The sequence below is a fragment of the Rothia sp. HMSC065G12 genome (genome assembly GCF_001811455.1).
Lineage (GTDB): Bacteria > Actinomycetota > Actinomycetes > Actinomycetales > Micrococcaceae > Rothia > Rothia dentocariosa.
Genome location: NZ_KV804813.1, coordinates 1 through 115,343 on the forward strand (window position 1 = coordinate 1; position 115,343 = coordinate 115,343).

The following is a 115,343-nucleotide window of genomic DNA, read 5'->3' on the forward strand; positions in this document are numbered from 1 at the left end:
TGTGGTTTTTACTCAACAACCCCAACCCGGTAGCAGCATCCCCTTGACCATGAGTGCGGTTGGGGTCTTGGTAAGCTATTCCGGGGGAGGGTCGGTTGCCCTCTTCTAATGTGTTCTGGTTGAACGGGTTTTCTTAGAACACACAAAGGTAACGGAGTATAAGACATATTGTGTCTGCCCTGAACCATCTCGCCCTGTCATGACAGCGAACCATCCTATCTAAGGTACGGATCAAAGGCTTGTAGGTAAAATTGTGTGTCTGCTACCGGGTACTTTGCCCTGTCACCACAACGGATACAGCCTTGAATAACCACTCAATTAGTGGTTAACTCCGGTACAACACCCAAGAATGGTCCTCAAAACCTCCGCTACCGATGCCCTACCTCTGACGGACCTCTGAAGAAAAACGGTACCACCAGCGCAGGAAAACCCGATAACGATGCACCAACTGCGGGGTCTCAACAACCATTCAACACCTCAAATTCACCCAACGGAATTAGCTATGCTTTTATCGCCTGGAATACCAGCATTAGCTTTCAACACGCAAAGCCCCGTAAAAGTACCCGCCAATTCCAGCTGTATATGTAAGCCGGTACTGGGACGTCATGTATTCATACTCCCGTTCACCCCTGTTACGAAGTACAGCTCGACGGGATCTACTTTGGTGCAGATTATGGCATATGTCGCCATAGCCGCGTCGTTCTTATATCGTCTATACAGACAGGAAATTGGGTTACGGAATAGAATGTTGCCTGTTCTAATGTTCCTAACCTGAAGTGTGGGTGGGGCTAAGCCGTATTCTGTTGAAGCTCTTACACAGTATCCCTTACCCACTAGAAACCCTGAACAAGTCAGAATTGTAGGATGATTACTCTGAATATCTATAGCGGTTCTGGAGGTTTTGAAGGTGCCGATACTCTGCTAGAAACTCGCTGAGGAGCACTGCTTGCGGCGTGTGTAGCCATAAAGTACTGCGAGGCTTGTCCACTATTACTGTCCACTAGCAGGGTGCTCATGAAGGAGAACGGCTGGATTACAACGTAGATAACCGCTAAGTGCACAGGGGGACTATAGGATAAAGGGATAGGCGATGTCCCAAGGCGCCCGTGATAAGGTTCGTCAAATTGTGGCTAAGCAAGTAAGATACTGTCAGCCTGAGACATTGACATCGCCAATGAAACTAATTGGTTAAAAGCTGCTCTAGTTTAACAGGGTTTAAATGTAGGGTTATCGCTAATCTCGCCTTCTAACCCGGTCTGCGGTCGAAGCTGTCCTACGACCTTTCCTTGGTAGCGCAGTCTTGCAGTAGGAAGGCCTTATCCGTGGAACTTATGAGTTGTAAACGGGAGCCTCTGGAAAGGTACGTTTTCATATACATACATACATGTCACCCAGAGAATAAGGGAACGAGGCAATTTATAAGGCACCAAGTCTGCTTTTGCTCATACCGCCAGGTTTATCCTGAGATGCTATCCCGCAGAATAACGAGTCTTATAACGGTACGTGTGCGACTTATAGTCAGCGCAGATGACTGTGGTTGCCCCGTAAAATAAGCTGTGAGCGTGAGAACGCGACACAAAGTGTAGAAAACCCGGCTATGACTGGCAGCTACCACCAACCTTCGGTAGGCTAGAACGGGTTAGCGGTAGGCGCATCCACCGCGTCGATCACAAGATAAAGGAGCAGGCAATGTCCCAGGACGCCCGCGAGAAGGCCCGCCAAATTGCGGCTAAACAATCAAAACGCGGCAATGTCGCGATGAACCGTCGATGGATACAACTTACCGTACTCGGCGTAGTCGTTGTTATTGTTTTTGTTATTGGTTTTGTTTATATCAACGGTCAGAACAATAAAGTACCCGAATCGGGTCCTGTGCCTGCGAGTTCGAATGAGTACGGCGGAATTGTGCTGACTAAGGACGGAATCGTCCAAAACTCCTCAACACGAGATACCCGTAACTATAAGGAACTAGGGGACTCTAACGCCTCCTACACTCCCTCGGTGAACGGTACCCCGCAGGCGGGCAAGAAGCTGCCACTCGGTGTGCAGTCGGCAGATGAAGCCTCTAAGAACGGCAAACCGGTGCGCGTGACGATCTTCCAGGACTACAATTGCGTGCACTGCCATGAGTTTGAGGATCAGTACGGCGAGGAACTGAAGAAACAGGTTCAAGAGGGCAATATCGAACTCGAAATCCGTAACCTGACTTTCCTCGATCAGAATTCGCCCACCCAGTACTCGGCACGTACCGCTAATGCCGCATACGCCGTTGCTAACCAGGTGAGTGCAGATAAATTCTTGGATTTCCAGAAAGAACTGTTTAGTCACCAGGGAACCGGTGACCTGAACAACCAGCAGATCGCCGATATGGCCTCTAAATACGGTGCAAATATCGGTTCGGATATGAACGATAACAAGTGGCGTTCTCTTGTGGATGTCGTGACCGCAGAATCCTCGAAGAACGATATTGGGGGCACCCCGACCGTTTTTGTGGACGGTGAACAATACACCAGCAATGACTTCACTGGCTTCCTGCAGGGGAAGATCGACGCCAAGAAGAATAACAATAACCCGCAGCAGTAATATAAAAGGATTTGCCCACAAGCGCTAAGCCTGCGGGCGAATCCTTTTTCTATCGTGCTTTAGCCTCAAAGGATACTGACACAATAGTCTAAGATTCCAATGCATGATTCTGCATGAGAGGGCATCTCTGTTAAGGTTCATCGACCGTCTAACATTTTCTGAGCCGTATGAACATAGTTCGAAATCTAAAAGACTCAAAAAGTATAGTGATACGGGAAAATAGCGTTTAAGTAGACACATATAAAAACAGTGAACACGATAAACTTTCATAACATCCACTTTTGAATTAGCATACCTGTGCGTTTGCTGTACACTAGAAGACGTTGCCTCCTTAGCTCAGCTGGCCAGAGCATCGGTCTTGTAAACCGAGGGTCACCGGTTCGAATCCGGTAGGGGGCTCCACGAAAGTCCTGATTCATGCGTTACGCAGCTGATGCGTTGAATCGGGACTTTCCCCTTACAGGTCGTTAGCATTACATGAGACCACACACACCGATTTACAGAGCAGCACAGGACACGCGATATTATGGCAGCAGGTCAACCCGCAATGCATCAGCAAGCGGCGCAAACCCCGACTGTATCATCACCCTCAAACTCTTACCCCCTCGAAAACTTTATTGAAACTCGGGGATTCCGCCCCGAAATTCAGGGTCTGCGTGCATTCGCAGTACTCCTGGTAGTGCTATACCATGTCTGGTTTGGCAGGGTATCCGGCGGCGTGGACGTCTTTCTATTCATCTCGGCGTTCCTGCTCTCACTCTCGAATATGCGCAAAATCAACGAGGGCAGGCCGCTTAACCTCTTCACATACTGGCTACACGTGTTCCAACGCTTGCTTCCGGTAGCGACCGTAACCATCGCGGGAACGACCATCGCATCATTTTTTATCCTACCGCCAAGCCGCTGGGCCGATATGCTCGCGGATGCGAAGGGATCCCTCTTCTACTACCAGAACTGGCATCTTGCTTTTAACTCGGTAGATTACTATGCGCAAAACGCAGCATCGAAAACCCCGTTCCAGCACTTCTGGTCGCTGTCTATTCAGGGACAGATTTTTATTCTGTGGCCGTTGCTCTTCGCGCTGGTCGCATACCTTGTGCATCGTTTCCGCTGGAATCTGTTCACGACAACCATTTTGGTTTTCGATACGGTTTTGTGGCATCTTTGACGTTTTCGATTATTGAAACCGAGACAAACCAGGGGTTCGCATACTTCGATACCCGCACCCGTCTCTGGGAGTTTGCTGTCGGGACGCTGCTCGCCATGGTAACCCTCAAATGGAAGGCCCCTGAGAAGGCGCGCGTCATCATGGGGTGGATCGGCGTTTTTGGGCTTGTGACCTGTGGCGCCTTCCTGCCCGTGCAGCGCTCCTTTCCTGGATTCTTAGCGCTGTATCCAGTAGTTTCAGGTGCTCTCGTCATTATGGCGGGCCGTACCAACAGCCGGTGGGGTGTAGACCGCTGGCTGGTCTCTAAACCTCTGCAGAGTCTCGGCAATATCTCCTACGCCCTGTACCTAGTACACTGGCCCATCCTGATCCTGTACAGCACTGCTGTAGAGAAACCCCACGTGAACTTTCTCGAAGGAACCGCCATTATTGCGGTATCTATTGGCTTAGCCTGGGTTCTGATCCAGTTCGTGGAGAAACCGCTGCGTTACCGTAAAGACCCTTTCATTCCCTGGCTGATGAAAATACTGCGGTTTAAGAGGGTTTTCGCGGTCAAAACGTGGGCCGATCAGCTTGCCTTCCTGGCCGCAACCTTTTTACTGGCAGGAATACCTCTTGCCGGTGCGCAGGCGTGGGTAAACTACTCCAATACTCAGGCAAGTATTCAGGCAGAAACACAGACCCAGACTGCAACCGATAATCACCTAGGTGCTCGCGCCATCGGCACAGATCAGGCACTCATGCACGACGACCCTATCCCCAATGGTGATTTGAAGAATCAATACGAGATGTTGAGCGACGGCAAATGCGAAGGCAATTTTGCCCTCTCTCATGACTCACTCAAGAAGTACTGCTCTTCGCAGAAGAACGGAACAGATGATTCGCCGCTTATGATGGTCGTCGGTAACTCCCACGCGGAACAGGCAATGGCCATGTTCAAACCCGTTGCCGAGCAGTCCAAAGTTAATATGCAGTCGATCCTCTTAGGCGGATGCCAGTATCCGCAGCAGGATGCATCATCCTCGAACGAGTGCGCCGAGTTTAACCGAGACGTCACCGAAGAAATTCTGCAGCGTAAGCCGCAGACCGTGGTGATTATCGCAACCATCGCGGAGGCGCGGTCTAATGAGGAGCGCATCGACCCGGCCTTGGAGGAAACGGTCAAGAAATTCACGGACGCCGGAATACAGGTGGTTGGTGTGCGCGATAACCCGCGGTACGACTACAACGTATACGAATGCGCACAGAAGGCGGGAGACGACCTGGAATCCTGCGCGCGCCCGGTCTCTGAGAAACTGGCTGAAAAGAACCCCGCCCAAGAGGTCTTTGACAAATACAAGGATAAGGGCGCGGTGCTGGTAGATATGACTGACCTGTACTGCCCGGAAGGAATGTGCCAACCGGTTGTCGGGAACGTCTACGTGTACATAGACGAGAACCATGTGAGCAAGGCATACGGGCGTACTATGGCGAAAACTATGCTTGAACGCGCCGCCAAGGGTGGCTGGATACCCACTGGCATGCTCTCGCTCTAAACACGTGCCAAGAATATACGATGCCGTGTCTTCTTACCGGAAGGCACGGCATCGGTACGTCCGGAGTCTTGAGCCTCGGTGAACGGCAGCCGTAAACCTAGTCCGGCATATAAAATTTCTGTAGGCATTTTTATGGCGTCTTCAGTACCCTCATACTTATCTGGTTGCTCGTGCAGAACCGAAAGGAAGGTAAATCATGAAAACCGTAACTGAGCGTACTCTGCGCGTAGACAACGTGAGCCTAGGATACGGCGCACAGCCTATCGTCAAAGACCTGAGCTTAGAATTCCCGCAGGGCAAGGTCACCGCCATTATCGGCCCCAACGGATGCGGTAAATCCACGCTTCTGCGGGGTGTTTCGCGACTCTTGCATCCCCTTGACGGCGAGTTTTTGCTCGATGGTAAGCCTACGCATCGGTACTCCATGAAGGGGTTCGCACGCATGGTCGGGCTTATGCCGCAGCATCCTATTGCGCCTGAAGGCATTACTGTTGCCGATTTGGTTTCGCGGGGACGCTATCCCTATCAAGGGCTTTTCAAACGTAATAGTGCCGAAGATGATGAGGCGGTAGCCTGGGCTCTGGAAGCCACCGATACGATGTCGCTCGCCGAATGCCAAGTAACCGAGCTTTCCGGCGGTCAGCGCCAGCGTGTGTGGATTGCGATGGCGCTTGCGCAGGAGACCGATATTCTGCTGTTGGATGAGCCGACCACGTACCTTGACCTGGCGCATCAGGTGGAGCTGCTGGATTTACTGGCGGACCTGAACGAAGAACGCGGCACCACCATGATTATGGTGCTGCACGAGCTGAATCTCGCCGCTCGCGTTGCAGACTATCTAATCGCCATGAAGGACGGGCAGATCGTCAGTCGCGGATCTGCTCACGAGGTGCTGACCTCCAGAAATCTTAACGATATTTTTGGGCTCAAGGCCGAGGTTGCCGATCCGTTTAGTGACGGGAGCGTGGTGGTGGTGCCGCATCATCGGTCTGCGCACGCTTCGCAGAAGATACTGGACGACGTGAACCCGTGAAATAAGACTTAATAAAACAGGAGCGAGAAACCCGAACAAAACGCGGTTACGGTATGTTTGAGTTTGCTGCACGATTGGTTTGTCCTGCCTGAAACCGCAAGCAGCTGGATGTCTGCGGTCGGTACCTAAGACAGACATATTATTCATGGGATACTGGCGGGTAGATAAAACCGAAAGTTAGGAAAAACCTACTATGCTCAAACTCGATAAAAATGCCAGACTGCACGGCGAATCTGTGCGTTATGTGGCAATGGGTGACTCGTTTACCGAAGGTGTGGGCGATGTCGATATAGACCGTCCCAACCAGGTGCGCGGCTGGGCAGATCGCGTTGCGGAAACTATCGGCTCGGTTGATGCTCAGGCGCAGTACGCTAACTTGGCGATCCGCGGGCTTTTGATGCACCAGATCGTCGAGCAGCAGCTGGAGGCCGCCCTAGAGCTGAGACCGAACCTTGTTAGCTTCTACGGCGGCGGCAACGATATTATTAGCCTAAACGTGAATATAGATGAGATTATCTCGCACGCAGAGCGAGCCTTTGCGGCTCTGCGCGCGGAAGGAATCGAGGTTCTGACGATTACGGGTTTGGACGTGAAGGGAGAGGGACCCTTTGCTCGGACCCGTCCGCGTACCGCCCTGTATAACGAGCTTCTGCGTACGGTGGCGGATGAATACGGTGTGCACATTATCGATTACTGGCGTATGGACGATTTTCTGGACTGGCGGCTGTGGGCTGACGACCGCCTGCATATGAATGAGTTGGGGCATCAGCGCTTCGCATACCATGTGCTGACGCAGCTTGGGCTGGGGCATCTGGCGCAGGATGTGGACCTTATCGCCGGTGAAGAAGAGCCTCCGCCGCTGCGTGAGAGAGTTGCCGAAAGTGCGTATTGGGTAAGAACGCATGCTCTGCCTTGGATGGGCCGGCAGCTGACTGGGCGCAGTTTGGGGGATGGACTAAGCGCGAGGTACCCGAATTTGGTTCCTGCCGCTGGTCTTGGCGAGCCGGTAGAACTCGAAGAATAACCTGCCGTATGCCGTAAAATACGGGTTTCTACGAGTTAAGATGTTAATCTCACATTTAAAATTTCAACGATGTAATTAGACGTTTGTCACATGGATATCGACAAGGGATGAAAACTTCGTCATGAACTACCTTAAACTCCCTTGTGACTTGAGGAAACAGCGAGAACTGGTAGAATAAGCGGGTAACTCTATCGCGGCCTTTCGGCGTGCCCGGAAGAAGTCTGTATCAAATGGTTACCCCTCAAAATCCAAAAAATCCTTGGTTTTTAAGGGGAGTTTCTGGCGTGCAGGCTTGCGTGAGTTGCTGGATTTACCTAGAATTTAACGCTGTTCGTAGTGGTGGAAACGCCTCTCGACACTAAATTATGCTTCACCGTTTTTCCCGCGGCGGGGATTGACATCTGGATCTCACCCAGATGCCGGTCTCAAACACTCTAGCCCGGAGAATAACCCGGTGCTTCTACATTGGTGACGGGACGTACGAGTAACATCGACTGCGCATCCGTCAGAAAAGTCAATCAATAAGGAGTGAAACATGGCAGCAGTCTGCCAGGTGACCGGAGCTGTTCCCGGCTTTGGACACAGCATTTCGCACTCGCATCGCCGCAATAAGCGTCGATTCGATCCGAACGTTCAGAAGAAGACCTATTGGGTTCCTTCGCTTCGCCGTAAGGTGACCCTGAACGTGTCCGCTAAGGGCATTAAGGTTATCGATGCTCGTGGCATTGATGCCGTGGTCGCAGAAATCATCGCACGCGGGGAGAAGATCTAGTACATGGCATCAAAGGCTAAGGACCTGCGTCCTATTATCAAACTCAAGTCCACTGCAGGCACCGGGTACACCTATGTAACCCGTAAGAATCGCCGCAATAATCCTGACCGTATGGTGCTAAAGAAGTACGATCCCGTGGTTCGCAAGCACGTTGACTTCCGAGAGGAGCGCTAAGAATGGCTAAGAAGTCAAAGATCGCTCGTAACGAGCAGCGCAAGGTCATCGTCGCTCGCTACGACGAGAAGCGTCGAGAACTGAAGAAGACGCTGGTGAACGAGAACGCTACCCCCGAGGAGCGCGAAGCAGCACGTGTAGCTTTGCAGAAGCTACCCCGCAACGCATCTCCCGTCCGCGTTCGCAACCGTGACCAGATCGACGGTCGTCCGCGCGGTACCTTCCAGAAGTTTGGTATCTCCCGCGTACGCTTCCGCGAGATGGCACACCGTGGCGAATTGCCCGGTATTACTAAGTCAAGCTGGTAATTTCTGGTATTTTGTACCTAGGCGAGTTATTTTTCCTCGTGAAAAGCAGCTCGACTTAGTCTGAAAAAGATAAGTCTCAGGAAGGGGCACCCCAAATGGCTAAGAACCGTACCGAACTTGTTGCAGAGGTAGCAGAGAAGTCTGGCAAGAGCCAGGCAACCGTGAACGCAGTGCTCGACGCAGTGTTCCAGGCTTTCGAGACCTCCGTCTCTAAGGGCGAGAAGATCACCATCCCCGGCTGGTTGGCTATCGAGCGTACCGACCGTGCAGCTCGTACTGGTCGCAACCCGCAGACCGGTGAAACCATCCAGATTCCCGCTGGTCACGGTGTGAAGCTGACCGCAGGCTCCAAGCTGAAGGCAGCAGTCGCTACCAAGAAGAAGGCCACCAAGGCCACCTCCAAGAAGAAGAAGTAACTTCTTGAGACTTCTAGGACCTGATAGGGGCTCCCACCACACGGTGGGAGCCCCTATGTTTATGGTTTGTTTTCTCTGTCTGAGAGCTTCTGCCCCCGATACCAAACTCCGTTTGAAAAGGTTGTCAGGACGGGATAAACTACCGGGGACGGAATCTTATTTTTCTAAAAACTTCACGTTGAACATACGCGTCGCAACATTACGCTGTAATGCCTTTCGCCCCAAGAAAAGTGGACAACACCTTGTCGCCTAAAAGTCTCAATCAGGTTAGCTAAAATAGTAGTAAGTAATGTTGCAGCCTGAAAATATATCCTGTTATGACTCAGAAAGACATACCGTGACCATCGTACCGAGAAAGTATAGCGCTCTTCCGTTAGCTCTTGCAGGGCTTGGTCTGTTGAGTGCGTGTGCATCCTCCGAACCTCAAGATCCGGTGACTCCCGCCGTGGTGACAGTGACGGCATCCCCCTCAACACATGGTACGGCTGCGGAATCTTCGGCAACCTCTAACCCCTCGGCAGATCCCGCCCATGCCCCCGCCGCGACCCAGGGTAATGGGGGAGGAAATACCTCCGGCGGCTCGGTGAATGGTGATACTAATCAGAATCAGCCCGGAACCGGCGGGAACAATACGCCCGCGCAACGTAACAATGGTGGATCTCCAACCGAACCCAAGGTGAATGTGAATGGCTCCTGGACCCACACGAACTCCGAAGGCGATAAAATCACCGTTGAGACGAGCGGTGCGTGGGAAGTTATTAAGAGCGACGGTGAGGCTATTAGAGTGAGCGCAAGCGGCGCATGGACCCAGACCGACCATGATGGCGAGGTTATTACGGTTAACGCCGACGGTTCGTGGTCAGTCTCCGAGAATGGCATTGTTGAGGATGAAGAAGACCGGCCTGAAATCCCTGCAATTCCTGGAAAACCCAATAATCCGGAGGCGGCAACTCCGGTAGCCCCTGCAACTCCGCGTTAAGACGCGGTTCTGTGCGGAAAACTTATATACACAACATATAACTATGAACGATATAAATATATAAGTATTATTAAATACTTTATATGTAAACTTTATAAGTATTTCACCCTGTTCTCAAAATATCTATAAATCAAATGGTCCTTGCACAAAGGTCTCTGCGGTCGGCAGCTCGGGTGATACTCTACTAAGCTGAGCTTTCTTGTGTTCCGGTATTTCTTGTTGTTGGGTGTATGCCTCTTGATACACGAATAAAGTTTTGCCTTGTAGGATAGGGGGGTGTATGTCGTGGGATAGGGGGGTGTATGTCGGGAGGATAAAGACCTTCACATAGAACTCTCGTAAGTATAAAGAAAATATATATAAAAATGCTGATTAACTTTAATTCGTAGTTTCATGTCCGAGATTTTGAAGTGTTTCCCAAGATATTCTTGAAGGTACCCGCAGAAATTAACGTGATATTTTTCAAGAAACGTGTTAATGGATAGCTTCAAGAAGCGGAACACCTTTAGAATAGATGTATCCCTCCTTCCGGAAGGACTATTTATCCCGCAACGATGCTCTTCAGTGTGAATTGCTATAACACCATGTTTTTCGGTGCTGTGGTGCGCTCATGCTGAACGTCTGGGTGGTCGCAACGGGACGTCATCACCGGTTTATAGAAAGAAATGCAATGAGCATGAAGAGAACCTACGCCGTTGTATCGGTGGCTGTGGCGAGTATTCTTGCCCTGAGCGCCTGCGGCTCCTCAAATGAGGCGTCTTCCTCCGTAACATTATCGCCCAACAGCAGCTCCTCAAGCTCAAAATCTTCCCCCACGAAATCTAAGTCTCCAAGTCCCAGTTCCTCGGCGAGTTCATCCCCTTCTGCGACGGCTACTGAAACCGCAACCTCCGAGCCTGCGGATGTTACTCCCTCTTCAACCGCCGAGAGTAATACTACAGGTGAAGCCGTGAATGCTCCCACGCTCACGGACGCGGCAACAGCCCCCGAATCTCCGGCTGCTAATTCTCCTGAGGAAAGCGCAACAGCTGGTGGTGCAGATGCGAATAAAAATGTCGATGAAGCGGCGAAGCCAGCTGACGACTCTGGTGGAAGCAACTCCGGGCAGCAGGGAAATTCTGGAGGTCAGGGAGGATCAGGATCCGCAAATAAAAATGGCGGTTCGCAAGGATCTACCGGCAACAAGGGAAATGGTGGTGCTTCTAGTATCAAGGTGAACCGCGATGGTTCGTGGTCTCAGACCGCTGCGGATGGAAGCACTATCAAAGTTGATTCCGATGGCTCGTGGAAACGCAAGAATGCCGATGGAACCCGAATTCGTGTGTACGACGACGGATCGTGGGTGCAAAAGTATCCGAATGGAAGCGAATTCGGCGTCACCGATAACGGCGAATGGTACTCCTCTAATGGATGGCGAATCTCGTCCTACACGCCCCCAGCGCCCACGCATCCTGGGCGGGGGACGGCTCGTCCAGCACAGCCTAAGCGCGCTGTTTGGCAGGGACGCGGGTAATAAAAACGGCTGACTGTCTGCCCTGAGATGGGAAAATACGTGAAAACTGTAAAAATTATAGCGAGTCTTGCTCTGGCATTTGCTTCTGCTCTGACGCTAAGCGCTTGCGTTGCTCATAGCTCCAGCGGTTCGGCCGCCTCTCCATCGGTGTCGAAAACCCCTAAGCCTTTTCCGTCCGTAACGGTACGCAGTATGGAGGAACAAACCACACAGGTTTCCTCGGATGGTTCATGGTCTTATGTGTCCAATGATGGTTTGCAGGTGAAAGTCAATGCTGACGGTTCTTGGACTAAAACCGGGATTATGGGCGAGGAAACTGCGGTGTCGGCAGATGGGTCATGGACCCATAAAGCTCGAATCGAGATTGCAGAGCAGGGAACAGTGCAAGGCTCCCAGGCTAAGGTGCAGGCGGATGGCGGCTACACGACTGTGAAGAAAGGCGGGCAGCCCGGAACCGCGAAACCTACGGTTCCTCAGATGCCTGAAAAACCTGCAAACCCTCAGGCGGTAACGCCTAAGACCCCGGTTGAGCCCTCGTATGCTCTGCAATAGTTTGTGACTGCGACCTCTGTCGTGAGGACTTTCAGGAACCGAAGCGCCGCATCCACAAGGCTAGGATGCGGCGCTTCGGCTTTTCATCTGCCTGCGATAAGAGCCTGTGGTACGGGGGGGTATACCCCACCCCTTTACTTCGCGGGAATTCGGAGGCCTGAAATAGGTATAAAAAACCTTAAGATAATTTTTAAGTTTCTTAGGTTAAACACAGGTTTACATAGGCTCAACATAGCTAGAACCAGTAGAATAAAGGTATTCCCGGTAGGGTATAGCTCCTGTAATTTCAGTCTTGTGACGCGAAATTTTCGGGTACTGAACAGTAATTCATCATCAGAAAGACTACGCACATGATCACCAAGAAAACTTCCGCCCTTCTTTCTCTGGCTGTAGCAGGCGTTGTAGCCCTCAGCGCATGCGGTGCCAATAACTCCAATAACGCTTCGAACTCTTCATCGGCATCCGCTTCTGCATCTGCGACTCCCAAGGTCTCCGCCTCTGACGGTTCGGTCACTGTGAATAATGGTGATACCTCTGTTACCGCTGGGGCTGACGGTAATATGCAGATGAAGAACGGCGATTCCACGGTATCTGCTGGTACTAACGGCGGAATGCAAGCGGATAACGGCTCGGGGTCGAGCGCATCCGCATCTACTAGCAATAATGGCGGCGGGGCCGGTTCGCATACTGTTGTATCTGATGGGTCGTGGACTTACACTGAGGCTGATGGTGATAATATCGCCGTGGCTTCTGACGGCTCATGGGTTCGCACCGAGACTGATGGCGATATTACCACTGTGAGTTCCGATGGCTCATGGACCGTTAAAGATGGTGGTGATGTAACAGCTGTAAGCGCTGATGGCAGCTACACCGTTCAGGAAGATGGCAAGCCGTCCACGAAGAAGCCAAGCCTTCCGGATCTGCCCAATAAACCAAGCGACTCTAAAGCTGTAACTCCTAAGTCCCCAGTTCAGCCAACCACTGCCGGCTAGATTATTCTAGATAGAGAGTCGATATGCCGTGCGTTGCCTCTGACGCGCTACGGTAACTACTGGTCTAGAAGGCTCCACCCGGACGTAGCATCACGGTATACGGCGCGATAATTCAAGCGGTGCGCATCCTTATGATAAGGATGCGCACCGCTTTGGTGTGTGGATAAAGGGTGGCAAAATAAAACCCCGAAACCATAAGAGACGCTTGTATAAGTGCGAGGTATGTTCTAAGTTTTCTGAGGTCTAAGAGAAGGGTAAATATTTTAAAATATTAATTAATTTTAATAACACAAGGAAATACAGTTAATTGTTTGGGTTAGAAATGAGTATGCGTTAAAGGGTCTATTTATTGCTCTTAGCATAAAAAGAGCCACAGGGAGGGGAAAATTCCTGAAAAATACCGTCAGTGTGTGAGAGAGTTGAAAACCAGTCAATAATCACCGGCAGAAAGGATAGGCGTATGATCGCCAAGAAGACTTCCGCTTTTGTATCTCTGGCTGTTGCGGGCATGGTGGCGCTGAGCGCCTGTGGCTCGGACAATTCTAACGGCTCCTCCTCAAGCTCTTCCGCGGGAAGCGGTGCGTCCGGTTCCGCATCGGCAAACTCTTCAGCTTCCGCTTCCGGCGGCTCAGACTCCTCGAACGCTAGCGGTGGCGCCAGCGGCGATGCTTCGGCAAACTCCAGTGCCGGTTCTGATGCTAGCGGCGGTGCAGACTCGGAGAAGGGGTCTGGTAGCGGATCTAGCGACGGCGCGGGGTCGGAGGATAAATCTGGTTCCGATTCTGGCTCACAATCAGGCAACGAGGGCGGCTCCGGTGGAGGCTCGGGTGCTGAAGGCGGTGGCGGCGCTCAGGGTGGCGCACAATCGGGCAGCGGTGATGGATCAGGCGGCGGAGCGAACGGTTCTGGCGCTGAGGGTGGCGGTGGTGCCCAGGGTGGCACCGCTCCTAACTCTGGTGGCGGTGCTGCTGGCGCTGACGGTAGCGGCGCACAGGGTGGTGGCGCCAATGGCGCTCCCGGATCTGAGGGATACGTTCTGGTCTCGGAAGACGGCTCTTGGACTGCTACTGAACCCGACGGCGATACGGTTACGGTCTACTACGATGGCTCTTGGACTAGGACCGACGCTTCCGATGGTCACACCGATCTGGTGGGCATCGACGGCTCCTGGGTTAAGAACGAAGGCAATACGGTGACGGCTGTGCAGTACAACGGCGCCTACAATGTGATGGTTAACGGTCAGGCTACGTCCGAAAAACCCACCGACCTGCCGGATCTTCCCGTGGTTCCCAATACTCCGGGAGCGGCAACTCCTAAAACGCCTCTCAACCCGACCACTGCGGGCTAGTACCTGCGGGCAGCTGTGAGGCGGCTGTGTAATCTGGCGCGCATCCTTAGTTTTTGAGGATGCGCGCCTTATTTCTGCTAAAAATACGGAAGATATAAATATGATGGGGGAATTTAACCGTTGGATATGCAATTAAACTACATAATTTTATGCACGCCATTTCGCAAATATTTATGGAAATGCAATGTATTTACGGCTCATAGCATAAAAACGTTCCGTACCTGGGATAAATCCCTGAAAAATAGTTTAGGTGTGTGAGAGGGTGGGTTTTGAACCAACAATTACCGGCAGAAAGGATAGGCGTATGATCGCCAAGAAGACTTCTGTTTTTGTGTCCCTGGCTGTTGCTGGTGTGGTGGCGCTGAGTGCATGTGGCTCTGGCAGCTCTGGTGGTGACTCCTCCTCAAGCTCATCCTCAGCATCTACATCGTCAAGTTCGTCAGCCTCGCAGGGATCCGTGACCACGGACAACGGCGGCACATCAGGCGACTCCGGTTCAGGCGGTGGCGCTGGCGGCGGCTCAGGCGCAGAAAATAATTCTGGCGGCGGCTCACAGATGGAGAATGGCGGCGGATCCGGCGGCGGCACTGGTTCAGAGCCTTCAGCGGGCGGCAACATGCAGACTGGTGAGAGCGGAACCGGTGGCCACATGCAGACGAAGCCCGGCAGTGAAGGTGGAGCCCGTATGGATAACCCGCCGGAGGAACAACAGCAACAACAGCCCCAGCAAGGGCAGCAACAGCAGCAGCCTCAGCAGGGACAGCAGCAGCCTCAGCAACAGCAAAAGCAGTAACCTGAGGCATTCGCCCCTCTGCGGCGGTATGCTGCCGCCGAAACAGGCGAGTTTCGGCGTATCTGTGCATATGGCGCGCATCCTTGAACGTGAGGATGCGCGCCATTGTGGCGTTCAAAACGTTAACCAGCCGAACATGTCACATCTTCGCCGTGAAATACCTGGTCAGCTGACAAACCGGTAGAATGTGGGATATTGACAGGTTGCGGGTACGCCCGCATATGACGACTACGAGCGAGGGGGCGGAACATGCACACACGCGCAAAGACGCGCCATCATGCCCGCCTTTTCGCCGTCAAAGACTGTGCCGAGCGGAAATCATCGTTGCGTGAGGTACAGTCAGCAACCGTTGCCGCCCGAGGTGCCCGTGTGATGCGTGCCTGGCTTATCTCGGCATCTGCGGTTCTGCTGGGTTCGGCAGGGCATACTCTCGCCGGAGGCGGTGCCGCGCATCCGATGATTCTTGCGCTTTGCACCGCGTTAGGGGCGCTCGCCGCTCTGGGACTTCTAGCGCTACTCGAACGTATAACGCGCTCACGGCAGCGAGCCCTCTACCTGGGCACTGCAGCAGGCGCTCTCACGGTACAAACCCTGCTCCACGGTGTTTTCAACCTATCCCACGGATCCGCTCAGGCGGTGCATCGTGTGGCGGCACTGCAAGGAAACCACGCGCACGGTCATGCACATGCGCCCGGAACATCCCTCGCCCTTGAACACGGGAATGGGCTCAGTCACGCCGTCGCCCAGCACGCTACCGGCACTATGATCGGGGTGCACGCTCTTGCAGCCCTGCTAAGCCTTATACTTTTGCACCGTGGTGAACGTGCCCTCGCGCAGGCATTGTGGGCTCTGCACTGTTATCTGAATACACGTTTGCAGTCCGCTCTGCGCATTCCGGTGCTGGCACCGCTTCCTGTCTTTCCCCGTATATACGGACGTTTTGTCATATCCGTTTATCTTCGTCGGCTGATGCTGGCGTTCTCCCGCGTGGAGCGAGGACCGCCTGCAGTCCTGGGAAACCCCGCGTAACCCCAACCATCGCCCGTGCTACGAGTCTGCCCACCGGCTGGCTTGTGTGAGTGTTATACACCTTCCTCGACTAAAACCGAGCGTGAAGGTGCATGCGGCATGGGCAATCGATGCAGATAAAGGATTTACACATATGCGCACCATGATGCGTACCCTGACAGCGGTTTTGCTCGCCAGCCTGATGCTTTTCGGCGGTGCCGCAGCGCAGGCGCATGACGAACTGGTTTCTTCCGACCCCGCCGCGAACGCAACTTTGACGCAGGCACCTACCGAGCTGAACCTGACCTACAGCGCGAACCTCATGAATATTGAGGGCGGAAACCGCGTGCGCGTGGTCGATTCGACCGGCGCATCCGTAGCTGAAGGCGAACCACAGGTGAAGGGAACGACCGTCACCCAGCCGCTCAAGATCAAGGATGCGAGCGCCGACGAGACTTATACCGTCACCTGGCGCGTAGTCTCCTCGGACGGGCACCCTATTCAGGGAACCTATACGTTCAGCGTTGGCGCAGGTAAAGCCGCAGCACCCTCGCAGGATGCGGGCACTGGCGAATCTTCGCAGGCTGCAGCTGATACCCAGAACTCCACTAAGTCAGATTCCGGTTCCGGGGTGAATTGGTGGTTGATTGGCGGCGGTGTAGGTGTCTTCGTCGTGCTGGCCGTGGGGATTCTCGCCCTGCTCAAAAAACGTTCCGCATAATACCTTGTACGTTCGTGACGTACTGGGCAGCTTCCGGACGTCACGCCCATTGGCAGGCGCCGCATCGGGATCTTCCCGCAGATTGCGGCACGTGCGATTAAAAGTCGCAGAATAATCGAACGCCGCGAACTGTCGCATGTGCCTGCCGAAGAATTATTCGCACACACAGGCGGGTTTTACCGCCAGAAAAGAGTAAAAGATCATGAAAAAATTTCAGGCTCACCACAAGCTGATGGCTTTGAGCTCCGTAGCTCTCGCCGGGATTCTTACCCTGAACGCTTGTGGCTCTACCAACACGAACTCTGATTCGAGCGCATCCGCAACGAGCTCTTCCAGCGCAGCGGCAAGCGGTTCGGCACAGTCGTCTTCAGGCCCGATCAAGATTGAGAACACCTGGGCTAAGGCAACCGACGGTGGTATGACCGGCGTTTTCGGCAAGATTACCAATACCAGCGATCACGATGTGAAGGTCGTCTCAGCAACCTCGACTGCGACCGATGAAGTGCAGCTGCACACCACGGTTAAGGATACCAACGGAAGCACCAAGATGCAGCAGGTGCAGGAATTTACGGTGAAAGCGGGGGAGACCCTGGAACTGAAGCCCGGAGGCAACCACATTATGCTGATGGGTCTGAACTGCTCGCTCTCGGCGGGTGCCAGCACCACGGTAAACCTCAAGACTGAGGACGGCGCAACCCTGGAGTTCAAGCCTGAGGCACGCGACTACTCTGGCGCTAAGGAAGAATATCAGGGCGATGCACAGTCCACCGGCTCGGCTTCTGCGGATGCATCTGCATCAGCTTCGGGTGACTCCCATGACGGACACGAGCACAGCCACGAGCATGGTCACGGGGATGGCGAGCACTCTGATCATGAGCATAGTCATGGGGATGGTGAACACTCCGATCATGAACATGGTACGCATGAACACGGTGAGCACAGCGACCACGACCATATGAGCGGCGAAGCCTCGGGGAGCGCATCCGCAAAACCGCAGTGTAAGTAGCCGCAGCGCTCGGCAACGGATGTTTTGAACACATCCACCGAGCCTATGCAGGATGCGCGGTGTACAAAACCGCAACATTTGGGGGACTGGCACCGCGCATCCTGCCCCACTCAACTGAGGCGCCGATAGCGCGCATGAGAGATAGCCGCAGGCATAGAGGAATGAAAGATTATGACGGCGGAGAATGACAAGATGGGTACCCCGCAGCCTCCGCATGAGCCTTCTTCGACGGAGGCCAACGAGCCGCAGGAGGGTACCGCCGGGATGTCTGAAGGATCGGCAGTTACGGACTCTGAACGGCATCAAGACACCCGGTCTGCGGAATCCCCCGGGGTGCGTCGCCGTACCGCGCTCGCCGGTGCTTTCCTGGGGATGGGCGCCGGTGTTGCCGTTGGGGCTGGCGCGCGCGGTCTGATAGCGCCGGGGCATGAAACGGGTGCGCACGAGACTGTACCAGCGCAGCAGGCGCTGACCACTCAAACCGTAAATTTTTACGGCGATAAGCAGGCCGGGATTATGACCCCGGCACAGGCTCATGCGCGTTTTATTGCTCTTGATCTGAACGATGGGCTGGATGCTTCCGGGGTGCAGCGTCTGTTGAGGATCTTGACCTCCGATGCGGCCGCCCTGACTATGGGGGTGACTCCGCTGACGGATCAGGAACCTGAGCTTGTGCAGGCTCCCGCACATTTGACTATCACATTCGGGTTTGGCGAAAAGATTTTTGATATTGTGGCACCCGCCAAAAAACCGGCGTGGCTTAAACCTCTCCCAGCGTTCCCGAAGATCGACCAACTGCAGCAGAAGTGGAACGGCGGTGATCTGCTCCTGCAGATTTGTGGAGATAATCTGCTGACGGTCTCGCATGCCCAGCGGATGCTCACCAAAGACACCCGCTCCTTTGGGCGTATCCGTTGGGTGCAAGAGGGCTTTCTGAGCGCCTTCGGTACCGGTCAGGGCACTCCGCGTAATCTCTTCGGCCAGGTAGACGGCACCGTGAACCCGGTCGAAGACCCTCACGAGACACCCGGGCGCGGCGGCGGGTCGGCACACGAGATCGTGTGGGGCGAGGGGAGCGCTGAGCAGAACTTCCCGCAGGCCTGGGAAGCGGGCGGTACCTCCGTGGTGATTAGGCGCATCCATATGAATCTGGATACCTGGGATGAGGTCGATACCCCCGCTCGCGAAGACGCTATCGGGCGTAAACTCTCTAACGGCGCGCCTTTGACTGGCAATGATGAATTTGATGATCCCGACTTTGATAAGCTCGATAACCTGGGCTTTGAGGTCATTGCCCCGTATGCGCATATTCGCCGGGCGCACGGCACAGAGCTTGAGAAGAAGCCGTGGGAGCGCATCCTGCGGCGCGGCTATAACTATGACGAACCGGTCTTCAACGCCTCAGGGTTCTCAGAACACGGGCAGATCAGCGGCGGCATTTCGGATGCGGGGCTGATTTTCGTGGCCTACCAGGCAGACCCGGTGGCGCAGTTTGTGCCTATTCAGAAACGGCTTGAACAACTGGATATGCTTAACACATGGACGGTTCCGGTGGGATCAGCCGTGTTCGCAATTCCTGCCGGGGTACGTGAGGAAGGCGGGTATATCGGCGAAAGCCTCTTCACTTAGCCGCCCAAGATTTACGCGCATACTTAATATGCACCATATATGCACCATCGCACGCACCACAGATGAAAAAGAACTATGGCTACTACGTCTTCACAACCGCAGAAAACCGAGGCTGGCCCTCAGCGCGCCTCCGTGCGCCCCGGGCTGTCCGCGCCCTGGATTACCGCCTATGTAGGGGTCGGTCTGCTGACTCTGCTGGTCTCGTTAAGGCTAACCCTGGCGAACTCGGCGACTGAACTTGCCGATGCTGGTGGTTTTGTACGCTGGGCGCTGCCTATTTCCGAGGTTATTCATAATTTCTCGATGGCGACGACCATGGGTGCGCTGATCTTCGCGATGGGCATTATTCCCCGCTATGCAGCCGATGCCGCCGGAACACGCCGTGGCAAGCGCACCACGAAAAACGCCGTCGATAAAGAGTACAAACCATTTGCCGATGTGCTGAACCTTGCCGCCGCCTCCGCCGTGCTGTGGACTCTCGCAGCGCTTGCCGTTCTGATTCTTTCCTATGCCGATATTTCGGGGCGACCCATTGGCTCTGGCACCGATTACGCTAGTGAGCTCATCAGTTATATCACCACCTTAGATGCGGGCAAAGAAAAAGGTATGACCGTCGTGGTCGCCGTCGTGGTCGCCACCGCCTGTTTCGGGGTGCGCTCGCTTATGGGACTGTTTTTCATCTTCATGATCTCGCTCGTCGGTATCGCGGATATGGCGCTTTCGGGGCATTCCTCAGGCGGGCAGGACCATATGGGCGCTGTCAACTCCCTGGGATTGCACCTGTTAGGGGTGAGTATCTGGTGCGGTGGGCTGATCGCGCTGGCGTTTATCTCGCGCGGTATTTCGGGTAAGGATGCGGGCACCGGCACCATTGTTGAGGCACACCGTGGCGAACAAACGGCGGCGTCTCGTCGCGTGCCGATGGCCCAGGCGGTACTGCGCCGCTACTCGCTGCTTGCCCTCATCGGGTTCATTCTCGTGCTGCTCTCGGGTATTACGAACGCCGGGGTGCGCATGTCGTCGTGGCGGGATTTAGGTACCGACTACGGCAAGATTGTGCTGCTTAAACTGGGGTTAACGCTTCTGCTCGGGGTAATCGGGGCAGCGCATCGGCTTTATCTGATTCCCGCGCTCTCTGCCGGTAAGATGAGCGGCACGCGTGCCCTGTGGAGCGCCATCTCTGCTGAGCTCGTGATCATGGGGGCAGCCTCCGGACTGGGGGCTTCGCTCTCACGTACACCGCCGCCGGTTCCGGAAACTCTCGCGCCGGATGCCACGCCGGTGCGCATTATCACCTGGTACGATATGCCGCCCGAACCGCATTTTCAGCGCTGGTTCACCGAGTGGCGCTGGGACTGGTTCTGGGTTGCCGTGCTCGGGTATTTGGCGATTGTATATCTGTGGGCGTTCGTGAAAGTACGTCGTGCGGGTGACTCTTGGCCCGTGATGCGCGCCGTCTCCTGGATGTTAGGGCTGCTCGTGCTGAACTACATCACCTCCGGTCCGCCCGCCGTATATTCGCGTGTGCTGTTTTCGGTGCACATGTTTGAGCATATGGTGCTCACCATGATCGTGCCGATTCTGCTCGTATTGGGCGCGCCCGTAACGCTGCTGCTTAAGGCGCTGGAGCCGCGCCAAGACGGTACGCGAGGCCCTCGTGAGTGGATTTTGCGCATCGTGCATTCGGGGTGGTCGAAAGTTGTTACACACCCTATTTTTGCCGCTGTCAACTTTGCAGGGTCGATTATTATCGTTTATTTCACGCCGCTTTTCGGGGTGATGCTGCGGTACCATATCGGGCACGAATTCATGATGATTCACTTTACGCTCACGGGCTATGCCTTCATGCTGGTGCTTATTGGTATTGACCCGATTCCACACCGCCCTCAGTACCCTATGCGTCTGATTATGCTGATCGCCACCCTGGGGTACCACGCCTTCGTAGGTATTTCGATCATGAACTCCAAGGCGCTCTTGGAAGCTTCTTGGTTCGGCAATCTGGGGCGCACCTGGGGTCTGTCGGCGTTGGATGATCAAAAGATGGGCGGCGCGCTCATGTGGGGTATCGGCGAAATCCCAACCATGATCGTGGCGATCGCGGTGGGTTTCCAATGGTCTATGGCAGATAAGAAACTTGCCGCACGCATTGACCGGCAGGCCGACCGCGACGGGGATGCCGAGCTGACCGCCTACAACGAGATGTTTGAGCGCCTGCATGAAGAGGACGCGCGCCACGGCTCCTAAACGGCTCTCATTCATTTGCTCTTCCAAGCCCCTCGCGAACGCGGTCAAGCTACCTTCGTAGTTAAGCTTTGTCACCGTGGCCGCGTGTGGTGTACCCGCAGCAAAGCTTTTGAACCCGGCCGTTGCCGAACATACTCGTGGTGTAAAAATAAAGGGCGTAGGGGATCCCCAGAGGGACACCCCTACGCCACATAAGACAGGGTATCGGCAGATGAAGCCGTTCGTTATGACTTGAGCGAGTATTCGATGCCGTCGAGCAGAATGGTCATTTTATGCCGCAGCCACTCTAAGGGATCCGAGGTCACCGAATCCCGCAGAATAGTCCGAATCTCTTGACGCTCGGCGGAAGCACCTGGGTCTTGGAAAGACTGCAGGTCGGTTGAGGTGCGCTGCATCTGGTGCTGAATTTCTTCACGTCCAGCGCCGGTTTCAGCAATAAACGCATCGCTGTGTTCAACGCTTCGTCTGCTGTCGATAACCATATCCAGCAGCATATCGCAGGTGAGAACGGCCTTCTTTGCCGAAAAACCTTGTTTGATGAGAATCACACAAAGCTCTTCGAAAAAGTATGTAGCAATGGGGGGAACGATGCCGCGTGCCACTTCGGTTGCCGCGCCCGGGTATTTCTCAAGGCTGTGCCACGTATTGAGGGCATGTGCAGTCAGAACCTCACGCCAGGGACCTTCAAAGGAAGGAACCTCAATACCGGAATAGGCATATTCGAGTCCCATACGTACCAGTTCGTCGCGGTCCGGTGCGTAGCGATATAGGGTGGTTTCCCCTACCCCTAGACGGTCACGAACGGCGGCAAACGTGAGATTGGCAAAGCCTACGTCTAAAACGGTTTTGGCAATCTGCTCACGGGTTAGGCTTGGGGGACGTCCACGGCGGGCTTTGGGTTGGGTCATGGTTGGTTTCCTTGCACGGTGATTGCATATTCATATCTGATAATAGGTCTTTACGAGGCGGAATAAAAATAGCAGTTTGCCCGGGTATCTCAGGGTGAGACAAGAATGAAAATTCTTGTCACCTGATCAAAAAGTCGCAGATGCACTCGCCTCGCAGCGTCGCGAGAGCAAGGTTTGCGGGTCCTTCCCCCGAAAAACCGCCTCAAAAACGGTGTGTAGCACTCGGCGCTGGTTAATAAATCAAGCCTTGCCTTATTTATTAGTATGGGTTAGCTTAAGATTACGGGCATTGTGTGGTCCGACCATAACTGTGAATGAACACACACCATACTTTTGCGTTATATCGCGGTATATGACGCTTTGAACCTCGTATAGCAATGAAGCGGCAACCCCGCAGAAAGAAGGCGCCCCATGGTACAACGTCAGTTCCCCAAGCCCAGCGAACTCAAAGAATTTATGACGTTCAAGAAGCCCAGCCTGGACTTCGCCGGGAACCGCCTCGAAAAAGCCCTCACCATTTATGATCTGCGCAAGATCGCCAAACGCCGCACCCCAGCTGCCGCTTTTGACTATACCGATGGCGCTGCCGAAGGCGAGTTCTCTATGAACCGCGCACGCCAGGCCTTCGAGGATATCGAGTTTCACCCCGGCGTGCTCACAGATGTTTCGACCGTAGACACCACTACCGAGGTCTTAGGCGGTACCTCTGCCATGCCTTTCGGTATCGCTCCCACCGGCTTCACCCGCCTCATGCAGACCGAGGGTGAGATCGCTGGCGCCGGTGCAGCAGGTGCCGCGGGCATCCCCTTCACCCTGTCTACTCTAGGCACTACCAGCATTGAGGATGTGCGCGCCGCAGACCCTAACGGCCGCCTCTGGTTCCAGCTGTATGTCATGCGTGAGCGCGAAATCTCCTACGGGCTGGTAGAACGCGCCGCCAAGGCAGGATTCGATACGCTCTTCTTCACCGTGGATACACCCGTTGCTGGCGCTCGCCTGCGCGATAAGCGCAATGGTTTCTCTATTCCTCCGCATCTGACGATGAAGACCCTGCTGAACGCGATTCCGCGCCCCTGGTGGTGGTTTGACTTCCTGACCACGCCCAAGCTGGAATTCGCCTCGCTCTCCTCGACCGGCGGCACCGTGGGCGAGCTTCTGGATAACGCGATGGACCCCTCCATCAACTATGAAGACCTGAAGATTATCCGTGAAATGTGGCCCGGCAAGATCGTGATTAAGGGCGTGCAGAACCTCGAAGATTCTAAGAAACTCGCCGATCTGGGTGTGGACGGCATTCTGCTCTCTAACCACGGCGGTCGTCAGCTGGACCGTGCGCCCGTACCTTTCCACCTGCTCCCGGAGGTTGTGCGCGAGGTCGGTAACGACGTTGAGGTGATGGTCGATACCGGCATTATGAACGGTGCCGATATTGTCGCCTCTATGGCGCTGGGCGCGAAGTTCACCCTGATCGGGCGCGCCTACCTGTACGGGCTTATGGCCGGTGGCCGCCGCGGCGTGGACCGGACCATTGAGATTCTTTCCGACGAGGTGCGCCGCACCATGAAGCTGCTTCAGGTGCACAACATTGCCGAACTTGAGCCCAAGCACGTGACCCAGCTGCGCCGCCTGCAGCCGATCCCGAAGGCGTAAGTTCTAAACCTGATAACCTCCCTTTCGCTAGGGGATGATAAAAGGCTCTTGAGGTGAATACGGCGGAGTTTCTAACACTTCGTTCACCTCAAGGGCTTTTTAGTATGCGCATGGGGTAAAACCTAGGGTGATGTCTTCGCTTCTATGACAGAATATGACGGCGTATTGCGGGACGAGTTCATAAACTTTTACCGCCCGGTGAACATGCCCGCACCGCTGGCATAATAGGGTGAAACGAGCGCACCCTGTTACTAAGCGGGGTCTGGGCGCGAAACCATAGGGGAGAGAATCGTGATCGAAACCAGCAACCAGCATACCGGGCAGAAAACCGTGCGCGTGCGCGCCAGCGAACTGATCGGACGATCCTGGCTCAACACCGGCGAGAAGAGCCTAGACCTGCAGACTCTTCGCGGCAAAATCGTGATCCTCGACTTCTGGACCCTGTGCTGCATTAACTGCCTGCACGTACTCGACGAGCTGCGCCCCCTCGAAGAAGAATTCTCGGATGTGCTCGTCACCGTGGGCGTGCACAGCCCCAAATTCGAGCATGAGGCAGACCCGGTAGCGCTCGCCGCAGCCGTAGACCGCTACGACATCAAACACCCCGTACTCGACGACCCCGAACTCACCACCTGGCAGGCCTACACCGCCCGCGCCTGGCCCACGCTCGTGGTCATCGACCCCGAAGGTTATATTGTGGCGCATCTATCCGGGGAGGGACACGTGCAGGGGCTTACCTCACTCGTGCGTGAGCTCGTTGCCGAACACGAGAAAAAAGGTACCCTGCACCGTGGCGACGGCCCCTATGTACCCCGACCCAAAACCGAGGGAACATTCGCTTTCCCGGGGAAGGCTATTGAACTCCCCACAGAGTTCGGGCCCAAAAACCTGTTCGGCACCGGCTCACGCACCTACCTGGTGTCCGATACCGCTAGGCACCGCATCCTGCAGGTCGCCGAAGACCTCAACACGGTGCTGGCAACCTACGGCGGGGGAGAGGGTGGCGATAAAGGCTACGCCGACGGAATCGGAACCACCGCACGCTTTAACGAACCGCAAGGGCTTGCCCTGGTACCCGCCGAACTCCGCGAAAAACTTGGGTACGATGTGCTGATTACTGACACTGTGAATCACCGGCTGCGCTCGCTGAACCTGCGCACGGGCGAGGTTCGTACCCTTGCGGGCAACGGCGTGCAGCGCGTTATTGATGGAGATAATGCCGTCACGGGCAACGCAAACCATATCCCCGCAGATGCGCCCGCCACCGCTGTAGCCCTCTCATCCCCGTGGGATGCGGTCTACTCGCGTGAAGCCGGGCAGTTCGTGATCGCGATGGCTGGCACCCACCAGCTCTTCGGCTACGACCCCGTTTCTGAAACCATCAGCATTTTTGCGGGCGCCGGGGTTGAAGGGCTGCAGGACGGTACCGCCGAGGATGCATGGTTTGCCCAACCCTCCGGCATTATCGAGGCGCGTGACGGCAGTCTGTGGGTAGCCTGCTCGGAAACCAGCGGGCTGCGCCACGTAACCTTTACGCGGGATGAGCACGGGCACCAGAGCGTACAGGTGACTTCTGCCGTAGGGCTGGGTCTGTTCGATTTCGGGTTCGTGGACGGCGACTCGCAGACCTCTCGTATGCAGCATCCGCTGGGACTTGCAGAGCTTCCCGACGGTTCTATCGCAGTGGCAGACACCTATAACGGTGCGATTCGCCGCTGGGATCCTGCCGCGAAGGAACTGAGCACCTTGCAGCGCGGACTCGCCGAACCTGCCGACCTCCTGGTGGAGCATAGTCCGGGCGAGGACCCCCGCCTGATAATCGTGGAAACCAATGCGCACCAGTTAGTGCGTGCCGCAATTCCGGCGCAGGCGCAAAAAGTGGACGAAGGCGCGATCACAACCGCCCGACCCGCCACGAAACTCACCGGCGGAACCCTTAAATTCACCTCGCGGTTTACCGTGCCGACCGGGCAGAAACTCGATACCCGCTGGGGAGACCCGACCCAGCTGAAAATCTCATCCACCCCCGAAAACTTCCTGCTGGACGGTGCCGGTACCTCCCAAGGGCTCAGCCGTACCCTCGTGCTCAACCCCGAAATTCAGGAGGCGGTGCTGCACATTACCGCCCGCGCCGCCGCCTGCGACGGCACCCCCGACGGCGATATTCCCGAGCACGCCGCATGCCACCTATACCAGCAGGACTGGGGTATTCCGGTCATCGTCACCGGTGATGCAGCGGATGAGAGCGAACTCGTGCTGGATTTGCGAGGGATTAACTAAGCTAGGGTAAGAGCTTTCAGAAGCTCACGTGCACCGCCGTGCCGTTGCTGACGTTCACTGTCGGTTTGATGGTAAACGGAACTTCCTTCTCAAAGGGCTGCCGCTCGCCCGTGTACAGGTCAAGCTGCGTGAAGGAGACCTTGACCTTGCCCTGCGCCTGGTCAGCGCTCCATTCGCCATTCGCGGTGACCGTCACGTGTGGATGCGGATATTCCGTGACCGACCAGGTCACCTCGCCATCCACGCGCCCGGGGAAAGTGTACTCGAAGGGGCAGCCGCTCGGGTAGAGAGTCTTTTGCTCGGTGCAGGAATTTACGTAATCCTCCACCTGATGCTGCACGGATTCTCGGGCCTGATCGCTCGCCTTCAAATCGAGCGTGACCTGCGAATTTGCGTCCGCTGAGAGTACCTTTTGCGAGTACGGCTGTGCGGTATACACCGTCGAATCATAAGAAATGGAATAGTTTCCGGGGTAGAGTACCGGGAACGTTGCCTCACCGTCATCAACCGCAACCTTGCGGGTGTTCACGGTCGCCGCCTGCACGCCCTTAATCGAAACCTTCAGCTCGGGCAACTCGCCGGGTTCAATCTCCCACCGCGGAAAAAGACCCCAGTGATCGCCCACATGACGCAGTCTGAAATCGGTGTGTTCCTGTGCGCCGTCCAAGGTGTAGGAGGCTCGCACCGTCGCATGCTCGCCGTCACCGCTGCTTTCCACTACCTCATAGGTAATATTAGACAGCCCCGAAACCGACTTCTTCAGAACCTCACCATCGAGAAGAGAACCGTCGCCCTCAGGTACCCGCGCCCCCAAAATACCGAGCGCATGCGAACCATTACCGTCCTGCAGCGCTCTAAAATACTCCTGAACTTGACCCGTGGGGGTGTACACCAGCCGATTCAGAGCAAAGAGCGCGCCAAAAGCAAGGGTTACCGACACGAAAACGCCGATAACCCAGGTAGCTAGAACCCGTTCCACGGGAGAAAATTTATGCATGATTACAGCGTACCGCACCGCGCGGGCGCACCTGACACCGGGCAGAATTATGTACCCGCACGAACCCTCAGGTTTGACACTGCGGGGCGAAAATCTTAGCGTCGAGCAGGTGCGCCCGCTAAAGTGGTGTGTATGGCAGAACGCGCACACGAAATTCCCGCCAAATATGGCGATGTTCTAGAACTCTTTCACCCCCGCATGCGATCCTACGGCAGGCGCATCGAGGCGGCGCTTCCGGGAACCATCACCCTCGTCGCCGCGATCGCATTCTTAGCGTATAAACGCCCCGCCTTGCCATACCTGGTGCTGGTGCTTATTATCTGTTTTTTCGCGGGTCTAAGCCTGTATTCGGTGCTTAAACCCACGATCGTGGCAATCACCAAAACCCATGTACTCCGCGCCCGAATCTTCGGCTGGCATGCGGTAGAACGTAAAGATATGGACCACACGATCTTCGTGGAAAAGCTCTACGGCAAGAAAGCACATGGGCAAGACCTCAGCAACGTTGTTGCCAAGCTCAAGTACCGCAGCTTCCCGAGCATGTGGGCGCTGGATAAGCAGGGAAAGTCTCTTCTTCGCCTCGACGGTCGCGTGTGGGATGCCAAGACTATGTCTACGGTGGCCTCGAAACTTTCCGACCAGACCACGGTCTATAAAAAAGCGAACGTTCTCGATATTGACCGGCTGCACCACGGTCTGATTACCTTCACCGAACTGCACCCCGGCTGGAAATCCGCCACTATGGCAATTCTCGCAGTACTTATCGTGGCTATATTGGGCGGCGCCGCAATCCTGCCCGAAGACATGGCACGTTCAATCCACCTGATCCCCTAGAGGCTATGATTCCCGCGTTCTGCACGGGGCGGAAAGAGAAAAAATGCGGTGGTGCGCATCCTACACAAAACCAGGATGCGCACCACCGCTTTTACAAGCCATAAAGCGTGCCGCCTGAGCGCCGCCTACCGCGAAAGAACCGCCACAATAAACTCGGAACCCTCGGCAAACGGACGCAAATCCCAGGAACTAAACGTCGAATCAACATTCAGCCCGACATCGCGCGCATCCTCAAGAAACTGCGCAAACGCATAGTCACGACCGGGACCGGAACCGTACCCAATCACGGCACGCCCACCCGGAGCCAGCACCTTCCGGAAATTCTCCAACACCGGCTTACGGGTTGAACGCGCAAGAAAACCCATCACATTCCCGGCACATACGATCAGCTCAAAACCATCCTCACCGGCATCAGACTCGATCCCGAGAGCCTGCGGCAAATCCACCAGATCAGCCGTAACCCAGGTGGCTTCCGGGCATACGCGGCGCGCCTCATCAATAAGCTCAGGGTCAATATCAACGCCGGTCACCCGATGCCCCAGCGCATGCAGCTGCTTACCCACGCGGCCCGGGCCGGAACCAGCATCCAGAATCTTTGCCCCGCGCGAGGCCAAAGCATTCACCAGGCGAGACTCACCCGCCATATCCTTACCCTCAGCCTCCATAGCCTTAAAACGGTCGATATACCATTGCGAATGTGCCGGATCGTTCTCTTTCTTGATGAGCCAGAGCGACTTTTCGCGCTCGCCGGGGGTGTTAAAACTCAATGCTGACACCGTATTCTCCTCGGTGGTAGATGAATAGATAGCGTGTGTGCAAACGTAGGGGTATCGTACCGCATACGGGTAAGAACGCGCCTCCTAGGGCATCTGCCCGACGGTATTCTGCTCGCTGTGTTCATCCGAGTTTTCGGTGCCGGTGAATTCCTCAATCAACTGGTCCATAACATCGGATACATCGGATGCGCCCCGCACCGGCCCGCCCGCCAACAGTCCGTCAGAGCCCAGTACTACCGCCAGTGGGGTGCCGCGGCCGAAAGCGTGCATAGCCGCAAATTTTGGGTCTATCAGCGGGGTAATGCTCTCGGGTACAGACGCAGTCTTTGCGTTGCTCACACTGCTGAAAACAGGATGCAGCTCAAGCTGCGGCAGTTTGTGCGCCCAGCCCGCCAGCTTGTCGAAGATCGACAGGCAGGCGCCGCATGTGGGGGAGACGAAGAACAGCACCCGCGCCTTGAGCTCGGCGAGCTCGCGGATCGAAAAATTCTTGCCGTCGAGCGTATGCAGGGTTGCGTACGGAATGGGCATGCGCACGTATTCTTCGCCGTCGCCGCGATCCTCATAGACGGGAAGCAGAAGATGGTTATCGTCGCTTTCGCCGAAATCTGGCTCAGCCAATGCCTCGCCGCGCTGTACCGCCCACATGGTGAGGGCGATCAGGGCGGCGCCGAGCACCCAGCCCCAATCAGCGGCGTTGAGGCTGTACAGCTCGTAGATAAGCGCCCGACCTGAACCCAACGATGCGGCAAAAACGGCAGCCGCGGCGGCGGCCAACGCGATATTGCGGATGAGCGTATAGCGGCTCACAGGTGCGGCGGATTTTGAGCCGAAACAATTGCACCCCGCGGTGCGGCCTGTGGCAAGCGCCCGCGCAATAACGATCAGGTAGAACAGCATGAGCATCACAGAGATGCCCGATACTGCGGTGAAGAGAAGGCCCGGCGCTGCGAGCATCCCTAACGCCAGAAGCAGCTCGGCCCAGGGGAGTGTGCGCGCGGTGAGCTTCAGCGGAGCAATTTTTTCAAGCCCCAGGTTGAGAATACCCGTGACGGTACTGGAAGGGTCCTTAGCCTTGGCGAACCCGCTCACCGCCAGGGTAACCGTGATCAGCGCCGTACAGAGAAGAAAAGATACGTTCGGAAAAGCAGACATGATTCCTTGAAAGTTTGAGTGAGTTTGTGTCTACCACAGATTTTACGCCTGGTGAGGGTCTGCACGGCGGATATGGGGGCGCATCCGGCGGCATAAATTTTGGGAGGGAAGCACATTCTATCGTGTTCGGAGTCGGAATAATACCGGGGTAGAATAGCTCATGAAGGTGTTAGGTGACTGGCAGAGTCAGTGCCGGATGCCCAGGCCGTGCGCCGGGTCGCGCCTTCGTCACCGTGATAAAAAATAGGGAGTTAAGTGTATGCCTATCGCGTTGCCTGAGCCCGTGTCTTTAGCTGTTGAAGCACTCGACCTTGAGGTCGCTATTACCGCAGCAGAAACCCAGGATGCGACTGCAGAGTTACCGCATGAAGAACTTTTTGACGTAAGCACCGAAGATGGTGTTATCCAGATTGTTCAGCGGGAACGCTACTGGAAATCCAAGTTTGCCAAGCGCACCTCGTTTTTATCCTTTGGGGGACCGAAGATCGTTATCAGCCTTCCACACGATTCTTTTCTTGACGTTCTGCGGGTTCAGACAAACTCAACATGCCGCCTTGAGGGTGTGCGCACCACGCACGCGGATTTGGCGGCGACCACGGGCACTATTCGCTGTTTGAACGCATCGTTTACACATGCGAAGGTGACCGCGAAATCTTCGTCCGTGAAGATGGTAGACAGTACGGTTGCTGAGGATGCGACTCTCACGGTCACGGGCGGCTCGGTGACGACGACCGGAACTTTCACCGAGATGCCGGGATACCGTATCGAGGATGTTTCGGGCAAGGTGCAGATTTTGGATCAGCCGTGCGAACCGGGCGACTCACACAATGCGAAGGGGCAACCCAGCGTGTTTATCAACTGCATCGGCGGGTCCGTAACGCTGGCGTAGGCGCTGTACGCTTCTTTGCCGGATCTCTTTCTGGTCGCATAAAAAGGCTCTTTAGTCCACTAAAGCGGGTTTCCACCGTTTTATAGGAATAAAGAGCCTTTTTAGCATCTATCCATCTGGCATGATGCTCAGCGGTAGAACGTTAACCGACGTACTGGTTGATTTCGTTCTGGAGTCCTTGAATGATCTGAGACGGACCAGGCAGAACACCACCTTCGGAGATTCCGTAGTGCTTGCCTAGCCACCAAATCTGTAAAGAAGCAAAAATAGCTGGGCGACCTGAAGGTCCTTCATCTCGTTTAGCTGGTACCAGCCATTTTGTCATCCAAGATATTGTGGGTGAGCCCTGAGCTTCCTCACGCGGCACCCATTCCCAACCTCCAACAAGTCCGGGACATTTATATGCATATTTAGAAATCTGAGAGCTGATTACCCCATCAACAACGAGGTTTGCTTGAGGGAACATGGCATTCATAAACCGCTGCAGTCCAGCTGAGGTTTCTTCGCCCCACCAGCCGTCGGCGGAGATGGCGTTAGCGGAGGTTGCGGTGACCAGGGTAGAGCCGAAGGCTGCAAGGCCTGCGGCGGGAACGCCTATGGCACCTGCCTTGAGCAGCTTGCGGCGGGAAAGGTTAGTGCTTTCGAGGGACATAAAAATATCCTTTCATCGGTGATGCAGATTGATCCTGCATTTTCACTGTAAAAGGATTCATCGACAAATATCAAGCCTAAATTTATTCTTCTATAAAGTTAAATAAAAACTTTTTAAATTTTTTCTGGGTATATTCATGAGCGAAATATTATTATATACGAATAAAATTTTAAGCATTTTAAAGAGTAGTAAAATACATTTATTTAATGAATGCTGTACGAAAAATAAAATATTATGCCCCAGTGGTGTTATAGTCCTTGAACTCGTCTATTGCGGATAGATAGTCTAAAGAGACCGCATTAGAACGCAGGGAGAGATAACGATGAAAGCCAGTTTTATCACCGGAATCCGAAGCATCGAAGCGCGCGAGATTGAAGATGCTCAGACCCAACAACCCGATGAGGCTCTCATTCGAGTTGCCTATGTGGGCATCTGCGGGACCGATCTTGAGCTGTACGACGGCACCTCAAACTATCTGCGGCGCGGTCTGACCGAGTATCCGCACCATTACGGGCATGAGTGGGTGGGCGTGATCGAAACCCCGCCGCAGACTGCCCACGGCACTCAGCTGAAACCCGGTGCGGTGGTCACCGGAAGCACCATGATTCCCTGCCTGATATGCAATTTCTGTCAGTGCGGGCGGCGGAACCTCTGCACAAACCTGCGCGAAGTTGGTCTTTATGAGCACGGTGGGGCGGCGGCGCAAAAGCTTGTGATGCCAGCGCACGTGCTGACCGTCATTGACGACGGTTCGGGTGCAGAGCCGCATCCCGAATATATTCTGGCCGAACCCCTCGTGACGGTCCTGGAAGGTCTAGCGAAAGCCACCCCGGAACCTGGCGATAGGGTACTCGTGCTGGGTGGTGGCACGATCGGCACCCTCGCGGCGCTGGTGCTGGAGCAGTACCCCATTGAGGTTGCGGTGGTTGATCCCTCACAGCCCGTGCATCTTGCCGAGCTTGGGATTACGGCCTATAAAACGGTGGACGCGCTCCCTGCCGGAGACTGGGATGCCGTGTGGGAGTGCTCCGGCTCCGGTACGGCGCTACAGGCCACGCCGTCCCTGCTGAGGAACGGGGGCGCGGCGGTGCTGATCGGCTTCCCGCCAGCGCAGACCGGCCTTGATGCCTCAGAGCTTGCCCTGCGGGGGCAGTACCTGGTGGGTGTGCGCCACGGCATCGACCACTACGCGGCTGGTGCGCAGTTCGTGCGGGAGCACCGGGCTGAGCTGGGGGTACTGATCGATCGCAGCTATAGCCTCGACGATGCACAAGCCGCCTTCGAGCGATTGGAAGCGGGGGAGCGGGAGCGCCCCAAGGTGATGCTGAGTATCGATAAATAGTCCTCTAATTTTTCGCCAGAAAAAGGCTCTTTATTTCAATAAAACATTAGAAAATCCGCTTTATTGAAATAAAGAGCCTTTTTGGCATCGACCCTAACAGCCGATACCTGGCGCGGCTTGGGGACTAGTTAATTTACCCAACCCACTGGTTGATTTCGTTCTGCAGGGCCATGATGGTCTGGGACGGACCGTCGAGCGAGCCATCTACGGAGACACCGTAGTGCTTCTGAAGCGCAGCAATGTCAGTCGGAGAAAACTTGCCGTCCGTAGCTTTGTTACCCAGCCATTTATGCATGCAAGTTATAGTGGGTGAACCCGTGGCCTGATAGTAGGGAACCCATTCCCAACCACCGACGATTCCGGGGCACCAGGTCTGCATAACTGCATCCTGACCGCTGATGATCCCATCAACCTCAAGGCTGGTTCCCGTGACAGCAATCATAAACCGTTGGAAACCTGCAGTCGTTTCTTCGCCCCACCAGCCGTCAGCGGAGATGGCGTTTGCGGAGGTTGCGGTTACGAGGGTGGAGCCGAAGGCGAGTACGCCTGCTGCGGGGACGCCCAGTGCACCGGCGCGCAGAAGGTTACGGCGGGAAAGGCTAGTGTTTTCAAGAGACATAAAAATATCCTTTCATCGGTGATGCAGCTTAGTTCTGCATTTCCACCTTAAAATTAATTATCGGAGGATATCAACCTTAATTTTTCCAAAGATATTTGTTTATACTTGCAAAAAAGACTCTTTATTCCAATGAAGCATGAGAAAATCCGCTTTAGTGGAATAAAGAGTCTTCTTATTATCGACTCCCAGTAGTCGACCGTTATATGGCTAGAAGGTGTTAGCCGACGTACTGGTTGATTTCGTTCTGTAGAGCCATGATGGTCTGAGAAGGCGCATCAAGGCGACCGTCCTGTGTGATGCCGTAGTGTTCTTGGAGAGAAGTGATAAGTCCTGTATTTAACTTCGTCTTGGCTGAAACTGGAGTCTGATCTACTTTATTTAGCCAGTCGAACATTAGCCTAAGTGTACGTGAGCCTTTCGCCTGGTCGTCAGGTACCCATTCCCAACCGCCAACAATTCCTGGGCAGGAAGGTGCCATACTCGAAGGTTGAGATTCAATCCTGCCGACCTCAGGAGCGCGACCTGTAGATACTACAGCGTTTAAAAACCGCTGCAGACCCGCACTAGTTTCTTCGCCCCACCAGCCGTCGGCCGAGATGGCGTTCGCGGAGGTTGCGGTCACGAGGGTGGAGCCGAAGGCGAGTACGCCTGCGGCAGGGACGCCCAGCGCACCGGCGCGCAGAAGGTTACGGCGAGAAAGATTGGTGTTTTCGAGTGACATAATGCATCCTTTCGTCTGCACTGCGGATAATTCCTGCATTTCCACCCTAAAATTAATTATCTAAGGATTGCAACCATAGTTTTATTCCACTAAAGCATGCATGAAAGCTATATATAATTTATTCAATATTGTTATATACTTAAAAGATTCTTGATGGTAAATAAATTAGGATTACTGATTATTTGCTTTGAAAAGTATTTTTAGCAAAAGAAAATATAAACACTAAATTCCAAGCAGCGTTATATTGTATTCTTCCGCAACCGCATCCCAATCCTTTCTAAACTTCGCTGCGCGTGCCCCGGACTTACAAAACACGCCTACGCGTTCCCCGGCAAGCGGGTTCAACATGGCGCGCACCGCATCCTCGGTAGCTGCAGACAGCGGAAGGTGTAAAGAATCCGGGTACTTCACCTGGGTTTCGCGTTCGCTCTGCTCGCGCACATCCAGCAGAATCTTCGGCAGTTTGTAGGCGCTCAAATCCGTCACGGGCGTTCGTTCCGGGTCTGGGGAGAGCGCAAAATTCTGGAAGGTTCCGCTCAACGCCTCGTAGGTGAGCAGCCGACCCTCAAGCGTCGGCAGCCCCGCCAGGAACTTGAGTGTTTCCGTCGCCATGAGCGATCCGATAACCGCCGTGGTAGCGCCCAGTACCCCGGCCTCGGCGCAGGATTCCAGCGTCTTTGGGGTTGTGGGGAACAGATCGCGCAGATGTGCTGACCCCGTGCGGAAGACGCTCACGCTGCCCTGATAACGCAGCACCGACCCCCACACCAGCGGAATACCGGTTATCTCGGCGGCATCGGCAATCAGATATTTAGTCGCAAAGGTATCGGTACAATCGACGATCACCGCAGGGTTCTCCTCGGCGAGCAGGTCAAGAATCCAGGATTCCTCCAGGTACTGCCGATACACCGTCACCCTCAGCGCCGGGGCAATCTCGCGGGCACGATGCGCGGCAACCTCAGCCTTTGCCCGGCCGCAATCGGCGGCACCGAACAACGGTTGGCGCTGCAGATTCGACAGCTCAATCACATCGTGATCGACGAGCGCAATCGATCCGACCCCGGCGGCGGCGAGCGCCTGCACTACGGGGCAGCCTAGGCCGCCCGCGCCGATAACGAGCACATGCGCATTGGCGACCGCCTGTTGGTCGAAACCGGGCAGACGGTTCTGCCGCGATACGCGTTCCGCTTCGAGAGCCTGCGCCTGCGCGGGGTCCTGTGGTGCTAGAATCTGCGGTGCGTCAGGCGCCGAAGAGCGATCATGTGAGGTCACATCCATGACACTAAACCCTCCGCCGGGGAGGAAGCCTTCGCGTGCTCGCGCTGGGGAATCCTGCCTGCGCTTCGCGCCAGATAGCCTGCCTCAACGGCGGCTTTCATGGCTCGCGCCATCGCCACCGGATCCTGCGCACGGTTGACCGCCGAGGCCAGTAGCACGCCCGAGCAGCCGAGTTCTATAGCAAGTGCGGCGTCCGATGCGGTGCCAACCCCCGCATCCAGCAGCACCGGAACCGTGGCGCGGGAGCAAATCAGCTCAATATTGTGCGGGTTCAAAATGCCCAGCCCCGTGCCGATGGGTGAGCCGAGCGGCATGACCGCCGCGACGCCCACATCCTCCAGACGCTTGGCGATCACCGGGTCATCAGAGGTGTACGCCATGACCGTGAACCCTTCTGCCACCAGCGTTTCACAGGCGGTCACGGTCTCGCACACATCCGGCAGCAGGGTGTCTTCGTCGCTAATCACCTCAACCTTAACCCAGTTCGTGCCCAGGGCTTCGCGCGCGAGCCGGGCGGTGATAACGGTGTCGCGCGCGGTACGGCACCCCGCCGTATTGGGTAGAGGCGCAATATTTAGCCTGGTCAGAAGCGGAAAAATAGGGGTACCCGAGGCGTGCCTGCGCATCGCGACCGTGGTCATCTCGGTGCCGGATGCGACCAGCGCTTTTTCGAGCAGGTCCATGCTGGTGGCGCCCCCAGAACCCATAATGAGCCGGGATGAGAACTCTTTCTCAGCAATAATCATGGTCACTACCCGCCCTGAACTGCGGTCAGCGCATCGACCCTAGCGCCCTCGGGCACTTCGGTACTCGCCCACCGTGAACGCGGCACCACAGCACCATCGAGTGCGACAGCGACACCCTGATCGGTGCCCGCCTGCTGAAGAATCAGCGCCTCAAGATTCGGGGTCGAAATATCTAATAGTTCGCCGTTATAGGTTATTTTCATGGATTATTCCTCTCGTTGTTAGTGCACAAACTGGCGGTATGGAGTAGCAAATCGCGTATCAGCGCTCAAACCTCTTCGGCGAGCAGGGCGCGAACTCCGGCGGAATATCCCCGCCCAAAAACACCTCCGCACCGGCTTTCCCAGCGAGTGCCGCCAGTAAAATTCCGTGCCGAAAATACCCGTTCGAGATCAGCTGCCGCCGCCCGGTCGCCGTGGTACGGTCACCAAAGATTGGCAGGTCATCCGGGGTTCCGGGGCGCACCCCCACATTCGACTCGATAAGCTCACATTCCTCCACCGCAGGAACCACCCGAATCGCATCTTTGAGCAGCTGATACACGCCGTCCACACCGGGGCGGGTACGCGTGTCCTCGCGGCTTGTCGCACCGATACACACCTCACCGCCAGGCCGTGGAATCACATAAACGGGCCGCCCGTTCACGAACCCCCGTACTACATGCTCCACCAGCGGATGCGGCGCCTGTAAACGCAGAATATCACCGTAAACCGGTCGCAGCGGATACTGCCCCGCCGCGCCCAAACCGGTGCACACAATATCCCCAAAATCCGGGTTCGTCACGCGCTCACGCACAAACTCGACCCCGCGCGCCCTCAACGCCTTCACGAGAGCCTGCAAAAACAGCCGAGGTGCCACCTGATGATCGCCCTCAATCAGCGCCGCACCCGCCAAATCCGGGGCAAGTGCGGGTTCCAGGGCACGCGCCCGGCTCACGGGAATCGCCTCGGCACTGCGGTTGAGCGAACGGTAATACTCAGAAACATCGCGCAGATGCGCCGCATCCGCACGGTCACCCGCCACCACCAACGTGCCGGTCGTATCGTAGCCGGTGGGTGCGTCCGTCACCGCAGCGAGCCTGCGCATGAGTGAAGGGTACGCGTTCGCGCTGGCAACCATGAGCGGGAAAAGCGCATCCTGCTGAAACTGCACTTCGGCAATAGGCGCGAGCATTCCGCCCGCAAAATAGCTGGCACCCGTGCCGCGCTCGCCGGGGGTTGGGTCATAGACGCGCACCCGCTGGTCGCGTTCGGTGAGTTCAAAGGCGGTGGTCAGCCCAATAATTCCGCCGCCCACCACGGTAATAACTTCTGCCATGATTATGCCTGCAATTCCGGGTTTTCCACGAAGGCGCGTGCCATTGCAACCCCGGCAACCCCTGTTACGCGGATGCTCGGGCAGTCTTGCGGCCAAATATCGCCGATAGCGACCACCGGAACCTTCGAGAGTTCGGCAAGTTCGCGCAGCCCTTCAATACCCAGCGGCGGGCGGTTTGAGGCTTTGGTCGGGGAGGGGCGGAACGGTCCGGCACCAATGTAGTCGATCAGGTGCGCAACGGTGTTAGCGCGCTCAACAAGCTCGCGGGTGCCGGTCGTGAGACCAATAATGGCGTGCTCGCCCAGCAGACGGCGTGCATCGGCGACGGGCAGATCGTCTTGGCCGATATGTACCCCATCAATGCGCACCTCGCGAGCGCGCAGGGCAAGGGCAACATCCACCCGATCATCAATCAGTATCTTCTGGTGGGGGAGTGCGATGCGCGCAATCTCTTCGGCAAGAGCATACAGATCGCGAGTGCTGATGGGCTTGGAACGTACCTGTATGCAGGTGGCATGCCGTGCCCGCCGCACCGTTTCGACGGGGTTTTTGCCGGTGACCAGATACAGCGAAAGGTCTAAAGGCGTGGCGGTTCCGGCGGTGTTACTGGTTGTCATGGGACCACGATTCGACTGTGAAAGTAGCGTTTCCTGCGCGCTCATGCGGGCGTTGCGGTGATTTTGCGACGATGCGGCACACGCAGATGTTTCCCACTCAGGCTAGCACACAACCTTTATCGCGGTTCTTGGCGGCGTTTTTATTGCTGTGACATGCTGCCAAAAACCACCTGCTCGCGGGGCTAGCTGGGGAAAATAAAAAAAGCCCTGGTAAACACCAGAGCATTTAAGAGCGGCTGATGAGCTGGAGGTAAAAAATCGTCCCTGATGGGGCGATTTTTTAGCGTAAGCGATTCCCGGAAGCCTAAAAAAGAGGTCTCCAGCCGTTAGGCTGGAGACACAAGTGGAGCGGCTGACGGGAATCGAACCCGCGTATCAGGCTTGGGAAGCGTGCGCTCTACCATTGAGCTACAGCCGCGCATCCGTGATCGGACTTAACCTAGTGTAGCGTGTGCTGCCTCGGTTCGCACACTTTGCCGCAGATTTTTATTTTTGACTTGTCGGCTGTTCTTTTTGAGCAATGGTGAAGTATGGAGTCTGGAGTCGGTATCCTTAGAGTGTGCTTATTTCAGACCGCGATATTCGACGAGAAATTGCTGACGGCCGTATCGTACTTGAGCCGTTTGACGATTCGATGATTCAGCCGGCGAGCGTCGATGTGCGCATCGACCGCTTTTTCCGTCTGTTTGACAACCATAAGTACCCGCATATTGACCCGTCGCAGGAGCAGGAGGAACTGACTCGTCTGGTGGAAGTTGCCCCCGATGAGCCTTTTATTCTGCATCCTGGCGAGTTCGTGCTCGGTTCCACCTACGAACAGGTGACCCTGCCTGCGGATGTGGCGGCTCGCCTGGAAGGTAAGTCTTCACTCGGGCGTTTGGGGCTTTTGACTCACTCAACCGCAGGGTTCATTGACCCCGGTTTTTCAGGGCACGTGACCCTGGAACTGTCTAATATGGCGACCCTGCCGGTCATGCTGTGGCCCGGGTCTAAGGTCGGTCAGCTGTGTTTCTTCCGGCTCACAAGCGAGGCTGAGCATCCGTATGGTTCCGGCGCATACGGAAACCGCTACCAGGGGCAGCGCGGACCAACCGCATCGCGCAGCTACCTGAACTTTCACCGTACAGAGATCCCCGTTGAGAAATCTGGCGACTAGTCGCCGTCCGCATGATTTTTTCAAGGAGATACCTTGTCGTTCAAGACAATGGCTTTAAGCCCTGCCGGTGCCGATCTGAAGGTTATTTTTGGTCCCGGTGTTCCCGATGCGCTGCGCGAGCAGATCGTACAGACCTGGGGGAGTCTATCCCCGCGCCTCTTCGATAGTGTGTATGATGCCCTTGAGGCTACCCAGTCTGTGGCGCACGCGATTGTGCTCACGGATGGGAGCGTGAATCTGTTTGACGAGCACCCCGACCTGGTGAACCCGTTCGGGATTCTGCAGATTCTTAATATTCAGAACGAGAAGCAGGCGTTGGAGACCCTGACGTCTAATCTGACGGTTGCTATGATTCAGCAGTTGGCGGGTAAGCGCACTATGCTGCATGCCGCCGCCATTGGGGATCCGGCTACGAAGCGCGCACTGGTGCTGGTGGGTGCTTCGGGGCGGGGGAAGACGACCGCCGCGCAGTATTTGGGGAAGAAGTTCACCTATCTGACGGACGAAACCACGATCGTGGGTGCTGACCGGGAGATTTACCCCTACCCAAAGCCGCTGTCGCTGGTAGTCTCTGATGACGAGCCGAAGGAACAGCGCAACCCTGTGGATCTGGGTCTGAACGCGGCGGACTGTGAGGATACGAGCTATACAGCCGCTCGCGTCGTCATGGTGGGGCGCACCGATGAGCCCACGAAACCCTATCTTGAGCGTGTGAGCCTGGGGGATGCGCTCATGTCGATTGCCGAGCAGACCTCCGGCGTGGCGCTCAACCCCGAGGGGGTGCTCTCGATTATTCGCCTGTTTGAGCAGTGCGGCGGCGTATGGCGGCTGGTGTATTCCGAGGTTGAAGATATTGAGCCGCTCGTGCGTGAACTTCTCGCCGAGGATGCTGTGCTCCCGAACTCCGAGAGAGTGGACGAGTACGAGACCTTTGAGGTGCCCGACCGCTTGCCGAACGTATACCCTAACGGCACGCAGGTTCTTCAGCGCATGTTTGGTACCGCCGGGTACTTGGTGGATGGAGAAAGATTCCTGCTGCATCACGGAGATTCACTGGATGAGCTTTCCGCATTCGCGGCGGAGTGTTGGATTAACGCCGCTCACGAACTGACGGTGCGGGATCACTACGGAGTCATGCGTGAGTTGTTTGAGGGGTTGCCCGAGGACGCGCATCGCCAGGTTGTTGAGCAGCTGTCTGAAAGCGGCATACTCACGATGCGCACCGTAGACGACCCGCTGTATACCGAAGAAGACTCGAACTAAAAACCCAATAAATACGCGAGCAGATAGCAATCCGCTATCTGCTCGCGGGTTAAGACTCGTAGGTCGAGGGGCGCAGGTCAAGGGGGGGCGAGTAAAGAACTACCGCTGCACCGCTTTGGCCGCTTTCTTTTCGGCGCGGCGTGCCTTGCGCAGGTGAAGCGCTTGTGGCGATTCTAACGGCAGGGCCAGCAGCAGGCCCGCCAGCACCACGACCATAATGCCGAGAATACCCCACACCTGAGCATTAAAAATCGTGACGAACAGACCGAAGAGCAAGGGGGACAAGAAGCTAGTTGCGCGACCTGTTGTCGAATACAGCCCGAAGAGCTCACCTTCCGTACCGGGATCGGCGATACGCGCCAAGAAGGTACGCGACGAGGACTGCGCGGGTCCCACGAAAAGGGCGAGAATGAGCGCGCAAATCCAGAAGGTCATAGGGTAGGGGAACAAGAGCAGGGGCACGGCAGCAATCAGGATGCCTACCAGCGAGAAAATAATAATCTTTTTGGGGCCCAGATAGTCATCCAGGTACCCGCCCAGCACCGCGCCTACGGCAGCAACACCATTGGCGGCAACACCAAAAATAATGACATCCGAAGTACTGAATCCGAAGGAACCAGCCGCCAGCACACCGCCGAAGGTGAAGATACCGGCTAAACCATCGCGGAAGATAGCGCTGGCACACAGGAAATAAAGGGTTTGCGGTGCCGTGGTGCGCAGCCGCATAATGGTGCGCCACAGCTCCTTGTAGGCTGCAAAAAGACCGCCTTGGCGTGCCGGAGAAAGCCTGGCTAGGCCGCGTTCTAAGAACCTGAGTTCACCTGTGGGAAGGACCTCCGGAAGCACCCGTTCGCGGCGGCGCATCCGAATTAGCAAAGGCGTGCAGAAGATCAGGCACCACAGGGCGGAGAACAGTGCCACTGCGCGAATATTGAAGGCGTTGTCGGTGCTCAGGTGCAGCCCGTTAGGCTCAAGTACGAAGCCCCACAACACGATAATTAGGGCCACTAGGCCGCCCACATACCCCGCCGACCAACCGATCCCCGAGATTTTACCGATATTATTCGGGGTTGAAATGCGTGGAAGTATAGCGTTGTAATTCACGACCGCAAATTCGCTGAATACGCTCGCCGCAGATACGAGAATCACGCCCAGCCACAGATGCGCTTCATCGGGAAATACGAAAAAACACAGTCCAGAGAACGCCACCAGAGAAAGCGTATTAACACCTAACCAGAAAATACCTTTACCGGATTTATCGGCGCGCTGGCCCGAAACCGGAGCGAAAAAGGCAATACAGAACCCGGCAATGGTCAATCCCAGTGACAGTGCCGCCGATGCATCCTCGGTTGAGCCGAAGTAAGAGCTGGTGAGGTAGACCGTAAAAATGAAGGTCATCATGATGGTGTCGAAGCTCGACGAGCCGACATCCCACAGCACCCAAGATGCAACCGAACGGCGACTGGTACTGTGGTCGGGAACGCGTCTAGTCATAACGGATGTGTTCACTTTCGTGTAAGACGCAGCTAGGCGCCCTCAATCTGGTGCTGGTCTTGTAGCTTACCCGGCGACACTGCCGTAGGCATCGCCTCCCAGCGTGCCGAGCGCCGTGTTCTTTTCTGAGCAGGAACATGATCAGCACATCGGAAAGGATGCGCACACCGCTGCAGCGTGAAGGCCGCGGGGGCGGCGCATCCACCCAAAATACACCGTGAAATTATGAGAAGAAACGGCGCTGTGCGCGGGCAATACCGACGCTTACCAGAGCACCCACCACGGAGGTGATGACGGTCCACACAATAACATTGCGCAGGGTATCTTCGGACTCGGGACCGATGGTAGGAGGTTCGTTACCGGTCACACGCTTCCACGCTGCGCCAAGACCTTTGCTTGTCAGGGCGGCGGCGGCCATATTGGCACCAGTGATAGCAATCTTTGCTACGGGGTTCATATCTTCTCCTCAAAAATCAGAAGTGACTATCCCTAGCCTATCGGCTTTACGGCTCAGATGCAGAGAACATGACCTGTTTTAACGCGCGCATACACGAAAAATCGGGGTAAAAACTCTAGAACGTGAGAAAAAGCACAGTATTGCGGGTCTGAAAGGCGTATACCAGCGGCAAATCAAGGAATCATATTACCGACCTGCCACACGTTCTTGTCATAAACCGATTCAAAAACTCAACGAACTCACAGAAAACGACTCATACAGCATAGAATGTAAACGTTTATAGGCTTCGAACTCTCGAAGCAACACGACAGGGGAGCGCCGCAGACGGGCGCTGAGAGTGCAACGCAGACCCTCGAACCTGATCCGGTTAGTACCGGCGTAGGGAGTCGAAATATGTTTTCTCAACACCTCACCCGCAACGGGTGTGGATGTTCCCCTTCCAATCATGGGAGGAAAATATGTCTCAAAAATCTCGCCTCAGCTGGCGGGTCAATGAAATCGTCATCGTCTCTGTGGTCGCCGCCGCCTGCGCGGTAATCTTCTGGATCTGGGATATTGCCGTAGACCCCGCCACTAAAACGCTCTTCGCGGCGGTTCCCGAATACCGCCCCATCGTCGCCGGTATGTGGTTGCTCGCCGGTGTGCTCGGCGGGTACCTTATCCGCAAGCCCGGCGCCGCGCTCTACTGCGAAATCGTTGCCGCCGTCATCTCCGTATTCCTCACCGGAGGCGCCTGGAGCCAATCAATCCTCATCGCCGGATTCTTCCAGGGAATTGGCGCCGAGATCGCCTTCGCCGTGTTCGGGTACCGCGTCTGGAACCTCAGCACAGCAGCCTTCGCGGGCGCACTGAGCGGGCTCTTCATGGGTGTCAACGAAATCATCATCTACTACCCAGACATGGAAATCTTCAAAGCCGTCATCTACGTGGTATGCGCGGTCGTCTCAGGAATTGTGCTCGCCGGGGTACTCTCCTGGGGACTCACGAAAGCGCTCGCTAAAACCGGGGTACTCGCCTCGCTAGCCTCCGGCGTGCAGGCACGTACCGCACGCGGATAACGGGCAGGCGGCGTATGTCACAGCCTATCTCAACGCTCAAACCCTCAAACACGGAACATTCTGAACCATCCGCAACCCAGGATGCAACCATGACCGAACCCCACAGTAGCGCCCCCGATACGCGTGCCCGCGGTGCCGCAATCGACCTTCACAACTTCGGTTGGCACCACCCCGGGCGCGAAAAACCCGCGTTCTCGAACGTGAACCTGCGCATCGAGCCCGGGCAGAAAGTACTGCTGCTGGGGCCCTCCGGCGCAGGAAAATCAACGCTCCTGCACGCTATCGCCGGGGTGCTGCACGATCACGACGGGCAGAGCCAAAGCGGTAGCGCGCGCATCGACGGCGTAGACCCCGAAGACGCACGCGGACTCATCGGGCTCATGCAGCAAGACCCCGAATCATCGGTCGTGCTTGCCCGCGTGGGCGATGACGTAGCCTTCGGCCCCGAAAATCTTGCGGTCGCACGTGAAGAAATCTGGGCGCGTGTTGACGATGCGCTCGCTGCCGTCGGGCTCGACTACCTGCCGCATGAGCATCCTACAAATGCGCTTTCGGGCGGGCAGAAACAACGCCTGGGGCTCGCCGGAATCCTGGCGATGCACCCGCGTGCCATTCTGCTGGACGAACCCACCGCGAACCTCGACCCCGAGGGCGTTCAGCAGGTGCGCGATGCCGTAGTGCAGGCGGTCACGGCAACCGGTGCCACCCTGATCGTCGTCGAACACCGGGTGGGCGTGTGGGCGCAGCATATGGACCGCGTCATCGTGCTTGGTGCCGACGGAGGTATCACCCACGACGGCGCACCCGAAACCGTGCTCGCCCAAGCCCGCGAAACCCTCATCGCCAACGGCGTATGGGTACCCGGGTATGTTCCCGAACCCGCCGCCGCAGCGGCACCGAGTGGGCGCATACTCCTGAGCGCCGAAAACCTTGCGATCACGCGGGAATTTCCGAGCAAAAAACAGTTACGGGCACGCCGACGGCAGCTCAAAACCATGCCGGAACCCGCACCCGTGCCCCTGGATATTCCCGCCCTGCGCGGGGGCATTAACCTGAGCATTCGAGAAGGCGAGCACCTGAGCATCCTCGGCCCCAACGGCGCCGGAAAATCAACCCTCGCACTCACTCTCGCCGGGCTCCTCTACGCCCCCAATGGAACCCTGCACGCGCACGAGGCACTGCGCGAGTTCGACCAAAACCCAATGGCAGAAAGCTCCCTCACCCGCGAGAAAAAAGCCGCCAGCTGGGATATTCCCTCCTGGAGTCCCGCTCAGCTGCTGGGGCGCATCGGCTACGTTTTCCAAGAGCCCGAATACCAATTCGTGCGTGGCAGCGTGCGCGAAGAACTCGAACTCGGGCCGCGCCGCCTCGCCGCCCTGCGCCGCGAAAAAATTGATGAGGATGCGCTCGCCGCCGCCACCGCATCCCTCGCCGAACGCTTGCATTTAGACGGACTCTTAGACGCCAACCCATTCACGCTTTCAGGCGGGCAAAAACGCCGACTGTCGGTCGCATCCGCTTTGGCGACGGCGCCGCGCGTGCTGGTTCTTGACGAACCGACCTTCGGGCAGGATGCGAGCACCTGGGGCGAACTGGTGCGCTTGATTCGCGGGCTTCTTACTGAGGGGGTTGCGGTGATCTCGGTGACTCACGACCTCGAATTTACGGCGGCTTTGGGCGGGCGGAGCATCACGCTCGAAAGTCTGCCGCATGAGCCCGCAGGCCGGAGTCTTCAGGAAGGGAAGTAGCGCATGAATACCGATTTTTTCGGGCCGAGTGCCGAGCGCAACAGCTGGTTTGGCGGGCTTAACGCGGGCGTCAAATTAGTGGTTGCGGGCGTGCTGGTTCTTGCGGCAATCCTCATTCAAGACCCGGTAACCGCGGCTATCATATTTGGGCTGGAACTGCTGGGGTTCATCGCGGTCGGGTTTCGGCCTGTGAATCTGCTGGCGCGCAGCTGGCCTATCCTGATCGCGGTGCTGACCACCGGCTGGAGTGTGGCAATTCTTGTCAATAAAACCGGTGCCGTTCTGCTCGATTTTGGGCTGAACACCATCACGGAAGGGTCGCTCGCGGCGGCGTTTTCGATGATGATTCGTTCCTTGGCGATGATTCTGCCGACCTTCGCGTTTGTGCTTTCAACAGACCCAACTGACCTGGGCGATTCGCTTGCCCAAACTTTCCGCCTGCCCGCCCGTTTTGTACTTGCCGCGTTGGCGGCGTTACGTCTTGTCGGCATCCTATTTGGGGAGTGGAATACGCTGGGGCAGGCGCGGCGCGCACGCGGGCTGGGCGCGGGTCAGGGCCCGATCGGGCGCATCAAAACCGGTGCCGGGCAGGCCTTCGCACTCATGGTACAGGCAATTCGCCGTGGTTCGCGCCTTGCGGTCACAATGGAGGCGCGTGGTTTCGGCACCGGCAAACGCTCCTGGGCACGCGTGCCCGCCTATTCCCGGCGTGATGCGTATGTTGCGGTTGCCGCCGCCGTGATCGTAGTGTGCGCTTACGGGGTTTCGTTGGGGCTAGGAACTCTGCGTTTCTTGTGGCAGTAGCCGCACCGAAGCTGCCGCTAAGTACTCGGTTCTGAAAAAACCGGGGTAAAGGCGCGGCGCAAATATCAGCCTTGCGCCGCTACCCCTGTACCTTAGCCCTGTGCCAGGTATTCCAAGAACCGGTGCGTGAGCTGCGCATCGTGCGCTAACGCCGTACCGTTCAGGTGTGTGACGGGGGCGAGCAGACGCACCGAGGAGGCGAGCCAAACCCCATCTGACTCGAAAAGATCCTGCGGGTACAGCGGGCCGTAGCCCAGTTCCCAGCCGTCGCGCCGCGCCGCCTCAAAAATAGCGCCCTGCGTGGTACCGGGCAGGATTCCGTGGTTCGGTTCGGGGGTGTACAGCGTCTTTACACCGTTTTCGATACGCGCCATCAGCACCGACGAGGTTGCCCCTTCCAGAATGCGGCGGTTGTCGGTCATAAAAATCGCGTCATCCGCACCCCGGCTGTGCACATACCGCAAAACCGCCATATTGACCGCGTACGACAGTGTTTTCGCGCCCGCCAACAGCCACGGGTATGCGGTGTTGTCGGCGGGGTCGTGCCCGCGCGGCAGCAGCATGGCCTTCACGCCGTTCTGCCGCTGATTCACAGTAGTTTCGGGCACCGGGGATGCGATGAGCAGGGTGTATGGTCCGGCGGGCATTCCCGCAGAGGCATTCGGCAGCCCGCGCGAGATAATGATTTTGACAATATGCTCTTCGCCGAGTTCCGTGTGAGCGCCGGGCACGGCCTGGGCGAGGAGGTTTGCCAGCGCATCCCGAAGCTGGTGCAGGTCGGGTTCGGGCAGGTCGAGCATACGCGCCGAAGATTCGAGTCGGGCGAGGTGCATATCAAGTTTTCGCACCCGCCGATCAACGGCGAGCATGGTCTCAAAAACGCCGTCGCCACGGGTAAATCCTTGGTCTTCCACGCCGATAAGCGGTTGGGTGGGGTCTACGGCAACGCCTTGCGGGTTCTCTGAATTTAGGAGCATTACGGAACTAGTCATGTTTCCAGTGTAGTGGCTCACGTGCCCTCACAGCAGTGAACGCCGAGCGGACCCAGCTCCCAGGTGGCGCTTTCGGCGATAAAGTATATGTCTGCCTCGGCGATGTCCTCGAAGGTTTCGGGGTTGTCATTGTACCCTTCGATGTCGAGCCCGATTTTGCCGTCCCGTTCGAGAGTATGAACTCCGCTGCATATGCTGATGAACGGGCCTTGCACCCGGTAGTCCGAAATATTTTTCAGGGTTACGGTGACGTTCCGCCATACATCGTCGTTAGCGGCCTTCTCCCAGCCGCCGTCTACATGGTTCCAGTCCACCGCGCAGAATCGCAGACGAACAGCTGTTCCACTTGCATAGGTTACGGTGATCGAATCCAGCCAGCAGTCGTAGAAGTGATTGAACCGTTTAATGATCTCTGCACTTGTGAGGTTTTCGTCGGGGCTCACGGTCAGCCTCCTTAAAATCTTAGGATTTATCAGAATACCAGCAGCTAGGGCGATTACGAGAAGAAGCGAGTTTCTGCTCGAAAATGATGATATTTTTTCATCTTTTCGGCAAAAACCCGCTTCTTGGGTATCAACGTCTTAACACGCTCGATGCGAAGCGTTAGCGCCCACCTTCGCCGCCGTCTGCCGCATAGTCGGCATCCTTACGCGGGGTTGTGAAGAGCACAAACGCGGTCATCAGTGCGAAGCCCAGAATTGAGAACGCCATCGGCATATAGGAACCCTCGCCGCCCATCGAAACCAAGGGGGCTGCAAGTCCGCCCAGAAGCGCCTGAATCGTGCCCATGACGGCGGATGCGCGCATCCGGCGTAAGTGGCGTGGGTGCTAAACTTTTTTGCCGCCGCTGGGCACATAAAAAGCCTTGTTCGTGAATAAAGCGGGATTTATAACTCTTTATTCACGAACAAGTCTCTTTATCTCAGGGAGGGTAAGCACGGGGTATAGCAAACGGCAGTGCAGAGGGCTACGCCGTGCGGTAGGTAAAATCTGCCTGCGCATACTTGGCGGAGTAGGTGGCGAAGAGGGCTTCTTCCTGCGCCGCCCAGCGTTCCCAATGCGGGCGGTACATCTCGCCGTCGCGGTCTATTGCCCGCCTGTATCGCAGCTCGTCGGGTGCCTTCACCACGATGCGCACATCGCAGGTACCGGCGATCGCCCCCACACCCTCACAGATAATCACGGTTTCCTGGGCGGGGTTGATCGTGTGTTTGGGGCCGGGCGCATCCGCGTGCCAGTCCCATTCTCGGTAGCTGGCGGGCTTGCCGTTGCGCAGGTTCCGCGAGATTTTCTGCCACGTTTTCGTGCCTTCTTCCAGCCCGTCCCAGCCGGGGTAGATGGAGTCGAGGTTGAGCACGCGCACACCGATTCCTTCGGCGGATAAGGACTGCTCTAGGAGCTCGGAGAGCCTTGTTTTGCCGCTTCCGCTGCGCCCGTCGATGCCGATGATCATCGGTAATGCGGTGGCGTTGAAGACGTTGGTATCGAGCGACCTCCCGTCTTCGTCGGTGGACGGCAGGGCGAGTTCGTGGCATGTTTTCAGGCAGAATTCCAAGATTTCTTCAACGTCGTTGGTCTCGTAGCCGTTGCCGAAACCTGTGCTCCACACACCCATGCGCTAGTTTTCCTGCGGGGTCGCGCTCAGCTCGGCGATCAGCGCCCGCGCCGCGGTGTCGATAAGCTCGGTCGTGTATTCGAAGTCGCGCATCTGCCCGTACCAGGGGTCGTAGATGCCCAGTTCGTCCAGGTTTTTACCCGCCATCGCGGGGTCGAAGGAGCGCATCATGCGGATTTTGGCTTTGTCGTCCTCGGTGCGCGCAAGCTGTTTCAGGTGCATGTAGTGCGGGGTGTCCATCGCCAGAATCAGGTCGTAGCGGTCGAAGTCTTCGGCAACGAATCTGGATGCGCGGTGCCCGCTGGGGTCGATACCGCGCGCGGTGAGTATGCGCCCGGCGCGGGTGTCGATAGGGTTGCCGATTTCGTAGTCCGTGATGGCGGAGGACGCGACCTCAACCTCAAGCCCCGCCTGGCGCGCGTGCTCACGAATCAGGTACTCGCCCACGGGGGAGCGGCAAATATTTCCGGTGCAGACAGTCATGATGCGGTACATGGTGTTAAGTGTAAATCAGCGGTACTGGAAAGACGCGGCGATGCGTCACGGTACTGCTGACTAGGGGCATCATCGTGGGTTTTAGCTAAATAATGCAGCCTCAGCTGTATTCCGCATATTTCCCAAGGGGCGGAATACAGCTTATGCGTTATTCAGATGCGGACTGTGAGGAGCCTGAGGATTTCTGCGTGGAGGCGGATTCCTGCAGGGACTTGGGCCAGAAAATGTAGGTGAATGTGGCGCAGATGATTGCAACAGCCATGCCCGCTGCAAACCCCCGCCCGGAGCCAAAACCGTCGAACAGGAGAGTACCAATGGGCAGGGCGAACATAAAGACAAGAACAGAGGTGAAATAACGTGTAAAGGAGCGAGACATGACGGACCCTTTCGTGGTCTGTGTGTAAACGCATCTTGAACGATGTTATTTAATCGGTAGTACTAGATCCCCAACTATGTTGGCCAGATCTCACTCCCTAACACGCCGTAACAGGAAGCCTTCCTATGTCCCTGTATAGGGGTGCAGCCGGTTCATATTTTTACATGTGCAGACCGTAGCTATCGATAGCTATCGATGCTTATAAACATTTACCTATTTCTTCCGATATGAAAATGAAAAACTCTTCATCTCATAACTGTGCATATGTGCGCTGAAAATTTACAGTACATAATCATAAAATCTAGAGAATAATATTATATTCCTACTGACATATCCGTAGGACAATCGCATATTTGAAATCTCTGATTAATCTTTGAGTCATAGCATTTTATTCATTAAATAATTTTCTAGTTTCAGGATCAAAGACAATGCATCCCTTTGGAATAGTAGTAATGGTTCCATCTGGGCTACGGTGCTCTTCAGTTTCTATAATGGAACTACCTTTAGCAACGCTAAATTCATTTTCTGAGCCACATGCAAACCGTGAGGTATATTCCATTACTGTTAGATCACCAAATTTAGGTTCTTGTGCAAATTGCGCGCCAGTAAATTTTGCACCTCCATTAAAATAAAAATCTTTCTTATTGAATACTGCTTCGGCAAAAATGGCATTTTTATTGAAAGCTGATTCAGTAAAGTCAGCTCTACCATTAAATGTTGCGTTTTTAAACGTTACATCTTTAAGAAAATCTGATTGGGTAAATGGTATATCTCTGTAATTAATACCAGCAGAGAAGGATGTACAATCAAAGGTGGCGTTTTCAATAAATTTTGTTTTAGTAAAATTAACTCTGCTTTTGAAGCTTGCTCCAGAGAATATAGTTATTTCATTAAACTTTGCGTCGGTAAAATTAGCTTCACCGGTGAATCTTGTTCCACGGAGGTCAAGTTCGTAGAAGAATATAGCATTTGTAAAGTTGTAATCAAAGTTTGACCAAGGCCCGGAGTCTTTCTCTTTGCTGTGGAGGCGATTACGTAGGCGGTCTCGTATTTCCTGCATAAGCGCTAGGCGTATATTTTGTTCTTCGTGAAATCTTCCTTGGTCTTCGTTGAACTGCTTTGTTCCTCCCTCATAGTTTTCAGGAGCTTGGTCTTGGGAGAACTCTTGATGCCTGATGGCAAGATCAAAGGATGAGCGGATATAAGCGCAAAGGTTGTTGATAATTATCTGCCCTTCTTTTTGACGCTCATCTTCCTTAAGCGATTCGTCTGCTAGCCATTCATCAATAAGTCCAACAAGTGCATAGACTCCACCGAGACGAATAGAAGCCTTGTTGCTGGATAGTTGCTCAATTGCTGTGGTGTACCTACTGCGTCGCCCAGAGTGTACTTGGCGTATATGATCCTGGTTGTTTTTGATCCTATCGGATTCGATTTTCTCGCGTTCTTGATCCATCGTCGCGTTGAACTGGCGCTGTTGCTCTTCCAAAATACTGGCTTGGTGAGTCTGTGTTTTCTTGTAGTTCTCTTTTTCTACTTCTGCTTTTTCACGGTCTACAGTGTTCTTACGATGTGTTTCGACTAGTCCCAGAACTGCAATAACCCCGCCTATCATATATAGAATGTGAAGGCGGAGCGTTGAATCGGTGCTATCAGTACAGCCGAGCATATAGAGTATCCAAGGTCCCAAAATCGCCAAAGCTCCGCCGCCAACTGCGAGGCTAACTAATAGTCGTACAAAGTACTTGCTAACAAATCTTTCAGTTTTACTAGTAGGATTAGTGGCGTTAGCTTCTTCATGTTCTCTTGACGTTTCTGCCATATTGGATTTTCTCCTTTGCTGTGGTGGACAGGTTTTTGTTTAGATGGAAATATAATTTGTTATATTTTTATGCACAAAATTTTAGCTTTCATCATCATTTTCAGGCTCAGAAGATTTATGTGGGTCAAAGAGCTCTGCGTCCTTAGGAATTATGAAATTCCTTCCATCGTGCCTCTCTTCCCTAGTTGTAATTTTAAAGGGGCTATCGGGGGCGAAATTGAAGTTGTAGGATTTCGGATCAACTTTGTAAGAGAAGTTTGCTCTGGTGAAATGAATTTCTTGTTCAATTATTGCTTCAGAGAGATTTATCCCTTTTTCAAAGGTGGCGTCGGAGAAGTTTGTGTATTGTTTGAAGGTCGTTGTTCCAGAGAAGTCAGCTAATCCATTGAACTTTACCCCAGAGAAATTAGCATTATGTTTGAAGGTTGTTCCGGAGAAGCTAGCTAGTTTCTTGAAGGTAGTTGTTTTAGAGAAGTCAGTGAATTCTTCGAAGGTTACTCCTGAGAAATAGGTATCCTGTTTGAACTTTGCTCCAGAGAAGTTAGTGGATTTTTCGAAGGTTGCTTTTGAGAAATAGGTATCCTGTTTGAATTTTACTCCAGAGAAGTCAGAGAATCCCTTGAACTTTGCTCCAGAGAAGTTAGTGGATTTTTCGAAGGTTGCTCCTGAGAAATAGGTATCCTGTTTGAACTTTGCTCCAGAGAAGTCAGCATCATGTTTGAAATTTGTTTCGGCAAAATCAGATTTGTAGTTGAACTCCGTATTGGCAAAAAAAGCCTTTTCAAGAAACACTGATCCCGAAAAAGAACAAGAAAATATAATATCTTTACAAACTACATCGTAGAAAAATATAGAGTTCCTGAAATCGTAATCAAAACATGACCAGTCACCAGGCTTAATCTTTGTCCCTTTTTTGAAGATCATTGTGGTTATTTCACCAAGTCTGTTAGTTATTTCTTCAAGAATTGCTATACGTACTTCCCTCTCTTCGCGGAAAAGAGCTTGGTATTTCATAAATTTTTTTCGAGGGTATATTGGTTTTTTAGTGTCTTGATTTTTCTTATATTCCTTGTAGGTAAGTTTTAGTTTATCGTATTGTTCTGATAGTGGGAAAGGGGAACGGATATAGGCGCAGAGGTTGTTGATAATAATTTGCCCTTCTTTATAACGCTCAGCTCCGTTAAGTGATTCATCTGCAAGCCACTCATCAGCGAGTCCGACGAGGGTGTATACGCCCCCCATACGTATTGGTGCCTGAATACTGGCCAGTTGTGCTACCGCTTGGGTGTACCGAGACCGACGCTCGGCATGAACTTGACGTTCATGGTCTCGATTGTTCTTTTGCTTCTCTTGAGTGTTCTTTCGGTGAGTCTCCCCCAGGGTAATGGCAGCAAGAATGCCACCTGTTACATAGATTAACAGCTGGCGTAAGACGGGACCGTCATCATCTTTATTAAATCCTGAATTTATAGCTATTGGAAATAAGAAAGCCCAGAACCCACCTAACACCATTAGTGTAAAAATACAAATATAGAAAAAAATATTCCACTTTTTCTTTAGAAGTTTTATGATATATCCTATAATTAGAAGTATAATGGAAATTGCTGTGACTAATATAATTATGTACAGTGCATTTTTATTTATCGAGACCCAAGTGATGAACTCTTGAATCTTGGCTGTAGATTGCTCGATTATATTATTAACATTTTCTAAAGCTTGTTGCATCACAATATTTAATCCTTTCCTTGATTAAAAATAAAGAACTTCTTATATGTTAAGGGTAGGAGAGGTAAAAGTGTGGGATTTATTGGCGCTCAACATCAAGATAAAGCAGATTTTCTGAGGTATTGTGTTATGGAGCCTGTAAAGTTGGTAATATTTGTCCACCTCGGAATTCTCTTACTCCGGGGCTAACTTTAGAAGGTGGCTCGTGTTGGTTCTCCACAAACCTGCTGGCATAAATTGATTTCACTTTGCCTGCAGGGGTGTGGAACATAATTTTCTCGCTTCCTTAATCTCTAATCTTTGGCAAGCTGCGTATATACATAAGCCGCTCCTCGCACTACTTACGCACGTATCCACCCTGTCCAAACTAACCCTTCGCCCACCCTGCGAAAAAAAGTTGAGTCTTTTTCACTCAAGTCTGTTGACATCCATCCAAACATGTGTAAAACTTGAGTACATGAGGCTCAAGGGGTCACTCACCGGGCAGCATCCCAGCACATCTTCACCGTGCATGCGCTCGGCCTAAACCCCCTTACGCCCCGAAGATTTAACCAAGGAACCCGCCTCGCCAAGAAGCGGGGCATAACACTAAGGAGTACAAAACATGGCACGTGCAGTTGGTATTGACCTCGGCACCACTAACTCGGTCGTATCCACCCTTGAAGGTGGCGAACCGGAAGTTATCCCTAACGCTGAAGGCGCCCGCACCACCCCCTCCGTGGTCGCATTCTCCAAGGATGGCGACGTTCTGGTGGGCAGCGTAGCAAAGCGCCAGGCGGTCACTAACGTTGATCGCACCATCTCGTCCGTCAAGCGCCACATGGGCACCGACTGGACGACGGAAATTGACGGCAAGAAATACACCCCGCAGGAAATTTCCGCACGTATTCTGCAGAAGCTCAAGAATGATGCTGAAGCATACCTAAACGACAAGGTGACTGATGCGGTTATCACCGTTCCCGCATACTTCAACGACGCTGAGCGCCAGGCCACCAAGGAAGCCGGCGAAATCGCAGGTCTGAACGTTCTGCGTATCGTGAACGAGCCAACCGCAGCTGCACTGGCATACGGTCTGGACAAGGGTAAAGAAGACGAACTGATTCTTGTCTTCGACCTTGGTGGCGGTACCTTCGACGTCTCCCTGCTTGAAGTTGGCAAGGACGAAGATGGCTTCTCCACCATTCAGGTGCGCGCAACCAGCGGCGACAACCGTCTGGGTGGCGACGACTGGGATCAGCGCATTGTGAATTGGCTGCTTGAGCAGGTCAAGTCCAAGACCGGTGCAGACCTCTCCAAAGACAAGATTGCTCTGCAGCGTCTGCAGGAGGCAGCTGAGCAGGCTAAGAAGGAGCTCTCCAGCGCATCCAGCACCAACATTTCGCTGCAGTACCTCTCGGTAACCCCCGAAGGTCCGATTCACTTGGACGAGAAGCTCTCTCGCGCAAAGTTTGAGGACCTCACCAGCGACCTGCTCGAACGCACCAAGAAGCCCTTCCAGGACGTTATCAAGGAAGCAGGCATCAAGGTTTCGGATATTTCCGAGGTTGTGCTCGTGGGTGGTTCCACCCGTATGCCCGCCGTGGCTAACCTGGTGAAGGAACTCACCGGCCGCGAACCCAACAAGGGTGTTAACCCCGATGAGGTTGTGGCAATGGGTGCAGCCCTGCAGGCAGGCGTACTCAAAGGCGACCGTAAGGACGTTCTGCTAATCGACGTGACCCCGCTGTCCCTCGGTATCGAAACTAAGGGCGGTGTGATGACCAAGCTGATCGAGCGCAACACCGCTATTCCGACCAAGCGTTCTGAGACCTTCACGACCGCTGAAGACAACCAGCCTTCCGTGTCGATTCAGGTGTTCCAGGGTGAGCGCGAATTCACCCGCGACAACAAGAACCTGGGTACCTTCGAGCTGACCGGTATCGCCCCCGCACCGCGCGGCGTACCCCAGATTGAGGTCACCTTCGATATTGACGCCAACGGCATTGTGCACGTCTCCGCAAAGGACAAGGGTACCGGTGCTGAGCAGTCCATGACCATCACCGGCGGTACCTCCCTCTCGAAGGAAGACATTGACCGCATGGTCAAGGATGCTGAGGCTCACGCAGAGCAGGATAAGGCACGCCGTGAGGCAGCCGACACCCGTAACGCAGCCGAGTCTGTGGCATACTCCGTCGATAAGCTCCTGAAGGAGAACGGCGAGAAGCTGCCCGAAGACGTCAAGACTGAGGTTCAGGGCGATGTCGATGAGCTCAAGAAGGCTCTTGAAGGCGATGATGACGATGCCGTGAAGTCTGCTCTTGAGAAGCTGCAGGCATCCCAGACCAAGCTGGGCGAGGCTCTGTACGCTTCCGCACAGGCAGAGGCTAACGCAGACTCCGCTTCTTCCTCTAAGGAAGATGACGAAGATGTGGTAGATGCCGAGGTTATCGACGAGGACGAAGACGAGAAGAAGTAATCATGGCTGAACACGAGAACACTGCGGGAGACCCACTGGAGGAGGCATTCAACGCCCCCGCCGCCGAGGGTCACCCCGAGGCTGAGGAAGCCCCTGCCGTAGCCGATGCTGCGGCGGGGGAAACCCCCGAGCCGAGTGAGGAAGCACCCTCAGAGGATGCGAAACTCGCGGCAGAACGCCTGGACAGCCTGCTTCGCCTGCAGGCGGAGTTCACAAACTTTAAGAACCGTGCCGCCCGCGAGAAGGAGCAGCTGCGGGAGTTTGTGGCGAGCGATATTGTGAGCCTGCTTCTGCCGGTGCTCGACGATATTGACGCCGCACGCAAGCACGGTGACCTGCAGGAAGGTCCCTTCGCTGCAATCGCTGCCAAACTTGAGGAGTCTCTCAAGAAGGAAGGCGTGGAACGCTTCGGCGAGGTGGGCGAGCCCTTCGACCCGAATATTCACGAGGCGGTGCTCCAGCAGCCAACCGGAGAGGTAGAACCGGACCATATTTCGATGGTTCTGCGATACGGGTACCGCGTGAATGATCGCGTGGTGCGCACCGCCCAAGTTGCGGTGGCTGTCGCCGAGTAAACGCTCCGTAGAGCACACAACGGGCGGGTTCTTGAGAAATTGAGAACCCGCCCGTTTACCGTATATTTCCGCGGTTTTCTACGGGATTTCTCTTCCAAAATTGAGTCTAGTAGACTAAACTTTATATAGGATTAAAAACTAAGGTTGTGCCCCTTTGGACGGGGCGTTACAAGAACCCCGGACGACGGGGAAGGAGAACTTACATGGCAAGCGAAAACTGGCTGTCAGAAGACTTTTACAAAACCCTCGGCGTGAAAGAAGACGCCTCTGAATCTGATATTAAAAAGGCTTACCGCAAACTCTCGCGCAAATATCACCCCGACCTAAACCCCGGGAACGAGACAGCCGAGAAGAAATTCAAGGAAGTCTCCGAAGCCTACGATGTACTCTCGGATAAGAAACAGCGCGAAGAATACGACCAGATTCGTAAATACGGTGCCGCAGGGTTCGCTAATGGCGGCTTCGGAGGCGGCGCTGGCGGATTTGGTGGTGCCGGTGGGTTCGGCGGATTTAACGGCCAAAACGTGCATTTCACGACCAGCGGCGGTGGCGAAGGTATCAACATTGAAGACCTGCTCGGTGGACTCTTCGGTGGTGGCGTTGGCGGCGCGGGTGGTTCACGCCGTACCGCCGGGTTCACGAGTGCCGATTTTGGGGATGCCACCGGGTTCGGGGGAGCTCAAGGCTTCGGCGGCAGGCAGCAGCGTGCCCCGCAGGATAATAACCTCTCCACCAGCACACGTATTACCCTGCCGCAGTCGTACACGGGCACCAAGGCGACCGTGTTCCTGCCGGACGGCACGAGTACTGAGGCGCGCATCCCGGCGGGTGTGAAGGACGGGCAGAAAGTGCGTGTGCGTGGTAAGGGACGCCCCGGCACCGGCGGCGATCTGATGGTGACCGTGCGCGTTTCGGATGACCCGCACTACAGCCGCGAGGGAAACAACCTAGTGTTGCGCGCCCCCGTGACCCTAGAGGAAGCCGTCAATGGCGGTGTGCTGGAAGTGCCCGTACCCGGCGGTAAAACCGTCAAATTGCGACTAACCCCCGGCAGTGTGGGTCGTAAACTGCGTGCGAAAGGACGCGGGTTCAAAACCAAGTCGGGCACCGGCGACCTGCTGGTGATCCCTGAGGTGCACCTGCCTCAGAACCTGAGCGATGAAGCGAAGGAAGCCTTCGAGAAGTTCATTGCCCTGGCGCCGCAGGAGAACCCCCGTGAGGACCTTTTGAAGAAAGTTAGGTAGCTTATGAGTGCCCATAGTAAGCAATCATCGGCGTCTGCCTACAGCACCGACAGGCCGGTTTTTGTGATTTCGGTGGCGGCGGAGCTGGCGGGTATGCACCCGCAGACGCTCCGCCAATACGACCGCCTGGGGCTGGTGCAGCCTTCGCGTGCGCCGGGTAAGGCCAGGCGCTATTCGCAGCGCGATGTGGATTTACTTCAGCGTATTCAGCAGCTCTCGCAGGAAGGCGTTTCGCTTGAGGGAATCCGCCGAATTATTGAGCTTGAAGAGATGGTGGAAGAACACCAGGAGCACATCGCCCGCCTGCAGGCTCAGCTTGAGGATGCACACGCCAAGCTGGGGCTGGCGGAACGGGTGTTCGCAGCCAGCACCCGCGGGGATGTGGTGAACATCCAGCGGGGGCAGCGCCCGGCACCGCGCAAACGCTCCTCGGCGGTGGTGCTGTACCGGCAGAAATAGGGGCGGACAGCCAGTGTGGTACGGTTGATATAGCTCATCAGCCAAGATGCTGAAAGAGCATCTGGAACCGTTTGCTAGGCAAGCGGTTCTTGCTTTATCTCCCTAGCTTTATTCGATGGCGTCGCCGGAAGGTATCGTTACCCTTTCCCCAGCAGATAACTTATTTACGCCTATACGTCAGGTCGTGGGCACAGCGGCCCGCCTCACGAGCCTTCCGTTCAAAGCTGGTGAGGATGCGCCCCTCCCAGCGCGGCGCCCACCCGCCGACGGGGTCGTCCTCGGTAGCGCCTTCACCGGCATGCAGATTCTCGAAGTCGGGGTGTGCCTCCATGACATCGCGCATCACGTGAGCGTATTCTTCCCAGTCGGTAGCAAGGCGCCAGATTCCGCCGGGTTTGAGCACGCGCGCAACCTTGTCGGCAAAAGCGGGGGAGACCAGGCGGCGTTTGTGGTGGCGTGACTTGTGCCAAGGGTCGGGGAAGAAAACCCAGAGCTCATCGACCGAATTTTCTTCCAGCATGTTATCGAGCAGTTCGGGGGCGTTAGCCTGAGCGACGCGCACATTCTCAACCCCGGCTTGCCCCATCTTGAGCAGCAGATCCGCAATGCCGGGGGTGTAGACTTCAACGGCAAGGAAGTTTGCCTCGGGCATTTCGGAGGCGCGGTGCACGATTGCTTCGCCCAGCCCGGAACCGATCTCGACAACCTGGTAGGCTTCGCGCCCGTAGATTGTGACCGGGTCGAAGGTGGCTTCGGGGGCTACAGAGGTATCTGCCCGCAGCCGGGGTATGTCGAGCACATGGGTTTGGGAGTAGGTGTCCCACGCTTTTTGGCGGCGCGAGGTCAGGCGGTCGCCGCGGCGCACGAAGGAGTAGGGCTGGCGGAAGAACTCGGGTGGTACCGTTTTCTTCTCGGGCGTCTGGGGTGCATCGGCGTTGGTCGATGCGGTGGTCTGCGCGTTCTGCTCTTGAGATGACATACCTATCAGGATAACGTAGCGGCGCGTGGAGGGAGGCACTGTTAAAAATTTCGGGAGCAGTTTTTCATTGTACTGAAGAAACTGCCCCCGTTTGGCCTTTGCGACCGCAAATTCGCCGTGCAGGCTACTTCTTCTTGTCGGAGAACAGCAACGCCAGACCCGCGCCGAGAATCACGATGTTGTTGGCGAGCTGCTGCCCATCCTGAGTGGGCCGGAATGCGCCGTCATGCATATCGGGGTTGCGGAAGTACATGGTCATGAGGTTCGCGCCGAAGGCTGTCAGCCCCGCGCCCGCGAGGCGGGCAGGAATAAAGGGGGTCAGCAGGGTGGCGCCGAGTGCGGTTTCTGAGTATGAAATAAGTTTGCCGAAGGTTTTCGGCTCCAGCTTGGCGACGGCGGGAACGCCGGTTGCTGCCATCTGCTGCAGATATGCGTAGGTACCTTCGTCGGCGCCGAGTTTCTTGACTCCCGCATCGAGCACAAGCGCGCCAGCGGTGAGACGCAGTGCAGCATTTGATAGTTTACCCATGAGTGAGTGTCCTCCTGATGTTTTGTGATGAGATGAGTGATGCGGTATTTCCACATCGGGCATTGCAATTGTAGCGGCAAACCTCAGGAAAGTTTATTTAATCGTAAAGTTTTAACATAATTTTTGCGGTAAGCATTATTTTTCAGCGTTTTAGCGGGAGAGTAGAGATGCGCCCTCGGCGTGTTGCCGCGCTCCCAGTGCCTAAGACGTAATCGGTGCAGGCGCCTTTTGCGGGTAGAATTCTGTGTAGTCATGGCGTAACGATGCGATTTTCCGTGAGCCGTGCTCGTGCGAAAATCTGAACTGCATCGTGATGCCCCGAAGGTCGGGGCTTCCTGTCGAGGTTGTAGCCCGCAGGGCAGAGCACACACAGAAAAGAGGAATAGTGACACAGCGGCCTTCCAAGCATACAGTTACCGAGAATGAGAGTTCCACGGGTGAAGAGAGCCTGCAGCGTGGCTTAAGTTACAGGCATATCCAGCTCATCGCTATCGGCGGTGCAATTGGTACGGGGTTATTTCTAGGATCGGCGAAGACTATTTCGCTCACGGGACCTTCCATCGTATTTGTCTATGCGATTATTGGCATCATTATCTATTTTGTGCTGCGTGCGATGGGCGAGATTCTGCTGTCGAACCCTAAGTACAAGTCATTTACCGATTTCGTATCTGATATTTTGGGTACTCGCGCGGGCTTTTTCGTCGGCTGGTCGTACTGGTTCTTCTGGGTGACCACGGGTATTGCGGATGTGCTGGCGATTACGGATTACACGCATTACTGGTTCCCCGAGCTGCCCTCATTTATTCCTGCACTTATTGTGATCGGGGCGCTGTTGGCACTGAACCTGCCGTCGGTGAAAAACTTCGGGGAGATCGAGTTCTGGTTCGCCATGGTTAAGATCGTGTCGATTCTGGCGCTTATCGCCGTGGGTGCCGTGATGGTCGTGTTCGGGTTTACGAGCCCGGATGGAACGGTCTCCTCGATCACGCACCTGTGGGATCGTCCGGGACCATCGGGCAACGGGGTGTTTATTCACGGTCTGACGGGGTTCTTAGGTGCGTTCCAGATTGCGTTGTTCGCGTTCGTGGGCGCTGAGCTGGTGGGTACCGCCGTGGCAGAGACAAAGAACCCCGAACGTACCCTGCCGCGCGCAATTAACGCCGTGCCGCTGCGCATGGTGCTGTTCTATGTGCTGCCGCTGTCGGCGATTCTTGCGGTGACTCCCTGGGATAAACTCGACCTTAATATGAGTCCTTTCGTGGGGATGTTCTCACTGGCGGGTGTGTCAATTGCCGCATCGCTCATTAACTTTGTGGTGCTGACGTCGGCAACGTCTTCGGCGAACTCAGGTATTTTTTCGACCTCGCGCATGGTGTATGGGCTGGCGGAGGATGGGAATGCGCCTTCCTTCCTGAAGAAGCTCTCGAAGAACGGCGTGCCCACGAACGCCCTGTACCTAACGACGGTTCTTCTGCTCTTCAGTCTGGTGATGCTGGCGTTTGGGCGTGAGCTTCTGGAAGCGTTTACAGTCGTGACTTCGGTGGCCTCAATTATGGGTATTTTCACGTGGTCGATGATTCTGGTGTCGTACCTGGTATACCGCAAGAAGTTCTCTAAACGGCATGAAGCCTCGCAGTATAAAATGCCGTTTGGCCGCACGATGAGCTGGGTTGGTTTGGTGTTCTTCGCTCTGATGATCTACGCCCTGAGCTTGCAGCCAGAAACCGGGTTAGCTCTGGCGCTTAGCCCTATCTGGTTTATCGGGGTTGAGCTTGGGTACGAGATTATGGTGCGCCGTCATGCGCGTAAGCGCCTTCTTGCGGAGTCGGCGCGGGTGGAATCTGAGTAGCGAGTTTATTTTTCCTCATTAGCGGGCGGGATGCGGTGCGTAGAGAAAACGTTCGGCATCCCGCCCGCTGTGTCTTTGGGGGCGATGACATACGGCATGTACCAGAACATACCCCAATATGTATAGATATTCTTAAATTTGTATAGAAATCATATATGATGAGAATTTTTCTTTTGAGGATGTGGCGAGTTGGGCAATAAAGGGACGTACCTCACGCGTGCCGTGTTTTCCGAAAGTAAGGCTTATTGTCAAGGGTTTTTCGTAGATTTCTTCCGAAATTTTTTTGCGCTTCGACATAAAGAATTTATTATTCGTGACGCATGCTATAGATACGCGACACACTTCCTGGAGATAATTACACAATACCGTCCCTGTTATGTAGAATATATATTCAAAAGTTGTGATAGCTCACCGTATCTTACGGGCTGAGTGCTGCACTTGCCGCCCCGAAAGCCGGGGCTGTCCCGCTTGGCTGCGGGACCCAACCACGAAAGAGGAACTGTCATGCAGCAACCTCACGATAATGCCGCATCGGCGGCAGACACGACAGATAATGCTGAAGAACTGCACCGCGGGCTGAGCAACCGACACATCCAGCTCATCGCTATTGGCGGTGCTATTGGTACCGGGCTCTTCATGGGTTCCGGTAAAGCAATTTCTAAAGCTGGTCCATCTATCCTCTTGGTCTACATGGTTATCGGCGCCGCAATCTTCTTGGTGCTGCGTGCGATGGGTGAGATCCTTCTATCAAACCTGAAATATAAGTCATTCTCAGACTTTGCTACCGACCTGATCGGGCGCCCCGCAGGGTTTTTCCTCGGATGGTCGTACTGGTTCATGTGGGTGGTCACCGCAGTCGCAGATATTATCGCGATCGTGGGCTATACCGAGCTGTGGTGGCCCGATTTACCGAAAGCGGTTCCAGCACTCGTCGTGATTATTGCGCTGCTGGCGCTGAACCTGCCCTCGGTGAAGAACTTCGGTGAGATCGAGTTCTGGTTCGCCATGATTAAGATTGTTGCCATCTGCGCCCTTATTATCGTGGGTGCCATTATGGTTGCCACAAGCTTCACGACACCCAGCGGTGCTCATGCTCAGGTAGCCAACCTGTGGAACGATGGCGGATTCTTCCCTAACGGTGCCACCGGATTCTTAGGCGCCTTCCAGATCGCGGTCTTTGCCTTTATGGGGTCCGAGCTGGTAGGTACTACCGCCGCCGAAACCCAGAACCCTACGGTGACCCTGCCGAAGGCTATCAACTCCGTGCCGGTTCGTATTCTCATCTTCTACGTGGGCGCCCTGGTCGTTATTCTGATGGTAAACCCCTGGCGTGAAATTGATCCGGCCAAGAGCCCCTTCGTGACCATGTTTACCCTCGCCGGTATTGCTATTGCCGCGCATATCGTGAACATTGTGGTGCTGACCTCGGCAACATCATCGGCGAACTCGGGTATCTTCTCGACCTCGCGCATGGTGTACGGTCTCTCCCAAGAAGGTTACGCCCCGAAGTTCCTCGGTAACCTTTCCGGGAGCGGTGTGCCCCGCAACGCACTGTTCCTCACCTCGATTCTGCTGCTCTCCAGTATTGCCCTGCTCTATGCTGGCGACTCGATTATTGAGGCGTTCACGCTGGTCACCACGATGGCGGCAGTACTTGTGATCTTCGTATGGTCGATGATCCTCGTCAGCTACCTGTGCTACCGTGCAAAGCGCCCCAACCTGCACCGGGAGACCACCTACCCCATGCCCGGCGGCGTGGTAGCATGCTGGATCGTGCTTGCGTTCTTTGCTTTCATCATTGGGATTCTTGCTACCGATAAAGACACTCTCACCGGTTTGATGCTCATGCCCATCTGGTTCATTCTGCTGACTATCGGGTGGTTTGTGAAGAACAGCATCAACCCCGAAATCCCGGAGACCAGTATTACGCAGTCGCATCCGGTGGTGGATATGAAGGCACCGAAGAACAACAAGTAAGGATACTCCGGCGGATATCTGTTCCGCATTACTTCCGGTATAAAAAGGCTCTTGATGTGAATGGGGCGGCGTTACTAGCGCTTTTTCACATCAAGAGCCTTTTAGCGTGATAGGGGAGGAGAAACGGAAGAATTCGCGCCCCGGCTTAACCGGCTTCGGTGCCCGAGGTATCCTCGGCATCCAACACCAGGTCATCCGTGCGGTAGTAGTCCCAGCGGGAACAGCCCATACCCCAGCGCATTGCCTGCACCACATCCTGCGCGGCCTCATGAGGGTCAAAAACATTCCGGTTCCACATAGGCTGCATGGGGGTCGGCGCCGCCCACCCGTGCGAACGCAGGTAGTCGGTACTGAACTTGGGCAAAACCTCAGCCTCCATCGCAATTTCGCACAGGAACCCGGCGGGGGAGCGGTAGATGCACACAAGCGGCATTGCGTTAGCATTCGCGGCACCCGTGAGCACATAGTAGGTGCGCAGATGCCTGCTCCAGGGCAGGCTCGCCAAACGCTGACCGAGTGAGTTCGTCACCTCGTCCCAACGGTCGCGGGCAGAAACCGTCTGCTCAGATTTCACAACCCCAATACCCTGCACCGCAAGCTGCTCGGGCGAAATACTTGGCGGATGCGGCGGCACCCGCACCGGTGCGACCTCTCTCTTCGTCATCTGCAGGGCATCGGTCACCATTGTGCGGCCCACCTGCAAGGCGGTACGCCACGATCCATATTTCGCGCGCACCGCCGCCAGAAACGGCACCCGGCCCAGATTACTGCGCATGGTAGACCAGGTTCCGTAGGCAAGCACCGTCGGCTGCCGATCATACCGAATACAGTAACTCATGAAACTGCCCAGTTGGTTGCGGAACTCCATATCCGTGAGCGAAGTACCGCCCAGCTGCCAGTTGTAGTCCGCATAATCGGGCGGACACACACCGGTGCGCAGCATGGCGGTTGACCACCCGCCATCGCCCAGCTGATCACGAATGCTCTCGCAGGAGGGCGGCCATACAAACGAACCGTGCGCTACGTCTTGGGACTCAGTCGGAAGATGCTGGCATACATCGCGGTAGGTAAGCTCATCAAGCTGCGTATACGGATGCAGCGCCAGGTACTTGAGCCCAGCGCCCACCTTCCCTAAAATCAGGGCGATATTCTGCGGTGAAACCCGTGCACTCTCCAATAAGCGCAGCATATCCGCCATGACCGTTGCATCCAGAGTTGTTGCGGCGTAGGAACCATCCGGTGCCAGACCGTAAGCCTCTGCCACCGCATACCAGACGGCGGTCGCCAGCAAAACATGGGTGGGAGTCTGCTCGCCGTGCGAACCAAACTCCCACATGCCAGAATCTAAAGCAAAATCAAGATGTTCCCGGTTAACCTGCGGAAAAAGAACACGAATACGCCGGTGCGTTTCGCTCGGAGTCCAGCCTTGCGCAGCCAAGGCGGTAATCAGCGTGCCAAACTGCTGATGAAATTCCGCGTACCCCGGCGGCAAAGACGAACGTGAAGGCGCCTGTGCGCGATCGTCAGCACGACCATACATGCGAAACCTTCTTTCAGCCATTCCACCGTGAACCGGCTACCGTCATGTCATCTTCTATGCCCCGGCGCATAACTTCTGCACAATCGCCGGACTATCTGAAAAATAGCGATGTGATGTTATTACCTATTCTAGATGCGGGACCATAGCTGTAAAATTTATTACGCTCCGATGCGCAACATACCCTGCGCCGCACGCCCCACAAGACTGGCACAGCACACCCGAGAATGCGAAACTGAGAGAATGAGCGAAAAACACGAGCGCACCGAAGCTACGAACACCCGCATCCTGACGATGCTCTCTAACGAACTAGACCTCAAACCCACGCGTGTTCGTGCCGCCGTAAACCTGCTCGACTCCGGGTCTTCGGTTCCGTTTATCGCTCGATACCGCAAAGAAGCTACGGGCGCGCTCACCGACACCCACCTGCGTGCTATTAGCACCCGGCTCGATGCCCTGCGCGCGCTCGAAACTCGCCGCGAGAATATTCTCAGCTCGCTCGCCCAACGCCGCGAAGACGGGCTGATCGATCCGCTCACCTACGAACAGCTCATCACGGGGGTGGGGGCGGCATCCAGTAAACAAGACCTCGAAGCGCTCTACACACCCTACCGGAGTGAGCGCATTACCAAGGCGCAGCGTGCCCGCGCGGCAGGTCTGGAGGCGCTCGTTGAAGACCTGCTCGAAGTTCCCCTTGCCGGGGTCTACGATATTGCCGCAGCCTATGTGGACGGACCGGATGAAACCGACGATAAACAAGTGGCAGATACCGGAAAATCCGAAGACGCCCGAATTACAACGGTGGAGGAAGCCCTCGACGGCGCCCGCGCTATCCTGATCGACCGGGCACTCACCGACCCAACGCTCGCCGAACGTCTTCACGAAAGAATGGTTGCCACCGGAACGATCTCTAGTCGAGTTATCGCCGGGCGGGAAGCCGAAGGGGCAAAATTTGCCGACTATTTCGACTTCTCCGATAGTATCAGGCGTATTCGTCCGCACCGGGTTCTCGCCCTGCTTCGCGCCAAAGAAGCCGGAATCGTGCGGCTCAGTATTGACGGTGCCACACCAGCTCCGCCCCTGAGCAAACTCCGCGGTGAGGCACGTGCCGCCGCACTTGCCCTTGCCGAAAATTACGAGAACGTTCGTTCGGGATACGAGCGTGAAGTCGCCGCCGCGCTGCGCATACCCGTGCAGGTTCTCAACACCGTCGACAGCGAAGACCGTGTGCTCGGCTGGCTCGCCGCAACCGTGCGCACCGCATGGCGTAAACGGCTGCACCCCCGCCTGGCAGACCGCATACGCAACGCCCTCTTCGAGATGGCAGAACGCGAAGCCATCACCGTTTTCGCCTCGAACCTGCGCGACCTTCTGCTTGCCGCGCCCGCCGGGCAAAAAGTCACCCTCGGGCTTGACCCAGGGCTGCGTAACGGCGTGAAATGCGCGGTTATTGACGGCACCGGGCACGTGCTGAAAACCTTCACGGTGTACCCGCACGCGCCTCGATACGACCGTGCCGATGCGCTCGCTGCCCTTGAGGATGCGGTTCTCACCCACGGCGTGGAACTTATCGCTATCGGCAACGGCACCGCCTCACGTGAGACCGATAAACTTGCCGCCGAGCTGCTGGCGAAGCTGCGTTCTCAAGGGTATAAGGCGGCACAGAAGGTTACCGTATCAGAGGCGGGGGCATCCGTATATTCGGCCTCTGAACTCGCCAGCGAAGAGCTGCCCGATCTTGACGTAACGGTACGCGGGGCGGTCTCGATCGCTCGGCGGCTGCAAGACCCGCTCGCCGAACTCGTCAAAATTGATCCCCAGTCTTTAGGCGTGGGGCAGTACCAGCATGACGTTAGCGTGACCGCTTTAAGACGCGCCCTCGATAATACGGTTGAGGACTGCGTAAACGCGGTGGGGGTTCACCTGAACAGCGCATCCGCCGCACTGCTTGCGCGTGTTGCCGGTTTTAACCGCACGATTGCCGAAAATATCGTGGCGTACCGGGACGAACATGGGGCTTTCACCACCCGGGAAGAGCTTCTGAACGTGCCTCGGTTAGGGGCTAAAGCCTATGAACAGGCGGCGGGATTCGTGCGAATTCTGCACGGTACCGAACCGCTGGATGCCTCTGCCGTGCACCCCGAATCGTACCCTGTGGCGCGGCGTATTATCGCCGATGCGCAGCGGAATCACGGGGCACTCTGGCAATCCGGGCGGCTTATCGGCAGTGACGGGGAAGACCCGCTCACCGCGCTTGACCCCGCCGACTACGTGAACGGGAGCATCGGCGAATACACCGTGCGCGATATTTTTGAGGAATTGCGCCGCCCCGGGCGTGACCCGCGCCCCGAATTTCGTACCGCACACTTCTCTGAGGATATCTCTCGCTTTGAGGACGTAACCGTTGGGATGGTGCTTGAGGGAACCGTCTCGAATGTGGCGGCTTTCGGTGCCTTCGTCGATATCGGAGTGCACCAAGACGGGCTGATTCATATCTCGCAGATGAGCCGCGAGTATGTTGCGAACCCGCACGATATTGTACGAAACGGCGATATCGTGACCGTGAGGGTTGTTGAGGTGGATGCGTCTCGCCGCCGTATTTCGCTCTCACTGCTGTTAGATGAGGGCGACTCGGGTCGCTCGGAGACGGCGCATAAGAAAACGAATAAACGTTCTTGATAGGGGTGGCAGCATGCTTCACCGGGCGGAGGCGGATACAACGATGCGTGCTCAAACAACTGACAGCATTATGTCTGCGACCGTGGGCGGTCTTGCCAGTCATGCTGTCAGAACTGCGCCGCTATCGTATATCCGCCTCCGCACGAAATATGGTTAAAAATTTTCCGGCTTCGAGCCCCAACAACTCACGGCAAAGCTTCGCGGTACGTTGCGCCTAGAATTTAGGATTCTCAGGGTCCGGACCTATGCGACCATCCTTCCGCGTAAGCCCATCAATCGCCGCAATGTCTGCCGCATCCAGGGTGACATTAGCGGCCGCAAAGTTCTCGGCAATGCGCGCAGGAGTAACCGACTTCGGAATCGCCACGATCCCCTTCGCCAGATGCCAGGCGAGCACAACCTGCGCCGGAGAGATACCGTGCTTACCCGCAATCTCAACGATCACCGGGTCTTTCAGAATCTCGCCACCCTGACCGAGCGGCGACCAAGCCTCAGTCACAATACCAAACTCACTGTGCACCGCGCGCATATCTTCTTGCGAGAAATATGGGTGCAGCTCAATCTGGTGAATCGCCGGGGTCACGCTGGTATCGGCGATAATTTCGCGCAGCTGAGCCTGCGGAAAGTTAGAGACACCAATCGAACGCACCTTACCTTGCTTTTTCAACTCAATGAGCGCCCGCCACGACTCGAGATAGGTACCCTGCTGCGGCATAGCCCAGTGAATCAGATACAAATCCACGTAATCGGTGCCGAGCCGCTCTAGCGATGCATCAAGCGCGGCAATAGCCTTCTCAAAACCCTGATCCGAGTTCCAGAGCTTGGTGGTGAGAAAAATATCCTCGCGCGGCACGGAGCTGGCGGCAATACCGCGACCTACCCCAACCTCGTTCCCATAAATGGATGCAGTATCGATGTGGCGGTAACCTGCTTCGAGAGCCGTACCGACAGCATCGGCGGCACCATTATCCTCAATCTGCCACACACCATACCCAAGCTGAGGGATGCTGTTGCCGTCATTGAACGTGATGTTTTTGACCATTACTTCTCCTGAAAGTTGATGGGGACTGACGTTTTCAACGGTACCCCTGGATGCGCTCGCACGCTAGGGTGACGGGCGCATCCAGCCCAGCGCGAAACCGGTAAGCCCCTCCCAGGCGCGGAAAAAGAGCCTTGATTTATATAAAGCGTGAAGAATCCCGATTTATTCGTATAAAGAGCCTTTTTAGATTCAGAAAGTACAAAAAGTATGAGCTGTAGAGATAAACGGGATTTGAATTCTGCCGATCAGAAAGTCACATGACTATAGTCATACATTCTTACTGACGTTACGGCACTGCCTGTAAAGAGTTTTCTTCGAGAGACTGGAATAGCCGGGATAGAAAAGGCTTCTATCCAATCGGTGTTCTAAGGAGAATATGATGACTGCACTAGTCACCACTAAAGTCAATGCTCTTGCAGCCGCACGTACTTTCGGGACGGCAGCGGGTAGCCCCGCTCACCGCCGTGCACTTGTGGCAAATCCCAGCGAGGTTTTGGCTGAAGCAGGCGTTGTTCCCTCAGGAACTCAGGTCCGCCTGGTAGAAGATGAAACCCTAACTCTGGGGCACCACAAGGTTGTTGATGACGGGGAAGAACTCGTCATCGCAATCGCTCCCGCAGTCGAAGAAGAGCTTGATACCACCGAATCCCCTGAAGACGGTATTTGCTGGTGCTGCTGCTGCCCTTGCTAAGTTCTGAAGGGCTATAAACAACGATGGGAACCAGGCTATTAAAGCTTGAGTACTAGCCTGGTTCCCACTCTGGATACACAGTGAAGGAAAATCATGAAAAAGCGTTCAACAGGTCGTTGGGTTTTTCGTGGAGCGTTACTCGTCGGATTTTTGCTTATTAACGCTTCAGCCAATCATTGGTGGCCGTTCCTATGACTTTTACATATGACAACGGATTAGTTCAGATGCCTGAACCCCCGCATCTTTTTACATCCGCTTGGTACGAATCTCCTATTTCGAGTGCTCTAGCCTGGCAGAGCCACGCTCCTGAGGGTATTGGGGCATCAGATATTTCTGGCGTTTTGTTGGCCACTCGGTTTGAGAGTGTCAAAACGGTTTTGCATGATGACCAAAGGTTCTCTGCTGTGGGACAAAAACATTTGAGTCAAATGCAGTCCCAGGCACACTACGCGAAACCTGAGCCTGCAGATTTTCAGATTCCTCAAACTCAGCAAAGGTTCTTAGCGCATATGGATGGATCCCCTCTTCGCCAGATGCGCAAAAGGCTACGTACTCCTTTTACCGCTGCGAATTCTAAGAAAGCGGTCGAACGTTGTCGAGATGCTATCGAGCAGTCCGTCACGATGCTCACGCAGTCGAAAAAGCTAGATCTTGCAGGGTGGTGTGATGATCTCGCGGTATCCCTGATTAGTGTTCTTATCGGGTATGAAGGAGATATTATCGAGCTTTCTCGATGGTGCCGAAAACGGGGTACTGTCCCGAGCAAACGAGAGGGGAAACTCTCTGCTCCAGACGCGCATCAGCTCTTCGCCGAAGACGTTATGGGTGCAGGAGGGTTCTACCATCAGTATCGTCACGACGGTATGCCCCACGATGCAGCAGTCGAAATTGTCAGTATGCTCGCCTCAATCACCCATGAGAGCCTGCAATGGGCTATGACTAACGTTTTGACCGTACTGACACAGCGTAACCTTTGGGAAACAGTAAATTACGAGAACTCTATCGCTATGGTTGATGAGGCACTGCGCCTATACACGCCTACCGCAGCGTTAGGACGCCTCGCTACTGTTGATACCAAAATAGGTGGAACGTCCATTCGTGCGGGGGAATTAATCGTGTGTTTACTTCATGCCGCACAACACGATTCCAGAATGTTCCCAAACCACGATGAGTTTACGCTCGGCAGGCCGCATGCGTCAGAAGTAACCTTTGGGATGGGACCTCACGCATGCCTCGGATTCCCCATCGCCCGTCCTCTCATGGGGGCAGTTACCCATAAAATCGCAGAATCTGCGTGTACTTTACGGCTTGGTGAAAATCCTGAACCACTACCGGAGATGATCAACTCTACGTGGATCCAAATGCCGGTACACCTTATACCTTCAATCTCTGGGGAGAATCTTTATGCAGGGATATGAGCAATACAGCGTTATCGCTGAGGACATTCACCAAAATTATAGTGATGTGAAGGTGCTTAAAGGCGTCAACCTCGCGGTCGAAAGGGGAGCAGTTCACGGTATTCTCGGACCTAACGGCGCGGGGAAAAGCACCTTTGTAGATTTGTGCACCGGATCTTCTAAACCTACAAGCGGTACGGTGCAGGTCCTCGGCGTTGATCCGCATCGCAACTCTGCCCTTGTGCGTTCACATATGGGTATTGTGATGCAGGAAGCGGCATTCCCGACTGGACTCAAAGTCAAAGATGCTGTCACCTGCTGGCAGCGTTATATGTCTGCAACAGAATACACAGTGCCTGAGTTTTTCGATCTTGAGAAACTAGCGGATCGCAGAATCCATGAGCTTTCCGGTGGCGAAAGGCGCAAACTTGACCTGTATCTGGCTATGATGGGCAATCCTTCTCTGCTTATTCTTGACGAACCCACAACTGGACTTGATCCGTTAGCTCGTAGAGATGTGTGGGAGGTTATACAGAACCTTGCCGAAACAGGTACTACCATATTGCTTACTTCTCACTATCTTGATGAAGTTTCGGCTCTTTGCCAGCAACTTTCTATTCTCCTTAACGGGCAGATTGTTGCGAGCGGAACCCCAGCGCATATTGCTAAAGAATACAGTCACACACGGCAAGGCTGGGTAGAACTCTCGGACTGCCAGAACGCCCAAGCTCTTGGCGGAGACCTTTCTTCGCAGAGCGGGTACAAGAATATACGTGTTCATGATGCCACGGTTTCATTCGATGTAGAGTCCCCAACAGGGTTACAAAACTTATTTGCAACATCCGCATATCGTGATGCTGTCCTTGATTTTGCGCTCAGCGACTATTCACTTGAAAACGCGTACGGCAGCATTGTGCGATCTACGGATGCCCCACAGGGTATAGGTAGTACCCGCACAGACTAGGAAGGCCACTTACGTGAGTGCCACAATCTCAAACTTCACACGAAGTCTGTATGCGCAAATAGCCATGCAGCTGACCGTCTTTATCCGTAATATGCGGAGTGTTTTTTTCACTTTAGCCTTCCCCATTATGATGATCGTGCTCTTCGCCAGTGGATCTTCAGGACAGGCTAATATTCCCGCTCAGCAGGGAGTTGATGTGACAATGGCAAGCTGGACTATTGTGGGCTTGTGCTGTTATACGCTTCTGATGGGTACATTTGTGCGTGTAGCAGGTGATATGGCGGCGCAGCGCTCGACCTCTCTCCTGAAACGTCTGCGACTTCGGAGCACATCGGATGCCGCAGTAATCGCTGGTTACATTGTGACTGCATCCATCATTGCCCTAGCGTGTACTTTAATCCTTATTGTCTTTGGCATGGCGGTGTATCACCTGCCTATGCCTAAAAATATTCCATTGACAGTATTGGTTATTCTGCTGACTACGGTGGTGCTCTCGCTCATCGGTGCTGCGTACGCATCGTTTATTCCCAGTGCAGAAGCAACTCAGATTATGCTGCTGCCGCCCGCTCTAGTTTTGATGTTCCTCTCAGGTATCTTCCAACCTGTATGGACTATCCCAGCTGGGCTACGAGACTTCGCAGGATGGTTTCCCCTTGTGCACTTAACGGATGCATTACGTTCCGCGTGGTTCGGGCTCGATGTAGCACACGCGCAGGTAAGTGATACTGGATTAACCATCCCTTCAGGAACTCAGTTCATCAGTACTCAAGGGATGCTTGTTATCGGTTTATGGTGTGCAGTTTCACTTATTTTTGCGATTACTAAATTCCGGTGGGATCCCCGACAACACTAGGAGAGAACTATGATAACCGCATCGTTAGATAACCATTCTGAGACCGCTGAGCTATATCCCCAAGGAACTGAACGATATGTAAGGAACCCACAATTCCACTTTACTCAGCAGACCCGGGAAAATCGCACGACAGTTGTTGCTTCTTCGCCCGAAACAACAGTGCTGCTTGAAGGGCGTGAGGCTGAATTTATCACTGAAGTTGACGGGAAAACCTTGGAAGATATGATGCGTTTACCCCGCTGGGCAGCGGATCTTCCACTCATGTTTGCTCTTGCGGCTCAGCTGCAGTATCGCGGGCTTATTATGACTGAGACTCAACTTTCAGACCATACTACGCAGGGAAATATTGAGATTATTGACGTTACTCGTGCCCGAGTTCTTGAGTCTTTCTCTGCCTCGCCTCAAGACGGCATACGAGTTATTGATGGGCACACAGTTCCTAGGGTGAATTCGGGTTTGCCAGCGGTGATTGTCTGCGAAGATATGATTTCTCCCGCTGCCGAAAAGCTGTCTCGGAAGTATGAAGCGGCGGGGCATCTGTACTGCCTAGTGCAATTACAGGGAGCGGATGCTCTCATAAGCCCAGTGCTGGGGACTTCGTCGAGCGTACCTTATGACCAGCTCAAGCATAGTCTTCAAGTTAACGCACAGTATGCTCTTTCGGGCGGTAAACTTCTAGACAATGTTATGGGGGCGGCCTCAGTAACTCCGCGTTCCGTGGTGCGCTCACTTATCTGGTTGGCAATTCAGCGAATGAAGACATCAGAGCCCGCAGAGCGTACAGTCTTACGTTTTAAAAACGGTCTCTTTGAAGGGGAGCACTACGTCATGACGGGTGCCAAGACTACTAAAGCTCAACCGTTGAACCTTGACGCGCAGGCTAAAAAAATTGACCTGAGCTTCAATCCCGTCAACGACGCTGGACGCGCAAAATCTACCCGAGAGACCTGGGAAACCTATCGACATCTTGTATCTGATGTAACAGGAGTCGTCTCAAGCCTTAAACGTTTGGTACCAGAGGACGAAGAACTCTTGGTACACGTTTATGGGGCGGGACATAACTGGGCACTCAATCACGGTAGCTCTGAAGAATTCACACGTAGCTTACGCGGTCGTTCTTCGGGTAAAGGAACCACCGATTTAGGTGCCCGAGTATCCGGTTTGGCAGAAGCTATTGAACGTCATAGTGCGATCTCTGACGGCACTGAAGCCCGTTTACACACCAGCTATAAAGACTTGGGGGAGCACGCTCTAGACCCTCGAACCCTGACACAGTTCTCTCAGGATCAATACGAGCAACGGGATGTTCTCAACCAAGTGAAGGATCCATATCACTGGGTTCCAGAAAAATTCGATCCCACAGCAGAGATTGATTGGATGCCTGTTTGGCGGCCCGCATGTGATGAAACTGCCTGGATTCCTGCAGCATACTCGTTGTTCATGTTTGATCATGGAGCGATGCTGCCAGGTGCAAAATGCCCGCTTGGACAGAAAATGATGCGCTCAGATTCAAACGGTCTCGCAAGCGGTTCTACCCCAGGCGATGCCGCCGCGCAGGCTCTGCTTGAACTTATTGAGCGCGATGCCGTTGCTATTTGGTGGTACAACAAAATTCCCCGCCAGATAATGGCACCAGAGTTTACGGATACCCCTTTTATTCAGCGTACCCGAGAATGGCTGCGAAGTATTGGCCGCAACCTAGAGATTCTAGATATCACAACAGACATAGGTATTCCTGTAGCTGCCGCTGTAGCCCCTAAACCTGGGGATGCGTCCGATCAGATCATTCTGGGGTTCGGCGCGCATCCTAACCCTGAAATTGCCGCAACCCGTGCAGTAACAGAGGCTCTGCAGTTTATGTGTGCCCTGCCAGCGCAATTTAGGACCGCAGAAGGTATGGATCTAGACCTCCTTAAAATTTCGGTAGATGATGCTGCTAGTCATTGGCTTCAAAACGCTAAACTAGCCGATAATCCTCATCTTGTACCTGATCCACAGGCACTTAACGTAGAGCATGTACCGTGGAAGCAAGCCGACCCCCAACGTATTATTGCGCGTCTGGAAGATGTCGGTTTACCTGTGTACCTTCAAGAGCTTACACGTCCGTATATTGGGCTTCCTGTAGTACGTGCTCTAGTCCCGGGGCTGCGTCCGTGGTGGAGGCGCTTAGCAACGGGACGACTCTACGATGTGCCGGTTCAATGCGGATGGCTTGCCCAGCCCACCCAAGAAACTGACCTCAATCCGACCTCCATGTTCTTCTAGAGGGAGTTACCCCGTGACAAAGACCCACCTGAATCCACACAAAATACCTTTGATTCATTGTGAATATCAGCTGAAACAGACGCATCCTCAAAACAATGGAAAGTTCGGAACTTTAGAAGACTGGGCTCAGAACTTAGACGTATCTGCACAGCAGGCCGCTCTGATATTGACTCGGCAGAGCTCGTCAAGAAACCTTATACAACGTCTTATCAACCCTGAAACCGGAGCAAGCATAGAGATTTCTGGCTTTGAGCTCCTGCTGACTGAAGACGCGCTGGAACCTGTTCTTGACGAGGCAAATTATCCGCTTGGTCATACTGACTGCACTCTTACGCCGGGCGTTGTTATTTACGGGATGAATGGAAATACTCGCCTTGAAATAGCGCATCGGCCTTTACGAATAACTCTCAATGCCCAAGCCTGGTTAGATGCTATGACGGGTGGCGTAACCCATAAAATTCTGGAGTTTATAGGGATTTTTGCGCCTGAAGCACAGCATCATAAATATGGTCCTTGGGACTGTTGGGAACCTCATGACTATTTTATGTACCGACGTTCCAGGTTTGATACGGCAACCGGAGGGTATGGCGCTACTCGAACACGTGAGCACAACACAACCTTGCTCAAAGGCTTGGCTTCTCTTCGACAAGTTTCCTTCCCCAAAGTTGATTCTCGCCGCCACCAACTTCTTCTAGATCAGGCGCTTCTACAACGAACATCCCGGCGCATACCGCAAAAACCTTCGTTAAGTCTTGAATCTCTGACAACACTGTTGGAAGAAAGCCTGCGTGAAACTTCCCATAAGAGTGAAAATATAACACGGCTGCCTTTTCCCAGCGGTGGCGCTCTTCACGAGCTTTACCCCTTCATCATTGCTCAGAATATCGAAGGGCTGGAACAAGGGCTATGGTATGCAAACCTGCATACTCGTCAGTATGAACAGGTTGCGGCTGTTGAGGAGAAAACTCAGAGCGCGTACATGCGTCTATTGCGTACCTATGCAAGTTCGGCAAGGCTAAAGACTGAAGATGTACAGGGGCTTGTTTTATTAGCTGCTGATTTTGACCTTGTGACTTCAACGTATGAAGGAGTCGCATATTCTCTTACCCTCAAACACGTAGGAGCATGGATGCAAACGGCCTGCCTGCTTGCGGAAGAAATACCACTCAACGTATGCCCTTTAGGCGGTGGTGATGCCCGCGCGTTTGAAACACTCACAGGCGTTTCATCCGATAGACTGGTTCCTGTGGGCGAGATTCTCGTGAGTTCCTAGCTTCTACGGTAAGGTTTTACACCCATGTTTGATACTTACGGTATATGGACCGCTCTGGCTTGGTGTGCTCTTGTGCTTGCTGCGGTCTGGATTGGGTACCTCAGAATCCAGCGTCCTACCGTAGGGAAGATCCATAGTATTGTTTCTATCATTATTATTATCTTTTCCTTAGTAGGTATTCTAGGCATTAAGCAATCTATGCTCCCAGTGGGGATTTTATGTTGTGCTATAGCAGTTACCGGAGTAAGGAATACAAAAATAGCGGCTATTACAACCCTGGCAGTTGTTGTGGCTCTTAACTATTTGCAGACTTTAGAACCTAGCTGGGAGATCAATACCAGTTCCCATGATCCGGCTATTGTTGCCATCGTGGGGTTTCTCTTCATGAATCTTCGGATTAGCCGAGTATCACACCGGCGGCTTCAAGAAGAACTTTATATTGCTGAACAGAACCAAGAGTTACGTGAACAGAACCTACAGGCAGAGTTTAGGACCCAGATTGCGGCGAACCTTCATGATCTTATTGGGCATGATTTAACAGTTATTAATATTCGTTTGCAACAATTGGTACGTACCTTAAAACCTCTTGATTCAGATGTGGCACATGAAGCGCGTGCGATACAGAAAATGACGCGTTCTTCTATAGCCCATTTACGCGACGTTGTAGAAGGCTTTAATACAGTTGATTTCTCGCATCAACTCAATGCTGTACCGTCATTACTGTCATATCGTGGTATTCAAGCCCACATGGATATTCAGCAGAATGTTCTCAAGGTCCTTAACCCAAGTACCCTCACAGCACTGTATTGGGTGCTTCTTGAAGCTATCACCAATGTTCTTAAACATAGCGGTGCAAAAAATTGCTGGGTGAGTCTAAAACAACATTCTTCGGGTGACTATATGCTTATTATCGCGGATGATGGTATAGGACTGAAGGAAAGTTCTATGCGGAACACCGGTGCCGGTTTAGCAGATATGAATACCCGCATTCAACATATAGGTGGAGAGACAACTCTTGGTGCCGCACCTGAGGGTGGAACCCAAGTCAGAGCTAGGATCCCAGCTTCTAACATCATTACTGGAGGGGCATAAAATTATGATTACTGTTCTTATAGCTGATGATCAGACGATGTTCGGTAGCGCGCTCGCCAGTCTCATTGATGAAGAAGAAGATTTGGAAATTGTGTGTGTTTGTCGAGATGGACAGGAAGCTCTGGATAGTATTGTCACATATATTCCAAATGTAGCGCTTCTTGATATTGAAATGCCAAAACTTAACGGTCTAGATGTTCTTGATGAAGTTCAGAAGCAAGGCATAAACACGAAAATAGCTATTCTGACAACTTTTCAATCTCCTGGTTACGTTCGTCGTGCTCTTGAAAGCGGTGCTTGTGCTTTTATAACAAAAGATCAAGATGCTGAAGAAGTATCAAACATTATTCGGGATATACATTCTGGAAAGGTAGTGGTTGATTCTGCACTGCTTCTTAGTGGTGCTACGCTGCCAGCTAATCCACTCAAACCCAGACATCAGGATGTTCTAAAACTGACTATGGAAGGAAAAACCGTCAATCAAATTGCACGGGAACTATACCTTTCTCACGGTACTGTGAAGAATTACCTATCTGAAGCCATTCAACTTCTTCACTGTACTTCACGTGTAGAGGCCGCTCACACGGCGCGTACTAACGGCTGGATTTGACCTGACGACGTATAAGGCGGCGGTGGGCTTATAAAGAGCCTTTTCAGCAGGGAAAGTAGGGAAAGTTATGAAAAAGTTATGAATCAGTCGGGGTGAAAAGCTCACGAATCTGTTCCGCATCCACTCGGGACGAGGCGAAGGAGCCGTCGTTGACGACCGCATCAAACAGCGCCGCTTTCGATGCCTTCAAATCCATGACCTTCTCTTCAATGGTGCCCTCAGCCACCAGCCGGTACACGTGCACATCGCGTTCCTGCCCCAGCCTATGGATGCGGTCCACCGCCTGCTGTTCAGCCGCCGGGTTCCACCACGGATCCATGATGAAACAGTGATCTGCCTCCGTCAGGTTCAGCCCGAACCCGCCCGCCTTGAGCGAAATAAGGAACACCGGCGCCGCACCCTCGGCGAAATCTTTCAGAACCTGTGGGCGGTTGCGGGTCGTGCCGTCCAAGTACAGATAGTCGATGCCTTCAGCCTGCAGCCGTTCAGCAATTGTGCGCAGATACCCCGTGAACTGGCTGAACACCAGCACCCGGTGCCCGTCGCCTAAGAGCGAGGGCAGATGCTCCACCAAATATTCGAGCTTGGCGGAAGCCACCCCGGCGTATTCGTCCGGGTCGATAAGCGTGGCGTCAAGCGCTAGACGCCGCAGAAGCGTGAGCGACTGGAAAATCGTGAACCGGTTCTTATCCATATCTTCTAAAAGCCCGAGCACCTTTTGCCGCTCGCGCTGCAGATGCATATCGTAAATATGTCGATGCGCCGTCGTGAGTGGCACGTTTACCCGCACATCGTTCTTTTCGGGGAGATCGGCGGCGACCACATCCTTCGTGCGGCGCAGCATCAGAGGACGAACCCGGCGGCGTAGCTTCTCAATAACCTGCGGGTCTTCACCGGACTCGGCGGGGCGCGCATATAGGTCGCGGAACATGCGCGCCGAGGGGAACAGCCCATCCGCCACAATCACCAAGAGCGCCCAAAGCTCCATGAGGTTGTTCTCCATTGGGGTGCCCGTAATGGCGAGTTTTACCTGCGCGTTTAGGGCACGTGCCACCTTCCATGCGCGAGTTTTCGTGTTCTTCACGAACTGCGCTTCGTCTAAAATCAACGCACCCCACCCTGCATGCGGGGAAGCACCGTTCTCTGTGTTTTTGGGAACATGGTTACCGAATTCGGTGTATCCATCCTCGTCGAGGCGGAACAGCGCATAGCTTGTGAGCACCAGATGCGCACCCTGTACCAGCTCCGCGATGCTCTTGCCGCTTTTGCCCGTAGACTCGGTGATAGTCACCACCTTCGCACCCGGCACGAATCGTGCGGCCTCCTGCGCCCAGTTACCCACCACGGATGTTGGCGCAACCACGAGGAAAGGCTCAAACTCGGTGTGATCGGCGCGTTGCTCATGCTCGGCGATCGCTTGGGCAAGCAGAGCGAGCACCTGCACGGTTTTACCCAAACCCATATCGTCGGCAAGAATCCCGCCCAGCCGGTGCTGCCTCAAGAACGCGAGCCAGCGGAAACCCTCAAGCTGATAAGGTCGCAGAACTGCGGTAAGACCCGGGGGAGAGGGCAAGTGATTCGCCGAAAATACGCCGGAAGAAACAGATAAAGAATCGGAATGTTCGTTCTCTAAAACTTCTTCGGAACCGGCAGTCTCACCCGCCCGGTCAGCGGCCTCCACGAGGGCGAGCAGACTCTTAACCTGCGCATCCCAAGAAGCCACGGTTTCCACACTCGAAGCGAGCGATTCCAGTTCAGAAAACAGCCCCGCCTGATGCCGGTTAATGCGCAGCTCACCACCGGTCTCGTTGAGTGTGCGAGCCTCCTCAATGAGGGTTCTCAACGCCGAAAACTCCGGGCGATTGAGTGAAAAATAGGTGCCGTTACCCAGCAGAATACGGTCTTGATTCCGATCGAGCGCCTCAAAAACCTGGGCGAAAGGCACAGTCCAGTTATTGACCTTAATAGCGATACCCAGCCCGAACCAGTCACGCGAATTACCCTCGGTCACCTTGACCTCAATCATGGCGTCGGTTGCCTCGGTAAACTCAGGCACGGAACCGAGCAGTCGCACGCGAACCCCGGAAATACACCGCAGGGCGGGCAACACATGGGCGAGAATATCGCGGGTTTCCCATCCCTGAGAGCGGCGTTCACCGAACCCGCCTGCCAACACCGGGTTGGATGCGGTTGCCGACCGTACTGCGCGCAGCACCCGCGCCTCAAAACGTTCGTCGCGTTCTGTGCCCAAGCCCAGCGCCGGCAGGCGGCGAACCCCCGAGTCCGTGCCTTCTTCATCGAGTGGGTTCTTCGGGTATTCCCAATACCAATTCAGGAGTGCGTCATGCGAAATCTCATCATCAAAATGCGCCTCAAACACCAAATAGGGCGAACGAACCTTCGGCAGCGCCAAAGCCGGGTCTGGGGTAAGGAATGGGACGGCCCGCGTGAGGGTGGGCAAGAACTCGCGGTGAAAAGCCTCGCGCTCGCCCGCCGGAATACGCATTTCGCCGCGAGATACCAACGATTCTGCGACTGCGTCCAAAGGCTCGGCAAGCGGAATAAACGCCAGGTTAAGACCTTCCGGCAGGTCTGGAATAGTCGGCATCGCGGCGTTTTCGAGTGAAAGCTCGGGAATGAGCCCGCCCGTCTGCGTTTCAGAATTTTCGTTTTCGCCCGCGCTCTCCTCCGCCTGCTGCGAAGATTGAGCCTGAAAAACATCGCGATGCGGCGCGTCTAAGGCGCCCTTGCGCGTGCTCTTCCAATGCACTCGATGCGCCTGTTCCTCGTAAATACGCTGCACAAGAGAACCGAGCGCGAAAACCCCCGAGCGTGGCGAGCCGATGGGGTGGCGTGCCCGGCATCAAACCAGAGCTGCCGCACCCGGTTATCTTCGCGGGTTTCCCACCCCAAGGCGGCATGAAGAGCCAAGTCAGGGGCGGAATCTTCGCTCATGGCAGCCTCTGCGTTCTGTCGGGACTCGGCCTCAACAGCTCCGGCATGCACCCTCACCTGGGCGGGTGGCAGAACCGCCGTAGTCACCTCAAACCCTTCGAGAAGAATCGGCAGGCCAATCTGCTCTGCGCGCGCTAGAACATCCCACAGCAGCGTGGAATTCGTGGCGGTGAGCGAGATCCAGTCCCGATGCGAAGAGTACATATTCTGCCACGGGCGCGCGATAGCGTATATTTCAGCGAAGAACCGTTCGTGCTCGGGGTACACTTCGTGACGACCGACCGGCCCACCAACGCTGGACGCGAAGGTCTCCCAGCTGAGTCCGCCCTTGATCCAGCGCCCGGTTTTGGACTGCATCAGCGGTCGCGCCAGCAGGTTGATAGGCGGGGTTGCACCGGGAATATTGCGCCCGCGCGCATATGAACCCGAAATGCTGAAGGAAAGGTCGAGCGCCCCCGGAACCCGTGCCGAATCAATACCGGATGCTTCGCCCCGGGCAGCGAGAACTTGCGCCATATCGCGCCGCCACACCGAAATTTTCGAGGGCGAAGAATGCGTATTCTCGTGGTCGTTCAGGGGGAGAGGTTTGGGATCGGTGGTGAGCGAGCTTGCCGAACGAATCGCCCCGGATGCGCGCAACGCCGCCAGGGGATCGTCGGCTGCCTCCGCAACCTGTCGCGCGGTATCTTCTGGGCTCTCCGGGTTCATAGACTGGCGGATGCGGCCGCCGGGCGTATTGTCGAGGGCTTTCCGCGCGGTTTTGGCACGGTCGAGTGCAGTGAGCATGAGGGCGACGGCGTGCTTGCAGTCGGCGGCGACCGGGCATGTGCATCGTGCGTTGAAAAGATTGGAATCGGCGTCCGAACCCGGGAAGAAGCGAATACCTACCTCATAGGGGATAGGGGTACTCCCGTTCACCAGACCTTCCAGCGTATTTTCGTCTTCGTCGTAGGTGTATCGCACCACTTCACGCTGACGGGCATAAGCAAGCCCGCGCTGGTATGCCTTATGCCCCGCCTGCCGAATAATCTGCGCAACGGTGACGGGGATATCGGGGAAAGGGTTTGGCGCGCTCACCGTTCCATTATCTCAAGGGTGTCAAAGAATCGCGCGGTAATTCGTTATGAGGTCTGTCCATGATGCGCTGAGCGTTTTTTACATGTATTTTTGATGGATATTGTGAAGAACATAATAAAAGTGATAATGCCGGTGAGGAAGCCAACGCATAAGACACTCATGGCGAGGGTAGCGGCTGCCTGTGTGAGAGGACTCGACCCCTTGGGCTGGACGCCCCTCCACTCGAAGGCATGGTACTCAACGACTGATCCCCCGCCGGCTAGGATGAACAATCCAATACCGAGAATGAGGAGTAGTGCAGCTATTGCCCCGACCATACGTGCAGTTTTCATGCTTTCCCCTTGAGTAACTGACTTTATGGATTCATCTGGTCCCGTTCTTTTGCCAAGGGTGTTTTATTCTGCTCAACATGCTTATTTTGTGCCTTGCGTGCCTTCTTGGTCGCCGTTGTGAAGAGCAGAATAAAGGTGATAATGCCGGTGAGGAAACCAATGCCTAGGAACCATAGGCTCAGATTATTAGTCGCCATGACGAGCGGACTTGCTCCTGCGGGATCGACACCCCTCCACTCGAAGGCGTGGTATTCCACGAGTGAACCCCAGCCGGCTAGGATGAGCAATCCAAACCCGATAACCAGAAGTACTGCGGCTACTGCTCCAACTATGTAGATAGCTTTTTTCATGAGCGCTCCTTAGATACTGGCTCTATAAATCGATCTGGTTCTGACCTTCTTCCAAGAGGTTTTGAACCTGTACAGGATGCTTTTTGTGCGTCTTGCGGGAGTTCCTGACCGCCGTGGTGAAGAACGGAATCAAGGCGATAAAGCCAGTAAGAAAGCCGGTGCCTAAGAACCAGTAGCTGAGGTTGCCGGTTGCTCGCGTTAGGGGACTTGCTCCTTTATGCTGTACACCCCTCCATTCGAGGGCATGATACTCCACGAGTGAGCCCCAGCCTGCCAGGATGAACAAGCCAAACCCAATGATCAGAAAAATTGCGGCCACTATCCCCATGATCTGTACAGTCTTTTTCACAGTTATCACTCTTTCTTTCCGGAAGCGTAAAGCAGGCGTGACATGGTGATATATCAGAGGCAAGATAAATTTCTGTACATTACCCAGTGTGCCGTGATTCTTCTCGAATGTGTAGACCTGCTCTGAAGACCCAAAACTTCACACTACGCCGCCATGAGGCGGCTATATACAGGTATGCATTCATAATCGCGTTATGTAAATCACAAGAGTTTGACGGGTTCGCACGTTTACAGATTCCTGAAAGCTGTTGTAACCTGGATTCAGCTTCAAGAGTTTCGACTGATAAGCTCCGACTATGGTCGAACGCCAACCCCATGTTCACGGGTGGCTCGGATGACGAAGCGGTTTGTATTCGCCGCCTCAGGTGGCACTTGGTACAGGCAAGAGCAACGCGAAAGGAACGCGCATTCGGCGCATGGTTGTCAATGTACAACAGCTCTTCATCTCCAGCATCCCCCCTTACTCCTGCACGCTCTTATCAGGAAAATCTGCGTGCCGCATCTGTGCCCGCACGCGGCGGTTACCAGGCAGTAAGTATTCAGGACTACGCACGTATTTCTTCTAAGCGCGACGAATTCCTCAATTTTCTGCTTCTTCCCAACCCCGAGGGTATTCCTGCCGTCGAATATGCCGGTCTGCGCGTAGCATAGGGGTATGAGCGCCTCAGGACTGCTTCTCGACTCGGATGTTCTCGCCGAGATTCGTAAAGCTACACCAGATTCCAAAGTTGTTGCCTTTCTGCGCCGCCGCGCCTATAAACACCTCTACATTTCGGTATTGAGTGTAGGCGAGCTCAAAGGACTCTACCCCTACCCAGAGACCGACCGTTGGATTGCCGAACTTCTCGACAGATTCGCCGACCACATCATCAACGTGGATGCCCGCGTAAGCCTCGAATGGGCGGGACGCAGCGCCCCGCGCGGCATCCACAGTCACGGACGTAAAGATGCCGAGCCCCTGCCCACCGCCGCCCTCGAAGGTCTGATGGCGGCGAGCGCCCAAGCTCACGACCTCGAAATTGTTTCTTCAAAGGCTGAGGTGTACCGGTCCTGGGGCGTGCCCGCGGTGAATCCGTGGATTGAAGACTAAATCTTCCGCACAGTATTTTCACCGTAAGCGCCGGGGAAGTACCTGCGTGTTCGAGAAAGCCGTGAGAAATGCTCGGCACAGTTAGCTGTACGCGCTGCCGCATCGGTGAGAGCGCATCAGTAACGTTCGTGTAACCCCTATGTTCACGGTGAGCGGTTAACGAAGGTTAGCCGCCATTTAACCGGAACTATTTCCCCGAAAGCCCAGCAGGCTCACACGCGCTGACAGGTTTCATGGCATGATGGAAGAACGATGAAAAGTAGCTCTTCTACATCCCGGTATTCTGCCCCTATGCCACTCTGGCTGCAGGGCATCGTTGAATTAGTTTTTACCGCCGCGCTTTCTTTCGGGCTTGTGCTCGTTCTGCTCATGGCGGTGTGGTTTACCAACGGTTTTAACCGCATGGATTTTCCCGCACTCGCAACTCTTGCCTCCCACCTGTGGCTGCTCATGCACGGTGTGCCGCTGAATATTCCGAATGCTTTCGGCATTATTCTGCCGCACGGCATGCTCACACTGGTACCCATGGGGCTGAGCATTATTCCGGTGCTCTTATGCTTTAGGTCTGGGCGAAAACTGGCGCGCGCATCCTATGAGGGGGAATTCTTCAAGCCCGTACTATTAGGGTGCGCTGCCTACGGTATTTTTGCTGCCGTCGCCTTTGCGTGGGCGAGTACCGAACGGCATCTGCTGGGTATTGTTGGTGCGGCGTTGATTCCGCAGATAGTGGTGCTGGTCGGGTTGATCTGGGGCGGCTACTATGAATCGCGTTCGCTCGCCCGTATGGTGGGCGTGAACACCGCCGAACAGATTTCGCAGATGAGCCAGTACTCGCGATGGGCGAGCTCCTATGTGTGGTCGATTGTGCGTGCCTCCATGGTGGCGATTTTCTCGCTCATTATGGGCGGTGCTCTGGTGCTGGTGGTTGCCATGATGATGCGTTGGTCGCAAATCGCAACAATTTACCAGGAACTTCACGCCGGGCCGGTGGGGGCGCTCGCCGTGACCCTGCTGCAGCTTGGTTACCTTCCGAACTTGGTGATCTACGCGATGTCGTGGACTACCGGCGCCGGGTTTGCGTTCGGCGTGGATACACATGTGGGTTGGTCGCAGACGACGATGGGCGATCTTCCGCTCTTTCCGGTGCTGGGTGCTATCCCTGAGAGCCTGGGCTGGATAGGGTATGCGGGTCTGGCGGTTTCGCTGGGCGCCGGAGCCGTTGCCGGTTGGTGGTTCTTGCGTGAAGGTGAAGACCACGTGGAGGAGTGGATCACCATGAAGGTACGTTACCGGGTGATTGCGCTGCCGCTTTCTTCGCTCGTGTTGGGTTCGCTGGTGGGTGTGCTCTGCGGCGTGTGGGCTTATATTTTGGGTTGGATTTCCAGCGGATCGTTGGGTGTGGGGCGTTTTACCGAGGTAGGCGCATCGCCCGCAGCTTTCGCCGTGGCGACCGCAATAACCCTGGGTGCGGGTACCGCGTTGGGTAACCTGCTGTGCCATGTGCTTCTTCCCGACAGCAGTCGTGAGCTGCCGCGTTTTGCCGATGAACGTCCCAATCTGGGCAGTCGCATGAGCGAGATGCTGCAGCAGCGTCGCGCGGCGCGGGCAGAGCGTGAACAGCTCAGGAACGATGAGCAGGAACGCGAGGCACAAGAACGTGAAGAGCAGGCGCGTGAGCGGGCTCAGCAGCGGCGCGAACGAGTCAAACAGGTGCACGCCCGCCGTGCAGAACTCAATAAATTTGCTGAGCAAGAAGAAGCACAGCGAGCGCATAGTTTAGGTATCAAAACGGAGCAAGAATCCTTGCGTGAGGATAGTTCTGCCGAAGCTGCAGACTCGAAGGATGCGGCATCTGACGAACAAACCATCGAGCTGTCGGGAGCGGATGAACCCACCGTGGAACTTGATACCTCTGAGAAATCCGGTGGGGGTACCGAGGACGCGCCGCGCACGGTCAAGCCCGGTAAGCGTGAGAAAGCCCCGGGGAAGCCGGTCTTTAACCGCGTTCCGCGCCCCGAAACCTCGGGTAATGGCGGTGATACTAAGGTCGAGCGGGAAACACGAGAGCAGAGCGCTCGTACAGGGGAGTCTGGGCCGCAGAAAGCCCCTTCGTCAGTGGAGTTTCACGAGTCCGGGTATAAACGTTTTGGTGTGCCGCGCCCGGTTGCCGCATCGCCCGCATCCGATCAGGAGAATACGGAAGGTTCGGCGCAGTCTCACGAGACTACCGTTCAGGAGAAGCGTCAGCTCACGCCCACTCAGGCGATGGCTGTTATCTTCGGAGCCTCTGAGCCGACCAAGGACGAATCTTCGGAGGAAGGGCCCTCCACGGGGCAGGATTCCTCGCATAAGAAGAGGAAGAAATAACTTTCGCGCCCTATATGGTGATATATCGGGAACACCTAGAGGGCTGGGAGCACAGCGGAATATAGCAATTGTGCCGAGTGAATCCTTAAGATTCACTCGGCACAATTATTTGAAAAGCTCCCCCAAGAAGAAATTAAGGAGCAGGTTCGCCAATCGACACAGAAGTATTGGCGCGCACTGTACGGTCGAAGGACTCTTGACACTGCTTCACATCGGTATCCGTCAGGGCGTGGGAGTAACATTGCCGATAGTTTTGCGCATCCGGGTTCAACGCCATGACAAGCCCCGAAAGAAGCGTCCACCCCGCAAAAAGAAGGCTTAGTCCAGCGGCAACGTAGAGAATCCACGGTCCCCGCCCTTGGGCATTGCGCACTATCGCCATAATGGTCAGCCCAATCCCCAGAAGTACCAAGACAAAAAGCAGAAGAAACAGGGGGAAGGGACTCAGCAAGAAGGGGGTTCCCGATAGGGTCAGCATAGAACCCGCAAGCAACAGCCATAAACTGCGCATCAGCTTGCGGCGGCGCTCCTTAGGGGTGAGCTGCGGACGCTTCGGCGCAGGCGGTATCGGCTGCTGCGGCGGCACTTGGGGGTAAGACGGGGGCATATTTGACATAGGTTAAGGGTACCTCCCTGCGGCGGTCTGCGGGCATGAGAATCACCGTGAAACCCTGAAAATCTAGACTGGGCGAGGGCCGCCAGCTTATCGTTTCGGAATTGGCTTAACTACAAGAATTTCTGGTGCGGTGCCCGTGGCATAGGTGCTACCCAGCCGCTATGTGATGCGATAAACTATTGCTGTGCGAATTGTGATAATGGTCTCCGGGTCCGGTACTAACCTGCAAGCTATTCTCGACTCCGTAAAGGCTGGCGAGCTGAACGCAGAGATCGCCGCCGTAGGCGCAGATAAGCCCTGCACCGGTCTTGATCGAGCCGCCGCAGCCGGGGTTGAAACCTTTCTGATCGAACCGGCAGACTATGCTGACCGCGAGCAATGGAACCGCGCTCTCGAAGAGAAAATCGCCTCCTACACCCCCGATTACGTTGTATTCGCCGGGTTCATGCGCATTGTGGATGCGCAGCTGGTCGCCCGCTTCGAGAACCGGATTATCAACACTCACCCCGCGTTGCTGCCCTCATTCCCCGGGGCACACGGTGTGCGGGATGCGCTCGCCCACGGCGTTAAAATCACCGGGTTGACGGTTCATTTCGTGGATTCCGGGGTCGATACCGGCACGATTATCGCCCAGGCCGCGGTGCCCGTCGAGGACGGTGACACCGAAGAAAGCCTGCATGAGCGCATCAAGGTGCAAGAACGTCAGCTCTTGGTGCGGATCCTCGCAGAATTTGCTGCCCTCCCCAAAACTCAAAACCCCTAGAACTTCCTGCCCGCACGGCGCCGCATCCTGGTGCATGCGGGCAGTATCAATACCCCGCCACGGGGTACCACCCATTCACCGAGCAAGAAGCAACGGAGTAATTAGTGTCTATGAAGAAGCTCGATCGTCTGCCCCTGCGCCGCGCCCTCATTTCCGTGTACGACAAGACTAATCTGGCGGAGTTCGCCCGCGGTCTGCACGAGGCAGGCGTGAAGCTGGTGTCTACCGGTTCGACCGCATCCACGATCGCCGCCGCCGGTGTGCCCGTCACAGAAGTTACCGAGGTTACCGAGTTCCCCGAGTGCCTGGAAGGCCGCGTGAAGACCCTGCACCCGCGCATCCACGCCGGTATTTTGGCCGACCGCCGCAAGCAGGAGCATATCGACACCCTTAACGAACTCGACGTTGAGCCCTTCGACCTGGTGGTCGTGAACCTATACCCCTTCGCAGAGACCGTGGCATCCGGTGCTGACCAAGACGCTATTATCGAGAAAATTGATATCGGCGGTCCCTCAATGGTGCGTGCCGCCGCGAAGAATCACGATGCGGTCGCTGTCGTGGTAGACCCCAAAGACTACGAACGGACCGTGACCGCCGCCCAGGATGGCGGGTTTTCCCTGGAGGAGCGTCGCCGTCTGGCCGCCGGTGCCTTCGCCCATACCGCCGCTTACGATACCGCCGTCGCTACCTGGACCGCCGCGCAGTTCCAGCAGGATGAAGACGCTAACTTCTGGCCCCCGTACGCTGGTTTGGGCTTTGAACGCAGCGAGACCCTGCGTTACGGCGAGAATCCGCATCAGCGCGCGGCTCTGTATGTGGATCCCGCAGCAGCCCCCGGTATCGCCCAGGCTGAGCAGATTCACGGCAAGGCGATGAGCTACAACAACTATGTGGATGCCGATGCCGCCCTGCGCGCAGCCTACGATTTTGATGAGCCTGCGGTCGCCATCATCAAGCACAACAACCCCTGCGGTATTGCAATTGCAAGCCCTAATGTCGCAGATCCAATTGCCGATGCGTACGCTAAGGCTCATGCTTGCGATCCGCTGTCCGCCTATGGCAGCGTGATCGCGGCAAACCGCCCGGTCACCAAGGATATGGCGCAGGCCGTTAAAGATATTTTCACCGAGGTTATTGTGGCGCCCGGATACGAGCCGGAAGCCCTCGAAATCCTGGAAACCAAGAAAAATCTCCGCCTGCTGGTGCTTCCCGAGGGATTCGGGCGTGAGACTATCGAGTACCGCTCGATTTCTGGCGGTGCGCTCTTCCAGGAAGCCGACCGCCTTAACGCCGAGGGTGATAACCCGCAGAATTGGCAGCTGGTCGCCGGTGAACCTGCCGACGAAGCCACTCTGCGCGATCTTGAATTCGCGTGGCGTGCCCTGCGTGCCCCCAAATCGAACGCGATTATGCTCGCCCATAATGGTGCCGCCGTGGGTATCGGCATGGGGCAGGTTAACCGCGTGGATTCGTGCAAACTCTCGGTTGAACGCGCCAATACACTCGGCGGAGAAGGCCACGAGCGTGCCCGCGGTGCGGTTGCCGCATCCGACGCTTTCTTCCCCTTCGCGGACGGCCTGCAGGTTCTTCTCGACGCCGGTATCCGTGCGGTCGTGCACCCCGGCGGCTCGATCCGTGATGACGAAGTTATTCAGGCCGCGAAGGATGCGGGCGTCACCATGTACCTGACTGGAACCCGCCACTTCTTCCACTAAATTCCGGCATTGTCTCAACAATCGAATGCGCCAGCCAGGTAGGCTGATGCACGGTGAATATTGCCAACCCAATCCGGCTGCAAAAGTTATGGTGTGCACGGGTTGGGTTGGCACGCATACGGGGTAAATATTCGATAGGATTAAGACGTGCCTAAAGTCAGTGAAGAATACAAAAAGAACAGGCGTATACAGATTATCGATGTCGCCCGTGAATGCTTTATTAAAGGCGGGTATCAAAAGACCTCGATGAACGAGATTATTGCCGCCACCGGGCTCTCCGCAGGAGCTATCTACAACCACTTTTCCTCGAAAGAAGAGATCATGGTAGAGGCCGCACGCCTTGACATGGCTCCCTTCGAGAAAGTGCGTGCGGATTCTCCATGGGATTATGTTCTGGGGTTCTTGAAGATTCTTGATACGGCAAAAACCCGCCGCTTTCTGCTCGCCACCTGGGGCGAGGCTGTCTCAATGCCCGCTATCAACGCCGTAGTGGGGGAGCAAATGCATCAACTGCGCGCCATGGCAATGGAACGTTACCGTGCCTGGGGCGAACGCGAACTCGATGTAACCGCTGAAGAGCTTGAGCAGTGGCTTAATGTCATGGGCGCGGCGGTGCTTTCGGTGCTTAGCGGGTATGTGGTGCAGACTCAGCTTCTCGGAAAAGAAAACCGTGAAGCCTATTTCGCATATGCAACCGCTATTTTGACTCAGGAATAACCCGGTGTATATGCGCCGCCTGCGCGCGTCTGCCTCCTTCGGGACAATACTCACGGTTCGGCATGGAAAACTCGCTGCAAGGATCGCCGCGAACATGCCAAAGAGCCCTTGGTATGGCCATCTCATACGGTGGGCGTCATATCTGTGCAGGCACTAACCTATACGGTAAGATGAGAGTCACATCATAAGCTCTCATCACATTTTATGCAGAATCACACTTTGAGGAGTGGTATGACCGAGCAGACTCGAACCGTGCTTGAGGCTCCCCTCGCGGAGCTTGACCCCGAGGTCGCCGAAGCACTCGATCTGGAACGTAAGCGCCAGCAAAACACCCTGGAAATGATCGCTTCCGAAAACTTCGTGCCGCGTGCCGTACTCCAGGGGCAGGGGTCAGTGCTGACCAATAAATATGCGGAAGGCTACCCGGGTCGCCGCTACTATGGTGGCTGCGAATTCGTCGATATCGTTGAAGACCTGGCTATTAAACGGGTTAAGGAGCTCTTCGGCGCCGAACACGCCAACGTACAGCCTCACTCCGGTGCCCAGGCGAATAACGCCGTCATGCACGCCCTGCTGACCCCCGGTGAGAAGATCATGGGTCTTTCACTGGCTCACGGTGGGCACCTCTCGCACGGTATGAAGCTGAACGTCTCGGGTAAGCTCTACGAGGTTGTTGCCTACGAGGTAGGCGAAGACGGTCGGATCGATATGGAACAGGTTCGGCAGCTCGCACTCGCTGAGCGTCCCAAGGTTATTATTGCCGGATGGTCGGCATACCCCCGTCAGCTGGATTTCGCGAAATTCCGTGAGATTGCCGATGAAGTTGGTGCCTACCTGTGGGTTGATATGGCCCATTTTGCCGGTCTAGTAGCGGCGGGTCTGCACCCCAACCCGGTACCGCACGCCCACGTGGTTTCGTCGACCGTGCACAAGACCTTAGGCGGACCCCGCTCCGGGTTTATCCTGTGCACCGAAGAGCTCAAGAAAAAGATCGACTCAGCGGTATTCCCCGGGCAGCAGGGCGGACCGCTCATGCACGTGATTGCCGCGAAAGCGACCGCGTTCAAGGTTGCCGCGACCGAAGAGTTTAAAGACCGTCAGAAGCGCACAATCGAGGGGGCGCGCATCCTAGCAGAGCGCCTGACCCACCAGGATATGCGCGATGCGGGCGTTTCCATCGCCACCGACGGTACCGACGTGCACCTGGTACTGGTCGATCTGCGCCACCACGAGCTCACCGGTAAAGAGGCTGAAGACCTGCTGCACGACGCGGGTATTACCGTTAACCGCAACGCGGTGCCGAACGATCCCCGCCCGCCGATGGTGACCTCCGGGCTGCGCATCGGTACCTCGGCCCTGGCAACCCGCGGTTTCGATGCCGAAGGCTTTACCGAGGTCGCCGATATTATCGCTTCGGTGCTGTTGCCGCAGCACGATATCGCCGCCTTGCGCGAGCGCGTGAATAAGCTCTGCGATAAGTACCCGCTCTATGTGGGAAGTGAGAGCTGGTAAAACTTATGAAGACCCCGTTGTACGCTTCGTAAAGCGTCTGCGGGGTCTTTTGCCCAGTGTAAACCTCTCACGGATGAATCCATGACATGAACAGAAAGGAAAACTGCTATGCCGCAGATTCTTGATGGTAAGGCAACCGCCGCCGCCATTAAATCCGAGCTGACTGAGCGCGTTGAGGCGCTCAAAGCACGGGGCATTACCCCCGGTTTGGGAACGGTACTCGTGGGGGATGATCCCGCCTCACACTCCTATGTGGGCGCTAAACACCGCGACTGCGCGGAGATTGGCATTAATTCGATCCGTGTAGATCTGCCCGCCGATATCACCCAGGAAGAGCTTGAAGCCGAGATTGATAAGCTCAATCACGACCCTGCCTGCACGAGCTACATTGTGCAGCTTCCCTTGCCCAAGCACCTGGATACTAACCGTATTTTGGAGAAGATTGTGCCTGAGAAGGACGCTGACGGTTTGCACCCCACTAACCTTGGCAAGCTGGTGCTGAACGTTTCGGAGCCGTTAGATTCACCCCTGCCGTGCACCCCGAACGGCGTGATTGAGTTGGTGAAACGCCACGGTATCGACTGGAACGGTAAGAATGTGGTTGTGCTCGGTCGCGGTATTACCGTGGGTCGTCCTCTAGGGCTGCTGCTGACCCGCCGTGAGATCAATGCAACCGCGACCTTGGCGCATACCGGTACCCAGAACCTTGACGAGGTTCTGCGCCAGGCGGATGTTATTGTCGCCGCCGTGGGTGTGCCGCATGTGCTCAAAGCGGATCAGGTGAAGGATGGCGCAATTCTGCTGGACGTGGGCGTCTCCCGTGCCGAAGACCCCGAAACCGGTAAGAAGAAACTCTTCGGTGACGTTTCCCCCGAGGCGGCCGCGAAGGCATCTTGGGTGTCCCCGAACCCCGGCGGTGTGGGCCCCATGACCCGCGCGGAGCTGCTGGTGAATGTTGTGGAGACCGCAGAACGTCAGGTAGCGAAGAACTAGCCTGGCCGTCAGCTCAACGTTCTGTGCCGCAGCACGCGAGAGGGCTCTGAGGATAACCGCGCGCCATTGTGAAACACGCTAGGTACGACAATGCCCGGGTGCATACTGTTGTCGCACTCGGGCACCGGTATCGCATGTCATATGTCTGCTGTGGAGTTTTTTACAGCAGCATCTCGTAAAAATAGGCATCCCCTTTATAGAGCGTCACGCTGTGCTCAACGGGTGAACCCTGCGAGGTATAGCTGGTGGTGGTCACCTTGAACGCGGCGGCACCCACGGTTGGCAGATGATTGAAGGCTTCCGCATCCGCCTCGGTCATCAGGGTTGCTTCCATGCGCATCATGCCGTGTTCGATTGTGTACTCGCAATGGTCGTGAGGATCTTTGCGTGAACCGCCAGAGGCCATCGTTTCAAGCAGGCATGTTGCAACCTCAGGTGTCAAATAGGCGAGCTCAAAACCGATAGGCTCACCCTCAGCCAAGCGCAAACGCTTAACCAAAAGCACCGAAGAATCTATGGTGACACTCAAATAACGTGAAATTTCTTCTGTCACCTCAACCCACTGGGTTGAAAGCATTCTGGTTGAAGCCTGCAGCCCGCGCCGCTCCATATCTTCGGCGAACGAGCATACTCGCGGAATGTAGCTTCCCTGAGAACGATCGGCAACGTATGTTCCAGAACCCTGAACGTTATAGATAAGACCGCGCTCCAGTAGAGCCTTGATAGCATTGCGCACCGTCTGGCGGCTTACCTTGAACTTCTCCTGAATAGCGCGTTCAGTCGGGAGTTTATCTCCGGGAGAACCCGGGATTACATATTTTTGTTCCAGGTAGCGGATAACCTGCTCATATTTAGGGCCAGGAACCGGCGGTAGCATGGTGGGATCGTCGTGAAGTTCCTCGGCGTTCTCCATCATAGAACCACGTGCAGAAGCCTCGGGTGCCTCGTGGGAACCCGAGTTAGAGACAGAACCTGAAAAGTTGAGTGAATGAGTCATCACAGATAGTTTACGCCTATCCGACCCTAAAAGCGTTGCACTACGTGTATGTCGAGGCATTTATCCTGGCATAATTGATGTTATGCACACACGCGAGCAAAATTCTGTAACCACCGCCGACTCCGATAACGCCTCCGTGCGTAAAGCCATTATTGGGTCCTGCATCGGCGTTGGGCTCCTTGTACTTCTTCTCGTTCTGGCAATTTTCAACGCCAACAGCGTGCTCGGTTGGATCCTGGCAGGCCTTATTCTTGGATGGCTGGCGCTCGCCGTCTACTTAGTGCGTATCGTGCTGGTATCCATCAAACAGGATCGTGCCGAATTTAGCCGCATCCACCGCGAAGAATCGGATGCGATGCTCGCCGATAAACTTGCCCACAGCTTTCAGATCGTGCTTGTGCAGTCCCGCGAAATTGCCAACCACCTCACGGACGACAGCGAAGAATCTCGCGCCATGATCGAGCGGGCTTTAGATACTATTAACACCACAGCGTCCAATGGGATGGGAATGGTCAACGACGAAATGAGGGGTGAAGAATGAGCCGCGCCGCTAAAACTCTGCGCGTCGCCAGCGTGAACGTCAACGGTATTCGTGCCGCCTACAGGAAAGATATGGCCACGTGGCTCGCTGGCCGCGACGTTGATATTCTCTGCCTGCAGGAGGTTCGTGCCCCCGATAAGATCGTGCGCGAACTTCTCAACGAAGACGACTGGAATATTCTGCACGCCGAAGCCGCCGCCAAAGGACGCGCCGGGGTACTGGTGGCAACCCGCAAGCACCCCAATGCGAACGGTGAGCTTCTGAAAAACCAGCCTGTCGCTACCCGCTCCACGATCGGCGAAGACTATTTCGCAGACGCTGGCCGCTGGGTTGAGGCGGACTACACCCTGCCCACCGGCGAAACCCTGACCGTCGTAAGCGCTTACGTGCACTCCGGCGAGGTTGGAACGCCCCGCCAGGATGACAAGTACCGCTTTCTCGACCGCATGCTCGTGCGCCTGCCCGAACTCGCTCAGCATTCAGATCACGTGCTCATTGTGGGAGACCTCAACGTGGGGCACACCGAGCTCGACATTAAAAACTGGAAGGCAAACCAGAAACGCGCCGGTTTCCTGCCCGAAGAACGTGCATACTTCGATAAATTCTTTGGCGAAATCGGCTATGAAGACGTGGCGCGCAAACTCGCAGGTGAGGTGCCCGGGCCCTATACCTGGTGGTCCTACCGCGGCAAAGCCTTCGATAACGACGCCGGGTGGCGCATTGACTACCATATGGCTACCCCAGCGCTCGCTGCGAAAGCCGTGGAAGCAACGGTCGATCGTGCCGCCTCCTATGATGAACGGTTCAGCGATCACGCGCCGCTCGTCGTCGATTATCAGTTCTAGAATTCACCTGCCGATAAGATGCCGGATGCGCTGGCTAACCGGCCGTCCGCATCGTGCGCCCCTTGAAGAAAGTATCTATCATGTCTGACGAAAAGAAACAGGATAAATCACTCATTCCCAATGCGTCTTTGGATCGTGTGCGTGTCTACTCCGGTGCGCAGCCTTCCGCAGATTCGATGCACCTGGGCAACTATATTGGCGCGGTGAACAACTGGGTTGCCCTGCAGGAGAACCCCGCCAACGAGTGCCTGTTCTTTATCCCCGATATGCACGCTATTACCGTGCCCCAAGACCCACAGTCCCTGCGCGAACGCACCCGCCTGACCGCCGCCCAGTATATTGCCGCCGGTATTGACCCTGCGCGTTCCCCGTTCTTTGTGCAGTCGCAGGTGCCTGAGCACGCGCAGCTTGCCTGGGTACTGAACTGCTTCACGGGTTTTGGTGAGGCCTCACGCATGACCCAGTTCAAGGACAAATCGCAGAAGCAGGGTGCTGATAACGCCTCGGTGGGGTTATTTACCTACCCGGTGCTGATGGCGGCGGATATTCTGCTGTATCAGGTCGATGGCGTACCGGTGGGCGAGGATCAGCGCCAGCACCTAGAGCTTACCCGCAACCTGGCGCAACGGTTCAACTCGCGCTTTGGCGAAACCTTCGTGGTGCCCGAACCCATTATTATGAAGGAAACCGCCAAGATTTATGATTTGCAGGAGCCGACCTCGAAGATGTCGAAATCTGCCACCTCCGATAAGGGGCTTATCAAACTTTTGGATGAGCCGAAGGCGACTGTGAAGAAGATTAAGTCTGCCGTGACTGACGACGGCTCCGTTATTGCTTATGATCGTGAGGCGAAACCTGGCGTCTCTAATCTGCTCTCGATCTATTCCGCGATGACTGGTGAGAGCATCGACTCTCTCGTCAAACGTTATGAGGGTAAGATGTACGGTCATCTCAAGGTTGATTTGGCGGATGTTGTGGTCGAGAAACTTTCGCCCCTGCGTGAGCGTACCCTAGAGCTTATGGCGGACCCCGCCGAGCTTGACCGCTTGCTGGCATTGGGTGCTCGGAAAGCTCGTGAAATAGCGACTGTTACTATCGAGAATGTCTACGATAAAGTGGGTTTTTTGCCCGCACAGCGCGGCTAGACCGAAGGAGGTACGCTGTGACTGTTAAGAACACCTGCGAGAATCTATCACACACTGAGGAATCGCCCACTCTTCACCCCGGGCAGCGTTATTTGAGTCTGATTGCTCACGTGAACGGACCGCTGGGGCAGCGTCTTGTGGACTGGAAGAAGAGAACCGGCATGACTCTTCCCACTGATTTGAGTAATCATGTGACTGTGTATGTTAGCGAGCTGACCGAGCAGAATGAGAACGACTGGCGTTCGGATGCACTGGCGCATTCACTCGCCGCAATTGGTACGGCGCAGGCGCGCGCTGGGGGAGTGTGCACCTTCCGCCCAAACTCTGAGATCGAGTATCTGGACGTTATCTTAGGTGCCGATACTTTTGCCGAACTTCATGGCGCGTGCGTGCAGGAGTTAGGGCAGTGGGCATCGCCTTTCCCTTACGTTCCGCATATTACCTTGGGGCGTTCTTTGACGCCGGATCAGGTGCGGCAAGCGCATCGGATTTTCGACGATTTACCAGAACAAGAACGCTCGTTCACTGTAGATACTCTGCACGTATATGCCTATGATGGCTCGGATTGGGAACCTCTGGGAGCACTATCTCTTAAGCCATAACTGCGCTCCACAATCTTGATATATGTACCTACAGCGCAAGCCCCGATACCGGTTCAGGTATCGGGGCTTGCGCTCTCTAACTTCTTCCTAGTGGGAGTCCGCAGTTACGGGCGCCGCATTCGCGGAAGACACACCGCTGAGTTCATTAGGAACCTGCGGCAGATCAATGCTCATGAGGGTCTTTGGATGAGAAGCATCCGAGAGTGATACCGCGTGAAGCTTCTTCGTCTCAGGGTCGGTCACATAGGCAGTTTTACCGTCTACCCACAATGCCGGGCGAGGATCCTGCCAAGTTTCTGACTCGGTCCACGTATTCATTAGCTGTACAGACCCAAGCTCGGTGCCGTTTGCCGGGTCGTAGATACGCAGCTTACCGTCCGTGGTGAGCAGCAGAGCCTCACCGTTAGGTCCGCGGCCCATGGAACGGAAGGTGTAGCTGACTCCTTTGGGGAGTGAGTATACCTCTCGCGTGCGGGCGACCGTATCAATGATGGCAAACTTCTCGGGACGCTCAAGTTTGGCGTCCTTATCCGTCTTATAATCCGCCAGAACGTAAGGGGAGTCTGCCGTTCCTGCCTGGTTGCCCGAGCGTGAGTAGGGATCTTGGGGGTTTGTCACCTTCGTGAAAGTGCCGTCCCGGTAGATGAGTACGCCGTCGGTGCATCCGATCGTGAAGGTATTATCCCGCGCGATAGCTTCGCCGTGTACACCGGGGCATTCCTTGTTCTCTGTTATGGTCTTACCGTTAGCGTCTACCACGGCTGCGCCCGTGCGGGTTTTGGAATCCCCGACTGCTACGAGGTACTGGTCATTCGGCAGGGGAATAGCGAATCCGTGGTGAGGATTGGGGAGCTTAACCTGCTTGGTTTCAAGGTTAGTTGCCGTGCGCTTATTGGATACCAGGTTTGCGGGGTCGTATACGTCGAAGGTGCCGGTACCGTCTGCGAATGCCGCAACCTTACCGTTATCGGCAATAACATGCCCGGTGTGGTCGGCCTGAAGCGACAGTGTCGAGAGGCTGGGAGCGGTGGTGTAGTAGTGTGAGTGGTCACCGTGTGCTACCGACCATACGCCGGTGTCGAGGAAGGTGTAGCTGGATCCATCGGCTACGATCAGATGGCGGTTATCACCCGCATCGTTCAGGCGCAGGAAACCATCTTTGTGAATATCCTGCAGAAGCTTCATATCTTTACCGTCGTACACCATCACGCCGCCGTCATAAGTGATGGCTAGGCGGGTTGACGCGCCTTTGCCTTCAACGATGGGAGACTGCGAGGCGCTTGCGTTTGAATCCCCTGAGGACGCTCCTGCGGAAGGCTCTGAGGAGCCTGCAGAGGATGTGCCGCCCGCGCATCCTGCAAGGAGCAGGGAGGATACGAGACCGAGTGAACTTAGTGACGTCAAAAATGATTTTCGTGTGTTGGACATACACAGAGACTATCACACATGAGAATCATTATTGAATAAGTAAGAGCCGGGATATAAATAATGGGTGGATCAGCGCGAATATCATGCCGATCCACCCGATGAGTGAGTGTTGAGAATGTTATAAACGCCATACGGCGTGGTTATTTAAGCGATGGCCGCTTTTAGAGAAGATCAGCCAAGCCGCGATCTTTGAGCTCGGCAACTGTGTCTTTCACGGCCTGAGCCTGCTCACGCGGTGCGACGAGGAGCGCATCGGGGGTATCAACCACCACAATATCGTCAAGGCCAATCACCGAGATCTTGCGGTTGCTATTCGCGACAACAATACCGCTGCAGCCTTGATTGATCACATTGTCTTCGTCACCGAGAATTGTGAGGCCTTCACCATGCTTCTCTTGGTTAAGACGAGCAACGGCATCAAAGTCTCCCACGTCGTCCCAGCTGAAGGAGCCGGGGACCATTGCAACATCGCCAGCAGCAGCGGCAGGCTCAGCAACGGCGTAGTCGATTGCGGTCTTGGGGAGAGTGCCCCAAGTCTGTTCCATAATGCTCTCACGCTCGGGAGTATCCCAAGCCTTGGCGATCTTCATAACCCCGGCGTAAAGCTCGGGCTCGTTCTTTTCAAGATGCTGCAGCATCAGGGATACGGGCGCCACGAACATGCCAGCGTTCCAGGTGTAGTCCCCGGAGTCTAGGTATTTTTGCGCGGTTTCGCTATCGGGTTTTTCAACAAAAGACTCGACCGCAAGGGCGTTCGGTGCGTGAGCAAGCCCCAGTGGAGTGCACGCTCTGATATATCCGAACGCGCTCGACGGCTCGGTGGGGGTAATGCCGATGGTGACAATCTTTCCTGAAGCTGCCGTGATAACCGCCTCAGTCACCACGCGTTGAAATTCATCAACGGGGTTGATGACGTGATCAGCGGCGAAGGAACCAATAATCGCATCCGGTTCACGCTCATGAATAATAGCGCACGCTAAACCAATAGCGGCTGCAGAATCCTTCGGGGAGGGCTCCAAGACGAGGTCGGAGGCTCGCAATTCGGGAATCTGCTGGGTTACAGCGTTGGCATGAGAAGTGCCGGTCACGACCATGACGGAGCCGTTGCTCAAATCAATGAGACGGTCGTAAGTATCGCGCAAGAGCGATTTACCTGAGTCTGTGAGGTCGAGAAGGAACTTCGGCGCCTGAGCACGCGAAAGCGGCCACAAACGCGAACCAACACCGCCAGCTGGAATAAGCGGGCGGAAACGGGTTAATGCAGTATTCATCAGTTCCAGAATACCGGGGGCTTTTGTAATATGCCGAATTCTTAGAGTGATTTCCAGGAAAGTCTCAGATAAAAAATATCAAGAGATGCATCACATTAGGTAAAGGTTAGTTCCGCATGAACTCAGCTCACGGAGGGGTATCGCAAAATAACTATTTCGTAATTAACCTTGTAGTTTCTTGTGAAATAAGGAGACGAGGTGTCAATAAGCCTGTGAATTACCTGGTATCTTGAAACTAACAATATGAAATCACAGGAGTTGCTGAGCGCGCTTCCCGCCGAGGTTAAACACACAGACCCCGACGTCGTCTCAGCGGCGACAGGAGGTTATTCAGTGCTGAATAGTTCAAAGGGGACCCTGTACCGCGGCCGATGGGGCATGTGGTCTTGGGTCGCTCATCGTGTGACAGGTATCGCTATATTCTTCTTCCTACTGGTTCACGTACTTGATACCGCCGTTGTCCGTATCTCTCCCGAGGCATACAACAGCGTTCTCGGTCTCTACAAAAACCCCGTGATGGGTCTGGGAGAGACTGCGCTTGTGGCAGCCATCGTGTACCATGCCTTCAACGGTATTCGCATTATTCTTATCGACTTTTGGGGAACAGCTACTAACGCCAAAGTCGAGCATGTGATGAGCAAAGGCAAAGACGGTTCCCCCGAGATCAACCAGAAGGCTACCTATCCGCACATTAAGATTCTGTGGGTTGTTCTGTTCCTGTGGGCTATTACCGTTGCAGGATTCGCGGCTCGCCACCTGCCGATCGTCTTCTCACACCTTGGAGGTCACTAAGCTATGTCTACTCCACTCAAATCACGCGTTTCGGTTCCTCGCCTGCGCGATAACAAGATTGATGGTGTGAAATATAACCGTTCCTCCAGCAAGCGCAACAACTTTGAAATGTTCGCCTGGCTGGGGATGCGCCTCTCCGGTGTCGTGTTGGTTGTGCTGATTTTCGGGCACCTCTTCGTGAACCTCATGGTGGGGGACGGCATTCACGCGATCGACTTCGGTTTCGTGGGTGGTAAATGGGCAAACCCCTTCTGGCAAATCTGGGATCTGCTGCTGCTGTGGCTGGCTATGCTCCACGGCACCAACGGCATCCGCGTGGTCATTGACGATTACGCTGAAAAGGATCGTGTGCGTGTGTGGCTGAAGATTATCCTCTTCGCAGCATCCGCTTTTGTGCTGCTGGTCGGAACCCTCACGATCTTCGCTTTTGATCCCTGCCCCTCGGGTGCGGCGGCTAATCTGCTGCCTAGCTTCTGCCCGGCCCCTTAAGGGTAAAACACTAAAGATTTTTGACATACGAGAGAGAGCATCATGCAGGTACATAAGTACGATGTAGTGATTGTTGGCGCTGGCGGCGCAGGTATGCGTGCCGCTATTGAGGCGGGGCAGCGCGTACGAACCGCGGTGCTGACGAAGCTATACCCCACCCGCTCGCACACCGGTGCGGCACAGGGCGGTATGTGCGCCGCTTTGGCCAATGTGGAGGAAGACAACTGGGAGTGGCATACCTTTGACACCGTCAAGGGCGGCGACTACCTTGTCGATCAGGATGCGGCAGAGATTATGGCGAAAGAAGCCATTGACGCCGTGCTTGATCTTGAAAAAATGGGTCTTCCCTTCAACCGTACCCCCGAGGGGCGCATCGACCAGCGTCGTTTTGGCGGGCATACCCGCGATCACGGTAAAGCCGCCGTGCGTCGCGCATGCTACGCTGCCGACCGCACGGGCCACATGATTCTGCAGACCCTCTACCAGAACTGTGTGCGTCACAATGTCGAGTTCTACAACGAGTTCTACGTGCTCGACCTCATTATGTCAGAAGACGAAAACGGCAACCCCCGACCTGCAGGTGTTGTCTCCTACGACCTGGCAACCGGCGAAGTACACGTTTTTCAATCGAAATCCGTGATTTTCGCATCCGGCGGATGCGGCAAGATTTTCAAAACTACCTCAAACGCACACACCCTTACGGGTGATGGCATGGCAATCGCCTTGCGTGCAGGTCTTCCCCTAGAGGATATGGAATTCGTGCAGTTCCACCCGACCGGCCTTGCGGGCCTGGGTATTCTCGTGACCGAGGGTGCCCGCGGTGAAGGCGGTATTCTGCGTAACTCCGAGGGCGAGCGTTTCATGGAACGTTACGCACCGACCATTAAGGACCTAGCCCCCCGCGATATCGTGGCTCGTGCAATGGCGAACGAGGTGCGTGAAGGTCGCGGCTGCGGACCGCATAAAGACTATGTGCTCCTAGACCTCACTCACCTCGAACCCGCACATATCGACGAGAAACTGCCGGATATTACCGAATTCGCGCGTACCTATCTGGCAGTTGAGCCGCACCACCAGCCTATTCCGGTGTTCCCCACCGCGCACTATGCGATGGGCGGTATTCCAACGAACAACGATACCGAGGTGTACCGCAACAGCGAAGAGACTATTCCAGGACTATACGCAGCCGGTGAGGTAGCCTGCGTGTCGGTACACGGTGCAAACCGTTTGGGAACCAACTCACTTCTGGACATTAACGTGTTTGGTAAGCGTGCTGGCCGCCGCGCCGCAGAATACGCCGCATCCGCAGATTTCGTGCCTGTTCCGGACGACGCTGCCGATCGCACTCTCGCGATGCTCAGCAGTATTCGTGACAGGCAGGGCACCGAAAAGGTTGGCGCTATCCGCACCGAGCTGCAGCGTGTGATGGAAGCCGATATGCAGGTGTTCCGTACCGAAGAAACCATTCGCAAGGCTCTCTCCGCCATTGACGAACTCGAAAAGCGCTACGCAAATATCTCGATTCAGGATAAAGGCAAGCGCTTCAACCTTGACCTGTTGGAGGCCGTTGAGCTCGGCTTCCTGCTACAGCTTGCCAAGGTGATGTCGGTGGGCGCACTGCACCGCCAGGAATCCCGAGGTGGTCACTACCGCGAGGACTTCCCGAAGCGCGACGACGTGAACTTCATGAAGCACTCGATGGTTTATCTAGATCCCGAGTCTGAGTTTGAGGGTGTGCAGGGTCTGCGTTTTGATACCAAGCCCGTTGTCTACACTCGCTACGAACCCAAGGAGCGTAAGTACTAAAATGGCTGAACACGAAACTCCCGAACCGGAATCGGTCAAGCTCTTTGAAGGTATGTCCGGTTCAGACTCCGGGAACATCCCCACCTATGACGTGACGATTCGCGTGCGCCGTTACAACCCCGAAGTATCGGATAAAGCATACTGGGATGACTTCAACCTGACCATGTACCGCACCGACCGCGTGCTGGATGCATTGCATAAGATCAAGTGGGAGCTCGACGGCTCGGTCTCATTCCGTCGTTCCTGCGCACACGGTATCTGCGGGTCGGATGCGATGCGCATCAACGGACGTAACCGCCTAGCGTGCAAGACCCTGCTCAAGGATCTGGACATTACCAAGCCCATTATCGTTGAGCCGATTAAGGGTCTTCCCTGCGAGAAGGACCTGATTGTCGATATGGAGCCTTTCTTCCAGGCGTACCGCGAGATCATGCCCTTCTTCATCAATGACTCGAATGAACCGGAACGTGAGCGTTTGCAGTCTGCGGAAGAACGTGCCCGATTCGACGACACCACAAAGTGTATTCTGTGCGCGGCTTGTACCTCCTCTTGCCCCGTTTTCTGGACGGACGGTCAGTACTTCGGTCCTTCTGCCATCGTGAATGCGCATCGTTTTATCTTCGATTCGCGCGATGACGCTGGGGACCTGCGTTTGGAAATCCTCAATGATAAAGAAGGCGTGTGGCGCTGCCGCACAACCTTCAACTGCACCGAGGCTTGCCCGCGTGGCATTCAGATCACTAAGGCTATTGCCGAGGTCAAGCAGGCTATTTTGGCGCGAGCCCTCTAAGCCTAGCGGCTGGAGAACTCGTAGAAACACAAGATATGTGGTGTGGGCGCAAGGTTGGTGTGCCCACACCGCATTTTTTGTTTGCGATATTAGGACGAACTGATGCTCGCTAGATAATTTCCGCGTCTGCAGGCGGCGGTTTCAGTCTCGTCACAATCCGTCACAATGTCATAAACCGGCCACACAACGCGATGATTCGTCACGTCGCGTACAAAAACTTCAACGAACGTAAGAGGGCAGCCGGAAGGTGTGTACTGACCGCGGATTCGCGCTATTCTCGAACTATGGTTTTTGCAAACTCACGTTACGATCTTTCGACCCCTGTCTTCGACGACTGGGTGGCTCGCATGATGCCTACCCTTGTGGAATTCCGCCGCGAGGTGCACCGTACCCCGGAGCTCTCATTCCGCGAGGTGAAAACGACTGAACGCATTATGACGACGCTGCGTGAGGCAGGGCTGAACCCTATCGCCTGTGAAGGCACCGGCTGCTACGTCGATATCGGAAACGGGCCGTTTGCTTTAGCTCTTCGCGCCGATATTGATGCGCTTCCCATCGTCGAACAGACGGATCTGCCTTATTCATCGACCATACCCGGGGTGATGCACGCCTGCGGGCACGATATTCACCAGACCGTCATGCTCGGGGTTGCTCTGGCGCTTCACGAGCTGAACGAAAAGACTCCTCTGGGGCGCAGCGTGCGTATCCTGTTCCAGCCCGCCGAGGAACAGTTGCCGGGCGGGGCTGTGCAGATGATTGAGCAAGGTCTTTTACGCAATATCCCGCGTGCTTTTGCTCTGCATTGCGATCCGAAGGTCGAACTGGGGAAAATTGGCACGCGCATCGGGGCGATTACGAGTGCTTCAGACACGATTAAGATTCACCTGAGTGGTCATGGTGGTCATACCTCTCGGCCGCATCTGACCGAGGATCTTATCTACGCGATGAGTCAGATTGCTGTGCAGGTTCCTTCCGTGCTCACGCGCCGTACCGATGTGCGTTCCGGCGTGCTGGTCGCGTGGGGGCAGGTGAGCGCCGGGGTTGCCCCGAACGCTATTCCCGCTGAAGGCTATTTGGCGGGCACCATGAGATGTCTGGATGTTGAGGTGTGGCGTCAGGCGGGTAACCTGCTGGACGAGGTAATTGAGCAGGTCGCGGTTCCCTTTGGCGTGCAGGCGAGGGTTGAGCATATTCGTGGTGTGCCCCCGGTCGTCAATACCGACGCGGAAACTACCATGTTGGAAAACGCGGCGCGCGCCGAATTAGGCGAAGAGTCCATCGTGTTGGTTGAGCAATCAATGGGTGGAGAAGACTTCGCGTGGATTCTGCAGGAGGTTCCAGGCTCGATGTTCCGCCTAGGAACTCGCGCCCCGGAAGATCCTGTCTACGACTTACATCAGGGGGACTACGCTCCTAATGAGCAGGCGATTGGCGTGGGTGTGCGCGTGATGGCGGCGACCGCGTTGCGTGCCGTGCGTTTTGAGCTCGCGAAGGCTGCGAAGGCGGCGAACCCGGTGCGGGATGAGGCGCGTTAATATTACGGACAACCTGTAATAGAGGATATTCCGGGCACTGGTGCCGAAGCACGCAGCACCGAGAAATATTTACGGGGGTCTCCGCCAAATCTTTACGAAAACTTTATGAAAGAACGGGTTTCGTCACAGGAGGAATGCGTCAAGTGTGGGTGCATCGCCGAAATAGCGGGCATCTGCCGGGGGAGTGGGGTTGCGCCTGAAAAACCAAAATAGTGATGTCTACCCTAGAAAAAACGGTGTTAAGCCGCGCATGAACGTCAAAACCTGCGTCATACCCACTCATGAATAACATTTGCAGGATAAACTATAGGGGATGACCGAACCGCACCGCGTCATTGCGGGGCGCCGAACAGCTGACGAGTGGGAGAACTCTGTGGGATTCTTTGGAATCGGTAAGAAGAAGTGGGAAGAGCAGGCGAAAGCCGCCCAGGCTGAGGCAGAAGCACAGGCTGACGACGTAAAATCCGCCCTCCCTAACTCCGATGCAGAGGCATCGGATCGTACCCTCGCGGAACGTGTGAATGAACAGCAGCGTTGGGAGAATTCCCTGCGCCGGTTTGTGCAGGCTGAGAGCACTCGCATGCAACAGGAAGAGCAGAAGAGCAAAGATACTTCTGACCTTAACGTCGATGCTTTGAAACAGTCCGCGCAGCACAGCGGCTCTTCTGCTGAGCCTTCGGCATCCACAGCAGGCGAAGCGAGGACTTCCGGGTCAGCAGAAGGCAAGAAAACCGTGGGCGCTTCCTCACAGGCTGCGAACGCAGATGCCGCCCAGAAGGGTTCTTTCACACAAGAAGCAGCCCAGACATCCGATACTTCCGCCCCGAAACGTGCACCCCAGATTTCTGAGTACCGCGCAACGAGTATGCCTGCGGATGCATTTGAGACTAACTCTTCCGCCACTGCGGTTCCCTCATCGAACGCAGCGTCGGTTTCGGGTACCGCATCGGTACAGAGCGAAGCAGGCTCCCAGAAACAAAACGTGCAGGACGCACTTAAAGAATTTAACGAGACAAAATACAGCACCGAGCACGAGGGGAATACCTCCTCAGTATCCTCACACGCCTATGCGGCTGCCGCCCCGTCTTCTTCTGCAGAGAAAGACTCTGCGGACATCAAGACCCCGAACGTTGAGGATCGTGAGCGGGAGAAACTTGCCGCAGGAGTCGTGCCTACCGATGCCGAAGAGAAGCCTGCTTTCGTTCCCGCGCCCGGTGTTGAGTCTAAGAACTCAAACGATAAGAAGACAGCGAACGCCGACTCGAAGTCTACGCTTGAGTCCACACCCCAAGAATCCGAATCTGCTTCGGATGTAAAAGCCTCTGCACACGAGAAAAAGTCACCTAGCCCTGAGGCTCAGGCGACGAGCGGGTTGGAGTCTTCGGGCACCCCGTCAGCCTCGAAGAAGTCCGACAAGATCGAGTTTGTCGGCTCGGGGGCAACGGGCTCCGCCAAACATCTTGATGACCGTAACGATCCTGAAACCTTGGCTCCCGAGAAGAATCGCAGCGTCGAAACTTCGGCTGAGAAGACCTCTGCCGAGAAGATGGCTGTACAACATGAGAAGACCGTGGCAGATGAGGTCTCAGCCCACTCTTCCACAGATAAAGACTCCAAGAAACAGGACGTTGAAAAAACTGCGCGCGATGAAAAAGCTTCTCAGAACGGCGCCGCAGCCGCATCATCACATGCAGCAGCATCCGTTGAAGGGAACGAAAAGGCGGAGGTTCTCACCCCCGAGAATCCGCTGCACGACCTCGTAACTGCGATGCGCGGATACGGCTCCGGGAAGGTGTCCTACGAACTGCGCCAGCTGGGCGACGATATGCACTACCGGATTTTCCATCGCGGCAGCGAAGTCGAACAGGGTGTTGTGGTTCCGACCGATGCGTGGTTCTCGTCGATTGCCTCGCTCTACGTGCGAGCACAGGACGCGGGCAGGGTGTGGAACCGTGCTCTCGTGGTAGCAAACCCCAGCGAGAACGGGTTGGTAGCGGTACAGGCTTCGTACACGAACACCGCCGATGCATCGAGCTACACCACGGATTACGTTCTCGAAACGAGCGAGAAAGACTCGGCTTCGCAGAAAGACTCATCAGCGAAAAGCGCAGAGTCGGTGAAGGCCTCCGCCGACCAGAGCACCGCATCCACCGAAGCTGCAGATCAGAAAACGTCGACCGCGAAGACCTCAGCGCTGGCTGATTCCGCCGATGATACCTCTTCGCAGAAGGAATCTGAGGCAAAGCTCGCTCAGGATAAGAGCGATGAGCAAGCTAAGACCGCTGAGTCTCAGAAGGCGAAAGATCTTGACGACCACACCCAGAACGTCAAGTCTGCTGATGCCGACAAAGCCAATACTCAAGATTCACAGAAGTCTGAGAAATCCGAACATACCGTAGATTCCGAGAAGAAGTCCTCCGAGGCTCAGGACAAGGCACAGGAAGTTTCTGCGAAGGCTCAGGCAGATACTGCAAAGTCTGATTCTGCTACAGCAGAATCGACCAAGAGCAGTTCAAGCGCGCTCGCTGCAGGTACCCTTGGCGCCGCAGGCGTGACAGCCGCCGGGGTCGCGGCATCGTCGAAGAGCGACCGCGAGGATTCGCGTTACGAATACGATTACGATGCGGATCCGCAGAATGTCACCGGTCGTCACGATGCTCAAGCTGCTGAGCAGAGCAAGACCGAGATTGACAGCGCTAAAGCCGATGCTGTCTCCGAGAAATCGGCGGTGTCTGGCGCATCTGCAGCCAAGGACTCTTCCGGCCTCTCAACCCCCGAAGCTGAGGTAGAGAAAACCAAGGTTGAGAAATCTTCTGAAGACGAAGAAGAACTCAACAGCATGCAGGCGGCTTTGGCGACTATCGTGGCATCCTCCGAAGCGAAGAAGACTGCATCGAACGCGAAGGAAGACGCTGCGGATACTTCCGCTGCGGTGAAGACTTCGGGTACCGGCTCGAAGTCCGCTGCTGATAAGACGAGCGAGGACTCACAGAAGGCGGCTGATTCCGAAAGCACCGTCAAGGCTGAGAGTGATGCCAAGACTACTGCGGGTTACACCTCGGAGAATCAGAGTGCGAATGTAACTCAGGCTGTGGTGGAGGAATCCCAGGCTGGCACCACCAGTACCGACAGTTCCTCTGCACTGCCCAAGCATGTGGATGACCTCGCTCTCGTCCCCGAAGTCGAGAAGGACTCGCTGACAGGCTCGACCGACACGAAGCCTCAGGAATCGGCGTCGAATAAGCAGGATGCGCCTGCCGCGCAGACCGCATCCGCTGTTGCTGCTCAGTCCGGAGAATCAACTGTAAACGGTAAGACCGCGCAGCATGAATCCGCAGATCTGCCTCCCGCTGAAGCCGAGCCGGATACCCCCGCGCATCAGGCACATTCCTCCGTGCTCGCTGGCGATGCGCTTGCCGAGGGAAACCTGGTACTCACCGACGCCAAGGTGATCGAGCATCTGGCACCGGTAACCGAAGCTCTCTTTGGCGAGAATGGCAGCGCCAAGGATGCAACGACCGTGTTGATCCGGGTGCGCTCGGTGGGTTCTTACTACGATGTGCTCACCCACGTGCGCCGCAACGGATTCTGGGAGCAAGTACGAACCTTCGAGTTAGTTTCGGAAGAAGATTTGAGTATTCCCACGCTCAAGGCCGATTCCTACAGCGAAGGTGAAGGGTCGCCACTCGCCATGAGCCTGACCTTCACCCCGGGCGTGCCCGTGCAGTCTGCATTCGATTACTCGAATGAGCAGGCTTTCGTACGGTACCCCCGCCAGCTTGAGGCCGATCGCTACGTAGAGGAACTGCGCATGTTCCCGCGTCTGGGGGCTAAGATTCCGGCGCATATGGCGAATGCTCTGACTCACTGGAGCATGTAGGAGAAGCCCGCCCGTGAATGAAGATAGAGTTTCTGAGAAAACGGTAGCTGAGGTTGCCGCACGAGCTGGGAAGGCCTTCGAGCGTCTGGTGCAGACGATGGCAACCCTGCGCGCCCCCGGCGGGTGCCCCTGGGATGCCGAACAGACTCATCAGTCCCTCATTCGATACCTCATTGAGGAATCCTATGAGGTCGTGGAGGCTGTCGAGGCACCCGAGGGTACAAACCTGCAGCTTCTACGCGAAGAGTTGGGCGATGTTCTGCTTCAGGTTCTCTTCCACGCCGATATTGCGGCGGCAGAACCGGGCGGCTTTACGATCGAGCAGGTGATCGAGGGTCTGGACGCAAAGCTTCACGATCGGCACCCGAATGTTTTCAGTGATTCTTCGGACGAGTCCCGGATGACCGCCGCCGAACAACAGGTTTTCTGGGATGAGCTTAAGAAGACGGAGAAATCCGATCGAGGTCCGCTTGACGGCATTCCCCCTCATCTTCCTGCACTGGCCCTAGCGGAGAAGACGATTGCTAAGGCCCGCAAGGCCGACATTGTGCTTCCGCCGGAACCTACCTCCTTAGACGATGATCTTCCGTTTACCTATAGTGAGGAAGAATTCGGTGAGCTACTTTTTTCGCTTGTGTGCCGCGCGCGTCAGAATGGGCTGGATTCGGAACGTGCCCTGCGTACTTACACCCGCAAGTTTATTGATTACAACCAATAGCCTCGTGGCCGCGTAGGCTGAAGAGTATTTATCAGACACCTTTAGATGCGATAGTTTTTCGCATCTAAAGGTGCCTGTTTTATGCCCTGAAATAGGGCGCCACTGGTTATATTCGTGGGTGGGGCATAAAGCACTGCACACCTGTGTTGCGCGATGTAGAAACCGGCTCTAAAGATGTTCAATCGTTTTAGTAGAGTGTGATAAAGAACTTTGTCGTTATCGGTTGGGGTTCGAATTGGTGCCTGCGGTGCGAGGACATGCTGCGTCCACAGGGGGAATGACTTTTGAGAGGCGATTTTACAAGGGACTAAAGGTGTTGGATACCCTCAGGAATCGCAAAAAATCCCGTGGTAACTAGTGTGTTTGTGTGGGAGTTTTGGTAAAATTTAGGGCAACGGGACTCGCCCAACATCACAGGAGCGAGCCGTCATATCCTGTACTCTCTAAGGAGCAATTTCATGGCTGTTATTACCGCAGTTCACGCCCGTCAGATTTTGGATTCCCGCGGCAACCCGACCGTTGAGGTTGAGGTTCTGCTCGAAGATGGTGCTTTCGCACGTGCCGCTGTGCCCTCGGGCGCATCCACCGGCGAGTGGGAGGCAGTCGAGCGTCGCGATGGCGACAAGTCCGTATACCTAGGCAAAGGCGTTCTGGGTGCCGCCAAATCTGTTATTGAAGAGATTTCGGAAGAAATTATCGGTATCGACGCCGCTGATCAGCGTACTGTTGATGCAACCATGATTGCTCTGGACGGCACCAACAACAAGGGCAAACTCGGCGCTAACGCAATTCTGGGTGTTTCTCTGGCCGTCGCTAAGGCAGCCGCAGAGTCCGCAGACCTTCCCCTCTACAAGTATCTGGGTGGCCCCAACGCCCACGTGCTTCCCGTTCCCATGATGAACATCCTCAACGGTGGTTCTCACGCAGACTCCAATGTTGACATTCAGGAGTTCATGATTGCTCCCATCGGTTTCGAGAACTACTCGGATGCTCTGCGCGCCGGTGTTGAGGTTTACCACTCGCTCAAGTCCGTGCTGCACGACCGTGGCCTCTCTACCGGCCTGGGCGATGAGGGCGGCTTCGCACCGAACCTTGAATCCAACGCTGCGGCTCTTGATCTCATTATTGAGGCAATCGAGAAGGCTGGCTACAAGCCCGGTGAACAGGTTGCTCTCGCACTGGATGTGGCATCCTCCGAGTTCTACAATGACGGTGCCTACGACTTCGAGGGTCAGAAGAAGTCCGCCGAAGAGATGAGCGCATACTATGCTGATCTTGTGGCGAAGTACCCGCTGGTTTCCATTGAGGATCCGCTAGACGAGAACGACTGGGCAGGCTACAAGACCCTGACCGAGCAGATTGGTGACAAGGTTCAGATCGTCGGTGACGACCTATTCGTGACCAACCCCGAGCGCCTTGAGAAGGGCATCAACGAGGGTGCGGCAAACGCTCTGCTGGTCAAGGTCAACCAGATCGGTTCGCTCACCGAGACCCTGGATGCTATGGAACTGGCGCAGCGCAACGAATACCGCTGCATGGTTTCTCACCGTTCCGGCGAAACCGAGGACGTCACCATTGCCGACCTCGCTGTGGCGACTAACGCGGGTCAGATCAAGACCGGTGCACCCGCACGTTCCGAGCGCGTGGCAAAGTACAACCAGCTGCTGCGCATTGAGGAAGAACTGGGCGATGCCGCTGTTTACACTGGCAAGTCAGCATTCCCCCGCTTCAAGAAAGCGTAACGCGATAATATACGGACGGCTAGAACCGTATACATCATAATCTGGTGCTCTCGACTGGTACATTACCTGCGAGAGCACCAGATTTTTTATCTCCTACTTTTCTTCGTAGACTTCTCTCTATAAGGGTGCCTACGACGACGGCGCGCTTTATGGCTCTTGAACATGTATCCCTCCAAATCTAATAGCTCAGTTTTCCCTAGGGGTTAGGGGAATGTGCCAGCAATAATTCGGGTATATCACTTTTTCGGGGGATAACTCCGTCTGAACGTTCACGGTAGCTTAGAATGGTAATCAAAGACTTAGGGGCAGGGAAGGAAACTACATGATGGCTCAGCGCGACGGACGTGAACGACGCAAAAGCCCGGCGGGGCAGGAACCGCGTCGAGGTCGCACATCACGTGGCAGCCAGTCCGCCGCCGCGCGCGAAAGTCTTTCCGATGCTCCAGCATCTGCCCGTAAATCCCGTGCCCGCAAGCAGAAGGCGCATAAACCCGGTTCATCCCGCACGACCAACACCGCAGATAAGCGGGCTCAGCAGAAGCCAACTGCGCGGCGCTCGAAGGCCACCCTGCCGCCCCCGCAGCCAGCGCATCGTGAGGCACACGAGCGGCAGGCTACGTCCGCGAGCGTCAAATCTTCTGCACCTGCGGCGAAGGAACCCCACATCACCGCAACCCATCGAACCGTTGAAGACCGCTCGTATTTGCAGCGCCCCGCCTGGATGCGCGCCGCTAACAGCTTCTTCGGCGCCCGTACCCGGGCACATCGCACCGATAGGGAACGCGATGCACGTGAACGCCGCATCCACCGCGAACACGATGAGGATGAGAATTATGAGACTCCCGTCGCGGCGCATCGCTTTAGCGGGAAATTTTTGGGCATTCTTATTATGATCGCGGTGCTCCTGCTGGGTACCGCATACCCGCTGACTAACTATGTTGATCAGCAGCGGGAAATTAACACTACCCGGGCTCGCATTGCTGAGCTCAAACAGGAAAACGTGCAGCTTCAAGCTGAGAAAACCTGGTGGCAAGACGACGACTATGTGCGCCAGCAGGCCCGCAGCCGTCTATTCTATGTGGCGCCGGGCGATACCCCGTATACAGTCACCGGTATAGATTCGGATGACGGCCGGGCTGACAGCACCTCTGCCTCCGGGAAAAATGCTCCCGAAGATTCGTGGACGAACAAACTTTGGGGGTCCCTGAACGATGGTAAGGCTCCTTCGCCTAAACCTGCTGATAAGTAACGCCGGTACGGCTGTACACGTGAACCGTGCTGTACGATAAAACCTGACGTACCGATTCTTCAAGAAAGATCTATGAGCACTGTAGAAGACCTCAAAAACCGCGCCCCGCAGGGTTTCGGCGTTACTGTAGAAACCTTGACGCCCACCGACCAAGATATCCGAGTGCTCTCAGCACAGTTGGGCCGTACTGTGCGGGATGTTATTGAGATTCCCGCACGCTGTGTATGCGGTAACCCGCTTGTTGCCGCCACAGCGCCGAGGCTATCGAACGGAAGCCCGTTCCCAACCGTGTTTTACCTGGCGCATCCGGCGATTACTGCGGCCGCATCCCGCCTGGAAGCGGGGGGCCTCATGTACGAGATGACCGATGCGCTCGCGGACGATACCGAACTTGCGAGCCGGTACACCTTAGCACACGAGAACTACCTGGCCGAGCGTGAGCGCATTCGTCTGATCAGCGGAACCGATGAGGTGCCCGAGATTGAGAATATTTCGGCGGGCGGGATGCCCACGCGCGTCAAATGCCTGCATGCCGTGATTGGTCACACCCTGGCGGTGGGCCGCGGCATTAACCCTATGGGGGACTGGGGCCTGGATGAGATCGCCGATTGGTGGACCCCGCAGGTTTGCGCATGTGAACCATCATGGCGGGATGCCTAATTTCAGCCATTTTTAAGAACTTTACCCGTGCCGTTCACTGTAACTGGTACGGGCCCCTAATATGTAAGTAGCTCGACGTATTAACCTGCGGCAGGCTAGATAACCTTAAGAACCTCACGCCTTGCGTGGATTGGAGCCCATTATGCGTGTTGGCGCAATTGACTGCGGTACCAACTCTATCCGTCTTCTGATCGCTGACGCCAGCACCGAAACCGTTAACGGTAGCACGGTAACCCGTCTCAACGACGTGGTGCGGCAGATGCGTATCGTCCGCTTGGGGCAGGGGGTTGATGCCACTGGATGGCTTGCTCAAGAGGCCTTGGACCGCACTTTTGAGGCAACGCGGGAATACGCAAAACTATTACGTAAACATAAGGCCAAGAAGCTTCGTTTCGTGGCGACGAGTGCCACCCGCGATGCCGGAAACCGTCAGGTTTTTATGGATGGTATTCGTGACATTCTGGGCATTGAGCCCGAGGTGATTACCGGCGACGAAGAGGCGGAACTGTCGTTTGCGGGTGCTGTACTGGCGGTCGGCGCCGATGAGTCTAAGACCGTAGTCTTTGACCTGGGCGGCGGGTCTACCGAATTTGTGCTTGGGACCGAAGACGGCGTGCAGGCGGCAAGAAGCGTAAATATCGGGTGTGTGCGCCTGACCGAACGGCATATGGCATCTGCCCCTGCAACCTCGGATCAGATTCAACGTGTTGAAACTGACACCGATGCGGCAATCGACAGCGTATTGCAGAGCGTTCCTCTCGAAAAGGCTACCCGGGCCGTTGCCGTTGCCGGTACTGCAACCACTATCGCCGCCGCAGCATTGGGGCTAAAGACCTATGATTCCGAGGCTATTAACGGTTCTTCCATCTCTGTAGATACGGTGCAGAAAACGGCAGAGATGCTGCGTTCTATGACCCGCGAGGAGCGCGCCGCGCTGGGGTATATGCACCCCGGTCGGGTTGATGTTATTGGCGCCGGGGCTACCATTTACGCCCGTATCATGACTCGTTTGCGTGAGATCACCGAAGGAAACATCGATTCTGTGACGGTGAGCGAACATGACATTCTGGACGGCATAGCGCTATCCCAGGTACGTTAAGCATGTACAACTAACACCCAACGACGGTAGGTACACAGGTATGACGCGTTCCAACCACATCGTCATGATGACGCGCACAAGCATACGTCGGGTCGTAGCGCTTCTCGGATGCGGGGCGCTCGCGACCGGTTTAGCCCTGTCCGGAGCTCCTGCATCTGCCGCTCCGACGGCCTCACCAACCCCTATAACGCTCACTCCCGCTGAAGCAGCTGTTCTAGGTAAGGACGACGTTCGTCAGCACGAATATTGGCTTACCGACTACAGGATTGTGGATGCGTGGAAACAATCGACGGGATCGGGTGTGACGGTTGCCGTCATTGACACCGGTGTCGACGGCACCCACCCGGATCTCGTAGATAATGTGCTGGAGGGTTATGACGCTTCTGGCGAGGGCTCTCCTAACGGTTGGCAGGGGCTGGGTGTAGAACCCATGCACGGCACCGAAGTTGCATCCCTGATTGCCGGCCACGGTCATAATGTTTCCGGTATTCCTAAGATTGCCGGTCAGCCTGGTAAACCTGCGGGCGTTATCGGCGTGGCGCCGGATGCCAAGATTCTGCCTATCTCCCTTAACATGGTCTCGAATGCTGAGAAAAGTATTGATGAGCAGATTCCCGCCGCCGTGCGTTATGCGGTAGATCATGGCGCGCAGGTCATCAATCTTTCTATTGGCTCGAATAAGACGACCTGGCCCAAGAGCTGGGACGATGCTTTTGCCTACGCCGAAGAGAAGGGCGTGGTCGTCGTAGCATCCGCCGGTAACCGTGGCAGCGGTATTACCCAGGTGGGTGCCCCGGCGACTATTCCGGGGGTACTGACGGTTGGCGGCGTGGATCGTCAGCGTGAGGCTTCCAAGGGCTCTTCG

Annotated in this window: 105 protein-coding genes, 2 tRNA genes and 2 riboswitches (1 of these 109 running past the window's edge); of the genes, 70 read left to right on the plus strand and 37 right to left on the minus strand. The window is 55.2% G+C overall.

Annotation, left to right across the window (positions count from 1 at the left end; translation table 11 throughout):
* The first annotated feature begins 1,689 nt into the window (after window positions 1-1,689).
* The 4 genes from HMPREF2804_RS03005 (at window position 1,690) to HMPREF2804_RS03015 (ending at window position 5,286) form a co-directional block, all read left to right on the plus strand.
* Entirely contained in the window at window positions 1,690-2,583 is an 894-nt protein-coding gene (locus HMPREF2804_RS03005) for a DsbA family protein (RefSeq protein WP_070627230.1), read from the plus strand.
* Between the two features lie 325 nt (window positions 2,584-2,908).
* A tRNA-Thr gene (locus HMPREF2804_RS03010) sits at window positions 2,909-2,985 on the plus strand.
* Window positions 2,986-3,109: 124 nt separating this feature from the next.
* The gene (locus HMPREF2804_RS11260; protein WP_246824106.1) at window positions 3,110-3,751 is read left to right on the plus strand and encodes an acyltransferase family protein; all 642 of its coding nucleotides are present in this window, start codon (window positions 3,110-3,112) and stop codon (window positions 3,749-3,751) included.
* Window positions 3,739-5,286, plus strand: a complete 1,548-nt coding sequence (locus HMPREF2804_RS03015) for an acyltransferase family protein (RefSeq protein WP_246824107.1) — start codon at window positions 3,739-3,741, stop codon at window positions 5,284-5,286. Before HMPREF2804_RS11260 ends, HMPREF2804_RS03015 begins: the two co-directional genes overlap by 13 nt.
* Here the strand turns inward: HMPREF2804_RS03015 and HMPREF2804_RS11405 are convergent.
* Window positions 5,283-5,414 carry a hypothetical protein gene (locus tag HMPREF2804_RS11405; RefSeq protein ID WP_256370911.1) on the minus strand — a complete coding sequence of 44 codons (132 nt, stop codon included), beginning with the start codon at window positions 5,412-5,414 and terminating at the stop codon, window positions 5,283-5,285. The two genes, HMPREF2804_RS03015 and HMPREF2804_RS11405, sit on opposite strands and share 4 nt — an antisense overlap.
* 68 nt (window positions 5,415-5,482) lie before the next feature.
* On the opposite strand from HMPREF2804_RS11405, the gene HMPREF2804_RS03020 reads away from it, so the two are divergent.
* The 17 genes from HMPREF2804_RS03020 to HMPREF2804_RS03110 all read left to right on the plus strand — a co-directional run bounded on the left by HMPREF2804_RS03020 (window position 5,483) and on the right by HMPREF2804_RS03110 (window position 21,798).
* Window positions 5,483-6,319 carry an ABC transporter ATP-binding protein gene (locus HMPREF2804_RS03020; RefSeq protein ID WP_070627232.1) on the plus strand — a complete coding sequence of 279 codons (837 nt, stop codon included), beginning with the start codon at window positions 5,483-5,485 and terminating at the stop codon, window positions 6,317-6,319.
* Between the two features lie 193 nt (window positions 6,320-6,512).
* Complete coding sequence (locus tag HMPREF2804_RS03025) at window positions 6,513-7,343, plus strand: SGNH/GDSL hydrolase family protein (RefSeq protein ID WP_070627234.1); 831 nt, start codon at window positions 6,513-6,515, stop codon at window positions 7,341-7,343.
* A gap of 535 nt (window positions 7,344-7,878) precedes the next feature.
* Complete coding sequence (gene rpmB / locus HMPREF2804_RS03030) at window positions 7,879-8,115, plus strand: 50S ribosomal protein L28 (RefSeq protein WP_004005966.1); 237 nt, start codon at window positions 7,879-7,881, stop codon at window positions 8,113-8,115.
* Window positions 8,116-8,118: 3 nt separating this feature from the next.
* Window positions 8,119-8,289 (plus strand): 50S ribosomal protein L33, encoded by a 171-nt coding sequence (rpmG, locus tag HMPREF2804_RS03035; protein WP_004005967.1) that lies wholly within the window; start codon window positions 8,119-8,121, stop codon window positions 8,287-8,289.
* A gap of 2 nt (window positions 8,290-8,291) precedes the next feature.
* Window positions 8,292-8,597, plus strand: a complete 306-nt coding sequence (gene rpsN / locus HMPREF2804_RS03040) for a 30S ribosomal protein S14 (protein ID WP_004005968.1) — start codon at window positions 8,292-8,294, stop codon at window positions 8,595-8,597.
* 95 nt (window positions 8,598-8,692) lie between these two features.
* Window positions 8,693-9,013: an HU family DNA-binding protein gene (locus tag HMPREF2804_RS03045; RefSeq protein WP_004005969.1), complete on the plus strand. Its 321-nt coding sequence runs from the start codon at window positions 8,693-8,695 to the stop codon at window positions 9,011-9,013.
* 337 nt (window positions 9,014-9,350) lie between these two features.
* Window positions 9,351-9,992, plus strand: a complete 642-nt coding sequence (locus HMPREF2804_RS03050) for a hypothetical protein (protein ID WP_070627236.1) — start codon at window positions 9,351-9,353, stop codon at window positions 9,990-9,992.
* Window positions 9,993-10,662: 670 nt separating this feature from the next.
* On the plus strand, window positions 10,663-11,505 hold the full coding sequence (locus HMPREF2804_RS03065; protein WP_141750929.1) for a hypothetical protein: 843 nt from the start codon (window positions 10,663-10,665) through the stop codon (window positions 11,503-11,505).
* A gap of 39 nt (window positions 11,506-11,544) precedes the next feature.
* The gene (locus tag HMPREF2804_RS03070) at window positions 11,545-12,057 is read left to right on the plus strand and encodes a cell surface protein (protein ID WP_083296722.1); all 513 of its coding nucleotides are present in this window, start codon (window positions 11,545-11,547) and stop codon (window positions 12,055-12,057) included.
* Between the two features lie 350 nt (window positions 12,058-12,407).
* Window positions 12,408-13,049: a hypothetical protein gene (locus HMPREF2804_RS03075; protein WP_070536348.1), complete on the plus strand. Its 642-nt coding sequence runs from the start codon at window positions 12,408-12,410 to the stop codon at window positions 13,047-13,049.
* A 460-nt stretch (window positions 13,050-13,509) separates the two neighbouring features.
* Entirely contained in the window at window positions 13,510-14,397 is an 888-nt protein-coding gene (locus tag HMPREF2804_RS03080) for a hypothetical protein (protein ID WP_070536345.1), read from the plus strand.
* Window positions 14,398-14,701: 304 nt separating this feature from the next.
* On the plus strand, window positions 14,702-15,190 hold the full coding sequence (locus tag HMPREF2804_RS03085) for a hypothetical protein (protein ID WP_013398497.1): 489 nt from the start codon (window positions 14,702-14,704) through the stop codon (window positions 15,188-15,190).
* A gap of 249 nt (window positions 15,191-15,439) precedes the next feature.
* Window positions 15,440-16,219, plus strand: coding sequence for a hypothetical protein (locus HMPREF2804_RS03090; protein WP_070627244.1), 780 nt, complete (start codon window positions 15,440-15,442; stop codon window positions 16,217-16,219).
* A 46-nt stretch (window positions 16,220-16,265) separates the two neighbouring features.
* Window positions 16,266-16,919, plus strand: a complete 654-nt coding sequence (locus HMPREF2804_RS03095) for a copper resistance CopC family protein (protein ID WP_246824109.1) — start codon at window positions 16,266-16,268, stop codon at window positions 16,917-16,919.
* A 202-nt stretch (window positions 16,920-17,121) separates the two neighbouring features.
* Entirely contained in the window at window positions 17,122-17,925 is an 804-nt protein-coding gene (locus HMPREF2804_RS03100; RefSeq protein WP_070627247.1) for a copper chaperone PCu(A)C, read from the plus strand.
* Between the two features lie 171 nt (window positions 17,926-18,096).
* Window positions 18,097-19,554 carry a Dyp-type peroxidase gene (locus HMPREF2804_RS03105; RefSeq protein WP_368664728.1) on the plus strand — a complete coding sequence of 486 codons (1,458 nt, stop codon included), beginning with the start codon at window positions 18,097-18,099 and terminating at the stop codon, window positions 19,552-19,554.
* 75 nt (window positions 19,555-19,629) lie between these two features.
* Window positions 19,630-21,798, plus strand: a complete 2,169-nt coding sequence (locus tag HMPREF2804_RS03110) for a bifunctional copper resistance protein CopD/cytochrome c oxidase assembly protein (protein ID WP_070627250.1) — start codon at window positions 19,630-19,632, stop codon at window positions 21,796-21,798.
* A gap of 224 nt (window positions 21,799-22,022) precedes the next feature.
* Here HMPREF2804_RS03110 and HMPREF2804_RS03115 read toward each other — a convergent pair whose 3' ends face one another.
* Window positions 22,023-22,706, minus strand: coding sequence for a TetR/AcrR family transcriptional regulator (locus HMPREF2804_RS03115; RefSeq protein WP_004005982.1), 684 nt, complete (start codon window positions 22,704-22,706; stop codon window positions 22,023-22,025).
* Between the two features lie 411 nt (window positions 22,707-23,117).
* Here HMPREF2804_RS03115 and HMPREF2804_RS03120 point away from each other — a divergent pair, with 411 nt between their 5' ends.
* On the plus strand, window positions 23,118-24,356 hold the full coding sequence (locus HMPREF2804_RS03120) for an alpha-hydroxy acid oxidase (protein WP_070450113.1): 1,239 nt from the start codon (window positions 23,118-23,120) through the stop codon (window positions 24,354-24,356).
* Window positions 24,357-24,647: 291 nt separating this feature from the next.
* Window positions 24,648-26,636, plus strand: a complete 1,989-nt coding sequence (locus HMPREF2804_RS03125) for an NHL domain-containing thioredoxin family protein (RefSeq protein WP_070450110.1) — start codon at window positions 24,648-24,650, stop codon at window positions 26,634-26,636.
* A 16-nt stretch (window positions 26,637-26,652) separates the two neighbouring features.
* On the opposite strand, the gene HMPREF2804_RS03130 is transcribed toward HMPREF2804_RS03125, so the two are convergent.
* Window positions 26,653-27,633, minus strand: coding sequence for a zinc ribbon domain-containing protein (locus HMPREF2804_RS03130; RefSeq protein WP_070450165.1), 981 nt, complete (start codon window positions 27,631-27,633; stop codon window positions 26,653-26,655).
* A gap of 132 nt (window positions 27,634-27,765) precedes the next feature.
* On the opposite strand from HMPREF2804_RS03130, the gene HMPREF2804_RS03135 reads away from it, so the two are divergent.
* On the plus strand, window positions 27,766-28,467 hold the full coding sequence (locus tag HMPREF2804_RS03135) for a hypothetical protein (protein WP_004005986.1): 702 nt from the start codon (window positions 27,766-27,768) through the stop codon (window positions 28,465-28,467).
* A 125-nt stretch (window positions 28,468-28,592) separates the two neighbouring features.
* Here the strand turns inward: HMPREF2804_RS03135 and HMPREF2804_RS03140 are convergent, their stop codons facing one another.
* The gene (locus tag HMPREF2804_RS03140) at window positions 28,593-29,243 is read right to left on the minus strand and encodes a class I SAM-dependent methyltransferase (RefSeq protein WP_070627252.1); all 651 of its coding nucleotides are present in this window, start codon (window positions 29,241-29,243) and stop codon (window positions 28,593-28,595) included.
* Between the two features lie 84 nt (window positions 29,244-29,327).
* A complete protein-coding gene (locus HMPREF2804_RS03145) occupies window positions 29,328-30,398 on the minus strand; it encodes a TlpA family protein disulfide reductase (protein ID WP_070627254.1) in 1,071 nt (356 codons plus the stop codon).
* Window positions 30,399-30,657: 259 nt separating this feature from the next.
* Here HMPREF2804_RS03145 and HMPREF2804_RS03150 point away from each other — a divergent pair, with 259 nt between their 5' ends.
* Window positions 30,658-31,287 carry a DUF4097 family beta strand repeat-containing protein gene (locus tag HMPREF2804_RS03150; RefSeq protein ID WP_004005989.1) on the plus strand — a complete coding sequence of 210 codons (630 nt, stop codon included), beginning with the start codon at window positions 30,658-30,660 and terminating at the stop codon, window positions 31,285-31,287.
* A 142-nt stretch (window positions 31,288-31,429) separates the two neighbouring features.
* Here HMPREF2804_RS03150 and HMPREF2804_RS03155 read toward each other — a convergent pair whose 3' ends face one another.
* Entirely contained in the window at window positions 31,430-31,939 is a 510-nt protein-coding gene (locus tag HMPREF2804_RS03155; protein ID WP_048778425.1) for a hypothetical protein, read from the minus strand.
* 322 nt (window positions 31,940-32,261) lie between these two features.
* On the opposite strand from HMPREF2804_RS03155, the gene HMPREF2804_RS03160 reads away from it, so the two are divergent.
* The gene (locus HMPREF2804_RS03160; RefSeq protein ID WP_070627256.1) at window positions 32,262-33,281 is read left to right on the plus strand and encodes a zinc-dependent alcohol dehydrogenase; all 1,020 of its coding nucleotides are present in this window, start codon (window positions 32,262-32,264) and stop codon (window positions 33,279-33,281) included.
* 133 nt (window positions 33,282-33,414) lie between these two features.
* Here HMPREF2804_RS03160 and HMPREF2804_RS03165 read toward each other — a convergent pair whose 3' ends face one another.
* The 8 genes from HMPREF2804_RS03165 to HMPREF2804_RS03200 all read right to left on the minus strand — a co-directional run bounded on the left by HMPREF2804_RS03165 (window position 33,415) and on the right by HMPREF2804_RS03200 (window position 38,997).
* Complete coding sequence (locus HMPREF2804_RS03165) at window positions 33,415-33,900, minus strand: chemotaxis protein CheA (RefSeq protein ID WP_070627258.1); 486 nt, start codon at window positions 33,898-33,900, stop codon at window positions 33,415-33,417.
* Window positions 33,901-34,117: 217 nt separating this feature from the next.
* Window positions 34,118-34,621, minus strand: coding sequence for a chemotaxis protein CheA (locus HMPREF2804_RS03170; protein WP_070627260.1), 504 nt, complete (start codon window positions 34,619-34,621; stop codon window positions 34,118-34,120).
* A gap of 222 nt (window positions 34,622-34,843) precedes the next feature.
* Window positions 34,844-35,899, minus strand: coding sequence for a ThiF family adenylyltransferase (locus HMPREF2804_RS03175; protein ID WP_070627262.1), 1,056 nt, complete (start codon window positions 35,897-35,899; stop codon window positions 34,844-34,846).
* A complete protein-coding gene (locus tag HMPREF2804_RS03180; RefSeq protein ID WP_070627421.1) occupies window positions 35,890-36,645 on the minus strand; it encodes a thiazole synthase in 756 nt (251 codons plus the stop codon). Before HMPREF2804_RS03180 ends, HMPREF2804_RS03175 begins: the two co-directional genes overlap by 10 nt.
* 5 nt (window positions 36,646-36,650) lie before the next feature.
* Entirely contained in the window at window positions 36,651-36,848 is a 198-nt protein-coding gene (gene thiS, locus HMPREF2804_RS03185) for a sulfur carrier protein ThiS (protein WP_006888800.1), read from the minus strand.
* Window positions 36,849-36,906: 58 nt separating this feature from the next.
* The gene (thiO, locus tag HMPREF2804_RS03190; RefSeq protein ID WP_070627264.1) at window positions 36,907-37,962 is read right to left on the minus strand and encodes a glycine oxidase ThiO; all 1,056 of its coding nucleotides are present in this window, start codon (window positions 37,960-37,962) and stop codon (window positions 36,907-36,909) included.
* 2 nt (window positions 37,963-37,964) lie between these two features.
* Window positions 37,965-38,579 carry a thiamine phosphate synthase gene (locus tag HMPREF2804_RS03195; protein ID WP_070627266.1) on the minus strand — a complete coding sequence of 205 codons (615 nt, stop codon included), beginning with the start codon at window positions 38,577-38,579 and terminating at the stop codon, window positions 37,965-37,967.
* Window positions 38,580-38,923: 344 nt separating this feature from the next.
* A tRNA-Gly gene (locus HMPREF2804_RS03200) sits at window positions 38,924-38,997 on the minus strand.
* A gap of 141 nt (window positions 38,998-39,138) precedes the next feature.
* On the opposite strand from HMPREF2804_RS03200, the gene dcd reads away from it, so the two are divergent.
* Together dcd and HMPREF2804_RS03210 are read left to right on the plus strand one after the other, a co-directional pair.
* Window positions 39,139-39,735, plus strand: coding sequence for a dCTP deaminase (gene dcd, locus HMPREF2804_RS03205; RefSeq protein WP_070521221.1), 597 nt, complete (start codon window positions 39,139-39,141; stop codon window positions 39,733-39,735).
* A gap of 33 nt (window positions 39,736-39,768) precedes the next feature.
* Entirely contained in the window at window positions 39,769-40,998 is a 1,230-nt protein-coding gene (locus tag HMPREF2804_RS03210) for a hypothetical protein (RefSeq protein ID WP_246824111.1), read from the plus strand.
* A 99-nt stretch (window positions 40,999-41,097) separates the two neighbouring features.
* On the opposite strand, the gene HMPREF2804_RS03215 is transcribed toward HMPREF2804_RS03210, so the two are convergent.
* A complete protein-coding gene (locus HMPREF2804_RS03215) occupies window positions 41,098-42,492 on the minus strand; it encodes an MFS transporter (protein WP_070627270.1) in 1,395 nt (464 codons plus the stop codon).
* Between the two features lie 223 nt (window positions 42,493-42,715).
* Window positions 42,716-42,949, minus strand: coding sequence for a DUF4235 domain-containing protein (locus tag HMPREF2804_RS03220; protein WP_004006001.1), 234 nt, complete (start codon window positions 42,947-42,949; stop codon window positions 42,716-42,718).
* A gap of 299 nt (window positions 42,950-43,248) precedes the next feature.
* Window positions 43,249-43,351: riboswitch (TPP riboswitch) on the plus strand.
* A 56-nt stretch (window positions 43,352-43,407) separates the two neighbouring features.
* Between HMPREF2804_RS03220 and HMPREF2804_RS03225 the strand changes: the two genes are divergently transcribed.
* The 3 genes from HMPREF2804_RS03225 (at window position 43,408) to HMPREF2804_RS03235 (ending at window position 46,559) form a co-directional block, all read left to right on the plus strand.
* A complete protein-coding gene (locus tag HMPREF2804_RS03225; RefSeq protein WP_004006002.1) occupies window positions 43,408-44,007 on the plus strand; it encodes an ECF transporter S component in 600 nt (199 codons plus the stop codon).
* Window positions 44,008-44,096: 89 nt separating this feature from the next.
* Window positions 44,097-45,755 (plus strand): ABC transporter ATP-binding protein, encoded by a 1,659-nt coding sequence (locus HMPREF2804_RS03230; RefSeq protein ID WP_070627423.1) that lies wholly within the window; start codon window positions 44,097-44,099, stop codon window positions 45,753-45,755.
* A 3-nt stretch (window positions 45,756-45,758) separates the two neighbouring features.
* Complete coding sequence (locus tag HMPREF2804_RS03235; protein ID WP_070627272.1) at window positions 45,759-46,559, plus strand: energy-coupling factor transporter transmembrane component T family protein; 801 nt, start codon at window positions 45,759-45,761, stop codon at window positions 46,557-46,559.
* A 92-nt stretch (window positions 46,560-46,651) separates the two neighbouring features.
* Here the strand turns inward: HMPREF2804_RS03235 and HMPREF2804_RS03240 are convergent, their stop codons facing one another.
* The 8 genes from HMPREF2804_RS03240 to HMPREF2804_RS03275 all read right to left on the minus strand — a co-directional run bounded on the left by HMPREF2804_RS03240 (window position 46,652) and on the right by HMPREF2804_RS03275 (window position 53,584).
* Entirely contained in the window at window positions 46,652-47,551 is a 900-nt protein-coding gene (locus tag HMPREF2804_RS03240; protein ID WP_070627274.1) for an aminotransferase class IV, read from the minus strand.
* Window positions 47,552-47,568: 17 nt separating this feature from the next.
* Entirely contained in the window at window positions 47,569-47,994 is a 426-nt protein-coding gene (locus HMPREF2804_RS03245) for a regucalcin (RefSeq protein ID WP_070627276.1), read from the minus strand.
* A gap of 160 nt (window positions 47,995-48,154) precedes the next feature.
* Window positions 48,155-48,358, minus strand: a complete 204-nt coding sequence (locus HMPREF2804_RS03250) for a hypothetical protein (RefSeq protein WP_070627278.1) — start codon at window positions 48,356-48,358, stop codon at window positions 48,155-48,157.
* Between the two features lie 160 nt (window positions 48,359-48,518).
* On the minus strand, window positions 48,519-49,166 hold the full coding sequence (locus tag HMPREF2804_RS03255; protein ID WP_083308337.1) for a nucleoside/nucleotide kinase family protein: 648 nt from the start codon (window positions 49,164-49,166) through the stop codon (window positions 48,519-48,521).
* 3 nt (window positions 49,167-49,169) lie between these two features.
* Window positions 49,170-49,649: a low molecular weight protein-tyrosine-phosphatase gene (locus HMPREF2804_RS03260; protein ID WP_246824113.1), complete on the minus strand. Its 480-nt coding sequence runs from the start codon at window positions 49,647-49,649 to the stop codon at window positions 49,170-49,172.
* A 160-nt stretch (window positions 49,650-49,809) separates the two neighbouring features.
* Window positions 49,810-50,037: a hypothetical protein gene (locus tag HMPREF2804_RS03265; protein ID WP_070627282.1), complete on the minus strand. Its 228-nt coding sequence runs from the start codon at window positions 50,035-50,037 to the stop codon at window positions 49,810-49,812.
* Between the two features lie 388 nt (window positions 50,038-50,425).
* Window positions 50,426-51,859 carry a pentapeptide repeat-containing protein gene (locus tag HMPREF2804_RS03270; protein WP_070627284.1) on the minus strand — a complete coding sequence of 478 codons (1,434 nt, stop codon included), beginning with the start codon at window positions 51,857-51,859 and terminating at the stop codon, window positions 50,426-50,428.
* Window positions 51,860-51,940: 81 nt separating this feature from the next.
* A complete protein-coding gene (locus HMPREF2804_RS03275) occupies window positions 51,941-53,584 on the minus strand; it encodes a pentapeptide repeat-containing protein (protein ID WP_083308338.1) in 1,644 nt (547 codons plus the stop codon).
* 604 nt (window positions 53,585-54,188) lie between these two features.
* Here HMPREF2804_RS03275 and dnaK point away from each other — a divergent pair.
* The 4 genes from dnaK to HMPREF2804_RS03295 all read left to right on the plus strand — a co-directional run bounded on the left by dnaK (window position 54,189) and on the right by HMPREF2804_RS03295 (window position 58,317).
* A complete protein-coding gene (gene dnaK / locus HMPREF2804_RS03280; RefSeq protein ID WP_004006017.1) occupies window positions 54,189-56,039 on the plus strand; it encodes a molecular chaperone DnaK in 1,851 nt (616 codons plus the stop codon).
* Between the two features lie 2 nt (window positions 56,040-56,041).
* Window positions 56,042-56,614, plus strand: a complete 573-nt coding sequence (locus HMPREF2804_RS03285) for a nucleotide exchange factor GrpE (RefSeq protein WP_070450826.1) — start codon at window positions 56,042-56,044, stop codon at window positions 56,612-56,614.
* A gap of 203 nt (window positions 56,615-56,817) precedes the next feature.
* Entirely contained in the window at window positions 56,818-57,858 is a 1,041-nt protein-coding gene (locus HMPREF2804_RS03290; RefSeq protein ID WP_070450824.1) for a DnaJ C-terminal domain-containing protein, read from the plus strand.
* Window positions 57,859-57,861: 3 nt separating this feature from the next.
* A complete protein-coding gene (locus tag HMPREF2804_RS03295; RefSeq protein ID WP_070627286.1) occupies window positions 57,862-58,317 on the plus strand; it encodes a heat shock protein transcriptional repressor HspR in 456 nt (151 codons plus the stop codon).
* Window positions 58,318-58,477: 160 nt separating this feature from the next.
* Here the strand turns inward: HMPREF2804_RS03295 and trmB are convergent, their stop codons facing one another.
* Together trmB and HMPREF2804_RS03305 are read right to left on the minus strand one after the other, a co-directional pair.
* Window positions 58,478-59,296, minus strand: a complete 819-nt coding sequence (gene trmB / locus HMPREF2804_RS03300; protein ID WP_070627429.1) for a tRNA (guanosine(46)-N7)-methyltransferase TrmB — start codon at window positions 59,294-59,296, stop codon at window positions 58,478-58,480.
* A gap of 124 nt (window positions 59,297-59,420) precedes the next feature.
* Window positions 59,421-59,825 (minus strand): hypothetical protein, encoded by a 405-nt coding sequence (locus HMPREF2804_RS03305; protein ID WP_070627288.1) that lies wholly within the window; start codon window positions 59,823-59,825, stop codon window positions 59,421-59,423.
* Window positions 59,826-60,210: 385 nt separating this feature from the next.
* Between HMPREF2804_RS03305 and HMPREF2804_RS03310 the strand changes: the two genes are divergently transcribed.
* Window positions 60,211-61,674: an amino acid permease gene (locus tag HMPREF2804_RS03310; RefSeq protein ID WP_070627290.1), complete on the plus strand. Its 1,464-nt coding sequence runs from the start codon at window positions 60,211-60,213 to the stop codon at window positions 61,672-61,674.
* Between the two features lie 504 nt (window positions 61,675-62,178).
* Entirely contained in the window at window positions 62,179-63,651 is a 1,473-nt protein-coding gene (locus HMPREF2804_RS03315; protein WP_070450816.1) for an amino acid permease, read from the plus strand.
* A 145-nt stretch (window positions 63,652-63,796) separates the two neighbouring features.
* Here the strand turns inward: HMPREF2804_RS03315 and HMPREF2804_RS03320 are convergent, their stop codons facing one another.
* Window positions 63,797-65,191: a TY-Chap domain-containing protein gene (locus tag HMPREF2804_RS03320; RefSeq protein ID WP_070627292.1), complete on the minus strand. Its 1,395-nt coding sequence runs from the start codon at window positions 65,189-65,191 to the stop codon at window positions 63,797-63,799.
* Window positions 65,192-65,431: 240 nt separating this feature from the next.
* Here HMPREF2804_RS03320 and HMPREF2804_RS03325 point away from each other — a divergent pair, with 240 nt between their 5' ends.
* Window positions 65,432-67,867 (plus strand): Tex family protein, encoded by a 2,436-nt coding sequence (locus HMPREF2804_RS03325; RefSeq protein WP_070627294.1) that lies wholly within the window; start codon window positions 65,432-65,434, stop codon window positions 67,865-67,867.
* Between the two features lie 214 nt (window positions 67,868-68,081).
* On the opposite strand, the gene HMPREF2804_RS03330 is transcribed toward HMPREF2804_RS03325, so the two are convergent.
* Window positions 68,082-68,909 carry an aldo/keto reductase gene (locus tag HMPREF2804_RS03330; RefSeq protein ID WP_070536271.1) on the minus strand — a complete coding sequence of 276 codons (828 nt, stop codon included), beginning with the start codon at window positions 68,907-68,909 and terminating at the stop codon, window positions 68,082-68,084.
* Window positions 68,910-69,285: 376 nt separating this feature from the next.
* Here HMPREF2804_RS03330 and HMPREF2804_RS03335 point away from each other — a divergent pair, with 376 nt between their 5' ends.
* The 8 genes from HMPREF2804_RS03335 to HMPREF2804_RS03370 all read left to right on the plus strand — a co-directional run bounded on the left by HMPREF2804_RS03335 (window position 69,286) and on the right by HMPREF2804_RS03370 (window position 78,054).
* A complete protein-coding gene (locus HMPREF2804_RS03335; protein ID WP_141745423.1) occupies window positions 69,286-69,600 on the plus strand; it encodes a hypothetical protein in 315 nt (104 codons plus the stop codon).
* Between the two features lie 191 nt (window positions 69,601-69,791).
* Window positions 69,792-71,018, plus strand: coding sequence for a cytochrome P450 (locus tag HMPREF2804_RS03340; protein WP_083296720.1), 1,227 nt, complete (start codon window positions 69,792-69,794; stop codon window positions 71,016-71,018).
* Entirely contained in the window at window positions 71,005-71,961 is a 957-nt protein-coding gene (locus HMPREF2804_RS03345) for an ABC transporter ATP-binding protein (RefSeq protein WP_070627296.1), read from the plus strand. Before HMPREF2804_RS03340 ends, HMPREF2804_RS03345 begins: the two co-directional genes overlap by 14 nt.
* 13 nt (window positions 71,962-71,974) lie before the next feature.
* A complete protein-coding gene (locus HMPREF2804_RS03350; protein ID WP_070536268.1) occupies window positions 71,975-72,814 on the plus strand; it encodes an ABC transporter permease in 840 nt (279 codons plus the stop codon).
* 9 nt (window positions 72,815-72,823) lie between these two features.
* Window positions 72,824-75,079, plus strand: a complete 2,256-nt coding sequence (locus HMPREF2804_RS03355; protein ID WP_070627298.1) for a YcaO-like family protein — start codon at window positions 72,824-72,826, stop codon at window positions 75,077-75,079.
* Window positions 75,080-75,092: 13 nt separating this feature from the next.
* Window positions 75,093-76,352 carry a SagB family peptide dehydrogenase gene (locus HMPREF2804_RS03360; RefSeq protein WP_070627299.1) on the plus strand — a complete coding sequence of 420 codons (1,260 nt, stop codon included), beginning with the start codon at window positions 75,093-75,095 and terminating at the stop codon, window positions 76,350-76,352.
* Between the two features lie 24 nt (window positions 76,353-76,376).
* Window positions 76,377-77,444 (plus strand): sensor histidine kinase, encoded by a 1,068-nt coding sequence (locus HMPREF2804_RS03365; protein ID WP_070627301.1) that lies wholly within the window; start codon window positions 76,377-76,379, stop codon window positions 77,442-77,444.
* Window positions 77,445-77,448: 4 nt separating this feature from the next.
* Window positions 77,449-78,054 (plus strand): response regulator transcription factor, encoded by a 606-nt coding sequence (locus HMPREF2804_RS03370; RefSeq protein WP_004006035.1) that lies wholly within the window; start codon window positions 77,449-77,451, stop codon window positions 78,052-78,054.
* 76 nt (window positions 78,055-78,130) lie between these two features.
* Here the strand turns inward: HMPREF2804_RS03370 and HMPREF2804_RS03375 are convergent, their stop codons facing one another.
* From HMPREF2804_RS03375 to HMPREF2804_RS03390, 5 genes are read right to left on the minus strand one after another with little or no spacing between them, the layout of a single operon-like run.
* Window positions 78,131-80,824, minus strand: a complete 2,694-nt coding sequence (locus HMPREF2804_RS03375) for a DEAD/DEAH box helicase (RefSeq protein WP_246824114.1) — start codon at window positions 80,822-80,824, stop codon at window positions 78,131-78,133.
* A complete protein-coding gene (locus tag HMPREF2804_RS11265) occupies window positions 80,791-82,086 on the minus strand; it encodes an SWIM zinc finger family protein (RefSeq protein ID WP_246824115.1) in 1,296 nt (431 codons plus the stop codon). Before HMPREF2804_RS11265 ends, HMPREF2804_RS03375 begins: the two co-directional genes overlap by 34 nt.
* 44 nt (window positions 82,087-82,130) lie before the next feature.
* The gene (locus HMPREF2804_RS03380) at window positions 82,131-82,418 is read right to left on the minus strand and encodes a hypothetical protein (protein ID WP_070627303.1); all 288 of its coding nucleotides are present in this window, start codon (window positions 82,416-82,418) and stop codon (window positions 82,131-82,133) included.
* Between the two features lie 23 nt (window positions 82,419-82,441).
* On the minus strand, window positions 82,442-82,768 hold the full coding sequence (locus tag HMPREF2804_RS03385) for a hypothetical protein (protein WP_070627305.1): 327 nt from the start codon (window positions 82,766-82,768) through the stop codon (window positions 82,442-82,444).
* Between the two features lie 22 nt (window positions 82,769-82,790).
* Window positions 82,791-83,117 carry a hypothetical protein gene (locus HMPREF2804_RS03390; RefSeq protein WP_070627431.1) on the minus strand — a complete coding sequence of 109 codons (327 nt, stop codon included), beginning with the start codon at window positions 83,115-83,117 and terminating at the stop codon, window positions 82,791-82,793.
* A 264-nt stretch (window positions 83,118-83,381) separates the two neighbouring features.
* A riboswitch (SAM riboswitch) is annotated at window positions 83,382-83,510 on the plus strand.
* Between HMPREF2804_RS03390 and HMPREF2804_RS03395 the strand changes: the two genes are divergently transcribed.
* The 3 genes from HMPREF2804_RS03395 (at window position 83,489) to HMPREF2804_RS03405 (ending at window position 86,573) form a co-directional block, all read left to right on the plus strand.
* Window positions 83,489-83,767, plus strand: a complete 279-nt coding sequence (locus tag HMPREF2804_RS03395; RefSeq protein WP_238382392.1) for a nuclease PIN — start codon at window positions 83,489-83,491, stop codon at window positions 83,765-83,767. (Overlaps the previous riboswitch by 22 nt.)
* 4 nt (window positions 83,768-83,771) lie before the next feature.
* Window positions 83,772-84,206 carry a PIN domain-containing protein gene (locus tag HMPREF2804_RS03400; RefSeq protein WP_070627307.1) on the plus strand — a complete coding sequence of 145 codons (435 nt, stop codon included), beginning with the start codon at window positions 83,772-83,774 and terminating at the stop codon, window positions 84,204-84,206.
* Between the two features lie 291 nt (window positions 84,207-84,497).
* Window positions 84,498-86,573, plus strand: a complete 2,076-nt coding sequence (locus HMPREF2804_RS03405) for a cell division protein PerM (protein ID WP_246822678.1) — start codon at window positions 84,498-84,500, stop codon at window positions 86,571-86,573.
* A gap of 133 nt (window positions 86,574-86,706) precedes the next feature.
* Here HMPREF2804_RS03405 and HMPREF2804_RS03410 read toward each other — a convergent pair whose 3' ends face one another.
* Entirely contained in the window at window positions 86,707-87,189 is a 483-nt protein-coding gene (locus tag HMPREF2804_RS03410) for a hypothetical protein (RefSeq protein WP_246822677.1), read from the minus strand.
* 199 nt (window positions 87,190-87,388) lie between these two features.
* Between HMPREF2804_RS03410 and purN the strand changes: the two genes are divergently transcribed.
* From purN to HMPREF2804_RS03435, 5 genes are all read left to right on the plus strand, one after another.
* Entirely contained in the window at window positions 87,389-87,952 is a 564-nt protein-coding gene (purN, locus tag HMPREF2804_RS03415) for a phosphoribosylglycinamide formyltransferase (RefSeq protein WP_070450797.1), read from the plus strand.
* 104 nt (window positions 87,953-88,056) lie between these two features.
* The gene (gene purH, locus HMPREF2804_RS03420; RefSeq protein ID WP_210398384.1) at window positions 88,057-89,667 is read left to right on the plus strand and encodes a bifunctional phosphoribosylaminoimidazolecarboxamide formyltransferase/IMP cyclohydrolase; all 1,611 of its coding nucleotides are present in this window, start codon (window positions 88,057-88,059) and stop codon (window positions 89,665-89,667) included.
* Window positions 89,668-89,814: 147 nt separating this feature from the next.
* Window positions 89,815-90,384: a TetR/AcrR family transcriptional regulator gene (locus HMPREF2804_RS03425; RefSeq protein ID WP_048753255.1), complete on the plus strand. Its 570-nt coding sequence runs from the start codon at window positions 89,815-89,817 to the stop codon at window positions 90,382-90,384.
* A gap of 231 nt (window positions 90,385-90,615) precedes the next feature.
* Window positions 90,616-91,896 carry a serine hydroxymethyltransferase gene (gene glyA / locus HMPREF2804_RS03430; RefSeq protein WP_048754446.1) on the plus strand — a complete coding sequence of 427 codons (1,281 nt, stop codon included), beginning with the start codon at window positions 90,616-90,618 and terminating at the stop codon, window positions 91,894-91,896.
* 108 nt (window positions 91,897-92,004) lie between these two features.
* Window positions 92,005-92,889, plus strand: a complete 885-nt coding sequence (locus HMPREF2804_RS03435; RefSeq protein WP_070627309.1) for a bifunctional methylenetetrahydrofolate dehydrogenase/methenyltetrahydrofolate cyclohydrolase — start codon at window positions 92,005-92,007, stop codon at window positions 92,887-92,889.
* Window positions 92,890-93,049: 160 nt separating this feature from the next.
* Here the strand turns inward: HMPREF2804_RS03435 and HMPREF2804_RS03440 are convergent, their stop codons facing one another.
* Window positions 93,050-93,886, minus strand: a complete 837-nt coding sequence (locus HMPREF2804_RS03440; RefSeq protein WP_246822676.1) for a GntR family transcriptional regulator — start codon at window positions 93,884-93,886, stop codon at window positions 93,050-93,052.
* An 82-nt stretch (window positions 93,887-93,968) separates the two neighbouring features.
* On the opposite strand from HMPREF2804_RS03440, the gene HMPREF2804_RS03445 reads away from it, so the two are divergent.
* From HMPREF2804_RS03445 to HMPREF2804_RS03460, 4 genes are all read left to right on the plus strand, one after another.
* Entirely contained in the window at window positions 93,969-94,427 is a 459-nt protein-coding gene (locus HMPREF2804_RS03445; RefSeq protein WP_070450795.1) for a hypothetical protein, read from the plus strand.
* Window positions 94,424-95,272, plus strand: coding sequence for an exodeoxyribonuclease III (locus HMPREF2804_RS03450; RefSeq protein WP_013398556.1), 849 nt, complete (start codon window positions 94,424-94,426; stop codon window positions 95,270-95,272). Before HMPREF2804_RS03445 ends, HMPREF2804_RS03450 begins: the two co-directional genes overlap by 4 nt.
* A gap of 80 nt (window positions 95,273-95,352) precedes the next feature.
* Complete coding sequence (trpS, locus tag HMPREF2804_RS03455; RefSeq protein WP_070450793.1) at window positions 95,353-96,417, plus strand: tryptophan--tRNA ligase; 1,065 nt, start codon at window positions 95,353-95,355, stop codon at window positions 96,415-96,417.
* A gap of 17 nt (window positions 96,418-96,434) precedes the next feature.
* On the plus strand, window positions 96,435-97,019 hold the full coding sequence (locus HMPREF2804_RS03460) for a 2'-5' RNA ligase family protein (RefSeq protein WP_070450792.1): 585 nt from the start codon (window positions 96,435-96,437) through the stop codon (window positions 97,017-97,019).
* 87 nt (window positions 97,020-97,106) lie between these two features.
* Here HMPREF2804_RS03460 and HMPREF2804_RS03465 read toward each other — a convergent pair whose 3' ends face one another.
* Entirely contained in the window at window positions 97,107-98,447 is a 1,341-nt protein-coding gene (locus tag HMPREF2804_RS03465; protein ID WP_083297379.1) for a hypothetical protein, read from the minus strand.
* A gap of 161 nt (window positions 98,448-98,608) precedes the next feature.
* On the minus strand, window positions 98,609-99,718 hold the full coding sequence (locus tag HMPREF2804_RS03470) for a mannose-1-phosphate guanylyltransferase (protein WP_070450788.1): 1,110 nt from the start codon (window positions 99,716-99,718) through the stop codon (window positions 98,609-98,611).
* 333 nt (window positions 99,719-100,051) lie between these two features.
* Here HMPREF2804_RS03470 and sdhC point away from each other — a divergent pair, with 333 nt between their 5' ends.
* The 12 genes from sdhC to HMPREF2804_RS03530 form a co-directional block, all read left to right on the plus strand.
* Window positions 100,052-100,510: a succinate dehydrogenase, cytochrome b556 subunit gene (gene sdhC / locus HMPREF2804_RS03475; protein ID WP_037231971.1), complete on the plus strand. Its 459-nt coding sequence runs from the start codon at window positions 100,052-100,054 to the stop codon at window positions 100,508-100,510.
* A gap of 3 nt (window positions 100,511-100,513) precedes the next feature.
* Window positions 100,514-100,999: a succinate dehydrogenase hydrophobic membrane anchor subunit gene (locus tag HMPREF2804_RS03480; RefSeq protein WP_004006060.1), complete on the plus strand. Its 486-nt coding sequence runs from the start codon at window positions 100,514-100,516 to the stop codon at window positions 100,997-100,999.
* A gap of 42 nt (window positions 101,000-101,041) precedes the next feature.
* Window positions 101,042-102,805: a succinate dehydrogenase flavoprotein subunit gene (sdhA, locus tag HMPREF2804_RS03485; RefSeq protein WP_048754438.1), complete on the plus strand. Its 1,764-nt coding sequence runs from the start codon at window positions 101,042-101,044 to the stop codon at window positions 102,803-102,805.
* 52 nt (window positions 102,806-102,857) lie between these two features.
* Window positions 102,858-103,595, plus strand: a complete 738-nt coding sequence (locus HMPREF2804_RS03490) for a succinate dehydrogenase iron-sulfur subunit (RefSeq protein ID WP_238382355.1) — start codon at window positions 102,858-102,860, stop codon at window positions 103,593-103,595.
* Window positions 103,596-103,879: 284 nt separating this feature from the next.
* Window positions 103,880-105,130, plus strand: a complete 1,251-nt coding sequence (locus HMPREF2804_RS03495) for an amidohydrolase (protein WP_041321697.1) — start codon at window positions 103,880-103,882, stop codon at window positions 105,128-105,130.
* Window positions 105,131-105,443: 313 nt separating this feature from the next.
* The gene (locus HMPREF2804_RS03500) at window positions 105,444-109,010 is read left to right on the plus strand and encodes a hypothetical protein (protein WP_070627311.1); all 3,567 of its coding nucleotides are present in this window, start codon (window positions 105,444-105,446) and stop codon (window positions 109,008-109,010) included.
* A gap of 13 nt (window positions 109,011-109,023) precedes the next feature.
* Entirely contained in the window at window positions 109,024-109,728 is a 705-nt protein-coding gene (locus HMPREF2804_RS03505; RefSeq protein WP_070627314.1) for a nucleoside triphosphate pyrophosphohydrolase, read from the plus strand.
* 458 nt (window positions 109,729-110,186) lie between these two features.
* Complete coding sequence (gene eno, locus HMPREF2804_RS03510; protein ID WP_070627316.1) at window positions 110,187-111,470, plus strand: phosphopyruvate hydratase; 1,284 nt, start codon at window positions 110,187-110,189, stop codon at window positions 111,468-111,470.
* 322 nt (window positions 111,471-111,792) lie between these two features.
* Window positions 111,793-112,719 carry an FtsB family cell division protein gene (locus HMPREF2804_RS10940; RefSeq protein WP_141750930.1) on the plus strand — a complete coding sequence of 309 codons (927 nt, stop codon included), beginning with the start codon at window positions 111,793-111,795 and terminating at the stop codon, window positions 112,717-112,719.
* 72 nt (window positions 112,720-112,791) lie between these two features.
* A complete protein-coding gene (locus HMPREF2804_RS03520) occupies window positions 112,792-113,379 on the plus strand; it encodes a DUF501 domain-containing protein (protein WP_070627318.1) in 588 nt (195 codons plus the stop codon).
* A 142-nt stretch (window positions 113,380-113,521) separates the two neighbouring features.
* Complete coding sequence (locus tag HMPREF2804_RS03525; RefSeq protein ID WP_070627320.1) at window positions 113,522-114,478, plus strand: Ppx/GppA phosphatase family protein; 957 nt, start codon at window positions 113,522-113,524, stop codon at window positions 114,476-114,478.
* 40 nt (window positions 114,479-114,518) lie between these two features.
* On the plus strand, window positions 114,519-115,343 hold the 5' portion of the coding sequence (locus HMPREF2804_RS03530; RefSeq protein ID WP_070627323.1) for a S8 family peptidase. The gene runs 1,776 nt beyond the window's last position; the window shows 825 of its 2,601 coding nt (coding positions 1-825); the start codon lies at window positions 114,519-114,521; its stop codon lies beyond the right edge, outside the window.

Coding starts and splice junctions, on each gene's coding strand:
- HMPREF2804_RS03005 (WP_070627230.1), top strand. CDS start 1,690: ATGTCCCAGGACGCCCGCGAGAAGGCCCGCCAAATTGCGGCTAAACAA.
- HMPREF2804_RS11260 (WP_246824106.1), top strand. CDS start 3,110: ATGGCAGCAGGTCAACCCGCAATGCATCAGCAAGCGGCGCAAACCCCG.
- HMPREF2804_RS11405 (WP_256370911.1), bottom strand. CDS start 5,414: ATGCCTACAGAAATTTTATATGCCGGACTAGGTTTACGGCTGCCGTTC.
- HMPREF2804_RS03020 (WP_070627232.1), top strand. CDS start 5,483: ATGAAAACCGTAACTGAGCGTACTCTGCGCGTAGACAACGTGAGCCTA.
- HMPREF2804_RS03025 (WP_070627234.1), top strand. CDS start 6,513: ATGCTCAAACTCGATAAAAATGCCAGACTGCACGGCGAATCTGTGCGT.
- rpmB (WP_004005966.1), top strand. CDS start 7,879: ATGGCAGCAGTCTGCCAGGTGACCGGAGCTGTTCCCGGCTTTGGACAC.
- rpmG (WP_004005967.1), top strand. CDS start 8,119: ATGGCATCAAAGGCTAAGGACCTGCGTCCTATTATCAAACTCAAGTCC.
- rpsN (WP_004005968.1), top strand. CDS start 8,292: ATGGCTAAGAAGTCAAAGATCGCTCGTAACGAGCAGCGCAAGGTCATC.
- HMPREF2804_RS03045 (WP_004005969.1), top strand. CDS start 8,693: ATGGCTAAGAACCGTACCGAACTTGTTGCAGAGGTAGCAGAGAAGTCT.
- HMPREF2804_RS03065 (WP_141750929.1), top strand. CDS start 10,663: ATGAGCATGAAGAGAACCTACGCCGTTGTATCGGTGGCTGTGGCGAGT.
- HMPREF2804_RS03075 (WP_070536348.1), top strand. CDS start 12,408: ATGATCACCAAGAAAACTTCCGCCCTTCTTTCTCTGGCTGTAGCAGGC.
- HMPREF2804_RS03080 (WP_070536345.1), top strand. CDS start 13,510: ATGATCGCCAAGAAGACTTCCGCTTTTGTATCTCTGGCTGTTGCGGGC.
- HMPREF2804_RS03085 (WP_013398497.1), top strand. CDS start 14,702: ATGATCGCCAAGAAGACTTCTGTTTTTGTGTCCCTGGCTGTTGCTGGT.
- HMPREF2804_RS03090 (WP_070627244.1), top strand. CDS start 15,440: ATGCACACACGCGCAAAGACGCGCCATCATGCCCGCCTTTTCGCCGTC.
- HMPREF2804_RS03100 (WP_070627247.1), top strand. CDS start 17,122: ATGAAAAAATTTCAGGCTCACCACAAGCTGATGGCTTTGAGCTCCGTA.
- HMPREF2804_RS03105 (WP_368664728.1), top strand. CDS start 18,097: ATGACGGCGGAGAATGACAAGATGGGTACCCCGCAGCCTCCGCATGAG.
- HMPREF2804_RS03110 (WP_070627250.1), top strand. CDS start 19,630: ATGGCTACTACGTCTTCACAACCGCAGAAAACCGAGGCTGGCCCTCAG.
- HMPREF2804_RS03115 (WP_004005982.1), bottom strand. CDS start 22,706: ATGACCCAACCCAAAGCCCGCCGTGGACGTCCCCCAAGCCTAACCCGT.
- HMPREF2804_RS03120 (WP_070450113.1), top strand. CDS start 23,118: ATGGTACAACGTCAGTTCCCCAAGCCCAGCGAACTCAAAGAATTTATG.
- HMPREF2804_RS03130 (WP_070450165.1), bottom strand. CDS start 27,633: ATGCATAAATTTTCTCCCGTGGAACGGGTTCTAGCTACCTGGGTTATC.
- HMPREF2804_RS03135 (WP_004005986.1), top strand. CDS start 27,766: ATGGCAGAACGCGCACACGAAATTCCCGCCAAATATGGCGATGTTCTA.
- HMPREF2804_RS03145 (WP_070627254.1), bottom strand. CDS start 30,398: ATGTCTGCTTTTCCGAACGTATCTTTTCTTCTCTGTACGGCGCTGATC.
- HMPREF2804_RS03150 (WP_004005989.1), top strand. CDS start 30,658: ATGCCTATCGCGTTGCCTGAGCCCGTGTCTTTAGCTGTTGAAGCACTC.
- HMPREF2804_RS03155 (WP_048778425.1), bottom strand. CDS start 31,939: ATGTCCCTCGAAAGCACTAACCTTTCCCGCCGCAAGCTGCTCAAGGCA.
- HMPREF2804_RS03160 (WP_070627256.1), top strand. CDS start 32,262: ATGAAAGCCAGTTTTATCACCGGAATCCGAAGCATCGAAGCGCGCGAG.
- HMPREF2804_RS03165 (WP_070627258.1), bottom strand. CDS start 33,900: ATGTCTCTTGAAAACACTAGCCTTTCCCGCCGTAACCTTCTGCGCGCC.
- HMPREF2804_RS03170 (WP_070627260.1), bottom strand. CDS start 34,621: ATGTCACTCGAAAACACCAATCTTTCTCGCCGTAACCTTCTGCGCGCC.
- HMPREF2804_RS03175 (WP_070627262.1), bottom strand. CDS start 35,899: ATGGATGTGACCTCACATGATCGCTCTTCGGCGCCTGACGCACCGCAG.
- HMPREF2804_RS03180 (WP_070627421.1), bottom strand. CDS start 36,645: ATGATTATTGCTGAGAAAGAGTTCTCATCCCGGCTCATTATGGGTTCT.
- thiS (WP_006888800.1), bottom strand. CDS start 36,848: ATGAAAATAACCTATAACGGCGAACTATTAGATATTTCGACCCCGAAT.
- thiO (WP_070627264.1), bottom strand. CDS start 37,962: ATGGCAGAAGTTATTACCGTGGTGGGCGGCGGAATTATTGGGCTGACC.
- HMPREF2804_RS03195 (WP_070627266.1), bottom strand. CDS start 38,579: ATGACAACCAGTAACACCGCCGGAACCGCCACGCCTTTAGACCTTTCG.
- HMPREF2804_RS03215 (WP_070627270.1), bottom strand. CDS start 42,492: ATGACTAGACGCGTTCCCGACCACAGTACCAGTCGCCGTTCGGTTGCA.
- HMPREF2804_RS03220 (WP_004006001.1), bottom strand. CDS start 42,949: ATGAACCCCGTAGCAAAGATTGCTATCACTGGTGCCAATATGGCCGCC.
- HMPREF2804_RS03225 (WP_004006002.1), top strand. CDS start 43,408: ATGTCTCAAAAATCTCGCCTCAGCTGGCGGGTCAATGAAATCGTCATC.
- HMPREF2804_RS03230 (WP_070627423.1), top strand. CDS start 44,097: ATGACCGAACCCCACAGTAGCGCCCCCGATACGCGTGCCCGCGGTGCC.
- HMPREF2804_RS03235 (WP_070627272.1), top strand. CDS start 45,759: ATGAATACCGATTTTTTCGGGCCGAGTGCCGAGCGCAACAGCTGGTTT.
- HMPREF2804_RS03240 (WP_070627274.1), bottom strand. CDS start 47,551: ATGACTAGTTCCGTAATGCTCCTAAATTCAGAGAACCCGCAAGGCGTT.
- HMPREF2804_RS03250 (WP_070627278.1), bottom strand. CDS start 48,358: ATGCGCGCATCCGCCGTCATGGGCACGATTCAGGCGCTTCTGGGCGGA.
- HMPREF2804_RS03255 (WP_083308337.1), bottom strand. CDS start 49,166: ATGGGTGTGTGGAGCACAGGTTTCGGCAACGGCTACGAGACCAACGAC.
- HMPREF2804_RS03260 (WP_246824113.1), bottom strand. CDS start 49,649: ATGACTGTCTGCACCGGAAATATTTGCCGCTCCCCCGTGGGCGAGTAC.
- HMPREF2804_RS03265 (WP_070627282.1), bottom strand. CDS start 50,037: ATGTCTCGCTCCTTTACACGTTATTTCACCTCTGTTCTTGTCTTTATG.
- HMPREF2804_RS03270 (WP_070627284.1), bottom strand. CDS start 51,859: ATGGCAGAAACGTCAAGAGAACATGAAGAAGCTAACGCCACTAATCCT.
- HMPREF2804_RS03275 (WP_083308338.1), bottom strand. CDS start 53,584: ATGCAACAAGCTTTAGAAAATGTTAATAATATAATCGAGCAATCTACA.
- dnaK (WP_004006017.1), top strand. CDS start 54,189: ATGGCACGTGCAGTTGGTATTGACCTCGGCACCACTAACTCGGTCGTA.
- HMPREF2804_RS03285 (WP_070450826.1), top strand. CDS start 56,042: ATGGCTGAACACGAGAACACTGCGGGAGACCCACTGGAGGAGGCATTC.
- HMPREF2804_RS03290 (WP_070450824.1), top strand. CDS start 56,818: ATGGCAAGCGAAAACTGGCTGTCAGAAGACTTTTACAAAACCCTCGGC.
- HMPREF2804_RS03295 (WP_070627286.1), top strand. CDS start 57,862: ATGAGTGCCCATAGTAAGCAATCATCGGCGTCTGCCTACAGCACCGAC.
- trmB (WP_070627429.1), bottom strand. CDS start 59,296: ATGTCATCTCAAGAGCAGAACGCGCAGACCACCGCATCGACCAACGCC.
- HMPREF2804_RS03305 (WP_070627288.1), bottom strand. CDS start 59,825: ATGGGTAAACTATCAAATGCTGCACTGCGTCTCACCGCTGGCGCGCTT.
- HMPREF2804_RS03315 (WP_070450816.1), top strand. CDS start 62,179: ATGCAGCAACCTCACGATAATGCCGCATCGGCGGCAGACACGACAGAT.
- HMPREF2804_RS03320 (WP_070627292.1), bottom strand. CDS start 65,191: ATGTATGGTCGTGCTGACGATCGCGCACAGGCGCCTTCACGTTCGTCT.
- HMPREF2804_RS03325 (WP_070627294.1), top strand. CDS start 65,432: ATGAGCGAAAAACACGAGCGCACCGAAGCTACGAACACCCGCATCCTG.
- HMPREF2804_RS03330 (WP_070536271.1), bottom strand. CDS start 68,909: ATGGTCAAAAACATCACGTTCAATGACGGCAACAGCATCCCTCAGCTT.
- HMPREF2804_RS03335 (WP_141745423.1), top strand. CDS start 69,286: ATGATGACTGCACTAGTCACCACTAAAGTCAATGCTCTTGCAGCCGCA.
- HMPREF2804_RS03340 (WP_083296720.1), top strand. CDS start 69,792: ATGACTTTTACATATGACAACGGATTAGTTCAGATGCCTGAACCCCCG.
- HMPREF2804_RS03345 (WP_070627296.1), top strand. CDS start 71,005: ATGCAGGGATATGAGCAATACAGCGTTATCGCTGAGGACATTCACCAA.
- HMPREF2804_RS03355 (WP_070627298.1), top strand. CDS start 72,824: ATGATAACCGCATCGTTAGATAACCATTCTGAGACCGCTGAGCTATAT.
- HMPREF2804_RS03365 (WP_070627301.1), top strand. CDS start 76,377: ATGTTTGATACTTACGGTATATGGACCGCTCTGGCTTGGTGTGCTCTT.
- HMPREF2804_RS03370 (WP_004006035.1), top strand. CDS start 77,449: ATGATTACTGTTCTTATAGCTGATGATCAGACGATGTTCGGTAGCGCG.
- HMPREF2804_RS03380 (WP_070627303.1), bottom strand. CDS start 82,418: ATGAAAACTGCACGTATGGTCGGGGCAATAGCTGCACTACTCCTCATT.
- HMPREF2804_RS03385 (WP_070627305.1), bottom strand. CDS start 82,768: ATGAAAAAAGCTATCTACATAGTTGGAGCAGTAGCCGCAGTACTTCTG.
- HMPREF2804_RS03400 (WP_070627307.1), top strand. CDS start 83,772: ATGAGCGCCTCAGGACTGCTTCTCGACTCGGATGTTCTCGCCGAGATT.
- HMPREF2804_RS03405 (WP_246822678.1), top strand. CDS start 84,498: ATGCCACTCTGGCTGCAGGGCATCGTTGAATTAGTTTTTACCGCCGCG.
- HMPREF2804_RS03410 (WP_246822677.1), bottom strand. CDS start 87,189: ATGTCAAATATGCCCCCGTCTTACCCCCAAGTGCCGCCGCAGCAGCCG.
- purN (WP_070450797.1), top strand. CDS start 87,389: ATGGTCTCCGGGTCCGGTACTAACCTGCAAGCTATTCTCGACTCCGTA.
- glyA (WP_048754446.1), top strand. CDS start 90,616: ATGACCGAGCAGACTCGAACCGTGCTTGAGGCTCCCCTCGCGGAGCTT.
- HMPREF2804_RS03435 (WP_070627309.1), top strand. CDS start 92,005: ATGCCGCAGATTCTTGATGGTAAGGCAACCGCCGCCGCCATTAAATCC.
- HMPREF2804_RS03440 (WP_246822676.1), bottom strand. CDS start 93,886: ATGACTCATTCACTCAACTTTTCAGGTTCTGTCTCTAACTCGGGTTCC.
- HMPREF2804_RS03445 (WP_070450795.1), top strand. CDS start 93,969: ATGCACACACGCGAGCAAAATTCTGTAACCACCGCCGACTCCGATAAC.
- HMPREF2804_RS03450 (WP_013398556.1), top strand. CDS start 94,424: ATGAGCCGCGCCGCTAAAACTCTGCGCGTCGCCAGCGTGAACGTCAAC.
- trpS (WP_070450793.1), top strand. CDS start 95,353: ATGTCTGACGAAAAGAAACAGGATAAATCACTCATTCCCAATGCGTCT.
- HMPREF2804_RS03465 (WP_083297379.1), bottom strand. CDS start 98,447: ATGTCCAACACACGAAAATCATTTTTGACGTCACTAAGTTCACTCGGT.
- HMPREF2804_RS03470 (WP_070450788.1), bottom strand. CDS start 99,718: ATGAATACTGCATTAACCCGTTTCCGCCCGCTTATTCCAGCTGGCGGT.
- HMPREF2804_RS03480 (WP_004006060.1), top strand. CDS start 100,514: ATGTCTACTCCACTCAAATCACGCGTTTCGGTTCCTCGCCTGCGCGAT.
- sdhA (WP_048754438.1), top strand. CDS start 101,042: ATGCAGGTACATAAGTACGATGTAGTGATTGTTGGCGCTGGCGGCGCA.
- HMPREF2804_RS03490 (WP_238382355.1), top strand. CDS start 102,858: ATGTCCGGTTCAGACTCCGGGAACATCCCCACCTATGACGTGACGATT.
- HMPREF2804_RS03495 (WP_041321697.1), top strand. CDS start 103,880: ATGGTTTTTGCAAACTCACGTTACGATCTTTCGACCCCTGTCTTCGAC.
- HMPREF2804_RS03500 (WP_070627311.1), top strand. CDS start 105,444: ATGACCGAACCGCACCGCGTCATTGCGGGGCGCCGAACAGCTGACGAG.
- eno (WP_070627316.1), top strand. CDS start 110,187: ATGGCTGTTATTACCGCAGTTCACGCCCGTCAGATTTTGGATTCCCGC.
- HMPREF2804_RS10940 (WP_141750930.1), top strand. CDS start 111,793: ATGATGGCTCAGCGCGACGGACGTGAACGACGCAAAAGCCCGGCGGGG.
- HMPREF2804_RS03520 (WP_070627318.1), top strand. CDS start 112,792: ATGAGCACTGTAGAAGACCTCAAAAACCGCGCCCCGCAGGGTTTCGGC.
- HMPREF2804_RS03525 (WP_070627320.1), top strand. CDS start 113,522: ATGCGTGTTGGCGCAATTGACTGCGGTACCAACTCTATCCGTCTTCTG.